Annotated in this window: 80 protein-coding genes and 1 pseudogene; 43 read left to right on the forward strand and 38 right to left on the reverse strand. The window is 42.1% G+C overall.

Going from position 1 to position 100104, the window contains the following annotated elements:
• Nucleotides 1-145 precede the first annotated feature (145 nt).
• Nucleotides 146-667 carry a DUF1564 family protein gene (locus LEP1GSC060_RS04090; RefSeq protein WP_036095322.1) on the forward strand — a complete coding sequence of 174 codons (522 nt, stop codon included), beginning with the start codon at nt 146-148 and terminating at the stop codon, nt 665-667.
• A 592-nt stretch (nt 668-1259) separates the two neighbouring features.
• Entirely contained in the window at nt 1260-2003 is a 744-nt protein-coding gene (gene lsa26, locus LEP1GSC060_RS04095) for a surface adhesion protein Lsa26 (RefSeq protein ID WP_002996625.1), read from the forward strand.
• A gap of 513 nt (nt 2004-2516) precedes the next feature.
• Here lsa26 and LEP1GSC060_RS04100 read toward each other — a convergent pair.
• Both LEP1GSC060_RS04100 and LEP1GSC060_RS04105 read right to left on the reverse strand, forming a co-directional pair.
• Nucleotides 2517-2972: a hypothetical protein gene (locus tag LEP1GSC060_RS04100; protein ID WP_036095324.1), complete on the reverse strand. Its 456-nt coding sequence runs from the start codon at nt 2970-2972 to the stop codon at nt 2517-2519.
• 487 nt (nt 2973-3459) lie between these two features.
• Complete coding sequence (locus tag LEP1GSC060_RS04105; RefSeq protein ID WP_002996654.1) at nt 3460-5313, reverse strand: M23 family metallopeptidase; 1854 nt, start codon at nt 5311-5313, stop codon at nt 3460-3462.
• A gap of 16 nt (nt 5314-5329) precedes the next feature.
• Here LEP1GSC060_RS04105 and lptE point away from each other — a divergent pair, with 16 nt between their 5' ends.
• From lptE to LEP1GSC060_RS04175, 14 genes are all read left to right on the forward strand, one after another.
• Nucleotides 5330-5890 carry an LPS assembly lipoprotein LptE gene (gene lptE, locus LEP1GSC060_RS04110; protein WP_002996762.1) on the forward strand — a complete coding sequence of 187 codons (561 nt, stop codon included), beginning with the start codon at nt 5330-5332 and terminating at the stop codon, nt 5888-5890.
• 31 nt (nt 5891-5921) lie between these two features.
• Nucleotides 5922-6404, forward strand: coding sequence for a Fur family transcriptional regulator (locus LEP1GSC060_RS04115; protein WP_002996754.1), 483 nt, complete (start codon nt 5922-5924; stop codon nt 6402-6404).
• Nucleotides 6401-7525 (forward strand): tRNA guanosine(34) transglycosylase Tgt, encoded by a 1125-nt coding sequence (tgt, locus tag LEP1GSC060_RS04120; protein WP_002996609.1) that lies wholly within the window; start codon nt 6401-6403, stop codon nt 7523-7525. Before LEP1GSC060_RS04115 ends, tgt begins: the two co-directional genes overlap by 4 nt.
• A 70-nt stretch (nt 7526-7595) precedes the next feature.
• Nucleotides 7596-7931: an STAS domain-containing protein gene (locus LEP1GSC060_RS04125; protein WP_000406878.1), complete on the forward strand. Its 336-nt coding sequence runs from the start codon at nt 7596-7598 to the stop codon at nt 7929-7931.
• Nucleotides 7932-7978: 47 nt separating this feature from the next.
• Complete coding sequence (locus tag LEP1GSC060_RS04130; protein ID WP_002996486.1) at nt 7979-9643, forward strand: lipoprotein LipL71; 1665 nt, start codon at nt 7979-7981, stop codon at nt 9641-9643.
• Nucleotides 9644-9887: 244 nt separating this feature from the next.
• Complete coding sequence (gene nadC, locus LEP1GSC060_RS04135; protein WP_002996520.1) at nt 9888-10802, forward strand: carboxylating nicotinate-nucleotide diphosphorylase; 915 nt, start codon at nt 9888-9890, stop codon at nt 10800-10802.
• A 4-nt stretch (nt 10803-10806) separates the two neighbouring features.
• Entirely contained in the window at nt 10807-12831 is a 2025-nt protein-coding gene (locus tag LEP1GSC060_RS04140; protein WP_002996490.1) for a RelA/SpoT family protein, read from the forward strand.
• A 13-nt stretch (nt 12832-12844) separates the two neighbouring features.
• Nucleotides 12845-14653: an extracellular solute-binding protein gene (locus LEP1GSC060_RS04145; RefSeq protein ID WP_002996518.1), complete on the forward strand. Its 1809-nt coding sequence runs from the start codon at nt 12845-12847 to the stop codon at nt 14651-14653.
• A gap of 11 nt (nt 14654-14664) precedes the next feature.
• Nucleotides 14665-15732, forward strand: a complete 1068-nt coding sequence (locus LEP1GSC060_RS04150; protein WP_002996684.1) for a hypothetical protein — start codon at nt 14665-14667, stop codon at nt 15730-15732.
• Nucleotides 15733-15818: 86 nt separating this feature from the next.
• Nucleotides 15819-17120, forward strand: coding sequence for an adenylosuccinate lyase (purB, locus tag LEP1GSC060_RS04155; protein WP_002996532.1), 1302 nt, complete (start codon nt 15819-15821; stop codon nt 17118-17120).
• The gene (locus LEP1GSC060_RS04160; RefSeq protein ID WP_002996579.1) at nt 17121-17900 is read left to right on the forward strand and encodes a Rossmann-fold NAD(P)-binding domain-containing protein; all 780 of its coding nucleotides are present in this window, start codon (nt 17121-17123) and stop codon (nt 17898-17900) included.
• Between the two features lie 665 nt (nt 17901-18565).
• Nucleotides 18566-19546, forward strand: coding sequence for a hypothetical protein (locus LEP1GSC060_RS04165; RefSeq protein WP_230458300.1), 981 nt, complete (start codon nt 18566-18568; stop codon nt 19544-19546).
• 149 nt (nt 19547-19695) lie between these two features.
• Complete coding sequence (locus LEP1GSC060_RS04170; RefSeq protein WP_002996704.1) at nt 19696-20496, forward strand: sterol desaturase family protein; 801 nt, start codon at nt 19696-19698, stop codon at nt 20494-20496.
• A 422-nt stretch (nt 20497-20918) separates the two neighbouring features.
• Nucleotides 20919-22415, forward strand: coding sequence for an SBBP repeat beta-propeller lipoprotein, LipL53 family (locus LEP1GSC060_RS04175; RefSeq protein ID WP_002996714.1), 1497 nt, complete (start codon nt 20919-20921; stop codon nt 22413-22415).
• A 101-nt stretch (nt 22416-22516) separates the two neighbouring features.
• Here LEP1GSC060_RS04175 and LEP1GSC060_RS04180 read toward each other — a convergent pair whose 3' ends face one another.
• Together LEP1GSC060_RS04180 and LEP1GSC060_RS04185 are read right to left on the reverse strand one after the other, a co-directional pair.
• Nucleotides 22517-24406 carry a hypothetical protein gene (locus LEP1GSC060_RS04180; protein WP_002996701.1) on the reverse strand — a complete coding sequence of 630 codons (1890 nt, stop codon included), beginning with the start codon at nt 24404-24406 and terminating at the stop codon, nt 22517-22519.
• 130 nt (nt 24407-24536) lie between these two features.
• Complete coding sequence (locus tag LEP1GSC060_RS04185; RefSeq protein ID WP_002996527.1) at nt 24537-25532, reverse strand: glycosyltransferase family 2 protein; 996 nt, start codon at nt 25530-25532, stop codon at nt 24537-24539.
• 209 nt (nt 25533-25741) lie between these two features.
• Here LEP1GSC060_RS04185 and LEP1GSC060_RS04190 point away from each other — a divergent pair, with 209 nt between their 5' ends.
• The 4 genes from LEP1GSC060_RS04190 to LEP1GSC060_RS04205 are packed head-to-tail and all read left to right on the forward strand — an operon-like array spanning nt 25742 to nt 37505.
• Nucleotides 25742-26083, forward strand: coding sequence for an STAS domain-containing protein (locus LEP1GSC060_RS04190; protein ID WP_000695903.1), 342 nt, complete (start codon nt 25742-25744; stop codon nt 26081-26083).
• Between the two features lie 14 nt (nt 26084-26097).
• The gene (locus LEP1GSC060_RS04195; RefSeq protein ID WP_002996668.1) at nt 26098-29103 is read left to right on the forward strand and encodes an LIC_11026 family protein; all 3006 of its coding nucleotides are present in this window, start codon (nt 26098-26100) and stop codon (nt 29101-29103) included.
• 11 nt (nt 29104-29114) lie between these two features.
• Complete coding sequence (locus tag LEP1GSC060_RS04200) at nt 29115-29744, forward strand: DUF1318 domain-containing protein (RefSeq protein WP_002996749.1); 630 nt, start codon at nt 29115-29117, stop codon at nt 29742-29744.
• A gap of 3 nt (nt 29745-29747) precedes the next feature.
• Nucleotides 29748-37505 (forward strand): PD40 domain-containing protein, encoded by a 7758-nt coding sequence (locus LEP1GSC060_RS04205; RefSeq protein ID WP_002996545.1) that lies wholly within the window; start codon nt 29748-29750, stop codon nt 37503-37505.
• A gap of 267 nt (nt 37506-37772) precedes the next feature.
• Here LEP1GSC060_RS04205 and LEP1GSC060_RS04210 read toward each other — a convergent pair whose 3' ends face one another.
• From LEP1GSC060_RS04210 to LEP1GSC060_RS04220, 3 genes are all read right to left on the reverse strand, one after another.
• Nucleotides 37773-38807: a DUF1565 domain-containing protein gene (locus LEP1GSC060_RS04210; RefSeq protein ID WP_036095329.1), complete on the reverse strand. Its 1035-nt coding sequence runs from the start codon at nt 38805-38807 to the stop codon at nt 37773-37775.
• A gap of 475 nt (nt 38808-39282) precedes the next feature.
• Nucleotides 39283-40233 (reverse strand): glycoside hydrolase family protein, encoded by a 951-nt coding sequence (locus LEP1GSC060_RS04215; protein WP_002996550.1) that lies wholly within the window; start codon nt 40231-40233, stop codon nt 39283-39285.
• A 20-nt stretch (nt 40234-40253) separates the two neighbouring features.
• Nucleotides 40254-41381: an aminopeptidase gene (locus LEP1GSC060_RS04220; RefSeq protein ID WP_002996729.1), complete on the reverse strand. Its 1128-nt coding sequence runs from the start codon at nt 41379-41381 to the stop codon at nt 40254-40256.
• On the opposite strand from LEP1GSC060_RS04220, the gene LEP1GSC060_RS04225 reads away from it, so the two are divergent.
• The 5 genes from LEP1GSC060_RS04225 (at nt 41380) to purM (ending at nt 46587) form a co-directional block, all read left to right on the forward strand.
• A complete protein-coding gene (locus tag LEP1GSC060_RS04225; protein WP_002996538.1) occupies nt 41380-42477 on the forward strand; it encodes a S1C family serine protease in 1098 nt (365 codons plus the stop codon). The genes LEP1GSC060_RS04220 and LEP1GSC060_RS04225 overlap by 2 nt on opposite strands.
• 30 nt (nt 42478-42507) lie before the next feature.
• Nucleotides 42508-43812, forward strand: a complete 1305-nt coding sequence (locus LEP1GSC060_RS04230; protein ID WP_002996536.1) for a pyridoxal phosphate-dependent aminotransferase — start codon at nt 42508-42510, stop codon at nt 43810-43812.
• A 34-nt stretch (nt 43813-43846) separates the two neighbouring features.
• On the forward strand, nt 43847-44617 hold the full coding sequence (gene murI / locus LEP1GSC060_RS04235; RefSeq protein WP_036095349.1) for a glutamate racemase: 771 nt from the start codon (nt 43847-43849) through the stop codon (nt 44615-44617).
• A gap of 210 nt (nt 44618-44827) precedes the next feature.
• Nucleotides 44828-45436: an adhesin Lsa19 gene (gene lsa19, locus LEP1GSC060_RS04240; protein ID WP_196221626.1), complete on the forward strand. Its 609-nt coding sequence runs from the start codon at nt 44828-44830 to the stop codon at nt 45434-45436.
• A gap of 122 nt (nt 45437-45558) precedes the next feature.
• Nucleotides 45559-46587: a phosphoribosylformylglycinamidine cyclo-ligase gene (gene purM, locus LEP1GSC060_RS04245; RefSeq protein ID WP_002996716.1), complete on the forward strand. Its 1029-nt coding sequence runs from the start codon at nt 45559-45561 to the stop codon at nt 46585-46587.
• A gap of 161 nt (nt 46588-46748) precedes the next feature.
• On the opposite strand, the gene LEP1GSC060_RS04250 is transcribed toward purM, so the two are convergent.
• The 8 genes from LEP1GSC060_RS04250 to pyk form a co-directional block, all read right to left on the reverse strand.
• The gene (locus LEP1GSC060_RS04250) at nt 46749-47678 is read right to left on the reverse strand and encodes a sensor domain-containing diguanylate cyclase (protein WP_002996554.1); all 930 of its coding nucleotides are present in this window, start codon (nt 47676-47678) and stop codon (nt 46749-46751) included.
• A 109-nt stretch (nt 47679-47787) separates the two neighbouring features.
• On the reverse strand, nt 47788-48720 hold the full coding sequence (locus tag LEP1GSC060_RS04255) for a sensor domain-containing diguanylate cyclase (protein WP_002996731.1): 933 nt from the start codon (nt 48718-48720) through the stop codon (nt 47788-47790).
• A gap of 104 nt (nt 48721-48824) precedes the next feature.
• Nucleotides 48825-49760 carry a sensor domain-containing diguanylate cyclase gene (locus tag LEP1GSC060_RS04260; protein ID WP_002996657.1) on the reverse strand — a complete coding sequence of 312 codons (936 nt, stop codon included), beginning with the start codon at nt 49758-49760 and terminating at the stop codon, nt 48825-48827.
• Between the two features lie 98 nt (nt 49761-49858).
• Entirely contained in the window at nt 49859-50800 is a 942-nt protein-coding gene (locus tag LEP1GSC060_RS04265) for a sensor domain-containing diguanylate cyclase (protein WP_002996735.1), read from the reverse strand.
• A 25-nt stretch (nt 50801-50825) separates the two neighbouring features.
• Complete coding sequence (locus LEP1GSC060_RS04270; RefSeq protein WP_002996639.1) at nt 50826-51782, reverse strand: GGDEF domain-containing protein; 957 nt, start codon at nt 51780-51782, stop codon at nt 50826-50828.
• A gap of 24 nt (nt 51783-51806) precedes the next feature.
• Nucleotides 51807-52760 (reverse strand): sensor domain-containing diguanylate cyclase, encoded by a 954-nt coding sequence (locus LEP1GSC060_RS04275; protein ID WP_002996747.1) that lies wholly within the window; start codon nt 52758-52760, stop codon nt 51807-51809.
• Between the two features lie 122 nt (nt 52761-52882).
• Complete coding sequence (locus LEP1GSC060_RS04280; RefSeq protein WP_002996522.1) at nt 52883-53824, reverse strand: sensor domain-containing diguanylate cyclase; 942 nt, start codon at nt 53822-53824, stop codon at nt 52883-52885.
• A 487-nt stretch (nt 53825-54311) separates the two neighbouring features.
• On the reverse strand, nt 54312-55739 hold the full coding sequence (gene pyk / locus LEP1GSC060_RS04290; RefSeq protein ID WP_002996546.1) for a pyruvate kinase: 1428 nt from the start codon (nt 55737-55739) through the stop codon (nt 54312-54314).
• Between the two features lie 103 nt (nt 55740-55842).
• Here pyk and LEP1GSC060_RS04295 point away from each other — a divergent pair, with 103 nt between their 5' ends.
• The 3 genes from LEP1GSC060_RS04295 to LEP1GSC060_RS04305 are packed head-to-tail and all read left to right on the forward strand — an operon-like array spanning nt 55843 to nt 58677.
• Nucleotides 55843-56748, forward strand: a complete 906-nt coding sequence (locus LEP1GSC060_RS04295) for a histone deacetylase family protein (RefSeq protein ID WP_155119621.1) — start codon at nt 55843-55845, stop codon at nt 56746-56748.
• A 2-nt stretch (nt 56749-56750) separates the two neighbouring features.
• A complete protein-coding gene (locus LEP1GSC060_RS04300; protein ID WP_002996584.1) occupies nt 56751-57566 on the forward strand; it encodes a hypothetical protein in 816 nt (271 codons plus the stop codon).
• 1 nt (nt 57567) lies between these two features.
• Nucleotides 57568-58677 carry a SpoIIE family protein phosphatase gene (locus tag LEP1GSC060_RS04305; RefSeq protein ID WP_002996497.1) on the forward strand — a complete coding sequence of 370 codons (1110 nt, stop codon included), beginning with the start codon at nt 57568-57570 and terminating at the stop codon, nt 58675-58677.
• 151 nt (nt 58678-58828) lie between these two features.
• Here the strand turns inward: LEP1GSC060_RS04305 and LEP1GSC060_RS04310 are convergent, their stop codons facing one another.
• From LEP1GSC060_RS04310 to LEP1GSC060_RS04330, 5 genes are all read right to left on the reverse strand, one after another.
• Nucleotides 58829-59221: a type II toxin-antitoxin system MqsA family antitoxin gene (locus tag LEP1GSC060_RS04310; RefSeq protein ID WP_002996560.1), complete on the reverse strand. Its 393-nt coding sequence runs from the start codon at nt 59219-59221 to the stop codon at nt 58829-58831.
• The gene (locus tag LEP1GSC060_RS04315) at nt 59218-59604 is read right to left on the reverse strand and encodes a type II toxin-antitoxin system MqsR family toxin (RefSeq protein WP_036095332.1); all 387 of its coding nucleotides are present in this window, start codon (nt 59602-59604) and stop codon (nt 59218-59220) included. Before LEP1GSC060_RS04315 ends, LEP1GSC060_RS04310 begins: the two co-directional genes overlap by 4 nt.
• 75 nt (nt 59605-59679) lie before the next feature.
• Complete coding sequence (locus LEP1GSC060_RS04320) at nt 59680-61434, reverse strand: hypothetical protein (protein WP_002996548.1); 1755 nt, start codon at nt 61432-61434, stop codon at nt 59680-59682.
• Between the two features lie 83 nt (nt 61435-61517).
• Nucleotides 61518-62003, reverse strand: coding sequence for a putative lipoprotein (locus tag LEP1GSC060_RS04325; RefSeq protein ID WP_036095351.1), 486 nt, complete (start codon nt 62001-62003; stop codon nt 61518-61520).
• Between the two features lie 56 nt (nt 62004-62059).
• Nucleotides 62060-63994 (reverse strand): glycoside hydrolase family 36 protein, encoded by a 1935-nt coding sequence (locus LEP1GSC060_RS04330; protein WP_002996693.1) that lies wholly within the window; start codon nt 63992-63994, stop codon nt 62060-62062.
• Nucleotides 63995-64114: 120 nt separating this feature from the next.
• Here LEP1GSC060_RS04330 and LEP1GSC060_RS04335 point away from each other — a divergent pair, with 120 nt between their 5' ends.
• From LEP1GSC060_RS04335 to yqeK, 3 genes are all read left to right on the forward strand, one after another.
• Nucleotides 64115-64753: a ribonuclease D gene (locus tag LEP1GSC060_RS04335; RefSeq protein WP_002996681.1), complete on the forward strand. Its 639-nt coding sequence runs from the start codon at nt 64115-64117 to the stop codon at nt 64751-64753.
• Nucleotides 64750-66129 carry a DNA repair protein RadA gene (gene radA, locus LEP1GSC060_RS04340; RefSeq protein ID WP_002996513.1) on the forward strand — a complete coding sequence of 460 codons (1380 nt, stop codon included), beginning with the start codon at nt 64750-64752 and terminating at the stop codon, nt 66127-66129. Before LEP1GSC060_RS04335 ends, radA begins: the two co-directional genes overlap by 4 nt.
• Before the next feature lie 126 nt (nt 66130-66255).
• Nucleotides 66256-66849, forward strand: coding sequence for a bis(5'-nucleosyl)-tetraphosphatase (symmetrical) YqeK (yqeK, locus tag LEP1GSC060_RS04345; protein ID WP_002996552.1), 594 nt, complete (start codon nt 66256-66258; stop codon nt 66847-66849).
• Nucleotides 66850-67099: 250 nt separating this feature from the next.
• Here yqeK and LEP1GSC060_RS04350 read toward each other — a convergent pair whose 3' ends face one another.
• The gene (locus tag LEP1GSC060_RS04350) at nt 67100-67489 is read right to left on the reverse strand and encodes a hypothetical protein (RefSeq protein ID WP_002996556.1); all 390 of its coding nucleotides are present in this window, start codon (nt 67487-67489) and stop codon (nt 67100-67102) included.
• Between the two features lie 239 nt (nt 67490-67728).
• On the opposite strand from LEP1GSC060_RS04350, the gene LEP1GSC060_RS04355 reads away from it, so the two are divergent.
• From LEP1GSC060_RS04355 to ruvA, 3 genes are all read left to right on the forward strand, one after another.
• Complete coding sequence (locus LEP1GSC060_RS04355) at nt 67729-68685, forward strand: helix-turn-helix transcriptional regulator (protein ID WP_002996628.1); 957 nt, start codon at nt 67729-67731, stop codon at nt 68683-68685.
• A gap of 73 nt (nt 68686-68758) precedes the next feature.
• Nucleotides 68759-69238, forward strand: coding sequence for a flavin reductase family protein (locus tag LEP1GSC060_RS04360; RefSeq protein ID WP_002996633.1), 480 nt, complete (start codon nt 68759-68761; stop codon nt 69236-69238).
• Between the two features lie 158 nt (nt 69239-69396).
• Nucleotides 69397-70035 carry a Holliday junction branch migration protein RuvA gene (ruvA, locus tag LEP1GSC060_RS04365; protein ID WP_002996689.1) on the forward strand — a complete coding sequence of 213 codons (639 nt, stop codon included), beginning with the start codon at nt 69397-69399 and terminating at the stop codon, nt 70033-70035.
• Between the two features lie 270 nt (nt 70036-70305).
• Here the strand turns inward: ruvA and LEP1GSC060_RS04370 are convergent, their stop codons facing one another.
• The 6 genes from LEP1GSC060_RS04370 to LEP1GSC060_RS04405 all read right to left on the reverse strand — a co-directional run bounded on the left by LEP1GSC060_RS04370 (nt 70306) and on the right by LEP1GSC060_RS04405 (nt 77685).
• Nucleotides 70306-72132, reverse strand: a complete 1827-nt coding sequence (locus LEP1GSC060_RS04370; RefSeq protein WP_002996501.1) for a WGR domain-containing protein — start codon at nt 72130-72132, stop codon at nt 70306-70308.
• 169 nt (nt 72133-72301) lie between these two features.
• Nucleotides 72302-72715, reverse strand: a complete 414-nt coding sequence (locus tag LEP1GSC060_RS04375; RefSeq protein WP_002996515.1) for a hypothetical protein — start codon at nt 72713-72715, stop codon at nt 72302-72304.
• Nucleotides 72716-73067: 352 nt separating this feature from the next.
• The gene (locus LEP1GSC060_RS04380; protein ID WP_002996569.1) at nt 73068-73667 is read right to left on the reverse strand and encodes a hypothetical protein; all 600 of its coding nucleotides are present in this window, start codon (nt 73665-73667) and stop codon (nt 73068-73070) included.
• A 759-nt stretch (nt 73668-74426) separates the two neighbouring features.
• Complete coding sequence (locus tag LEP1GSC060_RS04390) at nt 74427-74828, reverse strand: hypothetical protein (protein ID WP_002996591.1); 402 nt, start codon at nt 74826-74828, stop codon at nt 74427-74429.
• 836 nt (nt 74829-75664) lie between these two features.
• Nucleotides 75665-75874 (reverse strand): hypothetical protein, encoded by a 210-nt coding sequence (locus LEP1GSC060_RS20250; RefSeq protein WP_002996530.1) that lies wholly within the window; start codon nt 75872-75874, stop codon nt 75665-75667.
• A 119-nt stretch (nt 75875-75993) separates the two neighbouring features.
• Nucleotides 75994-77685, reverse strand: a complete 1692-nt coding sequence (locus tag LEP1GSC060_RS04405) for a WG repeat-containing protein (RefSeq protein ID WP_002996542.1) — start codon at nt 77683-77685, stop codon at nt 75994-75996.
• 291 nt (nt 77686-77976) lie between these two features.
• Here LEP1GSC060_RS04405 and LEP1GSC060_RS04410 point away from each other — a divergent pair, with 291 nt between their 5' ends.
• Nucleotides 77977-78552, forward strand: coding sequence for a hypothetical protein (locus LEP1GSC060_RS04410; RefSeq protein ID WP_036095353.1), 576 nt, complete (start codon nt 77977-77979; stop codon nt 78550-78552).
• Between the two features lie 193 nt (nt 78553-78745).
• On the opposite strand, the gene LEP1GSC060_RS04415 is transcribed toward LEP1GSC060_RS04410, so the two are convergent.
• From LEP1GSC060_RS04415 to LEP1GSC060_RS04425, 3 genes are all read right to left on the reverse strand, one after another.
• Nucleotides 78746-79579: a WGR domain-containing protein gene (locus LEP1GSC060_RS04415; RefSeq protein WP_002996674.1), complete on the reverse strand. Its 834-nt coding sequence runs from the start codon at nt 79577-79579 to the stop codon at nt 78746-78748.
• An 89-nt stretch (nt 79580-79668) separates the two neighbouring features.
• Nucleotides 79669-80313, reverse strand: coding sequence for a hypothetical protein (locus LEP1GSC060_RS04420; protein WP_036095336.1), 645 nt, complete (start codon nt 80311-80313; stop codon nt 79669-79671).
• On the reverse strand, nt 80310-80903 hold the full coding sequence (locus tag LEP1GSC060_RS04425; protein ID WP_036095337.1) for a J domain-containing protein: 594 nt from the start codon (nt 80901-80903) through the stop codon (nt 80310-80312). Before LEP1GSC060_RS04425 ends, LEP1GSC060_RS04420 begins: the two co-directional genes overlap by 4 nt.
• 108 nt (nt 80904-81011) lie before the next feature.
• Between LEP1GSC060_RS04425 and miaB the strand changes: the two genes are divergently transcribed.
• From miaB to LEP1GSC060_RS04440, 3 genes are read left to right on the forward strand one after another with little or no spacing between them, the layout of a single operon-like run.
• Nucleotides 81012-82361, forward strand: coding sequence for a tRNA (N6-isopentenyl adenosine(37)-C2)-methylthiotransferase MiaB (miaB, locus tag LEP1GSC060_RS04430; protein ID WP_036095339.1), 1350 nt, complete (start codon nt 81012-81014; stop codon nt 82359-82361).
• Nucleotides 82358-84241: an LptF/LptG family permease gene (locus LEP1GSC060_RS04435; RefSeq protein WP_036095340.1), complete on the forward strand. Its 1884-nt coding sequence runs from the start codon at nt 82358-82360 to the stop codon at nt 84239-84241. The genes miaB and LEP1GSC060_RS04435 overlap by 4 nt, the downstream gene beginning before the upstream one ends.
• Before the next feature lie 40 nt (nt 84242-84281).
• A complete protein-coding gene (locus LEP1GSC060_RS04440) occupies nt 84282-85109 on the forward strand; it encodes a hypothetical protein (RefSeq protein WP_036095342.1) in 828 nt (275 codons plus the stop codon).
• A gap of 501 nt (nt 85110-85610) precedes the next feature.
• Here LEP1GSC060_RS04440 and LEP1GSC060_RS04445 read toward each other — a convergent pair.
• Nucleotides 85611-86414: an FcpA-related putative periplasmic flagellar protein gene (locus LEP1GSC060_RS04445; protein ID WP_002996488.1), complete on the reverse strand. Its 804-nt coding sequence runs from the start codon at nt 86412-86414 to the stop codon at nt 85611-85613.
• Between the two features lie 147 nt (nt 86415-86561).
• On the opposite strand from LEP1GSC060_RS04445, the gene LEP1GSC060_RS04450 reads away from it, so the two are divergent.
• Entirely contained in the window at nt 86562-87014 is a 453-nt protein-coding gene (locus LEP1GSC060_RS04450) for a methylglyoxal synthase (protein WP_002996759.1), read from the forward strand.
• A gap of 206 nt (nt 87015-87220) precedes the next feature.
• Nucleotides 87221-87847, forward strand: coding sequence for a hypothetical protein (locus tag LEP1GSC060_RS04455; protein ID WP_002996577.1), 627 nt, complete (start codon nt 87221-87223; stop codon nt 87845-87847).
• Here LEP1GSC060_RS04455 and LEP1GSC060_RS04460 read toward each other — a convergent pair.
• The 5 genes from LEP1GSC060_RS04460 to LEP1GSC060_RS04480 all read right to left on the reverse strand — a co-directional run bounded on the left by LEP1GSC060_RS04460 (nt 87844) and on the right by LEP1GSC060_RS04480 (nt 94456).
• On the reverse strand, nt 87844-89835 hold the full coding sequence (locus tag LEP1GSC060_RS04460; RefSeq protein WP_002996644.1) for a tetratricopeptide repeat protein: 1992 nt from the start codon (nt 89833-89835) through the stop codon (nt 87844-87846). The two genes, LEP1GSC060_RS04455 and LEP1GSC060_RS04460, sit on opposite strands and share 4 nt — an antisense overlap.
• Nucleotides 89832-91862 (reverse strand): NHL repeat-containing protein, encoded by a 2031-nt coding sequence (locus tag LEP1GSC060_RS04465; RefSeq protein ID WP_036095344.1) that lies wholly within the window; start codon nt 91860-91862, stop codon nt 89832-89834. The genes LEP1GSC060_RS04460 and LEP1GSC060_RS04465 overlap by 4 nt, the downstream gene beginning before the upstream one ends.
• A 423-nt stretch (nt 91863-92285) precedes the next feature.
• Nucleotides 92286-92489, reverse strand: coding sequence for a hypothetical protein (locus tag LEP1GSC060_RS04470; protein WP_002996642.1), 204 nt, complete (start codon nt 92487-92489; stop codon nt 92286-92288).
• Nucleotides 92490-92532: 43 nt separating this feature from the next.
• Nucleotides 92533-93048: a DUF1564 family protein gene (locus tag LEP1GSC060_RS04475; RefSeq protein ID WP_002996695.1), complete on the reverse strand. Its 516-nt coding sequence runs from the start codon at nt 93046-93048 to the stop codon at nt 92533-92535.
• Nucleotides 93049-93514: 466 nt separating this feature from the next.
• Complete coding sequence (locus LEP1GSC060_RS04480; protein WP_002996726.1) at nt 93515-94456, reverse strand: histone deacetylase family protein; 942 nt, start codon at nt 94454-94456, stop codon at nt 93515-93517.
• Nucleotides 94457-95063: 607 nt separating this feature from the next.
• On the opposite strand from LEP1GSC060_RS04480, the gene LEP1GSC060_RS04490 reads away from it, so the two are divergent.
• On the forward strand, nt 95064-96323 hold the full coding sequence (locus LEP1GSC060_RS04490) for a putative glycoside hydrolase (protein ID WP_002996571.1): 1260 nt from the start codon (nt 95064-95066) through the stop codon (nt 96321-96323).
• A gap of 240 nt (nt 96324-96563) precedes the next feature.
• Here LEP1GSC060_RS04490 and LEP1GSC060_RS04495 read toward each other — a convergent pair whose 3' ends face one another.
• Both LEP1GSC060_RS04495 and LEP1GSC060_RS04500 read right to left on the reverse strand, forming a co-directional pair.
• Complete coding sequence (locus tag LEP1GSC060_RS04495; protein WP_002996613.1) at nt 96564-97364, reverse strand: enoyl-CoA hydratase/isomerase family protein; 801 nt, start codon at nt 97362-97364, stop codon at nt 96564-96566.
• Entirely contained in the window at nt 97364-97891 is a 528-nt protein-coding gene (locus LEP1GSC060_RS04500) for a hypothetical protein (protein ID WP_002996598.1), read from the reverse strand. Before LEP1GSC060_RS04500 ends, LEP1GSC060_RS04495 begins: the two co-directional genes overlap by 1 nt.
• A gap of 270 nt (nt 97892-98161) precedes the next feature.
• Here LEP1GSC060_RS04500 and LEP1GSC060_RS04505 point away from each other — a divergent pair, with 270 nt between their 5' ends.
• Nucleotides 98162-99448: a PilZ domain-containing protein gene (locus LEP1GSC060_RS04505; RefSeq protein WP_002996517.1), complete on the forward strand. Its 1287-nt coding sequence runs from the start codon at nt 98162-98164 to the stop codon at nt 99446-99448.
• Nucleotides 99449-99880: 432 nt separating this feature from the next.
• A pseudogene (locus LEP1GSC060_RS19900) lies at nt 99881-100104 on the forward strand (hypothetical protein); the annotation flags it as partial.

The following is a 100104-nucleotide window of genomic DNA, read 5'->3' on the forward strand; positions in this document are numbered from 1 at the left end:
AGAATCCTGAGTACAAAAATTTGAAAAAATCAAAATATTATAATATTCACCTATACAATTAAAAATTAGATTCAAAAAAAATACGAAAAAGGATTTTTTTTCAAAAAACAGAACCGCGTGAACGATTCTTGGAACCGTTACCGGTATGAAGATAAAAAAAGCAAAACAAACAGTTAGGCATTTACGCCTGTTGAAACCGAATCGTTCCGGAAAGGAGCAATCCGATGAGAAAGCTCTTTTGGCTTTGGATTCTCAAAAGAATCTCAAAAAATTGGGCTCTCCCGCCGATCTCAATGTTCCTAAAGAGCTGGTCCCCTATTTAAACAAAAGAATTCGAATGGCCGGTTCTTTGAGGTTACTATTGAATCAATGTATTTACAGAAGGTCGTATTTATTGTTGGTTCAAAAGAACGCTTCCAAGGATAAAATCTGTTATCAAAAGCAAAAGCTCGAATTGAAACGATTTCCTTTTCGACCCTTTGAAGACGACTGGATAGAGCTTAGAAAACTTGCGTTTTTTCATCGGGTTTCAATGTGTAGAATGTTCGTTAGATTACTCGAAACGGATCTTTACCCGGAAGCTAAATATGCCGAAAATCCGATCCTGGAGAAATTTCAGAGTTTCCATTCTCACAATCAAGGACCGATAAGAAAGACCGGAACTTAAGTAATGAGAATCTTTGCTTTATTTTGAAAGAGGAACAAGAGGGGTATCTCAAGATAACTAACGCGAGTTCGGCGTAAAAAAGTTTGGGCGAATCCAGCCCCCGGCGCTGCGATCCATAGAGAGCAGCGCCGCTCCGGTTTTTGCGCTGGACCTATCTCGCGAAGCGAGATTGAGTTTTTTATCGCGAAGCGAGATTGAGTTTTTTAGTTTCCGCTCTGATCAACAAATTGACGAACCCTTCGAAAAGCGAAATTCTTTCGTCATTGCAATTTGTTGATCTCGCTTCAATCGCTTTCGCATTGGTTATACCGGAGCGCACGTTAAGTAACGTGATACTGATTTTACAATTATGAATAAAACCTGTTCTCCTTTCATGATGGGCGATAGAATTATCGAATTTTGAAAGTTTTACTCATAACTATATAATAAAGTACCCACTATTTTGCGTTGAAACAGTGTTTTGCGATAAAAATTACCGGTACTCGATTTTATACGGATCAGTAGAACAAACTCTAAATATTTCTTGAAAATGAAAATTCTTCCTCTTACATTGATTCCATCTTAGAATTTAAGGAAATTTTGGAGTGTATTCATGTTTAGGAATTTAAAAAGAATAGGTGTTTTACTTTTTTCAATCGGATCTTTGTTTCTTTCTTTTTCTTCCGTTTTCGCTTTAGGAACTTATTCGGAAGGTTGGGCGGTCGTAAAGCTGGTTCAGTTTGAAAGTAGAGGACTTATTTTCGATTCTCACGAAGGTATTTTGGAATTTACCTCCTATGATAAATCCGAAAAGTGCGAAACATCAAAAGACGAATGTTTTACTCCTTTGAAAGAAAAGGTCGAATTTTCCGTTCGCCCTGAAAATGGAGAGGTTGTAAATTTTTTAAATAATAGCGTAAATCAAGAAATTTTAATTCAATATAGGATTCATAAAATCGAGCCGATCGCTCTTTCCACAGATTTTGAAGTAGTCGGAATACAAAAACAAATTGCGACGATTCCTAAGGAAGTCCCGAATAAGATCATCGTGGAGAAGTCCGGATCAAAAAGAAATTTCTCGGTTTCTGGGAGAATTCTTCAATTAGAATATCAAGGAACTCTAATAGGAACTTATGAAGGTTTGTATCTGGATGAAGTTCGCGGTAAGGTTCATTCCTTTTCCATAACGAACGAAGAAGTTGCTCAGTTTGTTTGGGATACGATGAAATTTGGAACTAAATATTATATCGGTATTTCCGTCGCCTTTGCCACCGGTTGGAGAAAATCGGACTATGACGTTTTTGAAATCAACTATAATGCTTCTGCCGGTGGAGTTTATACGGACTCGAAGAAGTAGCCGGTTCTTAGGTAAAGCGAGTTCGACGGTTGAAATCTTGGGCGAATCAGAAATTCGAGTGCAACGACTCCCGCAACCGTTTGGAGTTCCGAGTTCGTTTCGGAAATTTCGGAAGCAAAATTGATTTCTTAAATCGATGAAACGTATTTTCATTTTTTTTAGAAATGAAAATACGTAGAGAAACATAGATCCGATTTGATTTCAATAGAACCATTCGTAAATCCTCTGTGAACTTACAAAGAGCTTGTCCCAAAACTTAAAACAATCGCAGAGATTTGCGGCCATTCCGATAAAATCGGACGGTTGGCGGACAAACTCTAAATAACTTTTGATTGAGAAAAGCCGGAGAAAAGCGCCCGGAGCAGAGTGAAATCACATATAAAAAATATAATATAATATTCCTGTCGACGGTATTCTCTTTTTTTAAGGGAAAGAAATAGAATCCCACCGAAGATAAAAACCGATGGGTCATAACAAACTTACTTGCGTCATCGAGAGTTAGACGTGACGTATCTATTTCTTTTGGGAAGCGGCTTTCGGCAAATTTTGAATCTGTGCAAGAGCAGAGTTCACGATTTTTCGTTCAGACTTGCCTAAGGTCGGTAAAATGTTTTTTAGTTTTTTTTCGGCGGTTTCTTTTGAAATCATCGGTAGAGTCGTAATGTCGATCCGTTGCAAATTGTTCTCGGATCGTACTAAGACCGTTTCTATTCTTTCCTTCGGTTGGTTAAAAAAACGAACTACAGAATCGGAGGCAGCCGGAGCCAATATCCCGAATACTTCGAATTGGACAACAAGCTTTATCGTTTCGTCTCCTTCACAACTTACGATTTTATATCCGTCGATCACATTGGCCCAAGTAGTGGAAAAAAAGACGTTTTGAGAAATGAAATTCCGAACGGGAAGTTTTTCAGATAAACCTTCTTTCGGAATCGGGTCGTATCTCTGACCTTCTAATTCGTACTTCATAAATTGATGAAATCTTTCTTGCGCTTGGTCGCATTTCGAACAACCGTAAAAGTTTGATAGGAATACGACACAGAGTAACGTTAATACGAAGTTCGAGAATTTCATAGTTTTATAACTTATATCGGATTTTTTAAAAGCAAGTCAAGAGAGAATTCGATTGAAAATTTTTCCAAGAGGAAGAACGGTTTTATAAAATTGAGTACCGTTTATTTTTGTCGCAAAATACGGTTTCAATGCAAAATAATAGGTAACGTAAGTTCGGTATAACCAATGCGAAAGCGATTATGTTGCGACCAATCTCACGACCCAGGTAACTCAGCGGCGCCGCTCTCTATGGATCGCAGCGCCGGGGCTGGATTCGCCCAAACTTTTTTACGCCGAACTCTATTATTTATCGTTAATATTATGATTTTGCAATGACGAAATTCGATCGAGACTCATCCGCAACCTCTTCTTTGAAAAGAGAATCATTCCGTGGATAAGAACGTTAAAGTGCAATATAGTCCTTATCCACGCCTTCCGGTGTTTTTTCCAAATCGATGAGGTCGGTTAACCACTCGGAAAGATTACCGGCCCTATCTTTAATTCTTGCTTGGAGCAAAAATCTTCTTTTGAATTTTCCAAACGATCGCGGAATTTTCACAAGAATCATTTTACGATCGGATTCAAATTCATACGGAAATATTTGTCCGTCTAAAAGAATCTCGGCGCCGCCCGCATATCCTGAGCCGATATCGGATACGGAATACATTCTTTCTATAACGGAAGATGGTCGGACCTCCGGCGTAAATCTATGACGGGATATTAAAAACGGATGATCGATTTTGGGTTTGGAACGATCTTCCAAAACGGCAATGATTCCAATCTTATTCAAGACCGCGCTCGTTCCACCGTTTTCGGAGGTCGTTTTTAAAATCACCCAACGTTTCGTTCCTTCTTCAAATAAATAGAGATTTTCTCCTTTACCCAGTTTTCTCCCTTTCCACAATATCTTTGCTTCCCCGGACCAACTGATTCCGGTAGATTCGATTTCGATCAGTTCGCTTTTTAAAACCAAACCTTCGGGCAATGAGTTTTCGCGAGGAGTTCCGACCTTTTCAAAAAGAATATTCCCTTTTCCGAATGTATTTCCTTTCGGAGTTTTGAGCAAAAACCTATCATCCCGAGACGAATATTCCGTCGCGGTCGCTTTCTGTGTTTGTCCTTTAAAACCCGAATTGAGAATTTTGATTTTCAGGGAAGAAACGTTTCCTTCTTTGTCTCCGGCGATGATTTCCAAAGGGATCTCTTGGTTTTCCGAAAATTCCCTAAGATCGACGCTTGATTTTAAAGAAGGAAAAAGATTATAGACATAAACCGGCGGATTGAGCGAAGAACGATTCGAATCGTAAATCGATTGATGATCTCTGGCTTCCGCATAACTCATCTTTTCAAACTTTCTTTCATAGAGAATTTTTCCTTCGGATATAAGTTTTGCAAAATAGAGATTATTTTTGTTCCGGGAATTCATTCGATCGAACGCGCCGAGTTTAATCCTCGCTTCTCCGCCGAGCCTCAAAGGTTCCGGATCGTTCAGTTCATACGTTCCGTCTTCTTTTTTCTTAAGTGGGATTCTGAACTTCTGACCATCGGAAGAGTCAATGTAAAGAACCAACAATTCGGGCGGAGTTCCGTCCCTATCGTTCACCTTAAGATAAGCGAGAGGATTAAACGTGTCTCCGTTTCCATGAAGTTCAAAGTGTAAATGAGGAACTCCCGTTCCCGATTCTCCGATCCTTGCGATTGTTTGCCCTTGTTTTACGGAAAATTTGTGATCCAAAAATTTCACGGAAAAAATTCCGTTGTTCAGAAGGTGAAGGGCCTGTCTTAAATTCTCCAATTCTTTCTTTGCACCCTCCAAATTGAAAAGATGCGCGAATTTAGCGCGTAATCCCGAGGAAGAACGAAGCATTAAGTTGAGTCCATACCCGGTAGGAGATTCGGAGACGGATTCGACGACCCCGTCAAAAGGGGCGATCGCCGGAAAACCATTCAGATGAAAGGTTTTAAAATCGGCTCCCATATGAAGGTGATGGGTTCTATATTCTGCAAAAGAACCGGAGACGGGAGTTTGAATCTCCATCGGAAATCGAAGTTTTCCTTGTAACTCGGGAAAAAGCAGTAATTCCGGTCGGTCCTCCGCCCTCAATCCTTTCCCTGGGAAGATTAAAACGAACAAAAGGACAATGAAAGTCGAAAAAGTAAAAAATCTTTTCATCTTCCGAAAAAACTGGGCCAAAAAATGAAATTTGTAAAGTCGAAAAGCGCCCGTAAAAAACTCCTTGCGCGGAGGTCCGACCACAAAGACATTTCTAACTATGTTCTTGGCCCGACTGGCGATCCTCATTGTAGTCGCTCTACAATTTTATCACTGCACATATTTTACGAGAGAACCACGGAACCCTCCGAAAATCGACGGGGTTCCTATCCCGGACGATCAGAGAAGACTTTACGTCCAGAATTTCAGAAACAATTCGTACGGAATCGGAGTTCAAACTCTACTCACGGAACTCGTTCGCTCCGAGATCGATACAAGAGGAAGATTTATCCAGACTAGAGAGAAATCGATCGCGGCTTATCGACTCTACGGAGAAGTCGTTCATTATCAACTTGTCGGAAATCTACTCGACCAAGGTGGACAATCGATATCCAGAGAAATGTCGATCATCGTCCGACTGGAACTTCAAAAAGCGGGAGGACAAAAAATACCTTTGGAAAGAGAAGAAATTCCGGTAAGAATTATATTCTCCGATCAAATCGGATTTAGAGAAAGCGAAAGTCAGGCTCAGGCTCGGCTGTTAAAAATTATGGCGATTCGAATCGCAGAGGAGATGGAAAGAGCCTGGTATTTTTCTATTGCCGGAAAGATCGATCCCTGATAATCTTGATTCGTTCTTTGGATAATCTTATATGAATCGAGAAAAACAGGAAGCCATTCTTAACAAAACGGAACCCGCGGTCCGCATGGAAATGCAGACTTTTTCCGAATACCTCCAAAAAGAAGGTCTAAAGATTACCAATCAGAGAATGTTGGTGGCGGAAAGAATTTTTTCCCTTCACAATCACTTCACCGCCGAAGGACTTTTAGAGGAATTTAAGGATCAGAGAGATCAAATTTCCAAAGCTACAATTTATAGAATTTTATCCATTATGGTTTCTGCGGGTTTATTGCAAGAGCATAACTTCGGAAAGGATTACAAATATTACGAACACATCATAGGACACAAACACCACGATCATATCATCTGCACGGTCTGCGGAAAAATCGTGGAATTTGTGGATGAAAGAATCGAACAACTTCAAGAACAAGCCGCAAAAGACAACGGTTTTAAAATCACGGGTCATAGTTTGAACATCTACGGAACCTGTAACGAACATTCTTCCGGTAGATGATTTTTCAAACCACTTTCGAAGATCCTCATACGAGAGCCAGAACCGGAATTCTAAATCTCAACGGAGTGCAATTGGAAACTCCGGTATTTATGCCCGTCGGGACAAGGGGAGTCGTTAAAACTCTTTCGGCCGACGATCTTGAAGAACTTGAGTACTCTTTAATATTAGGAAATACGTATCATCTCTATCTCAGACCCGGCACTTCCGTGTTGGATCGTTTCGGAGGACTTAAAAAATTTTCAACCTGGAAAAAAGCTCTCCTTACCGACAGCGGGGGTTATCAGGTATTCAGTCTCAATTCTCTTTTTAAATACGAACCGGACGGGGTTCGTTTTCAATCTCATATCGACGGAAGTCGTCACTATTTTACACCCGGTTCGGTCATCGACATACAAAGAAGTATCGGTTCCGATATCATGATGGTTCTGGACGACTGCGCTCCTTTTGATTCCGGTCCGGAAAGACTGAGGCAATCCTTGGAGCGCACTTCCCGATGGGCCGAAATGTCCGTTGAATATTGGGAGAAGAACAAAAATTCCCAACATCTTTTCGGAATTTTTCAGGGAGGAATCGATCTCGATTTCCGTTTAGAAAGTTTGAATGCGATCGCCTCACTACCGTTTGACGGAATTGCGATCGGAGGACTGTCGGTCGGAGAACCTCGCAAGGATTTCATCCGAATTTTGGACGGAATTTCGACTTATACGGATCGAAATCGTCCACTCTACTTGATGGGAGTGGGGACCGTTCCGGATATTTTGGACGGAGTGAAGAATGGAGTCGATATGTTTGATTGTGTACTTCCGACCCGGAACGCAAGAAACGGCCAAGTCTTTACATCCGTAGGAAAGATCAATCTTAGAAATGAAAAATGGAAGAACTCCGATGCGCCTATGGACCCGAATTGCGGCTGTAAGGTGTGTAAAAGATACAGCATCGGGTACATCAGGCACTTACATCACGTGGGAGAGATCACCGCATTCTCACTTTCGACGTACCATAACTTATATTTTATGAAAAACTTTCTTTCAGAGATTCAAAAGTCCATTCAAGCGGGAAGGTTTTTAGAAACATATGCCAAGTGGAAAAATTTGTATGAAAAGCCCGAATTTTCCGGTTGACTATTTAAAGAATCGCCTTTCCTTTAGTAGAGCTGGCCGGAAAGAAGCAGAAAGGAGTTGCTGATTATTTATGGAAATAACCAGAAGAGAAAGCGGAAACATTGTGATTCTGGACATAAACGGAGAGATCGATCTCTACAATGCCCCAGAAATTAAAGATGTAATTGCTAAACTCATCGAGGAACAAAAATATTATACCATTATCAATCTGGAAAAAGTTTCCTACATTGACTCTTCTGGTATCGGCGCTCTCATTTCCAGCCTCTCCAATCTGAAGAAATATCAGGGTGGACTTAAAATTATCAACGTCTCAGGATCCGTGAGAAAGGTGTTCGAGCTCACAAAGCTGACTTCTTTTTTTGAGATTTTTGATAATGAGTCGGAAGCAGTTTCTGCTTTTAAGTAAGACCGGATCCTAACCTTATCCTACCTTTTCTGAAACCTGGTGCCGCAATGAAATCAATTCAAAGAAAACTACTTTCTTCTTTTATAATCTTACTCGCGGGATTTTTTATTTCCTGCGGAGCCGAACTCCCCATCCAGGAGTTGAGTGATGCAAAAAATTCCATCACAAGAGCGAGGTCTGCGGGTGCTGAAAAATACGCCCCGGCCGAGTTGGAAGAAGCTCGTAAAAATTTACTCACAGCCCATCAGAAAGCTTCGGAAGAAGACCTTGGAGAAACGAAAAAATCCGCGTTGTATGCAAGAGCCAAGGCTCTGGACGCTTCCGAAAAATCCCTTCCGTCTTCCGTAGACGATACTCGTAAAGAATCCAGCGTTTCGATCGAGTCCGCTGAAGAAGCTTATGCTTCTCAGCTTGCTTCCGAACCTTACAACACTTCCGTACAACTTCGTAAAGAAGGAGATTCGCTTCGGGAAACGGCGGATAGAACCTTAGAATCGTATCCTAAAGAATCCGGAGACGACGCCAAGCTGAGAACGAGATTGGCCGCATTCGACCAGTACGAGGCTTCTCGTCAAAAATACGCGGATTCTAAAAAAGCTGCGGACGAATCGAAAGTATTGGCGCTTTCTCAAAAGCAACAATTGATCGATTCTCTCGCGGATATCGATAAGAATTTAAACGATGCGGACAAATACGCGGAAGGAAAAGATCCGGAAGTTTCCGAAACGAGAACCCGTTTGGATTCCGCCAAATCTAAGATCGAAGAAGGAAAGATCAAGGACGGATACGCGGAAATCGACGATATCCGCAAAAAATCCGGAGAACTTGTCGCCAAAAATATCAAGTCTTATGCGGAAAGACAGAAGGAACTTGCAAAACAAAGCGTAGTGAGCGCTACTACAAAGTTGGCTTCTTTTGATAAGAATAAGATCAACGCTTCCAGAGATTTTCAGGTTTCTTACCAAAGAGCCGAAGAAAATCTAAAAGCGGCGGAAGAATCGAGAGTTTCCGCAGAGGATTTATACTCTTCCGAAAAATACGAAGATTCGATTTCTCGTTCCGAGGAAGCGATCCGTCTTTCCAGAATCGTAGTAGACCAAGTTATTGAATTGGCCGAAAGAATGGAAAGAAAAACAACCGACGATAAGGTTGCAGGTCGTGATACAAAAACGGGAACCGATACCAAAAAGAATACTAAGAATCAATCCACAACGGACGGAAAAACTTCTTCTTCAAAAATCGGAGAAGACGGCCTGCCCGAAGGTTGGAAACGTTATGTAGTTCGTAAAAAAGTTCCTGCGGATTGTCTTTGGAGAATCGCAAAAGATAAGAGACATTACGGTACCGCAAAACTTTGGAAAAGAATTTACGAAGCGAACCGCGGTAAGATTAAGAATCCGAATTTGATTTTCCCAAAACAAGTCTTGTTGATTCCTCCTAAAAAAGGTTCGACTCAATTCCATAAGTATGAACCTTCCAGAAAGAAGAAGCCGGTTAAGGAAGAAGTAGAAGCCATTGAGGAAAATCAAAAGCCGACTACATCCTCGTCTCCTGAAGAATCCGAGTCCGGAGAAGCGGATCATAAAAAGAAGACTGAGACAATGACTCCTCCGGCGGCTACGTCGGAAGAAGAAGCAGGTGGAGATTCCAATGAGGAAACGGCTCCTGAAGAGGAAAACGGAGAAGAAGAAAATCCGGAAAACCTACAGTAAAAGTAAAAGTCGGGAGATCTTTCAAAACGAAGGCTCGGTAAATACCGGGCCTTTTTCGTTTGTGAACGGAGTTCCGACCTGAATTGCGCCCCATAGGAAGCAATTCATGAGTTAAATAATTGCGCCCCATAGGAAGCAATTCATGAGTTAAATAATTGCGCCCCATAGGAAGCAATTGCACTACACCTTTTGAGAGAATCTACGACAGCCGCTTATTTTGGGATTCTCGCCGAAATTCACTTGATTGTGGCTTCCAAATTGCAAAACTTTCTTTTGGATTCAAATGAAACGCGCTTATACCCATCCGATTTCGTCCGTAAGCTATCAAGACTATGAAACTCTGGTGAAATTGGCCTGGCAAGAGGATTGTCCGGAAGAAGATATCACTTCCGTTTCCCTTTTTACTCCGGATCAAAACGCGACCGCTAGTCTGAACGCAAGGGAACCCGGAATTTTTTGCGGGTCGGGTGTATTAGAAGTTTTGAATGTTCTTTCGGGGAACCGACTCCGGTCGGAACTTTTGAAAAAGGACTCGGAAAGTTTTCAAAAAGGCGACACACTTTTAAAAATCCAAGGAAGTCTCGTTCAAATTCTTAGGATAGAAAGGATTTTACTGAACTTTCTTCAATATCTTTCCGGAATTTCAACGCGCACGGGAGAAGTCGTTTCCAAATACGGAAAAAACGGCCTTATGATTCTGGATACTCGTAAAACCCTTCCGGGTTATCGCAAACTCGCAAAATATGCAGTCTACTGCGGGGGCGGAAGTAACCATAGACTCAATCTTTCCGAGATGGCGATGATTAAGGACAATCATCTCGCGATGTATTCCTCTTCTCACGAACCCGTCGGTAAAATCAAAACACGTTTTCCGGGGCGGCTTGTGGAAGTGGAAATCGATTCCCTCTTGCAACTCGAAGACGCGATGAGTTCGGGAGCCGAGGTCATTTTGCTGGATAATTTTTCTCTGGAAGATACAAAGACCGCCTATTTCATTCTCAAACAAAAGGCGCCTAACGTGCTGATCGAATTTTCCGGAGGAATCACCCCCGAAAAACTGGAAGCCCTTTCCGAATTTTCCGGCGCGGGCGTGAGTATGGGATATCTCACACATACGACTCGTTTTCTGGATCTCGGTCTGGATATCGAGCAACACTGAAACCATGGGATTTGTGAAAGCTCTTGCGACCAAAGATATGCTCCTAGAAGGAGTTCGGGAAACGCTCGGAGATCACGCCTATGAATCCGTTCAAAAGGCGTATGACGTGTCCGAACGCGCACACCAGGGACAGTTCCGACTTTCGGGCGAACCTTATATCGTTCATCCGCTTCAAGTGGGATTTATCCTCTACGAACTCGGTCTGGATGAGAAGGTCATCTGCGCGGGGCTTCTTCACGACGTCATCGAAGACACCGAATATTCCCGCGACGATATGATCCGGGATTTCGGAGAAGACATCACCGATCTCGTGGAAGGAGTCACAAAAATTTCCAAGATCAAAAGTCAGTCGAAAGAAACCGAAGCCGCGGAAAATATCCGAAAGATCATCGTCGCTACGATCCGGGACATACGAGTCATTCTCATCAAACTCGCGGATAAAACGCATAATATGCGCACTCTTTCGTTTCAACCTCCGGAAAAACAAAGAAGAATCGCCCAGGAAACTCTTTCTTTATACGCTCCGATTGCTGGTAGATTAGGGATTTATAAAATTAAATCCGAACTCGAAGACCTTGCGTTTCAGGTTTTAAATCCGGAAGATTATCAGGAAGTAAAGAAGAACATCAATTCCAAAAAATCGGAAAGGGAAGGTTTTATCGAAACCCTAAAGATCATTTTACTGCAAAGACTTTCCGAAATTCAGATCGAAGCGGACGTGGACGGTAGGGCCAAACATTTCTATTCCATCTATCGTAAGATGAAACTCAAAGAGAAAACCTTCAACGAAATTTTCGATCTTAGAGCGATCCGTATCATCGCAAACGAAGTAAAGGATTGTTACGGTGTATTAGGAATCGTGCATACGCTTTGGAATCCTGTTCCCGGTCGTTTCAAGGATTATATCGCAACTCCTAAAACGAACATGTATCAATCCCTTCATACGACGGTGATCGGACCCGACGGAAAACCCTTCGAAGTTCAGATTCGTACTCGTGAAATGAACGACATCGCGGAATACGGAATCGCCGCGCACTGGATGTATAAGGAAAGTAAACCTTCCGCGTCCGGAAAGAACGTAAAAGTGAAATGGCTCGAACTTCTCAGTTCTTGGCAGGATTCCGCTTTGGATCCGAAAGAATTTGTGGAAGAACTCAAATACGATCTTCACGAAGACGAGGTGTTCGTATTCACTCCGAAAGGTGAAATTCTGCAACTTCCTAAGGGCGCGACGATTTTGGACTTTGCGTTTCGGATTCATACCGATGTCGGTTTAAAAGCGAAAGGCGGAAGGATCAACGGAAGGATGCTTCCTCTCCGAACCGAAATTCGTTCCGGCGATCAAATCGAAATCATCACGGATAAAAGAACCAAACCTTCTCCGATTTGGTTGCGTATCGTCAGAACTCCTTCCGCAAGACAAAAATTGAGGAGTTACTTTCGGAAGCTGAGAGAGGAAACCAAAAAGGATCTTCAACAAGAAGCGGAGTTTGCCGCCGAGATTACGCTTAACGTGGAAGTTTTGGAAGAACTCAAGAAAAAACCTTCTTCGAAACCCGCAAAACAAATCGATCTGGCCGCGGGAAAGGTGATCGTTGCCGGTTTACGCGGAATTCCCGTGCGACTTTCCGGTTGTTGTTCTCCTTTGCCGGGAGACGGGATTATCGGTTTTGTAACTCGGGGAAGAGGTGTGAGTATTCATAAAAAAGGATGCGCCACCGCAAAACAACAGGAGCAGGAAGAATCCATGCGGGTCATCACCGTCGAATGGGATTACGGTCAGAGCGAATCGATTCCGGTGCTTATCGAAGTTAAATCGAAAGACCGGCAGGGTATTTTTATGGAAATCGTAAAATCGATTTCTAATACTCAAACCAACATCCGCGAATCCAAAGCAAGCACCGATCAAAGGGGAAACTTAGTCGCGAGTTTTGAAGTGGACGTGGAACACTTGGATCAACTCAAGGAGATTTTAAGTAATCTCAAACAGATCCCGGACGTATATCAAGCGCATAGAATTAAGAATTAAAAGAGGTAACTACTTGAAGAAAATATCATATTCCGTTTTTTGCATTTTTCTCGTCCTTTCCTGTTTCGTTTTCACGAATTGCGGGGACAAGGAAGAATCCGAAGCGGCGGCTGTTGTGGAAACCCTTCCGTGGAAGGGCAATCCGGATTCGATTCCGGTTGCGCTTCGGTTGCACAATCCGATCGTTTCTCCCGACGCAAAAAAAGGCGGGACGTTCCGAATTTACAGTCATCAATTTCCGAAATCCTTAAACTACTATTTGGATCAGTTTTCCACTACGGCTCATATTTTCGGTCTCATGTTCGAGCCTCTTTTGGACTATCATCCGATCACGTTGGAACCGATTCCCCATCTCGCTTCTTCTTGGAAAATTTCCCCGGATAAAAAGAAGTTCACCTTCAAGATCGATTCGAACGCGGTTTGGTCCGACGGAAAACCGATCACTGCAAAAGACGTCTTATTTACTTACGAAACCTTGATGGATAAGAATAACAACACCGCATCCTTTCGAATCGATCTTTCTCGTTTTGAAAAACCGGTCGTTCTGAACGAAAGAGAAATCGAATTCACTCAAAAGGAAATTCATTGGACGAACTTCAACACGATTGCGAGTTCTCTTTATATTCTGCCCGCGCATTACTACCAAGATAGAAACTTCGATAAGGAGAATTTTGATTTCCCGGTCGTCTCCGGACCGTATTCCATGTTGTCCGCAAAAAAAGGTCGTTACGTGAAGATGCGCCGAAGGGGAGATTATTGGATGCGCGCGTATCCTTTTTACAAAGGTACGGATAACTTCGACACCATCCTATTCAAGGTTTATAACGAGGAACCGATCGCGTTTCAAGCATTCAAAAAAGGTGATATAGATATCTATCCTACTTACACGGCTTCGTTTTGGGTTAAGGACGCGGTCGGGGAAAAGTTCGACGAGAATTACATCCTCAAACAAAAGTTTTATAACTCCAAACCGATCGGTTTTCAAGGTTTGGTTTTTAACATGAGAAGGGGAATTTTTTCGGACGTTAAGGTTCGTAAGGCGTTCGCGCATCTCGTGGATCGAAAACTTCTGGTCGAAAAGTTGGCGTATAACGAGTACGAACAAACAAACGCGTTTTATCAGGATCTTTGGCCCGCCAATTCTTATCCGAATCCTCCGATCGATTTCGACGTAAAGAAGGCGAGGGAACTTCTGGCCCAAGCCGGTTGGAAAACGAACTCCAAAGGAATTTTGGAAAAGGACGGGAGAGAATTCAGATTTAACATTTTGGAAAGGGATAAAACAGCTGAAAAATATCTGACAGTAATTCAGGAAAAAGCAAAGGGAGTAGGAATTATAATCAATCTAGAGCCAACGGATTTATCCGAATGGAGTTCTCGAGTAGATAAATACGACTTCGATATGACCTGGGCCGCTTTTGGGGTAGGAGTGTTCAAGGATCCGGAAGCGATGTGGTATTCCCAATACGCGGAAGAAAAGGGACAACCGAATCTTTCCGGATTTAAGAACGCGGAAGTGGATAAACTCATCGAACAACAAAGAACGGAGTTTTCGCTCCCGAAACGAAACGAGATCCTGAAAAAAATCGATAAGATTTTAACCGCCGAAGTTCCTTACGTTCTTTTATGGAATACGAGCGCGACAAGAATCATGTATTGGAACCGATTTAACTTTCCTAAAAATCCTCTCGGAAAATACGGAAGTGAAAAAGAAGCGTCCTCTCTTTGGTGGTTGGACGAAGAACGGTCTTCGAAACTAAACGACGCGATTTTGAAAAAAGGAAAACTTCCTTCCGTTCCGGAGAAAGTTTACTTTCAGTAATATTCAAAATTATGAATAAACGGAATCGACTCGGAGAACTAAGCGGCGTTATACGGGATTTTTTAAGTTCTCCTAAGATTCCGAACTTTATCGAGCTTTTGGAAAAAGGGCTTGATAAGGAACTGTTTTACGATCCTGAAAAAACGAAACCGGAAATTCCGATCGAAGATCTTCCGGTGGATTACCGTCTTCGCGAATCCGGATTTGTCCGCAAAACGTACGAAAGACTATTTCCCGTTTCCCATCTGTTTCGCATAACGCACAGATACGAACGCGAGTATCTCGACAACTTCATGCCTCTTTCCGCCGAAAAATATATCGGAAGAGGTTCCTACAAGTTCGTGTATGCGCTTCCTTGGAATCAGGTCGTAAAGATAGGAAAGTCGAAATTTCCGTCCGATCCGATCTTCGGTTCCTTGTACAAACACGTTAAAAAAAATCTGGAACGTTATCTGAAATCGGAAGAGATCCAACTGATGGAATTCTTAAAATCCAAAACTTGGACGAGATCCGCAAAGGAAGACATTCATTTTAAGTTCGCTCGTTTGGGTTTGGAAAGACTTCATTATTGGAAATTGAAATCTTTGATTCCGGATCTTGTGTTGCCCACTCGGTATTTTATGGGACTCCGGGCCAGGAAGACTCCGTTGGGAATTCCGATCGTAACCCTGACTCCTTGCGACAATCAGAATCTTCTTCCCGGAAAACATCTCAAGGAATTCATTCGATTGAACGAAAAAATCCGTCAGAATCCTTTGCAAGACGCGTTTTTTCCGAAATGGAAACTGAACTTCGATACACATAAGTTCGGAGTGATCAGCCGTTCCAAGTTGAAAAAGATCGCTATGGATTTTCATCGTGTGATCGAGGTGACCAAACATTTGGCCGAAGAGGAAAAATTGATCTTCGACATTCATTCCGAAAATATCATCATCACGTTTCCCGATTTTTCATTGAAGATCTTCGACTATCACGTGTTTGACGAACACCTCTACGAACCGAGTAAGGAAAATCCCTCTCCCGAAATCGATCATATCAACACAATCCGGGAATTCGTTCGTTCCTTCGAATTGGGCTGAAGGATTTAGGACGGAACTCCGCCCGTTTTTCTTTTTACAGAAAGACCTTGCGTGGAAGAATGGATCCATCAAAGGAACGTTTAGAAATGATCGATCGTTATTCCAATCCGCAAATTTCCAAAATCTGGGAATTAGAGAACAAGTTTGAAATTTGGAAAGAAATAGAAATACTCGCCTGCGAAATCCGAATGAAACGGGGCGAGGTTCCTCCGGAAGATTTTCAGGAAATCAAAACGAAAGCTAAGTTCAATGTGGACGAGATCCTGGAAATCGAAAGTAAGGTTCATCACGACGTGATCGCGTTTTTGACGAACATGAATTCCTACATCGGACCCGCCGGAAGACACGTTCACTACGGTCTGACTTCCTCGGACATCGGGGACACGGCGCTCTGCGTTCAGATGGTTCAGGCGATGGATCTGATCCTTAAAAAAACGGACGAACTCATCGCGGTCGTCAAGAAGAAGGCGATTTTGTACAGGGATCTTCCTTGTATCGGGCGTTCCCACGGGATCCACGCCGAACCGATGACCCTCGGACTCAAGTTCGCATTATTTTTTGAAGAATTAAACCGAAATCGAAAAAGAATGGCCGACGCGAGAAACGAAATCGCCGTCGGAAAACTTTCCGGAGCCGTCGGAACTTATTCCAATATCGATCCGGAGATCGAAGCCTATGTCTGCGAGAGGATGGGCCTTACGGTGGATCCGATCGCGACTCAGGTCGTTTCCAGGGATCGACACGCGTTTTATCTTTCCGTCTTAGGTGTTACCGCTTCGTCTTTGGATCGTATGGCGACGGAGATCCGTCTTTTGCAAAAGACGGAGGGAAGGGAAGTGGAAGAACCTTTTTCCGCCGGACAAAAAGGTTCTTCGGCTATGCCTCATAAAAGAAATCCCGTGATCTGCGAAAGGATTTCCGGTCTTTCCAGAGTGATTCGAGCGAACGTAAACGTAGGTCTGCAAGACGTGGCGCTTTGGCACGAAAGGGATATTTCCCATTCTTCCGCGGAGAGAGTTGTACTTCCGGATTCCACGATCGCACTCGAATACATTTTGGACAAGATGTTGTTCGTGATCGGAAATCTTCACGTATATCCGGATGCGATCGAAAGAACGTTAGGCGTCACACGAGGACTTATCTTTTCGCAAAAGGTGCTTCTTGCGTTGATCGAAAAGGGTAGGATCGCACGCGAGGAAGCTTACTTGATCGTTCAAGAACACGCGATGGCCGTCTGGGCGAACCAATCGGAAACGCTAAAATCGAGACTGGAAAAGGACGACCGAGTCAATCAGGTTCTGAGCCGGAAAGATTTGGACGACATTTTTAAAATCGAACCTTATCTGGAAAAAGTGGGTTTGATTTACAAACGATTGGGTCTGGAATAGATGCGGATAGGAATTTTCGGTTTAGGTTATACCGGAATTCGGATCACAAATGAGTTGAGATCGCAGGCGGAAATCGAACTCAAAACGTTTTCGGCCAAAACCAACACGGAAGGAACCGAAATATTCGATTTTTCGAATGTTTCTTCTTTAACCGAATTTGCGCAAAAGTATCCGAAGGAAAGTTTCGATTTATGCGTGGTTACGTTTCCCGTTCAGAAACTTTCCGAGCCGATCGCCTTTTTTGACGTTCTGTTTTCCTCGGGTAAAAATTCAATTCTTCTGGGAACGACGAGCATTTACAAAAGAGTTCCCGACATCGTCGAGTCCACGCCTTTAATCGAGGATCACGATCGTTTTGCCGTCGAAGAGGAATGGCTGCGGAGAGAAGGAAAAATTCTCAGGCTCTGCGGAATTTACGGACCTCTTCGAAATCCCGCCGATTGGGCGAGAAAAGGACTCGTAAAAAAGTGTTCGAGACAACTCAATCTGATTCACGGGGACGATGTCGGTTTAACGGTTTCTTTTTTAATTCGCAAAATTCAAACGGATGGTTGGAACACGATCCCGAACGTTCTCAATCTTTCGGACAATCAGTGGCATACTTGGAAAGAAATATTTTCCTTTTTGGAAGAACACGGAAAAATTTCCAAAACGGAGATCGAGGAATCTCCGAAAGAGGATAGTTTTATCGACAGCGAACGGATTCGAACCCTGCTTCCCGATCTACAAACCAAAAACTTTTGGACCGAGTTGGAGAATCTGGAAGGAATCGGCGATTGACGCGCGTTTTTAGATAGTCCGTCCGATTTTGATTTGAAACTGATAAGACGGAAAACAACGGCAATTCTTTCGATTGACGCGCGGATAAGACGGAAACAATGATGTTGTTGAAAAATCAATTCTCCATTTGTTTCTGTTTCATTGAAATGGACGATTGAAATGGTCTCGTTCATTGCGACCGTTGAATTTTTCAACAACTCTATCGATATTGAGGCGGAGATCTCTTGAAAAGTTATAAAGAATTCATAAAGTTTTATATACTAAACTTATTATTTGGAAATTCGATTCTATTTCTGTTATCGACTAACGGCATTTTTTTATCCACTCTCGACGTTTCTTTTAAGATTCACTTTCATCTATACTTTTCGATTTTTTCGTTCATCGCTCTGTTTATTTTGGAAAAAACGTATGATAAGATACGAAATAAATTTTTAATATTCTGTTTTATTGTTTTTTCTCTTCTGTTTCCGATTTTTCTATCGAGTTTGATTCCTATATTTTTTGCACTTTCAGATTCTCGCCCGATCGGTAAAGTGTTTCTATTTTCCTTCCAAATGGGTTTTTTCGGAATTCTATCGGGTTCTTTTTATTGGATACCTTTTGGCATATACGTTTATTTTCGTTTGTATCGAAATCAAAAAATCGCAATTAGGTTTACGAAAAAAATGGTCTTGATTCTAACTTTTATTTTCATTTTGCTCGTTTGCTCGTTTATAATTGCGATCCATAACGATTTAAATTCTCCGTTTCAAAAAGTTCTTGAAAAATCCCGTTTGGAAACGTATCCGTTCGTTACTAAATCCGATAAAATCGATTCGGAAAAAAATCTACTCCTATTCGACAGATTTAGATTTGGTTCGGTTTCTCCGGATTTATCGTATTTTTACGGCAATCCGGATTTAAAACGGAAGTTAGAGATTTCTTTTTACGACGTTGAATTTGATAAAAAAAATAAAACTCCTTTATCGATCGTTTACGGAGGAAAAAGTAAAAAATACGAGTTGGACGGGATCATCAACGATTATTCCGGAGTCATTATAAGAAATTTGTTATATTTGTTTTGGTTTCAGGAAGAACGGAACGATGGAAATCAAAGGATCACTTCGTTTTATTTGAAAATAATCGATTTGAATTCGTTGGAAGAGAGTTATTCCGATCGTATTTATAGAGAGGACGGATACGCGACGAACCCGGCCGTCACTTATTTGCCGAAGGAGAATCGATTATTATTAGTCTATAATATGATTTCTCCCTCTCTAAAGGGTCTGCGGTATTTTAAAATCGGTTTTAATAGTTTATCAGAACCGATTTTGTCCGACCAAACAAAATCCATATTCGATAAAAATTACGGTTTAGAATTTGATAAGCTCAAATTCTGGTATTACGGAGACAGTAATTATTTATTTTCTTTGGTAAGATCTGAAAACAAAATATTCGGATACGCGGGCGGTAAAAATTCAATCGGAATCGTTAAGTTCGAGGATTTTGGAAATTATAATTCAATCCGAATTTTTGATTCCGGAGAATTCGAGATTCATAATGTTTTTGTAGACGGCGATCTGAATCTAACGTTGACCGAAATGGATACGGAAAAAATTCTCAAAATAAATTTTGACAAGATGTACAAAATCGATTTTGAACCGTGAACTAAGTTTAACGTGAATTCGGCGTAATCAATGCGCAAAACGACTTTAAGAATCGGTCGAAATGATTAAAAAAAAATAGACCCGGTCGGAATTTAGAGTTAAAATAACGTTATTGTATATTCGGAATTTCAAGGGTGGATGGATGTCCAATGCAAGAAATACTTTCTAAGTTCGGTTACTCCGGTTTTTTCGGAATCGTTTGGGGAATTTTGCTGATACGTTATTTGCTCTTTGCGGGGATCGCGTTTTTGGTCGTTTGGGTTTTTTTGGGTAAAAAACTTTCCCACAAACTCATTCAGGGTAAAAAGCCGGAAAAGGAAAAAATCATTCACGAAGTCAAATATTCCCTGATAACCTTTCTTATTTTCTCGTTGTCCGGTGTGTTGATCGCCTGGTCGCACGTAAACGGGTACAATCGGATCTATGAAAATGTAGGCGATTTCGGGGTTGTTTATTTGATCTTTAGCGCGTTTACACTGATTCTTTTACACGATACGTATTTTTATTGGACACATCGGATGATGCATCATAAACTTCTTTTCAAACACTTTCATCTCGTACATCATAAATCCACCAACCCTTCTCCCTGGGCGGCGTTTTCGTTTCATCCTTTGGAAGCGATCGTCGAAGCCGGTATCGTTCCTCTCGTGTCGTTTGTACTTCCTCTGCATCCGGCGGCGATATTCGTATTCTTAGTCTACATGACTTCGCTTAACGTTTTGGGTCATCTTTCCTACGAACTTTTCCCCTCTTGGTTTTTAAAAAACAAGTTTACGAACTGGCATAATACGACCACACACCACAATATACATCATAAATCCCTCAATTGCAACTATTCCCTCTATTTCAACTTTTGGGATAAAATGATGGGAACCAACCACGACAAATACCGGGAAACTTTCGAAGAGGTCGCTTCCAGAACTCGGAACGCAGGGGATTTTACATTATAAAAATAGAATATTATTATTTAGGAATACGTGTGGAAACACAATGAAGAATTCTTGCGTTAAGAACCTCTAAAAACTTTCATTTTTATATTTGGATAATCGCAAAACGCTTTTCTAAAGTATTTTATAATGTAGATTTTCAAAAAATGCGGATTTTTAGGGGTTCCTATTACATAAGGACAAAATGAAAACGTTTTGAACCGATACTCATTTACCATAAAAATTCCATTTTTGTAGCGTTTATCCGATGAATCTTCTGCGAGTTTCCATTTTCCGGGGAAATTTCGCGCTTTAGTCCTAAAACCTAAACCCTATAGTCGAAGCTAACGTATAGGGGAAAATGCCCTATTCTTCTTAAAATTTCTTTCCAAAAAATCTTCGATCTTTGGAGTCGAATCATTCAAATATACGTTAGGAAAAATAGAATGATTCGTTTCTGCATCCCCATCTTAATACTATTACTTCAGGCTTGTGCGCCCAAATCAAAGAGTGACAACTTATTTGTCGCTTTGTTCAACGGGAACGTTACGCCTACCTTCAATAGTAATTCAATCTCATCGGATGAAAATTCATCGAATGAAAATTCATTGGATGAAAATTTAAATCCCGTTCCGGAAGAATCGGAGGAGGTTGAATCTTCGGAATGGACCGTCTTAAACGGAAAATCCCCCGGTGTGTTGACCATGCGGTCCAAATTGGCGGTCGATACAAACAGCGGTTTTGTATATGTGATTTCGGACGTTGACGGAAATCTTTATTGGGACGAACGGACTCACAAACTTTTTCTTACCAGAAATCTAGTTTTGAAAAAATACGATTCTAAGAAAAGGATCATCTGGACGAAAGAAATCGGGACTCCGGGTGAAAGGTTGAAGGCGGGCGGAATTGTTGTCGACCGGAACGGAAATTTATACGCGACCGGAGCTAGGATGAGTTTTTTTGAAAATGGAGAGAATGAGGGGAACGAAAAAATGTCGGTACTTAAGTTTGATTCCGATGGAAATTTGCTCTGGGAAAAACAAGTCGGTGTTCCCGGTGTATATAACTCAGTCGTACCCACTGCAATCGCGGTGGATATTTGGGAAGATGTCTATGTGGCCGGAACTACAAACGCGCCCTTCGGAGGAAGTTATAGAAGTTCCGGTAACGCCTTCATCATTCGGTTTAATCGCAGAGGAGAACAGGTTTGGCTCAAACAACTTTCGATTCAGGCGACCGATATCATTCCGAGCGGACTCATTCTCGACCAATATTCGATGAATGTTTATATGGTCGGCACCGCAAGAGATGCGGATTTTAAAAACCATCGATATACAGGCTCCGAAGGAAATACGCGCAATTACAGCCTTTTCGTTCTAAAATATAAGACTGGGAACGGAGAGTATGAATTTTTCGCCCAACGGGGAGGAACACGTTCGGACCATTATGAAGGTAACTCGATCGCCTTGGATTCGAATGGAAACGTTATCGTTGGAGGACGACATAGTGAAGCGGATCCGAATACCGGAGGACGTACACGTTACGTAGGAATCTTAGCGAAATTCAAAAAAGACGGCGAACTTCAGTGGACCCGCAAGATCGGTAAAGGCGACGGAAAATTAAAGGAAACGTACATTCATTCGATAGATGTGGATCGTCAAGGGAACATTTTTACGATCGGAAGCACCAATGAAAACGTTGAAAAGGGAGAAGCCGATTCGGTCGGTGTTAAAGACGTATTCGTTTCCAAACATTCTCCTTTCGGAGATAAGGAATGGATACGACAGATCGGAGCTACTCCGGGCCAGTCGCTTTACGGCAGCGGGATCGGAACCGATTTGAATGGAAATCTGTACTGTGTAGGGTCGGTGTCGGGTGGCACCTTGAACGGACTTTCCGTTCAAGGAGGGATCGATCAATTCGTTTTGAAGTTGGAGGATTAAAACGCCTTTCAAGGGGCTGATGGTTTACACTCGTTTCAAGCGGCGAGCGGTTAGAGATTAGGAAAGCTGTATGTAAAGTCCTAATCCCTAACCCCTAGCCCTTACTGAATTGAATATTCCCTCAGACAATAATTACCGGAAGGATGTTTGTATTCTTTTTTGAGGGAAGTATTTTTGCCGACGGCCGCGGATCGGATCGCAAACTTATCCATCAATTCCTTTTGACCGCAAACGGGAGAGATCACAAGAGCGGATGAAAATTCATCCCAAGACTTCCATTTGTGCCTGGAATCGTTTCGGTATTTTCCTTTCGCGAACGTTTTCATTCTCATCAAAAGATCGATTTCGGAAGCGAGTAATCTTCCTTTTTTATCGAAATTAAAATCCTCGTGAAACCCGTTGAATACGATGTATTTTCCTTCCGGAGAAATCTTAGACGTTAGATCCCTCGCGGGTTGAAACAGATCGGTCTGAAAACCTTTCAAACAAAAATATTGAACCTGTTCAAAACTATTCCTTAAAAGCCCGCCTTCTTTCACATAAAGACTTCCGCTTCCGAGAAAAACGAAAGCCCCGAGTCCGAACGCGATCCCTTTGACATTTTTGGATCCGTCTTCCATAAAACGGAAGACCCAAAGAGAAAAGATCGTAAACAAAACCGGCAGAGGAGGAAACACATGCCGCAGCTGTTTGTTGCCCGTGCTCGCGTCGATGACGATATATTGCAAAAATAGAATACTCGTAACCGCGACTAACGGATCTCTGAACGTTTGCGAAATGGAAACAAGAACGGAACTCTTGTTCTTTTTGATTTTTTCCTTAAAAAACCAAAAAATCAGAGCGACAACTCCGAAAAAGAAAATTCGGAAAATCCAAGGTTCTTGAAAAACGTGACTGACGGGACTCGTCGTAGTAGGAGAAACAAACAAAGCAAAGACGAAACTTTTTACGTATTCGTTTACGATCATCTGAGCGTTGATGAGGCTCATCACCCTGTCGGGGTTTGCGAAAATCCAAACCAAGGACGGTCCGATCGCGTAGAGATAGATAACTCGTATCGAGGAAGGAGCGATCCGCTTCCATTCTTCCCTTTTGGTATAAAGAAAAAGATTGAAGTCGATGAACAACAAAACGGCGCAGTAGTAGACGACGAGTTTGAACTGTCTTTGATCCAAGTTGATGTTCGTCGTGGCTCTTAAAATCGGAAGAGAAAGTACGAGTAACAAAACGAGAACGACGAAAACTCTTCGGAACCCTTTGTATCTTTGAGTCAAAGAGAACTTTAGAATTTCAGAATATTCTTTCGGTTTCGAGACGATTTCATACAGGAAAACCGCGATGAACAATAAAAGTCCGTACGGATATTTCGTAAAAAATAAACCGAAGAGGGAAAGAAAAACGGACCATTCGATCTTTTCCTTTTTGTCGAAAGACGACCGAAACGGATCTTGTTCGGTCCGGGCGTAGATTTTGTAAAGAGTATAATAAGTCCATAATAGAAAGAACATACCCTGCGTTTCCAACATGGAGGAAAGACTGTAAGAAGGGGTTTCCGTGGTATGTAGAGTCAGGGCCAGAGTTACAATCGACGTAAGTCCCGCTTTTAAAAACGATCCGGTGATTTTATAAACGATGTAGAGAATCGAAGGAAAGCAGACTACGTAAAAAACCAATCCTAAAAAGGAATCTTTTACGGTGATCGGCATATCCCCCGGCGTCAGTAAAAGAATCAGGGATAAAAACGAACGAAGAGGGGGCCAGGTGGGGGATTCCAAAAACGGAAAAAAAGCCCTCCCGATCCTCAATTCCCGAAAGTCCTGGTACTGATCCAAAACCACGTTGAGCCGAATGTTTTCGTCCCAGGTCAAAAGATCTTTGAGAGTGCAGGTCCGGATAAAAATTTCCCAGTTGCGAAATCCCATGTAAAACGCGAGTCCTAAAGCAAACAAACAGAGCAGGAGGCCGGGGATCAAAAAATTATTTTTTTTCATGTTCAACTCCAAAGCGAAAAATCGAAAACGATAAAAAACCGGAAGCGGTAAAAATCGAAAACGGTAAAAATCGAAAACGGTAAAAACCGGAAACGGTAAAAAATCGAAAACGATAAAAAACCGGAAACGATTACGATTTTTTCTTGGCCGTCTTTCGTTTTTGAGAAGCGGAAGAATAAACGTCCTCGATCACATACAAGGGTCTGTTTTTGGATTCGTCGTTTACACGGCTTAAGTATTCTCCGATCATACCCAAGGCGAGCAACTGGGTTCCGCCTAATATGAGAACCACGATCATCATGGAACTCCAGCCTGTGATCGTTTCGGAAGTGAAAATTCTCAGATAAATGACGTATAACGCGTAGATCGCTCCGCAAAACGCGGTAAAAAAACCGAGATAAGAGGAAAGTTTGAGAGGCGCCGAGGAAAAGGAAGTGATTCCGTCTAACGCGAATTTGAGCATCTTTCCGAAAGAGAATTTGGTCGTACCTTCGAAACGTTCCTCTCTTTCGTATTCGAGCCCGGTTTGTTTGAATCCGATCCAGGAAATGAGACCTCGAATGTAACGATGTTGTTCTCTCATCTTACAGAGGACGTTCGTGACTCTGCGGCTCATGATTCTAAAATCGCCCGTGTCGATCGGAATGTCGAATCTCGTGATCTCCTTTAGAATTCTGTAAAATAGATGCGCCGTAAAAAGTTTAAACCAGGATTCTCCCGATCTTTTTTTACGTTTCGCGTAAACCACGTCGTATCCTTCGAGTAATTTGCCGTAGAGATCGTTTACAAATTCGGGAGGATCTTGCAAATCTCCGTCCATCACGACCACCGCGTCCCCGAGAGCCGTGTCGATACCCGCAGTGATCGCGGTTTGATGTCCGTAATTTCTGGAAAGATTGACGAGTTTATAACCGTTCGTCTGCGCGCAGAATTTTTTAAGAACCGAGAAACTTTCGTCTTTCGAACCGTCGTTTACGAAAAGAATTTCCAGATCGTCTTTTTTAAAAGCGTGTTGCGACGATAATAAATCGTGTAAAATTCCAAGTCTTCTGGTAAGTTCCGGAATTGTTTTTTCTTCGTTGTAGATTGGGATGACTACGGAAAGGAGAGGAGGTCTTTCGGCCATAAGATGTACCCGTAAGAATCACAGGAGTCGACTTTTTGTCCAGAATTTATTCCCTTGTTTCAAACAAGCGATCGTTTGTTGCGTTTGTAAATCGAACCGCTGGCGCTTGGATGGCTTTTTATCCTCATTTTTAGTGCTCTGCGAAAAATTCTCTTTACAAATTGTCAGGAAATTAAACTATATTTGCATCCAATATCCAAGTCAGGGTTATGAAAATCAAAGTCACCACTAAAAACGACGTCCACATCATCAAGATTGAAGGGCCGATAAAAGCGGGAAATGAGTTCGAGTTAGGTCAGAAAATCGAAGAGTACATTTCCAAAGGTGACGTTCCGAAATTTATCATCGATTTGAAAAAAGTTCCCTTTATCAACTCCGCGGGTTTGGGTATGTTTTTGAATATATACAAACACATCGACGGCTTAAAAGGAAGAATGGTTTTTACGAACTTGAATTCCGATATAGAGAATTTGATGGAGATTACGAAACTTGCCAGCATCTTTGAAATTTATAAGACGTTGGAAGAGGCTCTGGAATCTTTCGAATACTGATTCTCTAAGAAGTCGTGGAAACTTTCAAACGTCACTTCCGGAAGTACAAACGATTTTATTTTTCCCTACTGAGTTTATTCATTATTTATAAACTCGTTTTTAACCGATATACGGGGCAATTCGTCGTAGCCAAGGTTTTACAGGGTTTCCTCAGAGGGACGGCGAGTTTTACCGTAACCAAGTTTTCGCTTTTGTACGGAATTTCCTTCGAGAACGTAATCCTAAAATCCGATTCCTCTTTTGAAGAACGTCCGGTTCTTTCCGTAAAGGAACTCGAACTTTCAATCAATCTTCCCTGGGTTTTTTTAGGAAGAGTCAAGTTGTCCCGAGTTGCGGTTGTGGGACTTCGGATCGATCTCAGACAAAAAGGCGGAGAATGGAATCTGACAAAATTATTTCCTTCCTCCGCGTCGCCTCCGCCAAAGGAGGAAACGTTATCCGCTCCTTTGGAGGAAATTTCCACGTATCTTCCGATCAGCGCGTATCTCAATCTCGAACTTAAGGATATTTTTGTACACGTCGTTTCGGAATCGGAACGTTCTTCTTACAAGGCCGGACTGGAGGGATTCAATCTCGCTTTCGAATTGGACACGGTACGATTTCGAAAAATCCCGTTAAACGTTCGGATACTTCAGCTAATCGACGTTATACGCTTTCGGATGAATCCGGATAAAACGGTTCGAATTTATTTTGAGGACGATTCCAAATCTTTGGACCAACCGTTTCGACTCGGATTGGAACTGGTTCGAGATCAGAGGGGAATGTTGGTTTCGAAAGCGGACATCGGTTCGGATTCGATTCCGATCCGGGTTCGAAATCGTTTGTTGGCTCCGTTCGGTTTCGGACTCAAATACGAAATCGGATATCTGGAAAAAGAAGACAAACTCAAACTTTCGTCTCTCGAACTTAAAATCGACCGGGACGTTTGGTTATCGGGCGCGGGAGAAATCACCGGAGTTTCTTCCCAAGAAAGAAACGTGGAGTTCGCAATTCGGAAATCTTCGATCCGTTTAAAACCTCTTTCCGATTTTTTATCCGGGATACCCGGAATTCCAAAGATGAAATTGGACGGAGAACTGCGTCTGGCTCCGATCACGATTGTCGGAAAGGAAAACCGTTTGAAAGTTACGGCGGACATTTCGGCAAAAGATCTTTTGATTTCCATCGGCGGAAAAAATCATAAGATTCCGGAACTGAAATTACTCGCGGATTCGGTTCTCAATCCCTTAACGCAAGAATCGCCTAATGCGAGTAAGCCGATCCCTTTACTTGAAAATCTGGAACTCAGGGAATTTCTCGTTACCTACAACGGGATTCAATTGGCCGCAACGGGAAACGTACTTCGAGGTTCCCAAGTCGATTTGGATCTTGCGGTTCAAAATCTCAACCTTTCCGATTACGTAAAAACTCTGAACGGAGTTTTGGGTTTGCGGATGAAGGCCGGAGGAACATTCCATTCTTTGAATGTGAACGGGGCCGTTCAGTTGGCGGGGTTTCGATTTCCGATGGGAAGAGGAAAGTCGTCTCCGATTCCGGTCAATCTCGATTTAAAATCTCGGATTCGATTTTCAAAACCTTTCGTTCCGGACTTCGTCCGTTTGGATTCTCTTTCTCTTTCCACCAAAGGAGCGGAAGGAAAAGAATCCCTTATGATTTCTTCGGTCGGGGACTTGTATCTTACGAAAGGTTTTCGGATGAACCTGAACTCTCTTAACGTTCGAACGGAGTTGGATCGTCTGACTCCGACCCTTCCGTTTTCCCTCCGCGAAAGTTTGGTTCCCGTCAGAAACAATCTGGGAAATCAAATCGCCTTAAACGGAGGATTGGATTATTCCCTTTTCGAAGGCGCTCAATCCGTCTCGGGTAAACTTCTATTCGATCTTCCCGGAATTCAGGTCAGGGATCTTAGGATGGATCTCAATCTGAAAATCGAAAAGGATTCCTCCATTACTCTTTCGAATTTCGATCTCACCGCGTTTCAGTCCAAGTTTAGAATGGCGATCGCCGGAGTTTTGAAAAAGGCTTCCCGGAACGAAGAGGGAGTTTTCGGAGATTTGATTCCCGATCTGAAGGGAAGTGTCTCTTTAGGATCGGAAAAGTCGGCTTATCTTTTTAAGGGAATCAGTTTCGAAGGATCGTTTGCGATCGGGTTTCGGCTTAAGAATTCGATCGCGAGCGGAAGTTTGGTTTCCAAAAACTCTAACTTCGGTTATACGAACGAGTTTTGTCCCGGCGAGGATTGTAAACTCTATCAAATCGAAGGTTTGAACGCGGACTTTCCTTTCGTTCACGACCTTTCCCTCAAAACCACTCAAAATCTGATCGACGGAAACAAGGAAAAGTTCATTCGAACTTACGGAAGAATTTCTCCTCCGAACTTTACGATCCGACAGGTTGTCGGAACACATCCCTCCATCAGCGGGATTCCATTCGATTATGTTAAACCGAAAAACGGTCAACCGGGTTTGTCGGCGAGAATCGATTATTCGGAGAACTTTCTAAAATTAGAATATTTGAAAGTGTTTACTCTCAACGGTCTTGTTTACGGAAAGGATATTCTCGTGAACGTGGGAGAGGGAAAACCCGAAAAAATGGAGTTCAGCGCCGTCGTTCAAGTCAAGGACATCGATCTAAAACAACTCCTTCCTCCCAAAACCAGATCCAAGATCGCGGACGGCAAGATCAAGGCGGACTTGAACGTTTCGGGAAGAAATCTCGCGGACCCGATTCCGAACGTTAATCTTTTTTTCAGTGTGTTTCAAATCGGCCAGGATTTCGCCAAAAGCGCGGTGAATATCTTCACACCTTCGAACGTGTTTACGGATTTTATCTACAACAGTTACGCCGTGGACAAGATCGAAGTGGAATTGTCGAAAGGACTCGTATACGCAGTGATTCAGTTTAAACGTTCCGTCTTAAATACGATCGTCAATTTGGAAAACAGCCAGATATCGCAACAGAGAATGCCGCTTGCGAACTTCTTAAAAAGAGCAAGATCCGAAATCGATACGTATCAGTAAGGAGATTCAAAATGAAACGTCAAGTTCTTGATCAGAAAATTATAATATCTTTATGTTTTGTGTCGGTCTGGTTTTTATCGGGTTGTATCATCAAATCTCCTTTGATCACTTTTACCCAGACGCAGACTTCTTCCGAAAAACAGATGATCGGAGAGGATCGAATTCTGGAAAAGGACGGTTGGCTGATCTCTTCGGTCAAAACTTCCTCCGCGGGTTCCGAAGTTTGGAAGAAGGATTTTTCGGGCGATAATTACGCAGGAGGAGATAAGGATATTCTAATGTCCTTAAGGGCCCTCGCTTATCTGGCTCCGGAAATCAAAACCTGGAAAGAGGAGGGTTTTTTAGCCGAAGGACTGGACGGTAAACTCAGAATCAATCCGGCCGCGTCGGAGGCCGGAATTAAAAACGACCTTTCCAAAAAGGAAGTCAAATTTCGAATCGATTCTCTGATCGCCCTTGTCAACGAACATAGAAACAAAGTGATCTCCGCTCGCTCCGGCGGCTCCGGATCGGATCCGAAAACGATTTCTAAGGAAAAGTCGGAACACCTGAAAGTTCATCTCGAACAGACTTGGTACCGTCTCGTGGAAAAAGGGGAATACTTTGAGAAGTCGCCCGGTAAATGGACGCGTAAGGACTAGGTCATGATCCGATTCCCGGTTTCGTTCTTTATCTGTTTTTTCTTTTTTTATCATTGTTCGGTCTTTCGTTCCTCCGCAAAGATCAAACCGTTGGAATTCAATTATTCCTCCATCGCCGTTAACTACTTCACTCCCGAAAACGAAAAACCTTTTCCGCTTACCGTTCAAAGAGGAAATAACTTATACAATTCCACGACCGCCGACGGGAGATATCTTTTTTATACCACGGGTCAAAAAGGAAATTACGACATTTGGTTTCGGGATTTGAAAAGTTCGATCACCGTTCCGGTTACCGAACATCCCGCGCCCGAGTTCAAACCCGCGATCAGCCCGGACGGAAAAAAACTCGTTTTCGTTTCCGAACAATACGATTCTTCCGGGGATTTGGTTTTACTCGATATGAATCCGGATCTCTGGGCCGAAAAAATCCTTCAAGGAAAACGTTTCATAAATTCAGATTTTAGAATATTAACGAATCCTAATTTTTCCGTTCCCGGTAAGAAGGACTCTTACACGGACACGGATCCTTATTTCGCGCCGGATAACCGTCGTTTGGTGTTTTCCACGGATCGTCTGTCTCCCGGAATTCAGAATTTAGTCGTCCTGGATACGGAAGGAAAGGAACCGTTGAAACTTTTGACCCAAAACGGAGGGGCCTCTCCGGTTTGGTCTTCCGACGGTAAGTCGATCGTATATCTTTCGTATTCGGAGGGCGCTTCCGGAGACGTGTATCTTTTGGATCTTGTATCCGGAAAAAACGAGAGGTTGACAAAGGATTCGTATCTCAACTTTTCCCCTTCTCTTTCTCTTACAAATGATAAACGATATTTGTATTACACTTCGATCCGAAACGACACCAATAAAAACGGTCGTTTGGACGAAAGAGACAACAGTTTGATCGTAAGAAAGGATTTGGAGACTGGTGCGGTCCGCGAACTGACTTCGGGCAACGATTCCTTGTTCGATTCCAGATTCTCCGCGTTTAACGGAGGTTCGGTTCTTTTTACGGCAGCATATTATAATACTCTAAATATCTATTTCATTCCCGCGTCGGGTTCCGTATCCAAGGAAAAGGATATCGTCTCCCAATACGAGCTCGCTTTGAAATACAGGGACAAACAGAGTTTCGAGGATTTTCTGTTGGCGATCGATGCGATCGAGTTTTATTTTTCGCAGGACCCGATTTATCCTTTGATCTCCGCCAAAACCCTTCTTTTGAAATACGAGGAGGCGAAAAATTCCGGAAGACCCAAAATCGCGGAAAACACAAGGAAGGAAATCCTAACCTCTCGATTGAATTCGATCACCGGTCTCGGATACGGACTTTTACTCGCACACGAAAAAAAAACAAACATTCCTCTTGCGATCCAGGAACTTAGAAAATACTACGAACAAATTCGGACCGTTTCGGAGGTCGGGAACGATCTGTCTGCCTCCCTTTTGGAAGAAGAAGGGGACTTGGCTCGTCAGTCGGGGGATTTCCGGCATTCCTTAAAAGTATATGATGAAATTCTAAATCAGTATCCGAATTATTATCGGATTCGGGATATTTATCGAAAGTCGGGGGACTTACAGTATAAAAACGCATCGTTACACGGTTATAAAATCCCCGAATCCTTTTTTAAAGTCGCCGACGATCCTGGGATCGGAAAGGAAGATCTTAAACTTCTTTACGAACAGATCGATCAAGAAATACTCTCGGGAAAAAATTTCGCGGAACGAACGAACGCCGCCGAAATTTCGATTTCGTCCAACGACTTGGAAAAAAAATCCACGAGGTTGTTTCGATATTTCTTATATATAAAGTCCTTGGGTCTGAACGGAAAAGGTTCTTTCGAAGAAAGTAATTCCTTGTTGAATACGTTTTTATCCGGCGTTCCCGAAACCGATCCGCTTTTTTTAAAGGGACATCTTCTCAAATCGAATAACTTCAAAGGACTCGGAGAGGTTCAAAAGTCTTTTGACGAACTTCGGATCTATTTGGAAAAATACGATCCGCTTCTCGGCGTGGACTTGGATCAAAAGGAAATCGAACGTTCCTTTATCTACTTTGAAAACAAGGCGAGGGATCACGATCGCAGGGGAAATCTTCAGGACGCCGCCTTTCATTATTTTTACAATACGGAGAATATGTTTCTCGTTAAAAGCAGAAACCTATTTTTGAAAACCTTATATAAGGAATACGCGGTTTATTATCAGAGGATGATGGTGGATTCCGTTTTTAAACTTTCCGGTTCCTTGAGCGAGGAAAAACGAAAAGCGCTTTTGAATCAACTCGACGTGATCGATATCGCAAAGGTCGACCCGCTCGCGGAGGAGGGACTTGTTTATATCAATCAGTATTACAAGGAAGCGGTTCCCAGGGCCAGGCCGGTTTTGGATTTGGCTACGTTATACGGTTATGCGTATTATTTGGTCAATCGGAGCGTGATCCGAGAGACGTATTACAACGCTTCCGACTCGATGACCTCCGCAAGAAAGGAGGAGATTCTTAGGGACTTTAAACAAGCTGAATATGAATTGAGATGGATCATCTTTGCCGATCCGAGATATTACGAGGCTTATCAACTTTTGGGTTGGATGTATCAGTACGTGGACATTTTGAAAAGCAGAAAGTCCGCAGAGGATCAACCGAACGACGAAGAGAAGTATACGAACGTTTATAAAAAATATTTTCCCGAAAAAAATTTCGAGGAAAACATAGAACTCTACAGTCAGGTGTTGGAGCTTCTGGGAGAGAATTTCGAAAATAAAAAGGCGCTTTCCGATCTCAGGTTGAACCTTGGAAATAATTATTTTCTTTTGAAAAATTATCCGAAAGCCAACGAGCAGTATTCCAAGGTGGATTTCCTATCGGATTATATCGTCTCCAAAACCCAGTTTGAAAATCATCGTCAAAAAGCGATGTTCCTGTTCAATTCGGCGAGATCCTCGATTTACGTGGCCGATTATAAGTCCGCGGTTCAAAAGCTGAAAGCCGCTTCCAAACTGTATTTCGAAAACGAATCCAAAAAAACCGTCGTCGGAAAGGACAGCGCGGAAAAACTCAAACAGTACAAACTCAAACTCGCGCTTTTGTTCACGTTAACCGGTCTTTCCTATATGGAATCCGGCGAGTTCTCAAACGCGGCGCCTTATTATAAGGACGCGCTTTCCTTGAACGGGGAAAACGGTTGGATCGATCCGGTCAATCTCCACAACGGGCTTGCGCTTTGTTATCAAAAATTAGGAAAATATAAATTATCGGAATCGCATCTAAATAAAGCCGACGGGATCGTTACAAGCCGGGGCGGAGCCGCCTGGATTCCGAAAGGGGTAAAACTTGCGTTCTGGGATTACTTTTGGGATTGGGTTTGGGAAGTCGCCCTTCCGGACGGAGTTCGTATCTCCGGAGAAGGAAGATTTCCGGAGGCGATTTCTCCCAAGTTTCAACCCTTGATGACCAGCGGAATTCGGGTGAACAATCTGATCGCGTCTATGGAAATCGAAAGGGCGATCGAAGAGATCAATTCCCGTTTGTCCTATGTTAAGTCGAAGGGTTTGAGTTCCACGTTAGCCGGTTCTCTCATTCGATCCAATTCGTTTAACGATTTGGGATATTTACATTTTAAAAGAGAGGAATTTAAAACCGCAACGGAGACCTACGAACAGGCCGAAAAGTTCGAAACCGAAAAGGGATTCGCTCTTAAGGCGAGAACTTCCTTTAAAAGGGGACTCTATTCTTATTTCGGACATTTGGAAAATACGAAAGAAGATCCCGAGTCGGAACTACAAAACCTGCGTTCCGCTTCCGAACGTTTGATTTCCTCCAAAAATAATTTCGTGAAAAGTTGTTTGGGCGATACCCAGGAAGATACGGTCCATTCCGAAACCAAAAAATGTATATCAAAGTTTTATAATGTTTTTCCGGACCACGATCCGACTTTGGCCTTGGTTTATTATTATCAAGGAGAGCAGTTTTTTAGAATGGGGGATTTGCCTTCCGGTTTTGAATTGTTCGGACGAGCCGCCGGACTTTTGGAAAATCCTTCTCTGATTCCCAAAGAGGTCGTAGGTCTTGCGGGAGATCCTTATTCGAGAAAAGAAAGATTGTCCTATTCGATCGGCAGGGCCAATTTATACGTTCGATTGGGCGATTCCGAAAAGGCGATTGCGACCTTGGATTTTGCTTCCGAGTCCGCAAACGAATTTTATTATATTCAGGAATGGATCGAGGCGCTCGTAACCCAAGCGGAGATTTTGTGGGAGAAAAATAAATACGCGCAAGCAAAGGAAAAAATCGATCGCGCAAACGCCCTTTTGATATCGCATCCCCATTTGATAAACGAGCTTAAGCATTTTTTAATATACAAACTTTTTAAAATACAGTCGGAGCTCGACTTTCAATCGGGTCGGCTTGCCGAAGGATTTAAAAGTCTGGATCGGCTCCACAGGATAAATCTATATCGTCAGTTTGTGAAAATTCCTCACGAATCGGAAAACCAGAGTTTCACCTCCGATGTCGCAAAACTACAGAACCTCCTCAAAAAACAAAAATTCTCCTATTTGGCGATTCAGAACGCGTTGGAAAAAAAGGAAAAATCCGATCATTGGATCCGGGGTTATCAAAGTTTTTCCAAGGATTTGGAGGAGGAACTTTCGGCCGTCCATCGAAAGAATCCGGACTTGGACGGATATCTGGGTATATTTTCGGACGAACCTTCGGCCGCCGCTTTGCTTGGTCCGGAAGAAGGTTATCTTAGAATCGAATCCGCGGACGATAAGGTGCGGATCTATCGCGCTACCAAATCGGAAGAGGAATATACGGATCGAACCGGAAAGGTCGAAGAGGTTTTAGGTCGGATCTCCAATTCGGGAAAAATTCCGTTCGGATCTCGCAGGATTTGGTTCGTACAACTGGGAGATAATATCGATCTCGAAAAGATCGGCAACGTGCTTCCGGAAAAATTTTCCCTGATTTTCAGAACGTCTCATCTGAGACCTCTTCAAGAAAAAGACAAGAGAACGACGCGTAACGTGGCGATTGTGGACGGATCGCCTAATGACGAATCGGCGCTACCCGTAAAAAAAATAGCTCCCAATCGGATCCTGACTCGGCTTTTGGATACGGATATGCTTGTGGCTCCGTTTCCGAGTACCGGGGATTCTTTCGGGGAAAGTTTATCCGAAAAAAATCTCTCTCTCCGGGATCTTTTTCACAATCGTAACGAAATTTCTTCGGTTCTTTTTTACGAAAAAACGAAACCGGATCTTGGAAAAATCGCCGGGGTTTACGAGGTGTTAAACGCATCAGGAATTCGTAATGTTGCGCTTTGTTCGGAGAATTCCTCTTGTATAACCGATCTTCCGGAAAACGTTTTGTTAGGTTCCGGAAGTTTGTTATTGGGTTCGAGTATTTTAAGAAAAAAGGAAACGAACGACAGGTCCGTAGAAAACTTACGCGTTTTAGCCGTAGAGAACGAAAGGAAAGAGAATGTAAGAGAGGCATACACTCACGCGTTTTCGTATCGATCCTTTCAAAAAACGGAGGATATGTTTCTTTCCGGTGAATTGGATCTGCTCCGTTTAAAGTGGAAACTTTCGCCGGGAACTTCGATGGAGGAAATTTACGACGATCTTTTGAAAAACGCGAAAGAACGTTCGGCAAAGGATGCGGTTTTATTTTCCGCGCTTTTGACCTGCTATCTCGATAAAAATCTTTCCGATTGTTCTTCTCATTCTTCCGAAGACTTGGAGGATTTTTCCAAGAAAAACCTCCTGAAAAACCTGTATTCCTTTAAGAACGGTAAGTCGGTCGCTTCCTCCTCGTTAAGGGTCGCGGATAAGACGATTTCCCCTTTTTACGATCCTTATTTATATTATAAGAATATTCTAAAAATTGCAAGAACCAATTACGAACCGGAAATCGGAGAGTTTGCGGGAAAACTCGCGCTTGAATTTTCGAAAGGACCCGATGAAATAAAGTCCGTGGAAGAGATTTTGCAGGGGTTATACGCCCAAAAATATTTTTTACAAGGAGTAGCGTTTTCTAAAAATCAAATCCGCCGTAAAGAAGAGTTGTATCTGATCCTTTCCGGAAACTGGAAGGAGGCGCTCGAAATCCTAAAGAAAAAAGAAGACGAGGAGGATACGGGAAGATTTAGGGAAAGATTATTTCGAAATTGGAAGAGGGAGATCACCGGGGCTTGGTTTTCCCCTTATTCGCTTTACTCCGAAGTTCACGGAAATTCCTCCAAACTGTTCGAGTCGCTCGATCCGGAAGAACGAAGTCTTTTGTATCATTTGATTTTATATTCGGTTCCGTTTCAGGAAAACGAAGAGGTGGATTTTCTCGCACAATCCTTGGTGGATTACGAATGGAACATCGGAGCGAAGTCCAGGGCCCTTCGTATGACTCTCGGTTACGCGCAAGCCCTGTTTTCAAGAGGAGAATCGTCCAAAAGCAAGGATTGGACGGATAAAATCGGTTCGCATTTCGAGACCGATTCCGAAAGTATATTCAAAGATAAAAATATTCTAATGAATAAATTCCTGTTTCATCAGGGTAAAACGGAAAAAGCGGAGGAAAAAACGGAATGGCTTTCTCTTTACGAAAAGGCGGCGACAAAAACGCCGAAGGAGTTTATCGAGTTCTTAAATTCCGCAGTTCGATCCAAACGGGGAAAAAATTTCAGTTCCAATGAAAGGATCGAGTTGATCGATCTGATTACTTTCTTACAAAAACTTTCTTTTAAGAAAAACAATTCCGAGGTTTTTTTCGATCTCGCCGTCGCCAAGGATCTTTTATCTCTTTCTCGGCCCTTGATTTTAAATTCCAATCCGGATTATAAGGACATTCCCGTATTCGTTTCCGTTGCGGATAAACTCAAGGAAAAACTTCCGGCGGATCAGGAGTTTCTTGCGGTGATGGATTTTGGTCTTGAGTCCTTTTATATCCGCTTCTTAAAAGGAAAGTCCAAAGGAGATCTCGCGTTTAAGGACAATCGCAAACTCAGAGTTTCCTTGTTTCAATATTTGGAAGAAGCGGCGAGAGGCGGTTACGAGGTTTTACTTCGCGAAGAACTTGAGAACGAATATAGAAGAAACATCAAACTCGCGAAAAACAAACTGACCTATCTTTATTTGAGTTCGTATCATTTCAGGATTCCTTTGGTTCCAAGAACCGAAGATCGGTTCTATCTCGTAAACGATCCGGAATCCCTGATTACAAATCCGGTTTTTTCCGCTAAGGAGGAATTTACTCCCGAATATCGGATTCAATTTTTAGCAAGTTCGAAGTCCGGCGAAACTGGGCAGAAGTCTCTGAAAGACCTTGAAGTTTTCGAGGCCGGTTCGGGTAGACTCGGCGGCGATCCCAAAAGTCGCCTTTATATTCTTCAGGAACCTTTGGAGATCGTAAATCAAGTGAGCTTAAGTTTCGGAGGAGCCGCTCTTGCAAGTTCCTATGGAACTCCGAAAAAAGGAAATTGGATTTTCACTTCCTCCTTTTTGGACGAGGAACGTTACGATATTCAGAATTATAGGGATTCTTTTTTTAGGATCGCTCAAAATTTTTCGAGTCCGGGAGTGATTTTTATCGGAGACCAAACGGATACGGCCCATGTGGATTTTTTGAAACGTTTTACCAAACGAAGCGGTACAAAAGTCCCGCTTTATATCCGATTTCAGGAAACGTTAGACGCCATCAAAGAGGCTCATCCTTTGGATCGGATTTGGAACGGTTATCGACTTTATACGAATAGTTTTATATTAGAAGAGTAGGGTACTAGGGGTTAGGAGTTAGGAGTTAGGAGTTAGGAGTTAGGAGTTAGGAGTTAGGAGTTAGGAGTTAGGAGTTAGGAGTTCACGCGTATATAACGGCGCCTCCGGTAAAGTTATTGTGAATGTATTCAATTTTCGTAATTTCCATAAATTGCATCCGTCAAAACCTGAACGCCGCCCCATAGGAAGGCGTTCACCGAGTTTAAGCCGCCCCATAGGAAGGCGTTCACCGAGTTTAAGCCGGCCCATAGGAAGGCTCACATGTCGTCAATCGCAGGCGTTGGGAGCTAACGAGTATCCGAAAATATCCATAGTGCCGGTCGGGGGAGGAGCATATATATCGATTCCCGGAGGAGGATAACTCGTAGAAGAAGTTGAATACGTTGGAACGTTGTGATCCCATTTGGTATTCTGAGCGAAAAGTCGCTTACCTTTTTCCAATTGAAATACTAAGTCCATTTCTTTGCTGCAAGAAATGATATTGTGTCCCTTACTTCCTAATTCGCCTCCTCCTAAATCCGCTAATGCGTCCGGACGAATGACAACACCGTATTTGTTGCGATAAATCGTATTATATTCCACTTTGCTAAAGTGAGTGGTTCTGTCGAAAAAGATACCGACGAGATGGTTGTAGTTCGGCGCTTCTTTTGCTCCTATAAAATTACCGCTGATGGTATGTCCGCCGGAATGATACGTAAGGTCGGAAATATATATTCCTTTGGAAATGGTATTGTTCCGTATCTGGACGCCGTAAGTAGTGAGTTTGATAGGATTGGGTAAATCAAATCCGGCAATGATCGTATTATTTCCGACTTCAAACGCCGCGTCATCCCCGGAATTATGATTAAAACGAATCGAAGTCGGGCCGGTATTCGGATGGTTTTCATATCTACCGCGGTACGGGGATAAGAAACTGTTAATATTTCCTTTTCCACCTTCGTTTCCGATGAGAGCGACTCCGTCCGGAAGTTTAATAGGAAATTTTTCACGATCATAATATTGCCCCGGAGCCACGTAAATTAGGCTGTGTTTTGTCGCAACGGATGCCGCTTTTGTAATGCTACGATAGGGTGCGGTCCTTGTACCCTGGAAATTATCGTTTCCGGACGTCCCATCCACATAAATCGCAGTGAGAAGGATAATTTGTTGAGAGCTTCTCTCCGGATTGGAAAGGTCCAAAGTCGGCGTGTCGATAATTCCCAAAAGAGGCGCTAAAGAGTCGGATTCTCCTTCTTTTCCGTTGGAACAACCGCCTAACAATAATGTTGCGATAATTAGGTACAGTAAAAAAAATGGTTTCATTGTTTCTCCTCAATGGCTCGCGACAAAATTCGAATTTTGTCCTCGAATTAGCTTTTTTAACAAATTTGTTTCTATTTTTTTTCAGAAAAGAAAAAAAATCATTTTTCAAGTCATAAATAGTCGGAAAAACTTTAAAAAATTATAAATATTGAATGTGTTTTGATTTTAAATCAAAATGTTTAGGATCCTAATGCCGAACGGTTGATGTGAAATACGCCTAACGGATTATTTTAGTTTTTAGGACCTGGTTTCAACGGAGACGTTTTACGGGTCAGATGTTAGGAGTTTTTCAGAATATTCAGATTTTCTTGTGTTTCAAGAAATTTTCTCAAGGCTGCGTTTCCGAAGCCGCTCGTTTAACGAAAGTAAGAATGTTCTCTCCTATGTTTCTTGTGTCAAACCCCTATGGATAACGTTCTGCTTTCTTGGTTCGGTTGTAATAGAATGTGAAAATTCCTGAAGTAAAAACCCGCATCTATTCGCTTTCTCCCATCAATAATCCGATCTTTTCCTTCCCTTTGGTCCAGTGCCAATCGTTTCGAGCGTTGAAATAAAGGAACCATTTCTTTTGTATCGAATGGAACTTAACGTCTAGGGCGTAAATGTGGCTCTTCAACCAACCGGAAGAAGGCGAGAGAATCGGATTCTGCGAAAGAAAATTCCATACGATCCCGTCCGAGGAGCACAACAGATAGATCGCGGAACCGGAGCGACCGGAGGAATCCCTGTAGATACAATTTTCAAAACCAACATATCCGTCTTCCGTTTTAAGAACTTTGATCGCGCCGGCGGCGAGGTTGCGACAAGAAACGTCCGGCGAGATTAACGGACTTGGAAAAGATTCATACGGACCGAAGATTTTATCCGCCTCCGCAAAACCGACGTATGTCGGTTCGCAGAATCCACAATCGGGAATGAAGGTGAGCGAAGCGCTGTAATAAAGTCGATATTTGCCTTCCGTTTTTATAAGGCAGGGGTTACCGATCAATCTGCCGTAACGCGGATCCGTGTGCCAATCCAGGGACGGTCGAAGGATCGTTTTCGGTTCCGACCAGGTTTTCAGATCGTTTGAAGTTCGCATTTCAATCCGCGAGTTCCACTTCCAAAAAGAGAACCAGGAAAAAACGATCTGAAACGGAGTGTATCGCTCATACAATAAATAGAATATTCCATTTTCTTTATAAATAAAAGGTCTCATCGCGTGCCGGAATAAAAGACGACCTTTATCCCATTTGAGCCCGTCGTCGGATTCGTACCGATGTACGCCGAAAAGCGTATGACAGAAGAGATGGAATTTTCCATCCGGAGATTCGGTATTTAAAAGAAGCGACGGGTCTGCGATGAGCGGAGTGAAACTCGGGCCTTCCAGAACCGGATTTCCGGAAAATAATTTCCAATGAATTTGATTAAAGTCGGATGTTTTCATGAAGTCCGGATCCGAATTTCTTATTCCGCGTTTAACGAATCCGTCTGCAACAATTTCCTTCGTTCTTCGTTGGAAAGATCGACGAGCGCTTTCATCCTTTCGTGGAACTTAGAAAAGTTACGCTCCGCTTTCTCGAATTCTTTGTGAAAAAAATCCGAACCGGAATGATAACGAAGATAACCCACAAAGTCCTCGTTGTTCCAATCTTTAGAAGCGAGTTTTTCCATCCGAATCGTTTTGAATTCTTCCTTGGCGGCAAAAATAGAATTTTTGAATTCGTTTAAGATCCGTTTTTTGTCTTCCAGTTTTTGCGAGTCGACCAGATCCGAATCGTATAACTTTTGCAATTTGCCCGCCGTGGAAACTAGGAGTTTCCTTAATTTCTGCGATTCTTCTTTTTTCAGAAGAATTTCCTTTTTGATCGGACTTTCCTTTCCTTCCACGGACTCCAGATAATGAAAGGCTCCTTCTTCTTCCACGAAGCTCGCATAACTCTCGTTAAACGAAGAGTCGCCCGGAAAATAGACCGTGGCGTGCGCCATTTCGTGAAACACAAGCGAGGCCACTTCGTACGGTTTCGTATCGTCCAACTGGGAGGAAAAAATCGGATCTTCAAACCAACCGAGAGTGGAATAACCCGCGGTGATTCGGATTCTTGTGTCCAAACCTTTTTCTTTGAGTTCTTTTTCCTCTTCCTTCGCTTTTTCCAAATCAAAGTAACCTTTGTAAGGAACGGTCCCCGCGATCGGAAACCACCAAGTGTAAGATTTCAATTTGAGAGGATAACAAGCCGCAACGTGCCAACCGATTTCCTCCCGATCCAACGGAACGAAACTTTTAAACCCCGCCGAAGGATTCAGAGCCAATTCTTTGATTCCGTATTCTCGAAACGTTTCGACTTGTTGCAGTTTGGTTTTTAATTCATCCTTCGTGTTCTTATCTTGGAGAATCGACGGAATCGATTTTCGTTTTAATAAAATGTTCAGTTGTCCCGTTCCCAAATGCCAGAGATAACCCACACAACCTTGGAGAGTAAAACAAAGGACGAGTAAAACGACGATCCTTCCTAAAGCCCTTCCGAATGGGATTCCGGTTTTCGATTTACACTTGTTCGTCGAACGGGGAAAATTGAATTTAGGTTTTAACATGAAATTGATAGGTTCACTCCCGGTCATCAACGGAATTTTAATCGCCGTCCTCGGATTGATTCTGATTTTTCCGAAGGATTGTTCGTTGTCTTCTCTTTTCTCCGGTAAAAGACCGATCAGCGCTCGAGAACAAAAGTCGGCGATCGAAATTCAAAATTCATTTCGAAACGTTTATCATTTCGTAAAGGATTCGGTGGTTTCCATTCGAACGAAAAAAAGCGAATCGATTACAAGTCCGTATCATTACTTCGATTTTAGAAACGAAAGACTGGCTTCTTTCGGAAGCGGATTTTTCGTTCATGAAAAAGGTTATATCGTCACGAACTATCACGTCATCGAAGGCGCGGAAAGTATCGAAGTGATCACATCCAACGGAAGCGTTCATTCCGCAAAGTACATCGGAAGCCACGAACGCGCCGACATCGCTCTTTTAAAAATCAGAGAGGGTTCGGGACTACGCGCCGTTGTGTTCGGAGATTCGGATAAAATCGAAGTCGGGGACTGGGCGATCGCGATCGGTTCGCCCTTCGGATTGGAACGTTCTTTCAGCGTGGGTGTAGTTTCCGCAAAATACAGGGAAGATTTGGACGAGACCGGACAAACTCATATTCAAACCGACAGTATGATCAATCCGGGGAGCAGCGGAGGACCTCTCTTAAATATCTACGGAGAAGTCATCGGAATCAATCGATTGATCCGAAGTGAAACGGGTCGGAACTCCGGAATCGGTTTTGCGATTCCGAGTAACTACGCGCTGAAGATCATACGTATGATCGAGTCCAATCCGGGCAGACATATTCGTCCAGCGATCCTCGGAGTGATGGCAACGGTTCCGCTTCCGGATCATAGGACCGTGTTGGGAATCCCGGAGTCTTGGACGGGAGTTCTTGTGTACGATATGGATCCTCAATCTTCAGCCGAACTCGGAGGAATCAAACGTTACGATTTTATTCTGGAAGCGAACGGAACACCGATCAAAAATATTAATGATCTGCGTGAACAGGTTGGAATAGTGGGACTTGGGGGCAAGATCAAGCTCCGTATCTACCGGGAAAAATCGATGTTCGAACTACCGGTAAAACTGATTCAAAAATAACGGGTAAGAATTTTTTAGAGGAAAGACGGGATGAGAAGAAACATCGTTCACAGCGGAGCGGACGCTCTGATCTATGAAATCAGACAGATCGTAGCCGTCGCAAAAAAACTGGAGGTCCTGGGCCTTCAGATCACGTACGAAAATATAGGAGATCCGATTTTAAAAGGGGAATCCGTTCCCGATTGGATGAAAGAAATCGTTTCGGGCCTTATAATGAAAGATAAATCTTGGGCTTATACGGCCACTCAAGGTTACGAGCCGACTCGTAAATTCCTCGCCCAAAAAGTGAACGAAAGAGGAGGGGCCCAGATCACAGCGGACGATCTTTTTTTCTTCAACGGACTCGGGGACGCAGTCGCAAAAATTTTCGGTTTTATGAGAAAGGAAGCGCGCGTTTTAGGACCGAGCCCCGCGTATTCCACCATTTCTTCCGCGGAAGCCGCACATAGCGGATATGAACACCTAACGTATAACCTTCTTCCGGAACACAATTGGATGCCGGATCTGGAAGAAATCGAAAACAAGGTCCGATACAACGATTCGATCGCCGGAATTCTGCTCATCAACCCGGATAATCCCACCGGTGCCGTATATGACAAAACTCTAATGAAACAGATCGTTTCCATCTGCGAAAAATACGATCTTATGCTCATTTGCGACGAGACCTACGCGCACGTAAACTATTCGGATCACGGGCCTCTTCATCTTTCGGAGGTCATCGGAGACAGGGTTCCGGGAATGGCGCTCCGATCCATTTCCAAAGAATTTCCCTGGCCGGGAGGGCGTTGCGGATGGCTGGAGGTGTTCAACAAGGATAAGGATCCGGTATTCAGCCGTTACGTAAAATCGCTGTTAGACGCCAAGATGCTCGAAGTATGTTCCACAACTTTGCCTCAGATGGCGATTCCGGAGGTGTATTCCCATCCGGATTTTATCCCTCACTTGAAAAGAAGGAACGAAAAGTTCAAAAAACGAGCACACGCTGCGACCGAATACTTTGCCGGATTAAAAGGCGTAAAGGTCGTGGAACCGAAGGGAGCGTTTTATCTGACCGTGGCGTTTGACGACGGCGTATTGAATTCCTCCATGAAGTTGAACGTGGAGAACAAAAAAGCGGACGAATTCATCCAACCCCTTTTGGCTTCCGCCGCCAACGACAGAAGATTCGTATATTATCTTTTGGCTTCCACCGGGATTTGTGTGGTTCCTCTTTCGGCCTTTTGCACGTTAAAGGACGGATTTCGGGTAACGTTACTCGAAGAGGACGAAACTAAGTTCGATTGGATCTACAAAACCCTTCGGGATAAAATCGGCGAGTATATCGCTTCCGCCTAACGTAGATTTTAAACGGAAAATGGGGGATTCGAATTTGAAAGGGCCGCTCAGGATCGGACTTATGGATTCCGGGATGGGCGGTTTGTCCGTTCTTAAGGAAATTCTAAAATACGAAACCGATTTTGAAATCGTATATTACGGAGATCTAAAGAACAGTCCTTACGGGGAAAAAGACGTTTCTACGATTTTAGAACTGACTCGGAACGTATGTTATCGTCTTGTTCGGGAAAATGTGAACGCGATCCTTTTGGCCTGTAATACCGCGACTTCCGCCGCGGCGGAAACTCTTCGAAAAGAATTTTCCATTCCCATATTCGGAATGGAACCCGCGATCAAACCCGCGGTTCTGCAAAATCCCGGTAAAAAAATCGCACTACTCGCGACTCCCGTCACACACAGGGAAGAAAAATTACAGAAATTGAAAGCGGAGCTGAACGCGGAAGAGTTGATCGTTCCGATTTCCTGTCCCGGTCTTGCCGGTTTTGTGGATCGTGGAGATTTTACAGGCGCCGAAACTTATTTGATTCCGATATTAAACGAGCTTTGGGAACAAACGATCGAAATCGCGGTTTTAGGTTGTACACATTACGTTTTTCTAAAACAGATAATCCTTAACAACTTCCCCGGAGTAAAACTTTACGACGGAAATTCGGGAACGGTCAGGCATCTCTTAAACACCTTGGGAGCGGAAAAAAGGAACTCCGATAAGAAAGGGCGATCGGTCTATAATCTGATTTTAAACGGGGAAAATGAGTTTCATACCGGACTCGCCGAAAAACTTTTAAATTCAAACGGCACGTTCTGACTGATTGCGAGCGGTTTGGTTTTTATATACGATAAAACGCAAGTGTTTCGACAAGAATCATACTTTATTTTTGAGAAGCCGATTTTTGGAAATAAATTTCCAAGATGATTTTTTAAAATTTTAAAATAAATTTCCAAACTTTATGCTAAAAATCGGATCCGTTTTTTTCGATCCATAGTATAATACCAAAACTCCTCTGTAGAGGATTCAATCGGAGTGTATATGATCCGTATATCAATCGCGGTCGCGGTTTTGTTCCTTTTTACCGTTTGTAAACCCAAGTCGGCCGAAAGCGCGGACGCAGTCGTCACCTTTCTCAAAGGAAAGGCTTCCGTAGTGGAAACGGGCAAGGATCTTTCTCCGCTTGCAAACGTAACCGAAAAACAATCCGTAAAAACGGATTCGGACGCGGTCCTGGATCTCACTTCCAAACTCGGAAGTTTTCGGCTTTTAGGCGGAAGTACGGCGACCTTGGCCGCTCTCAATGCGGACAACGCTTCCTTTCAAGTTACGGAAGGAAACGTTCTGATCAAGGCGGCTAAACTTGCAAAAGGCCAGAGTCTACTCGTGGATACTCCCACCGTAGTCGCCGCCGTTCGCGGAACTCAGTTTTGGGGAAGAGTGAACGGTAAGGACGAAACCGGAACGTTCGCGGTTCGAGAAGGAGCCGTTGAGATCACTCGTAAATCCGATAACGTCAAAGTTTTGATCGAAGCGGGGCAGGCCGTGGATTTAAAACCGGGTGATAAGGATTTAAAAGCGAGAGCCGCCGTCAAAGAAGAACTGGCCGCAATGGAACAGATCGACCAAATGAAATGATTTCCTGAATTCCCGAATCTTCGTCCTTAAGTGCCGGATTTCCCGTATGGATCCGGTTTTTTTTTGTGTGCAGGGATTTTGATTTTCTCAAGCTACTCTAAAAAGAATCGGGACCATTGAGAATGGAAGAAAAGATCACATACAAAAGCGCCGGCGTGGATACGGAAAAGGGAAGAGAGTTCGTTCAAAAAATCAAACGAAACGTGGAATCCACACACGGTCCCAGAGTTTTAGGCGGTCTCGGAGGTTTTGCGGGAGCTTACGACGTCAGCGTTCTTAAAAAATACAATCAACCCGTTTTACTTTCCGGAACGGACGGCGTCGGAACAAAAATAGAACTCGCACGTCTGTTGAATACGTTCGATACGGTCGGCATCGATCTTGTAGCGATGTGTGTAAACGACATACTCGTTTGCGGAGGAGAACCTCTTTTCTTTTTGGATTATATCGCATGCGGAAAGTTGAATCCTGAAAAGATGGATCGGATCGTGGCCGGAATCGTTCAGGGATGCAAGCTGTCTAACGCGGCCTTACTCGGAGGAGAAACCGCCGAACACCCCGGAACGATGAAAGAGGACGAGTTTGATCTCGCCGGTTTTGTGGTCGGTGCGGTCGAAAAGGATTTGATGATCGACGGTTCCACGATCCGACCGGGAGATAAAATTTTGGGACTCGAGTCCAGCGGTCCTCACAGCAACGGTTTTTCGCTCATTCGTAAACTTTTATTGAAAGACGGAAAACATCTTCCTTCCGATCCGGAGCAGGTGAAATTTTTAAAGGACTACGCGCTCAAACCGACTCGGATTTACGTATCTAGTATATTAAAACTTTTGCAAAAGGTTCCCGTCAAGGGAATGGTCCATATCACCGGAGGCGGTTATCAGGAAAACGTACCGAGAGTTCTTCCGGCGGGATCACAAGCGAGATTCTTTAAGGACAAAATTCCTTCGGGATATTTTTTCGAAAAGATCAAAAAGGATCATAAACTCGACGAGATGGAACTTTTCGCTACGTTCAACATGGGAATCGGTTATATGCTGATCGTTTCCGAGGAACACACGGATACCGCGGAAGAGTTTTTAGAAGGGGAATCCGTTCACAGAATCGGAGAAATCGTCTCCGGCAATAAGGAAGAAGTTCTTTTCGTGTAACGGCGACGGGACGTTAATTAAGGAAGGGTTTGTTTATTCCGCTTGTTCGCTCGACCCGATATAACCGAATTATTTCGGTTATATCGACGAGTGGATTTAAGACGACTTTATTTGCAACTTTTTGCATATACGTTCGTATGTTTGAGTATAGTCTTCCGATATCAATCCGATTCTATATTCGTATAATGGGTCACTCGATCTCTTCCGTTGATTTTGGAATGATATAAGGCTTTGTCCGCATCTTTGATAAGGTCTATCGAATGCTCGGATTTTTTAATTTCAGAGCTCTGATCGAAATTAACGGTGGCCGCTCCGACGCTGATTGTAACCGGTCTTTTTTCCCATACAAATTCCCGGACAACGGCGACCAATTTTTCCGCCACTTGGACGGCTTCTTCCTGCGAGGTATCGGGTAACGCGACTATAAATTCTTCCCCTCCGTAACGTGCGATGAGGTCGTTTGTACGTAGTGTTTGTTCGAGTATAGATGCCAGCTGAATCAAAACCTTGTCCCCCGCGGGATGTCCGAATTGATCGTTGTAGTTTTTAAAACGATCGGCGTCGATCATAAGTAAGGAAAAGGGACTTCCTTGTTTTTGTGCAAGATCCGTGAGATAATTCAATTCTTCGTTGAATGCTCTCCTATTTTTCAATCGAGTCAAAGGATCCGTAAAAGCCTGTTCGTACAACTTATCGTTCGCTTCTTTGAGATCCGTTGCCAGTTGACTGATTTTGCGGTTGGATTCGATCGTTTCCGTAATATCTCTCGCGATCGCATAAACCATTCCGCTTTTGTATTCCGGTACCGCCGTCCAAGACAACGTTCTGTAATATCCCTTTGCACAACGATAACGATTTTCAAAGGAAACGACCGCCGAGCCGGACGCGAGATCCTCGGCGATTTTTTGAGTGGATAAAAGATCTTCCGGATGAAGGTAATTGTAAGATCCGAGCCCGAGTAATTGTTCTTCGGGCAAGCCGAAAATTCTCAGAAAGGAAGGGTTAACGTGGAGCACATGTCCGTCGTCCATCCGCGCTATGACGAGTATATCCAATGAATTGTGAAAGAATTTTTCGTAATCGTATTGCATCGCCGGATTATTTTTACCTTTTAGATTTTATCCGAATTGAATTCGCATAAAACGACAGTTCGCCTTGGAAACGTTCAAATCGATTTTAAAAATATTATATTCAAATAAATTAATGTATCTGGGAGCTATGGGTCGCTCTGTTTCTTCCGTTCGTTTTTGAACGATAGAGGGCTTTATCGGCGTTTTCTATTAAAGAAGTGGAATAATCTAATTTCTTAATTTGTGTGGTTTTATTGAAATTTTCGGTCGTAACGCCTACGCTGACGGTAACCGATCTTTTTTCCCATACAAATTCCCTCGTTACGGTTACCAATTTTTCGGCCAATTCCATTGCTTTGTCTTCGGATGTGTTGGGAAGTGCGATGATAAATTCTTCCCCTCCGTAACGGGCCAAGACGTCGCTTCCGCGAAGTGTTCGCGTCAAAAGAGAGGCCAAATCGGCTAAAACCCGATCACCGGCCGGATGCCCGAAGCGATCGTTATAATCCTTGAAATGGTCGACGTCGAGCATCAGCAGGGACAGAAAGTTTTCTTGTCGTTGTGCGAGTTTGATGAGATAACTCAATTCTTCGTTAAAAGCCCTTCTATTTTTAAGTTTTGTAAGCGGATCTGTCGATGCCTGCTCGAACAACATCTCGTTTGCTTCCTGGAGTTCCACGGCCAACTGGCTGATTTTCCGGTTCGATTCGATCGTTTCCGTAATATCCCTTCCGGTCATATAAACCAAACCGGCCTCTAAATCCGGAAAGCCGGTCCATTCAAAATATTTATAATTTCCGTCGGAACAACGGACGCGACTTTGAACCGATGATTTCGGCGCTTTTGGGTCCGAAGTTTCCAATTCATGTTGAATGGATTCCAATTCTTCCGGATGTAAAAGATGAAAGGTGGAACGACCGATCAGTTCTTCTTTCGACCAACCCAGAACCCGTTGAAAGGACGGGTTCACTTCTATAACGGTTCCGTCCATTCTTTGGATGGCAAATAGGTCTAAAGAATAATTAAAAAATTTTTCAAGATTAAATTCGTTTTCGTAATTCATATTAAATCGTCCCAATATATAATGAATGTAGAATGTTTACCTGTAGTCGAAATCATGCAAAACCTTTTTAAAAGAACGAAAATCAATCTAGTATGGAAAACGGTTCAAAGTATTTGAGACCTATGTGTGACTTGATTCCGTCCCTTGACTTTTGATTGATAAAGAGCCTGATCGGCGTTTTCAATCAGATATGTAAAATCGTCTTCGATCTTTACCGTTTCGGAAGAATCAAAATCGGAGGTGGCAACACCCACGCTAATCGTTAACGGCATTCCTTTCCATTTGAAATTTCGGATTGTTTTTACCAATTTTTCGGCGACCTCGATCGCCTCCGCTTCGGGAGTATCCGGTAGCGCTACCACGAATTCTTCCCCGCCATATCTCGCCAAGATATCGCTTTCACGAATTGTTTTCGCAAGTACAGAAGCAAGATCGGTTAAAATTCGATCTCCGGCCGGATGACCGAACCGATCGTTGTAGTTCTTAAAATAATCCACGTCGATCATGAATAAGGATAAGGAATTTTTCTGTTTTCGTGTAAGATTGACGAGATAATTCAACTCCTGGTTAAAGGCTCTCCTATTTTTAAGTTGAGTGAGAGGATCGGTGGATGCCTGTTCAAATAATTGATCGTTCGCTTTTTTGAGTTTTGCGGCGAGTTGTCTGATTCTTCGGTTCGAATCGATTCGTTTTGTGACGTCTCTCGCGATTGCATACAATAAACCCGCTTTAGGATCCGGAAAAATGGTCCAGGAAAAATGTTTATAAGTTCCGTTAGAGGATCTGTATCGATTTTGAAAGGATAAGACGGGGACTCCCTGTTTTAATTTTTCAATTTCTTTTAAGGTCGGTTCTATATCTTCGGGATGTAATAAATCAAAGGGGCCGAGCCCGAGTAATTTTTCCTTGGGCCAACCAAGAACGCGTTGAAACGAAGAATTGAGTCTTATAACGGCGCCGTCTTTTAATGTGGAAATACAAAGCATGTCTAACGAATAATCGAAGAATTTTTCAAAGTTGTATTCATATTCCTCATCCATTTTAAGTCTCCTTTGAATTTCGCCGATATATGGAACCTACTTCAAAACGATTCTTAGAAAATGGTAACACGTTTGGTTTTATTTAATTCAAATTTATTTCAGGATTTTATCTTAGAGCTGTGTATGGCTCTGTTCCTTCCGTTTATTTTCGAATGATAGAGAGCCTGATCCGCATCCTCTATAATGCTCATGGAATGATCTATGTGAGTAGCTTCCGGGCCGAGATGATCCAGATCCGATGTCGTAATTCCGACGCTGATCGTAACGGACCTTTTTTCCCATTGGAATTTTTCTATGACGTGCACCAGCCTTTCCGCGATTTCGATCGCCTCTTGTTCGGAGGTATTGGGCAGCGCCACGATAAATTCCTCTCCACCGTACCGCGCGGTCACGTCGTCCTTTCTAAGAGTTTTCGTCAAAAGATAGGCTAATTCGATCAAAACCTTGTCCCCCGCAGGATGCCCGAATTTATCGTTATAGTCTTTGAAAAAATCCACGTCGATCATCAATAAGGAAAGAGGGTTCGTTTGTTTTTGAGAGCGATGAATGAGACGACTCAATTCCTCGTTGAACGCCCTTCTGTTCTTGAGTTTAGTCAAGGGATCCGTCGATGCTTGTTCGAACAACTTGCCGTTGGCTTCCTTAAGTTCCGCAGCCAGTTGACTGATCTTACGGTTGGATTCGACCAATTCGGTAATATCCTTTCCGGTCACGTAAATCAAACCGGAAGTAAGATCCGGAGAGGCGGTCCAGGCAAAATATTTATAGGTTCCGTCCAAACATAAAAACCGGTTTTGAAAGGAGAACGAGGGTAGTCCTTGGTTTAATTTTTCAAACTCTTGATAGGTACTTTCTCTATCCTCGGGGTGAAGTAAATGAAACGGATTTCTTCCGAGTAGTTCCTCTTTTTTCCAACCCAAAATACGTTCAAAGGCGGGGTTTACGGAGAGGACCGTTCCGTCCAATCTTTGAATCGACAATAAATCCAAGGAGTTATTCACGAGTTTTTCAAGATCGTATTCTTTTTCAAAGTCCTTCATTCTTATAGTTCCATGGATCCGATTTTTACGGAGATACGTCGCTTTTGTTTTGAATCCGGGAAAAATGGGTGATTCGATTTCTACCGTTCACTTTGGAAAAATAGAGGGCTTGATCCGCTTCTTCAATTAAGTTTACTGAATATTCCAAATGTATGTTTTTAGAGTTCGCATTAAAGTCGGAAGTGGCCGCGCCCACGCTGATCGTAATGCTTCTTTTTTCCCAATTAAATTCTCTCACGATTTGAACGAGTCTTTCCGCGATTTCGACCGCTTCCGGTTCGGAGGTATTCGGCAGAGCTGCGATGAACTCTTCTCCTCCGAAACGGGCCAGGATATCGTTTTTTCGAAACGTTTTCGTCAAAAGACGGGCCAATTCGATCAAAACTTGGTCCCCGGCAGGATGACCGAATGTGTCGTTGTAATCCTTAAAGTGATCGGCGTCGATCATCAATAAGGAAAGCGGGTTCGTTTGTTTTTGGGAAAATTGGGTCAAACGATTCAATTCTTCGTCGAACGCCCTTCTATTTTTAAGTTTAGTCAAGGGATCCGTCGATGCTTGTTCGAACAACTTGTCGTTCGCTTCTCTCAGTTCTTCCGCCAGTTGACGGATCTTATGGTGGGACTCGATCAGTTCGTTGATATCTTTTCCCGTCACGTAGACCAAACCGGATGTTGGATCGGGAGAAGCGGTCCAAGCAAAATATTTATAAGTTCCGTCCGCGCAGATATATCGATTTTGAAAAGACAAGGTTTGTAAACCTTGATTCAATTTTTCGAATTCTTGAAAGGTGATTTCCCTGTCGTCGGGGTGAAGCAGATGAAACGGATCTCGACCCAGTAGTTCTTCTTTTTTCCAACCTAGGGCTCGTTCGAACGCGGGGTTTATTAATAGAACCTTGCCTTCCAAGTCCACAATCGACAATAAATCCAAGGAGTTATTCACGAGTTTTTCAAGATCGTATTCTTTTTCAAAGTCCTTCATTTTATGGTACCATAGATCTGATTTTTACGGAGATACGCCGTTTTCGTTTTGAATCCGGGAAAAATGGGTGATTCGATTTCTGCCGTTCACTTTGGAAAAATAGAGGGCTTGATCCGCTTTTTCAATTAAGTTTACTGAATATTCCAAATTTATATTTTTACAGTTCGGATTAAAATCGAAAGTGGCCGCGCCCACGCTGATCGTAATACTTCTTTTTTCCCAATTAAATTCTCTCACGATTTGAACGAGTCTTTCCGCGATTTCGACCGCCTCCGGTTCGGAGGAATTGGGAAGTGCCACGATAAACTCTTCTCCTCCGTATCGGGCCAGGATATCGTCTTTTCGAAACGTTTTCGTCAAAAGACGGGCCAATTCGATCAAAACTTGGTCCCCGGCAGGATGACCGAACTTGTCGTTGTAATCCTTAAAGTGATCGGCGTCGATCATCAATAGGGAAAGAGGAGACTTCTGCTTTTGCGAGAGTTGGATCAGCTGATTCAATTCCTCGTTGAATGCCCTTCTATTTTTGAGTTTAGTCAACGGATCCCTACAGGCTTGTTCGAATAACTTATCGTTTGCATTTTTGAGTTCCGTCGCCAGTTGGCTGATCTTACGGCTGGATTCGATCGTTTCCGTGATATCCCTTCCCGTAATGTAGACCAAACCCGCTTCCAAATCCGGAAAACCCGTCCAAGCAAAATGTTTATAAGTACCGTCCGCACATCGACAACGGTTTTGAATGGAATATTTAGGAACCCCTTCGTCCATAGCTTTGAATTCCTGGACGATTGATTCCTGATCGTCCGGATGTAATAGGTGAAAGGGACTGCGGCCTAGAAGTTCCGCTTCCTTCCAACCTAAAATCCTTTCGAAAGACGGGTTTACGGAAATGACGGTGCCGTCCATTCTCTGGATGGAGAATAGGTCCAACGAGTAATTGTAGAATTTTTCAAGATTGTATTCGTCTTTGTATTTCAAATCATTCTCCCCTCTATAAAATTGAACGAACCGTTGCACGGACTTTTAACGATTTACCCAATCTATTATCAACGGTCGAATCGTTAGGCATTCGTTCGAGTTTGTTTTTTTTAGAAGTCGGATCACGATAAGATTTGTGAACAATGAGTCGCTCGGTTTCTTCCATCGGCTTTGGATCGATAGAGTGCACGATCCGCGTCTTCCACGATTTCGATGGAAAGATCGGTATTATGATAACAGTTCAGGTAACGATCGAAATCCAGGGTCGCAATTCCCACACTGATCGTGATGGAGCGACTTTCCCAGGATTCTTTTCTAACCGTGGTAACCAGTCGATTTCCAACCTCGATCGCCTTTTTCTTACCGGTGTCGGGTAACGCAACTACGAATTCCTCCCCTCCCAAACGCGCTAATAAATCGCTGATTCGGAGGGTATACGTAAAAATGGAGGCCAAACGGATTAAAACCCTGTCTCCGGCCGGATGACCGAATTGATCGTTGTATGCTTTGAAATGATCCACGTCGATCATCAGTAGGGATAAAAATCCCTTTTTCCTACTCGTGAGAAGAATGAGATCGTTTAATTCTTCGTTGAAGGTTCTCCTATTTTTTAACTTTGTGAGAGGGTCCGTGCTGGCCTGTTCGAATAATTTATTGTTTGCGTCCTTGAGTTCGGCCGCGAGTTCGTTGAGTTTTCGATTGGATTCGACTAACTCCGTGATGTCTCTTGCGATCGCGTAAATCAATCCCGCGCGAAGATCGGGAAAGGCCGTCCAGGAAAAATTTCTATATTGCCCGTCGCTGCAACGATAACGGTTTTGAAAGGATACAACGGAAGCTCCCTGTTCCAAACCTTTTACAACTTGAGAGGTCGGTTCTACGTCGTCCGGATGCAGAAAGGAATACGAACCGAAGGCGAGAAGGTCCTCGTTTTTCCAACCGAACGCTTTTTGGAAAGAGGGATTGATTCTGAGAACGTATCCGTCGAGTTTCGCTATACAAAGCATATCCAAAGAAAAATCGAAAAATTTCTCGATGTCATATTTCATTTCCTCATACTTCATATTTTTCCTCGAGTAAAAAAGGAAATAAAACGATGTATTGCAGTGAGGTTTTGTTTTGTCATAAGAATTCGATTCGAGAGGTGGAGATACGTTTTGCGAAAAGGTCTTTGTATGAAAGAAGAACGATTCGTTGTTTCCACGGATGTTTTTCTTTTGCCTCTGAGATAAAAGTCGCTTTACTAAAACCAACTTTATAACTGAAAAGAGGGGCTGCAAAGTAAAAAACGAAAATAAGAAAAGAATGCAATACAATTATTTGTATTCGAATTATAGAATGTTTACCTTGGTGTAATTGAAATTATAAAAACGGATGAATGCTGGGCGCCGTATATATTGTTTGTAATTTTATACAAAATAAAAATCGCCAGTTGATAATGTGAATTTAAAATATATCCAATTATAACGTCGTAAAAGTTTCTCAGATTCGAGCAGGATCCTTGGACGCGGACGTTTTCATTTTGAGTCCCACTTACCGATACGACAAAACTCAGTGGATCCTAAAGATTTGTAAAAAATCCACGCTACGCACCGTCGTTCCGGGAGCTCCGGAAAGAATCACTACCTTGTCACCCGGAAATAGAATTTCGTCCTCTTTGAGTTTCTGATTCATGTAGGCGATCATATCCTCCAATCTCGTAAAAAAAGGCATAACGAAAGGGATCACTCCTCGATAGAGTTTCATCTTTCTCGCGGTGGTTACAAACGGAGTAAAAGAATAGATCGGAACCTTCGGTCTCATCTCCGAAGTGATCAATGCGGAATAACCGCTTCTCGTAAAATTGACGATCGCTTTCGCATGAATTCCGTGAGCGATTTCTCTGGCTGCGTTTCCCAGCGCGGTTCTTTCGGATTCTAAGAAAGTTTTTTTAATATTCCAGTGGATTTCGTAGATATGATCGATGGTTTCCGTTTCTCGAATGATCTTAGACATGATTTCGACGGACTCGACCGGATAATGACCGTTAGCCGATTCTGCGGAAAGCATGACCGCATCGGTTCCGTCCATAACCGCGTTTGCAACGTCGCTCGCTTCTGCGCGGGTCGGTCTCGGATTTTCGATCATCGATTCCAACATCTGAGTCGCAGTGATCACCGGTTTACCGGCTTGATTGAGTTTGTAGATGAGTTCTTTTTGAAGAATCGGAACTTTCTCCGTTTCGATCTCCACTCCGAGATCTCCTCTTGCGATCATGATTCCGTCCGCGCGTTCTATAATTTCTTCTATGTTTCCGAGAGCTTCCGGTCTTTCAATTTTCGCAATCAGCCCCGTGTAAGTTCCTTGTAATAAGGATCTCGCCAATTCCAAATCCGCACCCGTACGAACGAAGCTGAGAGCCACGTAGTCGACTCCGAGAGAAAGTGCAAATTTCAAATCTTCCACGTCCTTTTCGGAAAGAGCGGGAGCGGAGATGGGAGTTCCGGGAAGATTGATTCCCTTGTTGCTCCATAAGATGCCTCCTACGATCACCTTTAAAATCGCCGAGTTTGATTTTTTTAAAACGACTTGGAGAACCAGTTTACCGTCGTCGATAAGAATCTTATCGCCTTCTTTGATGTCTCCGATCAGATTCGGATAAGTACAACCGATGGTATGTTCGTCGCCTTGCAAGTCCGCGTCGGGAACGATTTCAATCTCTTGGTTCTTATGGAGTAGAATGGAATTGAGTTTTAATTTTCCGGTTCGGATTTTGGGGCCTTGCAGATCGGCCATAATTCCCAAAGGAGATCCGGAGATTTGTTCACATTTGCGTAGTGTGTCGTAAACTCTTTTGTGAGAATCGTGAGTGCCGTGTGAAAAATTCATACGGGCGATATCCATTCCGGCTTTGAGAATGGAAAGGACTGTCTCTTCGGAGGAGGACGCCGGGCCGATGGTACAGACGATTTTGGTTTTTTTCCCGTTCATGATTTTCATGGACGGCAATTGTAGACAAACGCCTTCCGTTGTTCCAGCGAATATTTCCTCTTTACGAACTGAAACCGGAAAATAGAATGAACCAAAAACAGGCGTCCTCTTCTTGGAGAAGCAGTTAGAACGAATTGGTTTGGTATATCACCCGGACTATAACTTAGATCTGGGACCTCATATATTTCCGGCAAGGAAATACCAAATGGTCTATGATCTTGTAAAACAAGATCATAAACTCGCGGATCTGTACGTATATAAACCGGATCCGGCTAAGGATAAGGATCTTGCGCTCGTTCATACGAAAGAATTTTTAAAAGATTTTTTTTCTCTCAAACTTACGGAAAGAACTCAATATTCCGAACTTCCGCTTACCAAACAAATCGTACATAGTTTTGTTTTAGCCGTGGGAGGTACGATACTATCTATGGAACTGACTCAAAAATACAAGTTTGTTTATCATATCGGAGGCGGTTTTCATCACAGTATGCCCGATCGAGCCGAAGGGTTTTGTTATCTGAACGACGCGGCGATCGCCGGTAAATTATATCAAAAGACGTATCCCGGTAAAAAAATTCTTTTTATCGATTTGGATCTTCATCAAGGCAACGGAAATTCCGTCGTATTTCAAGAAGACCCGGACGCGTTTACATTCTCTATGCATCAGGAAAATTTATACCCAAAGAAGGAAAAATCGGGACTCGACGTCTCTCTCGAAGGAGGAACGGACGACAAAAAATATCTCGAACTTTTGGAAGAATCCTTACGTAAAATCGAATCGAACTTCGTACCGGATCTGATTTTTTATATCGCGGGCGCCGATCCGTTCGAAGGGGATTCGCTCGGGGATTTGAAACTCACGTTTCAAGGGTTACGAAAGAGGGACAAGATCGTAAGAGATTTCGCGTGTAAATTAAACGCTTCCACCGTAATTCTTCCAGCCGGAGGTTATGCAAAAGACTTTTACGATACGGTAACGATTCATTACAATACGATCAAAGTATTTGCGGCCGATTGACTATGAACATTTTTTCCGACTCCGATAAGAAAAAAGGAAATCCGGGATTTTTAGACGGTCAAGAGTTGGGAATGATCGATATTGCCGGCGAACTTCATACTTCCCTCGGAATTGAAAATAGACTGTTCAATCGTTTTTCTCAGGAAGAAATGAAAGATATGCTCGAAAGCGCCGGAATCTTTCGAATTCTTCATGCGAGAGGTTATCACGACTACGAGATTTTTTTGGACGGAATTTCCGATATGGACAATCGGATTTATATCAAAGATCCTTCCGGCGGAATTCTCGTTCATATGCGTTTAAAATTTTCAGACTTTCAGTTTAAAAAGCTGGATCAATCTTATAAGCTCGTTTATATTGACTGGCTCTTGACCCAGAACTTAAAGATGAAGAATATGAAAGCCAAAAAAAAACTCTATCAAGGACAGGAATATCCGGGGCTTTCTCTCATGAACGAGATCACGGGTTTTATCAGGATCCTCGCCACCAAATTGGGAGCTTACGGGGCTTTCAACATTCCGGAATATTTTCACGATGCGGTCCTATTTCATAAGTCCTTTCAATTCGTGGACCCGGAAAAGGAAGGCCGGTTTCGTGCGATTCTTCAGTCCTTCAGCAGGACCAATTTGAGGGAATTGAGCGATCAAATTCACAACGAAAAGATTTACGAAACTTCCACAAAAGAACTTTACGTTTGGAAATACGGGGAAATGGTTTCCTGTATCAACGGTTATCTTGAATCGACGCTTTTCGACGAAGAATATTATAAAAAAGTGGAAAAGATCGTTTCGGAGACTCAATACATAAGGAAAATTTAATATGCTGGAGTTTTCCCTAAAACCGGAAATCATCATTCTCGACGACGACAGGGACGTCGGCGAAACCCTCGAACTTATTTTAAACAAACTAGGATATCAGACCGCATTTTTCGATTCCGTGGAACAGGGGAAACAATACTTCGAAAAGGAATTGAACCCGATCGTTTTTCTGGACATTCATATGCCGGGTACGAGCGGTCTTGAAATTCTTCCTTACTTTAAGAATTTGGAATCCAAAACGCAGGTGATCATGATGACCGGAGAAAGGGACATCAACAACGTGGTCACTTCCCTTACGCACAAGGCCAGCGACTTTTTGCTCAAACCTTTTTCGATTCAAACGGTTCAGATTGCGATCCAAAAAGCATACGATTATTATGTTATTCTAAAAGATAAGGATATACGAGAAGAGGTCATCATGCGGGATCTTCGTCTCGCTTCCCGCGTTCAGGGAAAAATCTTTTCGATTCCCGACTTAAGTCCGTATAAGGTCGAATCGGACGTAACTCCGATTTCCTTTGTAAGCGGGGACTTTAACGTGATTCTTAAAAAGGAAAAATCGACGCTTTTACTTTTAGGGGACGTGGAAGATCACGGCGTCACTTCCGGGCTGATCGCTCTTTTGATGACGACGCTTGCCAGGGAAGGATTTAAAAATTCTGATAATCCGAGCGACATCCTCAAAAGAATGAATCAAGAACTTTGTTTGAACATCGGGACTCACAGTATGACGGCAGCCTGTGTGATTTTGTTTCCGAACGAAAAGAAGTTGGTTTATGCGAGGGGAGGACATCCGTTTCCCGTTCATTTTCATAAGGACGGATTTTCGTTTTTAAAGGAAAAATCGGGCCAACTGATGGGGCTTTTGGAGGACTTGGATTTTCCGAGTCATGAAATCAACTTCGAAGATAAGGACGTGATTTTTCTTTTTTCGGACGGGATCATCAACAATCTCAATCATCCGTTAATTTCAGATTTGGACTGCATCCACAAATCGGGTCAGGATACCGTCAAACGTATGAAAAACGCCTTGGACGATTACGTTCGTTTGTCGATCGCTTCCAGAGAATACAGGGACGACGCTTCGTACATTCTATTAGAAATTCATTGAACGTTTTCAAGGATCGTTTCCGGGAAAGATCTATCTTTTTGTGTTTTGAAAAACCTTAGAGCCGGTCTCAAAACTGGTAGATTGTTTCTCAATTCCAGCTTATCTCAAGTTCTATCAAAGTTTTGAGACCGGCTCTTATTCTTTTCTCATTTTATTGCTTATGAGTCAAAGTTTGTTTCTTAAGAGGTAATCGAATATCTCCGACAAACACGTATCTGATCTTTCCATCAGTCATCATCTTATGGATGGATTGTCTGCTTAATTTCAATTTTTTCGCCATTTGGTTGACGCTTATTAAATCTGCGACAATGGTCACTTGCGCGTCTTTCTTTGCTTTAAATTCTGCCACAACGGAATTGATATGATTCTGTGATTTTCTGGTAAAAATTCCGTCTTTGCAAACTTTACAAAAATGTCCGTTTAAACCTGTGATCTTAATGAAACCATAATCTTTAACTGAGTAATTTTCGGTAACATTGGACTTAAGGATCATACTACTTTTGGCGCCGCAGGAAGGGCAATCGATCCATTCTTTATTTCTCATAAATTTTCGTTTCCTTTAAATGATATAATAACGGTATTTTGATTGAAAATTTGAATTTTAGAGTTTGTCCCAAAACCGTCCGATGGAATGGCCGCGAATCTCTGCGATTGTTTTAAGTTTTGGGACAGGCTCTGAATATAGGTTTTAAGATTCATAATTCCCTTTTTATAGACATCTTGCCAAAGTTTATGATCATGATGGGAAGTCATTGATTTGTAAAAATCCGAAGTTTGTAATCCAATAATTTCGTTTAAAATTTCTTTCTCAGTAAATCCAAAATGGTTAAGAGCCGTTTTTTGCGCGCTCTTTGTAACCGTAAACTTATGCTCTATAATCAGTTTTTTAATCAATTTTAGCGGATAATGGCATATCTTTTTCTCCATTCCTTTTTAGTGTATTTAATGAGTAGACATTGTCAAATCAATAAAAGTGATTGTTTTACGTGCCTTGATTAGAATTCAATCTTCTTCTTGAAACTGAAAAAGTTCGTCCGGAAGTTCCTCCATCGAAACCGTAGGAAACGTTCCCTTTCGAATATTAAAAAAAGCGAATTCGGGAAGGCTAAAGAACACGGATTGAAATCCTTTTTGTAGTCGTTCCCCTTTGTCGAAGGGCAAAGCGAAAATTCCGACCGTAGTCGCACCGAGTCCCGCCGCCAAATTTACGGTTCCGTACAAGGGTCTTATCCAAAACACGTCGTCCGTAAAAAGGGGAAAAAAATGATCTTCTCGATTGGGTTTGTAGATGGAAGAACCGAATGTGAAAGATTCTTTGAGATGTGTTTTCCAACTCGGATTTTGTTTTAACAATTCAGCCAGTTTTTTTCTTCGATAGGAAAGGAGTTCTTTTTCTCCTTCGTGGTTCCAGTTGTCGGAAACGGAACGAGAGGCGTAAAAAGGTATGAACGCAAACGAAAACCCGAAGTCGATCTTTGTTCCTGGAAAAGGGACTTCCTTCGGATCGAAAGAGTTTTGTATGTTTTTTAAGATTTCGGTCGTGCAGTTTTCGAACAACAGACGGAACGGATAGAGTTTTTTTAAACGGACATGGTATTCTCTTTCTCTTTCTTTTGCGAGTTTCAGATAATCCGCGAGTACGGAATTTTCCGGCAAACGCATCGGAATCAGAAATTTGTTTTCTCTTTGAGGAAGTAATTTTCCCGAGGTGGCTCGAACGGGAATCGAGGTTTCGATTCCTTCCTGAAGTTCAAAGGCTCGGTTGGATGCGTCCTCCCAGATTTGATATTCTTTTTCCGTAAGTTCCTTTAAGGCGGAAATTTTTTTACGAGCGTGCGAAACGACCGCCCAGGTTTCCTTGGCGATATGTCGAAGAGCTCGTTCGTCGTCCGAATCTTCCTTATAAATGATCTGCGAATCGTCCGGAAAACTGGATAAAAAAACGGGGGACCCGGTGCGGAGACTTTCTTCGATTGTGTGGAGTCTTCCGAGGGACACGAGAGCGCTGTAAGCCCAACCCGGGTCCCTTTCGGATAAAATTTGCACGAGTTCATCCGATTGTTTTCGATAGAAGTTCTCTAAAAGCTCTCGTTCTCTGGTAGTTAACGAATCTTGTATATTCCGGATTTTGAATTCAGGATCGAGATCCCATTCTTCCCTTAGAATTCGGCAGAATAGGATTCCCTCGAGTATATCACGGATTTTTAAATAAGATCCCGGTTTGAAAAACGGAAACTGATCCCGATTCATTTTTTCCGGAAGAGGGGTAAACTCCATTTTTAAAAGTTCGCCGTTCGGAGATAGGATTTCGTCTTTCAGGTTTTGTTCCAGACGTTTTAGAAACTCCTCCCCCAAAACGATCTCAAGATTCGATTTTAAATCCTTGGCGAGAGGAGATTTGTCCTTCGGAGTGAAATACGCGGTCGCCCTCAGTCCGATTTTTTTTTCCGGAGAACTCAGTTCCTCGAAGAACTTGGTTTCCCGCTTTAAGATCTCCAGGTTTTGCAGATGTCGGAACTGAACCAAATAAAGACGATTGAGTCCCGATTCCAAGACGGAGACTTCTTTTTGTGTGAGTTTTAATCTCGTAAGAACGCTGCTGCGATTGGAAACGATGTTGTAATCGAAAGCGAAGTCGTCGTAAGATTCCCGGACCAAATGAAAGATGTCGTCGGGAAAAAATTGATAGTGATAGACCTTGTTTCCGACTCGAATTCCGGTATGTCCGCCGCTGGACTGTCCGGTGTTTGCGTCCACATAAATGAAATCGACCGTTGTGGGAGTGGAGTAAAGCCCCGTCGATAAGAACAGGGCTATCCAAAAGGAAGGAAGAAAAAATTTCAGAGTTGGTGAAATCCTTTTCGGATGGAGTCGACTACTTCCGGCCGGGAGGTTCCGAGTCCTTGTAGGAAGTTTTGAAACTTATCCTCGTTTACACCCGCTTTTTTTAGCCCGCTTCCGATTCCGAGATACGTTACGCGCAACGACTTCCAATTTGTGAGTCCGTTCTGAAGAGCCAACGTGGAAAGATCGTTTTTAAATTCGATTTCTTGAAATCCGTTTTCAACGTGCATCGCGGTCAGATCGCGAACGTCTTTGAGATACGCCTTTTCCTTTTTTTCATCGTCGTCCGAGGAAGAGGAAAAAATGGAACTCACCGAGGTGGAAAGCGATTTGATCGACTTGGAAAGGCTTTCCAAAGAATCGGATGATTTGCTGAGAGAATCGATCACCTTAGAGACCGAATCGGAAATTAAACAGTCATTGAGGGTGATTATAGTCAGTCCGAGTATCAGAGCGATCAGTAGTTTTTGAATGCGTTTCATCAAGTTGGAATCTCCTTGTTTTTTCGATTGGAATATTACCGGATACATCGACGTCGTCAAACAACTTTTCCGGTTTGTAATACCGCGGAACCGAACGCGGGAAGTTTTAATTTTAGAACTCCGGTTCTTCCGGAGTATTCGAGAGATTCCGGAATTTGTCCGGTCCAATAGTCCGGAAATTGTTTGAGTTTGGAAACGAAGGGTGTTTGGATCTCGATCGTATTTTCTTCTTCGCTCGGATTCCAAATTCCTAAAAAACCCGCGGGGTTGTAGAGAGCGGGAGGAAAAAGTCCGGAAGCGATTCCGATCGGAATCGGAGTTTTGTTTCTGCACTTGGCGGAGAGCTCCAATGTTCTTTTCAAAAACGCCAATCGTTCTTCTCCGATCAGAGACAAGTCGTCGCTTACCAAGATCATCCCTCCGCTCACGGCCATCACGCTCGCCATCAACTGAGTTTGTGCGAAAGTCATTTTATTTTTGTTTTCTCGAACCAAAAGACAATCCGGATCGTTGTACCATAAATTTCTGTGCATAACGGAGCGTGTGATGTCGTTGATCAAAGCCCTTTCGGTGCAGAGCGCGTGTTTGTCTTTTGCGAGAATTCTCGTTTTTTCCCTTCCCCAGAAAGGCGCCACGTCGCAGCCGATCCGCATTGCGTCGAAAAGTCCGATCGAAGGATAGATGGGCGCCCCACATCCGAGGAGAAACGTTTCCTTTCCGACAACTTTACGGATAAATCGAATTACATCCGCATAACGCTTGTGAGGCGAGAGTCCCCGATCGTACGTCCAACCCGGAAGAAGCGCCGAATATAAAAAGTCGAGTTTGAGATACGAATACCCGTGTTCTTTAACGATTGTCCTTAGGACGTTTTCCAAAAAGTCGCGGGAAGTAGGGTGGGTGACGTCGATGCAGTAAGTGTAGTCCATTCCCCAGAGAGGATTCCAAAGAGCGGGAACCGGTTTTCCGTCCCGATCTTTCAAAACCGCTTCGGGATATTTTTGATAGAATGTCGACTTTTTCCTCACAAGAAAAGGTGCGAGCCAAATTCCGGGAGTCAGTTTTTCTCTTCGGATTTCCTCCGCTAAAAGTCTCATTCCTCCCGGGAATTTATCGTTGGTTGTCAGCCAATCTCCGATTTCGTTTTGATAACCGTCGTCGATCTGAAAGAATTGAATCGGAAGTTTTTTTTCTTTTACGAGAGCCAGATTTTTTAGGATGATCTTTTCGGAAATCTTAGTGTAGTACTGATACCAGGAACACCATCCGGTCGGAACGGGTGTCGCGGAGAGTTTTACTTTATGAGCTTTTCCTAATTCGCTAAAATACTTTTTTAGAAAGGTTTCGGGGCTTACGGTAAAACGGGAGACACCGATCGGAGTGAGGGAGATTTTATTTCCTCTGAAATCCTCGTAACGATAAAAATCGTAGATCATGGAAATTCCGGAATCGGAGATCCAGGTTTTCTTTTTGGAATTTTCCGGTTCTTTGGAAGGAGTCAGAACTTTGAACTTCACACCTGGTTCTCCCGGACCGATCGCACCCGCAAAGTAATGCGGATCTTTTGTGGAAGAAATCAGAAGAATCATTCCTTCGCTTTGCCAATCTCCGGCGACGCCGGAATGATTCGTGTAAAAATTTTCCTGAGAATACCGAAGAAAATCGAGCCTAGGAGATTCGTCCGCGTCGGAAAGAGAATGAACGCCGGAAAGACTCCAGGATTGATAACCGTGTTGAAAGATTTTCGGCGCGGTCAAAGCGTGCGGAGGAAGTTCTATTTCCAAGGTGAGTAGTTCCGTTCCCGCCTTGGGTCTTTGATCGCCGATCCATTCGAGATGCGGTTTGAAGGTCTCGTTCTTTCCCGTTTTTTTACGACCGAGAGAAAGGGAAAAATTGCGGCAGTCGCTGATCGTTCGGATCTCTTTGCCGGAAATTTCAAAAAAAGACGTAAAGGAATCCTCATAGACTTTGTAGTTTAAAATGGCTCTCATATTCTCTATCGCTTCCGATGGTTGTTTTTTATTTTCGAATGGGAACTTTTCTATAATTAGAGAGTTTCCGTTTCTTATTTTTGATTTCCGAAACCGTGCGGTACGGATTATTATGAAATTATGCCTCCAAAACCTTCAACTATAAAACCGGAACTTTTTCTCGGGGATCTTTCTCAGAAAAGATTCGAGGAATACAACGCGGACGATCATCTCGCGGTGGACTGCGAGATGATGGGACTCAATCCCAGAAGGGATCGGCTCTGTGTCGTGCAGATTTGCGATTCCTCAAATAACGTGAGTTTGGTGCAAATTCTTCCCGATCAAAAAGAGGCTCCGTTACTTAAGTCCTTATTTGAAAATCCGGAGATCGTAAAAATTTTTCACTTTGCGAGAATGGATTCTCTCTTTCTGCGTTATCGTTTGGGAATTTTTCTACAGAACGTTTTTTGTACGAAGATCGCGAGCAAACTCGCGAGAACCTATACGGACAAACACGGTCTTAAGGATCTCATCCGGGAATTTTACGACGAGGTGATGGATAAGAAAAATCAGTCTTCCGATTGGGGGAAAAAAATTCTTACCAAGGATCAAGTCGAATATGCGAGCGGAGACGTGAAGTATTTGATTTCTCTGGAACAAAAACTCACCGAAATTCTCGCGAGAGAGGGAAGGGATTCCCTTGCAAGAGAAGCCTTTCGTTGTCTTCCCGTTTTCAATCAGATCGATTGGCTTGAGATGCCCGCGCTTTTCGAACATTGAAAAAGAAACTCTCTCGCACTTTTATCTGTCAATCCTGCGGTCAGGATTATTCCCGCTGGGCGGGTAAGTGCGAGTCCTGCGGAAATTGGAATACGATCCTGGAAGAAGTCGGCGGTGAAAGGTTTGCTTCTTCCAACGGAAATTCTCAGAAAAACAAATCCTATAAGGATCCGATTCCTTTAGACAAGGTCGGGGAAGAATCCCTCAAAAGAATGGGAACCGGTTTGAAAGAACTGGATCTCGTTTTGGGAGGAGGGCTCGTTCCTGGATCTCTTACCTTGATCGGCGGAGAACCCGGAGTCGGAAAGTCCACGTTGATTCTCGAAGTTTCACGTTATCTGACACAGGCAAATAAAAACGTACTTTATATTTCCGGAGAAGAATCTCCCGCTCAAATTCGGATGCGGGCGGAAAGGATGGGCATCAGCGCGTCCAATCTTTGGCTGACTTCCGAAACGGTCGCGGAAAATATTTCCGCTATGATCGAAGGAGAAAGTCCTTCCGTGGTTTTTGTGGATTCGATTCAAACGATTGCGAGAGAGGCTCTTCCCAATCAGGCCGGAACGGTCACACAACTTCGTGAATGTACTCAAGTGTTGCTTGAAACCGCAAAACGATCCGGGATTCCGATTTTGATGACGGGTCATATCACGAAAGAAGGAACGATCGCGGGCCCGAAAGTTTTGGAACATCTCGTGGATACGGTTTTGTATTTCGAAGGGGATCGACTCAATTACTATCGATTGTTGCGGGCCGTTAAAAATCGTTTCGGTGCGGTCGGAGATCTCGCCATCTTTGAAATGTTTTCCGGCGGTTTGCGAGAAGTGGGGGATCGCAATCGTATTTTTGTCAGCGCGGGTGCGGAAGAAAGAAGCGGTTCCGCGATCAGCGCCGTGCTGGAAGGAAGTCGGGCCCTTACCGTGGAAGTGCAGGCGCTCGTGAGTAAAACTGGATTTGCCCAAGCCAGAAGAATGGCGGAAGGTCCGGACACACGTCGAGTGATCCTACTCGCCGCGGTGATCGAAAAGTATATTAAAATTAAGTTAAGTGAATGCGATCTGTTCAGCAATCTTGCGGGGGGCTTAAATGCGGACGAACCCGCTTTGGATCTTGCGATTTGCGCTTCGATCATTTCCAGTTATCTCGATCAGCCGCTTCCCAAAGGAACCTGCGTACTGGGCGAGGTCGGTCTTTCGGGAGAGGTGCGTAGTATCGGACAAGCCAATCTTCGGGTTAAGGAGCTGGCCGGGGTTGGAATGAAAAAGGTGATTCTTCCCGAAGGAAACCTAAGCGAGTTGGATCAAAATTTGGACATTCAGATTTTGGGAATTCGTTCTTTGAACGACTTGCGTTCCCTTTTTCCCGGAGCGAATTGAACTCTTGCGTTTCATCTTAATACATTCAATTTTATTAATGCAATAACTTGACTCCGCTCGATCCATAACGTCCTCGAAAAATTTTTAGGTTATGGCAAAAATACAATTACGTTCGGTCTAAATCCCATGACTTTGCAAGAATTGGAAACTCAAATTCAAAAATTCAAAAAGATCGTGCCGACGGAAATCACCGAAACCCGTTGGAAACATTCCTTACGTGTGGCGGAAATCGCAAAAGAACTCGCGATCGTTCATTCCCGGGAGGACGCAGAGTTTGCCTATCTCGCGGGAATCGTTCACGATATCACAAAACAAAAACCTCCGGAATTTCACATAACGTTATTCAGAGAATCGGGAAGGGACGATTTTGAAAAACTTCCTTTTGCGGCTTGGCACGCGTATTCGGCGGCGATTTATCTCAAATCGCGGTACCACTTACAACACGAAACCGTTTTATCCGCGGTAAGAAATCATACTTTAGGAGCGGAAACTCCGGGGATTTTGGATCTCATATTATATGCGGCGGATTTTTTAGGTTCCGAATACGCCGAAAAAAATCCGCTTTATGAGGATTGGAGGGAACAGGCCAGAAAGAATTTGTATCTCGGAGTTTTGTGTAAGGCCAAAAACACGATGGAAGAACTGATCGCGTCCGAAAAGTCGATCCATCCGCGGACTGTTTTTACGTACAATCTCGCGGTTTTGAAAAGTTCCGAGTGACCTTGTTTCCCATTGGAAAATAAGAATTTTATGAAATTCTTAAATGACTCCGAATCAAACTTTTTCTCTCGCGAGCTTTCACTCCTAACTATATAATAAAGTACCCAATATTTTGCGTTGAAACGGTGTTTTACGATGAAAATTAACGGTATTCGATTTTATAGAGATCGGTAAGAAAAGAAGCGCCTTTTCGTATTCGAACCGGAAAGTTATCAAAGACGGGATTTACAGGGCCTCCGGTTTTCGCCTTTTAGTTGTTAGTCGATCGATCGACAACCCAACCGATCGTGAAAGAGATAAAAATCATAGTAAGATAACGCAACCCGATTTGGATAAAATAATCCCCCGCGTTCATCTTAGACATAGGAATCAAAATCAAAAAGTCAAGTCCCCAGTTGATCCCAAGCCAGATCAATCCGGCGCTCAAAAGAACCGGAAATTTTTTACCGGAAATTTTCAAAGCGAGAGAAGCCAATAAAACACAACCCGTAAGAGTTCCGACAAGAATCATCACGGTTTTAAACAGGAAAAGATCCGTTTGTAACTTTCCGTCCTTGGTATGAAACGGAATCGCGACCATAAAAGGAATCAACCAAACCAAAAATCCGTAACTAAAAATTCGAATTAAATACTTTTTCATAAAAAACTCCTATGTGATATCTCAAAATCTTGTTCCGTTTTTGTTTTGCAAAAAGTAGTTTTTTGCTGATTCGATTCCGCGAAAAAATTTGTCGGAATCGAATCAGGTTCCCGATAAAATTTACGGCAGTTTTACGGACCGTCTATGGAAATTCAATCTTTTAATCTTGGGTTCAATCAATTATGGTTGGAAAATTATATATGTCATTCTTTGTCATATATTAAGAGTAAAATCGAAACATGCGTGCGAGCCGATTACTTTCCATACTTTTACAACTTCAAGCGAGGGGGAGAATCTCGTCTAGGGATCTCGCAAAAAAACTCGAAGTCTCCGAAAGAACCGTTCACAGAGATATGGAAGCGTTATGCGCTTCGGGTGTTCCCGTATTTGCGGAACGAGGTTCTCGGGGAGGTTGGGAATTATCCGAAGGTTATAGAACCAATCTTACGGGAATGAAAAAGGAAGAAGTCTTATCGATGATCTTAACGAGTTCCACTCGAATCGCATCCGATCTCGGAAAGAAAAAAGATTTGGACTCCGCCTTTATGAAGTTCATGGCTTCCCTTCCGCCTGTTTATCAAAAAGAAGTCGAGATCGTTCGACAAAGGATTCACGTAGACGGCGCGGGTTGGGGCGGTTCGGAGGAAAAATTTCCTTTTTTACCTCTCGTGCAGGAAGCTGTTTGGAATGAAAAAAAAATCATTCTTCGATACGGATCGGATGAAGAATCCAAAAAAAGAATCGTCTTTCCTTTGGGACTCGTCGCTAAAGGAAGCGTTTGGTATTTGGTCGCAAAATACGGAAAGGAATTCAGGACCTTTCGCATTTCCAGAATTTTAGAAGCGAGATTATCGGGAGATTCTTTCGAAAGACCGAAAAAATTCGACTTGGAAAAATATTGGAGGGAAAGCGCCCTGGATTTTTTCTCAAAACTCCCGTCGTATCCGGTTCGTTTCAGGATCAAAGCGAACAGATTCTATTTTTTGAATACGATTTCTTATGTGAGAATATTAGAATATTTAAAAATAGATTCGGATTGGAGCGAAATCGAAGTCGATTTTCAAACTCGGGAATTCGCCTTGTACCATATTCTGGGTTTGGGAGATTCCGCCGTTTTATTGGAACCGAAGGAATTGCGCGAGGTTGTGTTGAGTTCCGCGGAAAAAATCATACGTTCTTATTCAAAATCCTTGTAATAGAGTTGTTGAAGATCTTTCTTTCTTCTTTCGATCGGTTGACAAAGAGTCTTTCGATTTTAAGATCGACCTCATGAAAATCACAGACGACGTTTTTAAAAATGCGCTTTCTCATTTTCCGTCCGGCGTAACGGTCATTACCTATTCTCATCTTGGAAAACACAGCGGCTTAACCGTAAGCAGTTTCAGTTCTCTTTCTCTCAATCCTCCGTTGGTTTTATTTTGTCTTCAAAAGGATATAACCAGTCACGATCCGATCCGTGATTCCGGAAAATTCGTAGTGAACATTTTGGCGCAGGGACAGGATTCCCTTTCGAATCAATTTGCTTCCGGAAAAATCGAAAAACACACTCTCATCGAAGAGCTTGGATGTAAAACCGGAGAGTTGACGATTCCTATCTTGCCGGGAATCCTTTCTTATATCGAATGTGAAGTGGATCAATTTGTGGACGGAGGAGATCATTCTATCGTGATCGGAAAAGTGATTTCTGCGGGAGCGGACGACGGCCTGAGGCCCTTGTTGTATTACAGAAGGAATTATTATTCGGTTTAGTCCTCGGACGATTTAAAGCGTGAGTAACGTGAGATTCCGTTGTTTTGTTGCACGTCTATGTCCAATCCGTCCTGGAATTGTATGAGTCGAGTCCTTAAGATTATTCGTTTATCGAAAATTTATCTTTACTCTAACCGTGCGAAAGTCTATGTGGAGTTATGATCTCAGGTTTGAAAGGAACTCTCAAAAAATTAGAAGTCGGATTTGCACACGTTGAAACGGGCGGAATCACTTACGAAGTAACGATTTCCTTCAAGACCTATTTGGAACTCAAAAGTCTGCCGTCCCAAAACGAGATTCAGTTCCAAATCTTTCACGCGATGAACGAAAGAGGGCAGAAACTTTTCGGATTTTTAACCGAACAAGACAAGGAATTTTTCAAGGTTATGAAAGGACTTCAAGGGATCGGAGAATTGACGGCTCTCAAAATTTTATCTTTTTTTTCGGCGGAAGAATTGTATCGAATCGCTCAGTCCGGAGAAGCCAAAGAACTCGAAAAGATTCCGAAGGTGAAAGGCAAAACTTCGGAAAAGATTTTTTTCGAAGTAAAACAAAATCTCAAAAAACTGGAACTCTTTTTATCGGGAACTGCAAAAGAACTTTCGGTCGCTCTTCCTTCCTCTTCGCAAACTCCGGAAGAGGTTTTCGTCTCCCGGAGGAGAGAAGTCGCAATTCTGGGTTTGGTTCAACTCGGTTTTGAAGAAAAAACGGCCGGCAAAGAAGTGGATAAGATCCTTAAAAGTTCTTCGTCGACGGATCCGGGAGAAATTATCCGCGAAATCTTGAAAAACCTCTAAACCTTACCTTTGGTTTATAAGTAAAATTTTATAATCTAAAATTATAATATTTTTTTATTAATGATAAGATCCCGTCGAGCGCCCATAAAAACGAGACGCTTTCTAAAGAAAATGGAATTCTGATTTCACATTGAATATTAAAAAAATATAAAATTCAATTTAAGTAATGTTATTGGGATTTATGTTTTTAATTTTCCATGAGGACGTTTTAAGATCGATATAAAAGGGATTCCCGTTGCTTTTATGTCTTTGAAAATAGAGAATTCCTTTTTAAAATCCGGTAATCGTAAAAATCTCTCCGTCGTTTTTATAAAGATAAGCGCTTTCCTTTTCCATGAATATACCGCATACTCCGTCGGCAAAATGCTCTTTGCAACTCAAATCGGGAAGTTTGTATTCTTTTGTATGATTCGTATCCGGTTCCCAAATCGCGAAGCTGTAATTGTTCGTATTTTTAGCTCTGGATAATAACACGAAGTAAAATCGGTTTTGAAAGTGTTGCCACGCGACGATTCCTTTTTTGGGAAAAAATCTTACCGGGGTATTGATTTTTTTATCGGAGTAAACGATCAAATGCAAAGCGAAACCTTCGTCGGGGTCGTCGTTTTTTTCGGCGACAACGATCCTATTTTTATCCAACATTGCAATCACTTCCGGCTCGAAGATCGTATTATGTGATTTTAATATTAGACGTTTCACCGAAGACGCTTGCAATTGGTAGAGAATTACTTCGTCCTGTCCTACCAACCAGAGTAAATCTTCCCAAATACAAATGTCCGCCGCTTCGACGTGGGATTTGTGTTTGTCCATCGCATCGTCCAACTTCAGCGCCGTTTCGGTTTTTAAATCGTAAACGTGTAATCCGCGCCACTGAACGACCGAATTTGAGAAATATATTTTATCCTCATGAACGATCGCTCCGTGCATCGGTCCGTCTATTTTTTTCAAAGGATGAAATTCACGATTCTCTGATTTGATAAAATGGATACAATGACCGTGAAGCAGTTCTAAAATATTTTCTCGTATACGAGCTTTTTCAAACGAAATGCCTTTTTCATGTTGGATCAAAATAGGATTGGCCGGATTTTGAATATCGTAATAAGCTAATCGATCGGAATTGGTCGCTTGTGAATCTACTTTTGCGACGATAAGTTTTTTTTCCGGAAAAACAAACGACCGAACGTATCGAATTTTCATATCGTCGGGCAAAGGGAGAGTCCCCGTTTTTTTGATTTCAAGTGAATTCGTTTCGGTTTTTTTCACGGGTTCGGATTCCGAATTGAGACCGAGTAATTGAGCGCTTCGTTTTAGAAAGGCGGCGCCTATATTGAAGTCGGGCGTTAGATCCAGAATTCCCCCGTGATCGCAAAAAATAAGAGACGGTTCGTTCGAGGAATTTTTTTCCTTTGGATGATACAACCAACAATCCGAAAAATCGCTCATCGGTATTTTTATAGATTCGAGCGGATATTCGTTCAACTCGGTCGTATCCAATTCAAGATCGTCGATAGGATCCAAATCTATCTCTTGTAAAGATATACCGGTGCGATTTTCGTCTATAAGTACAAGAGAAGAATGATAGATCATTTTTTCTTGAAACGTTTTAGGCCACTTCGTATAATTTTTTTTATCTCCGGGAGGACCGGCTACCAGCTTGAAACCTTTTTGAAACAGAAGTGTTAGACTTTCATTTTCGATTTGAACTTTTTCTACTCGGTTCATGACGGAAATTAAAATCGATTGATAACCGTTCGTATCCGCTAAATATGCAAAATGTCGAATTAATGCTTTTTGTAAATCTTCGGCGCGTATTATTTCTTCCCATTCTTTGGAATGATTTTTTAAGTCGGATTGAGAAGTATCCGTTGTTTGAGCGGTCTTTCCGGTTTTGTACCGGTCTATATAACCTTTTTTTAATTTTTCGGCGAGTAGTTTATTTGCTTCTTTGAGGCATTGATCCTCGTCGTCGAAGGTCTTGGTTTGTGTTTGCCCGCCGGTTCCGACTTTACCGAAGGTGACCGTGAACGATCGGCCCGAAACTTCGATGTTCCAGAATTTGTCGGATGTTTCGTCTTGATACGTTAAGTGGTGTTTCATCGATTACAATTTTGGCGTCATCGAGTAAAAACACGATGGATTCGGACTCCAATCTCCTTAAATTGCCGCATTGGAAAAATTCCTATCGACTCAATTTCCTGCGAAGTTTAATTAATTATAAAATTATAATCCGTAGGCAATCGGTTATAGGTAGGGACGTTTCGCGTAATTACTCCACGCGTTTTAGACTGAAACAAAATCCGATCATACTTACGTAAACCGTCATAATAATCGGGCTAAACCACCAACCAAAACTTTCAAAGTAAGAACCGTCGGCGGTTGCCATATAATAAATATGTCCGGGAATACTAGCCGTTACATAAGTGGTCATAAACCAATAACCGATTTTGTGTCCCAGTTTATTCGTAAATCCGTACACTTTAAAAAATATCTTATGTTCCCAGATGAGAGCGAATGCGCTATAGATCATAACTGCAAACAATCCTAAATCCACAATCGGAGTCATAACTTGTGCGGGGTCCGCTTTTCCGTCGCGTAGATAATGCGCAAAGTTGATTAAATGGAGCGTAAACCCCATCGTAAATAAAAGCGGTAACGATTTCTCGGCGTGAAATTTCAACATAGTAGTTTCCTCACTTGTAATTCGCTCGTCTTTTTTCGAAAGGTAAGTGATCATTACTTTTTAAAAGTCCATTCATTGTCAAAACTTTTAATATACATTGGCAGGGTTGAATCGTATTCTAAATCTATAGTTTAAGAGTATCACTCACTTATTAGCGTCAAATTGAGTGAATCCTACTTATTTTTCCTGTTAATTAAGTATTTTCTAATGTTCATAATAGGATCTCGATTTCTTGAATTTTCAAACTTACATTTTTCGTCGGTGCGCCCTATCGTAGCTTGTCTCGAAAACCTTCCACTGATTCTTGAAAGATCGCAGCACGAAATGAAAGAACGTATTTTTAAAGTGAGTTTTAATAATCCGATTCGTGTTCTATCTTCATAGCCGAAAGACCTTCGTTCGTGAGCAGTCCGAAAGTAAAAATATTTCCGACATGAGATCCTGCGGAGAAATAGAGTTCCTCCCTCTCGGAGTGGATCAATTGATTTTTGTTGTCGTCTTCTTCGACGAATCTGCGTACAAAAGAGCAGATGAGTAAAACGGAAAAGAGAATCGATCCGGTAAGCATCTGATCCGTTTCGTTTAGGCGTTTGAGGGTTTGTGAGATCGATGTATTTTCACGGATCGTGGATTGGGATTCAAAATCCGCGGCCCAATCCGAACCTTCTTCCGACCAATCCGGACATGAGTTGGCGGTGATCATCGTTTCAAAAATTTCAAAGTTGATAGCCGGATGATTTTTAAAACCTTCGTATTCTTCCTCTTCGCTGAAAAGAAATGATTTCATCCATTCCGCAAACTCCGTATAGGCCGCTTCGTAATCGAAATTTTCTATGATGTGAAATTTTTCGCTTTGTTCGCGTTTGAAAATTTCGTTCGTCATTTTGCATCTTTCTGCAAAACCGATGTTTTGTGTGGAAATCGCAAAATCCAATACCAATTCTTCTTCCATTTTTTACCTTCCTGATTTGATTCGCGAGGTCGCATTTGTTAAACGAAATTGATTTTATCTCGAAGCGTCGCAAATTAAAAATACGACGATCCTATGCTATTAAAATTCGAAAACATCAATGAAACCTTAACGAAAATGAATTTCAAACTTGGTCGTAAAAGCGTCAATGATAAATTTTAGCTTGTCCTAAAACTTGTTGGTTCTTTCAAAAGTTTCGTTTTTTGAGAATTTTATAGGGATTGTGGGACAGATTTTAAACTGATTGTAGACAACTTTTATCCATAAAAGAGTTCTTAATCAAAAAAGATTTTGGAATTTAAAATCAAATTCGTTCGTAAATCGAGTAATTCAATCGATAACGTATTCATTTATTTTGAATATTCAACTTTTGGAATTTGTGGTTGCGTCTTTCGATATGCCTACGATAACTTTCTTATGGCGGATAAACTCCTTCGGGAGCCGATAAAATTAGATTCCGAATTTGTAAAATGACATCGGTGATCGAATTCAAAGCTTTCCGATTTTTCCTAAGTTTTGCTACGAGTTCGTCGTTGGATCACGTAAGCCTCCAACCTTTTGCGGTTTCTAAACAACGAAGAAGATGGGGAATGTAGTTCGCATTTTCAGTAAGTTTTCCAATTTGCGATTCGATCTTTGGAGGATCGTTGAAAAACGCGGAAATCAAATCCGCGACGAGGTTTTCAGGAGGTTCGAGTCATCTTTCCTACGATGTAAACAATTGTAATTCGTAGCGTTGGATCAATATTTGTGTTCGATGAGCTGATACCTGAAATCGGAAGTTTTGTTGAGCGGATCAAAAATTCCACGTTCATCCAAGTCTTTCAATAGCGCTTTCAGTTCGGAATCGAGTAAACCTTCTTCACAAGCGTCGAAATCAAAATGTTCTTCGGGAAATTCATAAAACCCTTGGTATTTCCAAGAACCTGAATTCACAGGATTTTCTCCGTCCAAGGCGATGGAAAGTGTTCCGTTTTCGATTGCAACAATCGAAATTTTTTCCTCCGGATGTTGAAGAGAAAAGTCATGGATCGCTTTTTCAATCGTAACTTTCAGTTGAGAGTTGAGAAAATTTTTATTTCCTTCGCTTCCGTTTAAATAATCAACGATACGACGACAACCGTTTCCTTTGGCTCTACCCAATGCGGTATAACCTTCTTTGTTTCGTTTCTTTGAGATTTTTTACAATGGAGTTATTGAAAAATTAATTCTTCATTTGTTTCGTTTCATTGAAATGAAGGATCAAAGCAGTTTTGTTAATCGCGATTGTTAAATTTTTCAACAACTCTAATGAAATGTACGTTTTCCGAGTTCATAAATGTCTTTGTCTCCTCTTTAAAATATATACAAAATTTATCCGACTTGTCGTTTTTAAACGTTAGGCGGTCGTTCACTCTTTTTATGAGATTTTCAGGATCCCAAAGTAAGATCGGTTTTTTGATCGGTCTTTCCATCGCTGTTCTCCGTTGTTAAATCGACGTTCAATAGTTTTGTTCTTTTTTAAAGATTTTTCTTCGTTGTCGAGTTTTTATTTTTGAACGTTAGGCGGCGTTCTATCCTTGCTTTCTTTTGCGAGTTTGATTCGGATTGTTTTGTTCGCGTCCGGAACTTGGCCGTCGAGAAATTTCCAGAACTTCAATAAATCGACCGAGACATGACCAATGCCTGAAATGCGTATCCCACTTGCTTTATATTTATAAACCGGTAGCCGGAAGTTTCCCGGCTCGTCGTACGAAAAATTTGCCCCTGTTTCCAGGGTTCGAAATGTCAAATACATAGGCTTCTTTTGTATGGCTCCTCGTAAAACCATCTTGTTTTTGCAGTTAAAGTTTTTCGTAAATGGATTCAAATTCTTTGTCTCCTTCCAAAGATTTAAAACAAGCTTTGTTTAAATCTATATAAGAGTTTGTCCCAAAACGTCTCGAGTTTTTTCGGCATCGCATTCATTTCCGCAATTTTCGTATGTTTTGGGACGAGTTCTAAGTTCTAAATTTTTTGTCGGGATCGGCGCTAATCAATATGGAAGCTAAATGTGCTTTTGCTTCCGTTGTTTTTCCGGCTGCAGCGAATACGGCGACCACATAAAATCTTAATTGATTCGATTTAAGCGTCGTTAAGTCGTTGGGAATAGGCTCTGCAATGATCGCTAATTTTTCCGCATCGTATTTTTCTATCCAACAAAAGAACAAAAATACGATATCATCCCAGGCAACGCCGGCATACTGTTTGATTTTTTCTACCGACTTATCGACATATTCTTCAAGCCACTCTTTTTTGTCTAAAATCTGTCTGTAGATAAAATCCTTTTTTAATCCTTGAATGAACTGTTCGGGAGTTTTTTCGATTCATTACCGATTTTTAATATAATCTTCCTTTCATCGTCGTGGGAATAGGCTAAATAAATCGGGAAAGGATTTGTTCTTTTGATTTTTTGAAACGCCGGTCTCGCGATTGAATACGACAAGGCCTTCTCAAAAATCGGATCGAGTAATTTCAATTGCACATCTTTGTGAATGTCCATCGCCTCTTCGATCACGTCCGTAGAAATCACTTCCGCAAAAACGAAGTCAAAATCGATCGAAGGTTCCCCGCCTTCAAAATCATTTTGTGGATCGTCCGGATCCTTGGACAAACAAACCGACAAACCCGTATTTCCGTTCGTATCGTCCCAAAAAAATAGAATTCCACTGATCGTTTCGGAATCGTCGTATACACTTTCCCAAAACGTGTCGAACCGATTTACGGTTTCCAGAAAAACATTTTTCCACGAGACTTTTTCCAGATTTGTAATCGTTGCTTTTACCGCAGAATTTCCTTGTGAAAATTTATTTATGATCTTTACGGATTCCGATTCAACTTCGGAAAGATCGGGGACTACAACTTTCGGATTTTTTTGTGACGATTGTGTTTCCGATTTTACGGAATGATTCTCTTTGAATTCGCTCCACACAAGTTTTCCGTCCCGCGTATAAAAACGACTGAAAGAAGGAGTTTTACGATCGGGTTGAAACTTTGCTTCGATCAGTTCCTTTCCGGAATCATTGTGGATCCATTCGAACTCGGGTTCGAGAATATAATCGCCGTTAGGTTGGATCAGTCCGTGTTTTTTACCCACGGTAACGACCGCGGCGCCGTTTTGAAAAGGTCTCGTACGAGTGAAGATGGGTTTGATTTTCATCGTTCCGCTTAAATCGATATATCCCCATTTGTTTGTAAGTACTTCGGCCAATCCTTCCGAAAATTGTCCGGCGCTATTGAATTGAGTTGAGATTGTGATGTTCCCGGCGGCATCTATGTATCCCCATTTCGATTTTTTATCGTGAATCGCGGCGAACCCTTGCGAGAAGTCGTTCGCGTATTCTAGATTCGGCTGGATCACATAACGTCCCGTCCGATCGATAAAGCCGGTCTTTCCCGTTTTTACATCGTTTGCTAAAGCCAATCCTTCGGAAAAATTTCCGATGGATTTGAATCGAGGAGGAACCGCATAATCGCCGTTAGGATCGATACATCCCGTGTGATCGAAACTTTCCTGAACAACGGCCAAGTCTCCAAAGAAGGAAAACGAATTCAAAAACTTTGCGGGAATGACGAGTTTATCGGATTTGTTTATGGCCCCCCATTTTTTCGTATCTTTCATTTGTACACAACCCAGACCAAGACGGAAAGGCTCGGCTCGCTCATACTGCATCGGCACTGTATGAAAACCGGTAAGATCCATATAACCGTATAGATTGTTGTGATACATTACGGCGAGCCCTTCTGAAAAATTCCATATGTCGATGTCGTTCGGCAATTCGAGAATTTTTTCATCGGAGGTGTTGATCACAAACCGTTTTTGATTTTGTTCCACGATCGTAAGGTCCTCGTGAAAATCGTCGGCTCGGTCGTATTTGGGTTCGATCACCATTTCTCCCGAACCGTTGATAAAACCCAGCTTACAAATTTTTTTATCGTTCGACCAATGTCGTACTAGAAAAAGAGCTCCTTGTGTATTCATATTTCGTTATATTCTCCATAGATCATCGGATTGTATGTGCCTTTACAGGATTTAATTACGATTTTAGAATCGCTCTTTTTAAAATTTTTTCGTCTATTTCTTGTTCAATATCATTCGGCTTGATATAAGAGGCCCCAAACAAATTGTCATTGGAAGATATAGGAAACGAATTCCGGTATTGTCGCGCCGCGTTTGGAGCGAATGATAAAACGAACTCATTTGGAAAAAAAGTGGACGTCTCTTCGGATCTGTTCTCTGATCGATTTCCATATCGGTCGAGTTGAATACAGTATGTCCTATTTAGAAATCGTAGACGCGCCTTTTCGTATCGGTATGGAATACGAAGCGATCAAATCGTTTGACACCTTTCAACAGAGTAAGAGATATACTTACGTCGGATACAATGCGCTCTACGATGATAGAAGTGTCGTAGGTTATGAACATTTTTTTCACGATGCGGAAAATGACAAACTGCACGGATGGCGCTCAAAGGAAAGAAGTAACAAAAAGGCCGTTTCATTTTTTAATCGGGTAGGCGGGTGGGAAAAACCCGTATCGAATTCGGTTACGCCGATCGATTCGGATGGATTCGACGTATCTCAAGGAAACAAAAATCTTCAAACCTATATTCCTTATTTTAAATCTTTGATTGAAGGGGAAAAAGATATACGGAATTGGTATGAGTGGTTGGATGAAAATGAAAAACTTCTGGAGAAAATTTTGTCGCGTGGAGAATATTTGCGTTGGAAAATTTATCCGATACAAGAAATGGAAAAGTTTCTAAGAGAGTCTAAAATTTCTTTTCGGAGAGGGTATCGATACCTTTGGATCGACTCCGACCGTTTGAAATATTATCTTAAAATGTAAGTGCGTTCATTCAAACTTTATAAAATTTGAATTTACAAGTCGGATTTTACGGATTCTGATTTTTAGGATAACTCGGGTTGAGGTTACGTATAGTTTCGCCGCCGTAAAAGACGGCTTTTATATTTTAAGAAATCGGCCGTAAAAACGCAACACGTATGGAGGTTGCGATTTTTATGATATTCCTTCGGACTATTTACTCGTCGTCGTCCTCGTCGTTTTCCTCGTTTTTACCGAACACCAAACCCTCCGGATCCATGGAACAGGCCCAACCGTCGTGTTCACAAACATAAACCCTGAAATTTTTTACGGTCTTCAGTTTCTTAAAGGATCTGTCTTTTACCGCAAGAGAAACCGCACGTCCCATCGTTCGACCGACAAGGTTCCAGATGTAATTCGATAATAACCTGTAAGATTTGTCTTGGCCGCCTAATGCGTCGTAGGCGTCTGCCATAATTCTACCCGGTTGGTGTAGCGAAAAACTTCCTACGGTCGGTCCTCCTTCGAAATATTCGTCGTCTTCACCGATGCCGAAATAAAATTCGCCACAGTCGATCCCAGCTTCTCGAAAGTTTTGGTTATTACATTCGGCGACAAAGCCGATTAATTTTTCTTCGTCATCCTCGTCCATTTCCTCTTTCGCGGCTTGAAACGCTTCGATACAGTTTTTGAATAATTGTTTTTCGTACTCGTCCCACGGAAGCGCCGATAATTGTTCCAAAAACGGAGACAATTCCGGCAATTGCGAAACCGCCGTTTTTAATTCCTCTACTTTTTCCTCGATTTCCGGATTGGCGCGACCGCTTGTGGAAGAAGTTTGCGCTTCTCCTTCTATATAACCTTTTTTTAATTTTTCGGCGAGTAGCTTTTTTGCTTCTTTCAGACATTCTTCTTCGTCGTCAAAAGATTTAGTCTGCGTTTGACCGGAGGAACCGGTTTTTCCGTATGTTACCGTAAATGAATCTTCGGAGACCTCGATCTGCCAAAATTTATCCGATTTGTCGTCTTTGAATGTTAGATAGTGTTTCATGGTTTTCCTTATTGAATTTTATTTTACATAAAACCAGACGTAATATATATCCCATTCGTTTTCGAATTCCGACATGATTTTAAGAAAACTCAAAGGTATGGTTCCAAATATTCTTTCCCGCGAAGATGACTCGGAAAGAAAATCGGAAATTTTTTACCGGTTTTTGCGCGGGAACGGCGATAGGATTTGGACGAGTTCCAGAAGGTTTCGTATTCCGAATCCAAACGAAAGAGAAGTTTTTCCCAAAAGATAAAATGCGAGTCCACGAATTCTTGTCGGATGTCTTTCGCTCTGAGAGTCAGAGGACATTTACCCGTAAATTCTTTCATAAAGACGAGACCGACGAAAACTCCCCTTGTGTCCAAGTAAGGTTCGAGAGGAAAGGTTCTGCAACTGATGGAGCGGTTGTCCCTTTCACAAAATTGAATTCCTTTACATTCGCAAAAGAGAGTTTCTTTGGAATCGTATTCCGCAAGCATCTTCTTATCCACTTCCGTTTCCGGTTTCCAAACTTTCCAGAGATCCGTTCTCTTTTGTAACATAGAAAATTCGGAACGGTATAAAGTCGGAACTGCGTTATCCGCGATACAACAAAAAGGAATCCCATCATTGTCGGGTTTACACAATTCTCCACAATCAAATTCGGTTAACTCTTCTTGGAGTAGGGAGTAGTAATAAGAGATCTCATCCTCTGCGAGATGTTTAGGGTCGTTTTTTTTTGCTGTTGTCTTCAATGGATAGGTGGCCGATCGACTCTGGTTTTTTTTGGACTTAGGATTTTCCGAAAGACCGTATATCCTAAAAAGAGAATTCCCGCAGAACAAAGAATTCCCCACTTTCTGTAAAAGAGTTCGACACCGGTCGAGAGAAAACCATTTTTCAGGGCTAAGGCCATCAGAAGAGCAAAAATTGTTAAGAGTGAAAACGCGCTTAGAAAAAATAATACCGTGATCCTCAGATCTTTCAGAGTATTTTCTAGATCTCTTTTGAATTCTAAAAACCGAGAATAAAACTCTCTGGTTTCGTCTCCTTCCGATAATTTTTGCACGTTATAGAATGACTCAAATTCTTCAGGGATCTTGGTGGTATCTAAAAGTAGGAACTCATAGTCCAGGGTTTTATCGTATTCCTCCCTCACTTCCGGAGAACTTAAGGTGAGGTAGGCTCTGGTTCCTTCTTCTCGGTCCAATTCTCTGGACGGGTTCCAGGGATCGGATTCCAGTTTTTCCAAATAATCCCGGTACGCAGACTCTATTTTGCGTTGGTCGGAACTCCGGGAAACATCCAGAAGTCGGTAGTAGTTCAGTTTAGTGTTCACTGCCATAAACAATCTAAAAAAGGGGAGAATTCCGGATTCCTACGGAAAAATCACTCAATCCCTACCTATGGAAAACCCCTTTACAGCCCGTCCTGCAAGCAGAAATTAAGTTCTATGGGTATTCTGGAACCAGAAAAAAAGGCGGGAAAAGTCTATATTGAGACATATGGCTGCCAAATGAACGAATACGACTCCGGGATCGTTTCCAGTTTGATGAAGGACGCCGAATATTCCTCTTCTCCCGACCCGGAGAATTCCGACATTATCTTTTTGAACACCTGCGCGATCCGGGAAAACGCCCACGCAAAGATTTACAACCGCCTCCAGTCCCTCGGGTATCTGAAAAAAAGGAATCCGAAACTAGTCATCGGAGTTCTCGGTTGTATGGCTCAGAATTTAGGGGACGATCTTTTCCATCAGGAACTTCCTCTGGATCTGGTCGTAGGACCGGACAATTACAGAAGTCTTCCCGAACTCATCCAAAGAATCCGAGGTGGAGAAAATACCATCTCTCTCACCCGTCTTTCTAAAATCGAAACCTACGACGAAATCGAACCCAGGGTCGTCAGCGGAATCCAAGCCTTCGTCACGATCATGAGGGGCTGTAATAATTTTTGTACTTTTTGTGTCGTACCTTATACGCGCGGAAGAGAAAGAAGCCGGGACCCGCAAAGTATCGTACGGGAAGTTCGGGATCTCGTGGAGAAGGGAATCCGGCAGGTCACTCTTTTGGGACAGAATGTAAATTCTTACCAAGAGCAAGGACAGGATTTTGCCGCGCTCATCCGGATGCTTCTGGAGGAAACTACCATCGAAAGAATCCGATTCACTTCCCCGCATCCGAAGGATTTTCCGGTTCATCTCCTCCGATTGATGGCGGAAAATCCTCGTTTTTGTCCGAACGTCCATCTTCCGCTACAAGCCGGTAATACGAGAGTTCTGGAAGAGATGAAACGTTCCTATTCCAAGGAAGAATTTTTGGACGTTGTTCGAGTGATCCGAGACATCGTTCCCGATGTGGGAATTACGACCGATATCATCGTAGGTTTTCCGAACGAAACCGAGGAAGAATTCGAGGACACTCTTTCCGTGGTTCGCGAAGTGCAATTCGATATGGCGTTCATGTTCAAGTATTCGGAAAGAGAGGGGACGATGGCCCGGAGAAAACTTCCGGACAATGTTCCCGAAGAAACGAAGTCCGCAAGACTTACAAAACTCGTGGACTTACAAACTTCGATTTCTCACGAACAAAATCGTTCCCGAATCGGAAGAGTATATTCAATTTTGATTGAAAACACTTCTCGCAAGTCGGAAAAACAACTCTGTGGAAGAACTCCTTGCGGTAGAATGGCCGTGTTTCCGCTTCCCGAAGGAAAAAACGTTTCCGAGATGATCGGTTCTACGGTTTCCGTACGAATCGAAAGCGCGACCAGCGCGACTCTCAAAGGGAGGATCCTTGCTTGAAGAATGGCGACAATCGAAAGAAGGTTTCCGCTAAAAAATCGGCAGCGCGTACGTCCTCAGAAAAAACGAGTTTTTCCGAAACGGATCCTAAGATAAAAAAAGTTTTTTCTTCCGAGAAAAATTCCGATTTACCGCCTAACCAAAAGAATACGAAAAAGGTCTCTTCTTCCGAGAAAAGTTCGGATTCTTCGTTTAACAAAAAAAACGCTAAACCGAAGTCGTCGGAACTTTCTTCTTCGATAGATTCTTCCCCTAAAAAAAATACGGCGAGTTCCGGCGCGGATCTAAGAACCGTTCGTCTTAGCGGCGTGGAGGATCTTCCGCCGGATTTTAAAGTCCATACGGACAAACGTAAGTTTTATATGGTGATTCCGATTTTGGATCGATACATTCTGGGGGAAATTCTTTCTCCGTTTTTGGTCGCTCTTGCGTTTTTTACCATGGTTTATATGGTTTTAGCCCTTCAAAAGATGATCGGTCTTTTTGTGGGAAAAGGCGTGGATCCGCTTCGTCTTTTGGACTACTTCGGTTATCTTCTTGCAAACACTCTTCCGATGACGATTCCGATGGCGTGTCTTATGAGCGGAATTATGGCGGCGGGAAGACTTTCGGGAGATTCGGAAATTACCGCGATTCGATCCGCAGGAGTCAGTTTCCCTCGAATCTATATTAACTTTCTTGCATTCGGTTTCGTCATGGCTTTGGCCGTAGCCTATCTGAACTTTTATCTTTCTCCGGAAAACACGAGAAAGATGAACGAGTTCAACAAATGGGTTCTTGCTTACAACCCTCTGCTTGCGATCACCCCCGGTCAGTTCAGCGGAGATAAGATGCAGGACCTTTTTGAAAAAAGAGCGAGAACCATGTACACCGAAGGAATGAATCCGGACACCGGACAACTCAGAGGAGTTCAGATCCGGGAGTGGGAAATTTTCCTTGAAGGAAACGAATACTTTCATATCGGCGGAAAAATGATTCCGATGGGAGGTTCTCGGATCATTCAGATCATCAATGCGAGCAAGGGAAACCTCGTGGAAAAACTCGGACCCGACGGGGAATATGAAAAATCCATTCGTCTTAAAGACGGTTGGATCTTGGAGTGGAGCGACGATCGAAAAAGTTTTTCCGTAACCGATTTCAGAAACGGAGAAATGGATTATAATATTCCTAAGGGAAAGGAAAAGAAGACGTTGGAGTTAAACGTAAAACCGGAAACTTTTTCCATGCCGGTTCTTTTTCAAATTCGAAACAATATTGAAAGCGACGGACTTGAAAAAATTCCGGGACTTGAAACCTTAAAAGAGATGGGAGTTCACATAAAAGGTTTGATCGGACTCAAACAAATGGTGGAGCAGATGAAGATCGAACTCGCCATGGGAGCGGCTAACGGAACTCTGACGCCGGATCAGATGACTCAACAATATTCCGTTCTGACTCAGTTGATGGCTTTGATGCAACAGGGTAAAAAGGTTTTAACGGATTTTAACGTGGAAATTCATAGAAGAATCGCAATGCCGATTTCTTGTTTGATTTTTTTCTTTATCTCGTTTCCGTTGGGGCTCGTGGTCAAACGTTCCGGCAAGGGAATGAGTTTTACGCTTGCGGTCGTTTTTCTAATGATCTACTTTACATTTTTTACCTTGGGAAGTACGATTTCCTATAATGATAAGGTTCCGGATTGGATCGGTCCATGGAGCGCGAATATTCTGATCGCTATTCTGAGCGTCAATATTATGATCAAAAGAACCGATATGGATTTACCGAAACCGATTCAAAAATTTCTGGATAAAATTTCCGATCAAAAATCAAAATTGACAGAGAGATTAGAACGTTTAAGTATATGGGGAAAGATAAAAAAGATTACGAAAAGAGGTCCTTGACCCGGGAAAATCGGCGGTTAGTGTTAGAATGAATAATACAATGAGTCAAAAAAACGCGATCATTTGGCATCTTACTTCGGGGAAAGAATTCCCGATTCAAATCTGGAAACATCCTCGCGTAAATATCGAGTTGAGCAAGGTTCCTCTGGACGGTCTCGGTGCGATCGATCTGCTAAAGGCGGATATCCATATCTTTTTTCTTTCCGTAAATTTGGAGGAGTGGAATCGGATCCGCGAATTTATCAGAAAGTTTGAACTTCATCCTTATGCAAGTTTGATCATGGTTTATTCGGACGACGCCGAAAAGATCAACGGAATTGTTCCCGAAAACGGTAAAATTGAAGTGCTCGAACATCCGGTTCATCCGAGAAATTTAAGACTGATTTTGGACAGAACGATTCAATCCGAGTTTTATAAACTTGCTGCCAACGAAATCGGTAACAGTTGTTTGACGAACATAGGATTTTTTGAAGGAGTTTTCGAACTGGCTCAGAAAGAATATAAGGACGCGGCCAAAGCGAACGAAGCTTTACAAGCCATCTTAGAATTCGAATCCAAGGTCAAAAAGAACAACGAAGAAATCAACAAAGCCTTGGAAAGAGTGAACGAACTGAAAAACAGGGAACTACTCGCCCTCCACGAACGTCTCAAAGTTTCCGAGATTTTGGATTCCATGAAAACTCAGGAACTCAAGGACGCCCTTGATTTTAAAAAGGCGACCGAACAAGCGCTCAGTTATTCTCATATAGAAGAGATTCAATTGGATCGAATTCTCGAAGCGCAGGATCGTCTTTTTGCATACACCGAAAAAGAGATCAGGGACCTGATCGAAGAAAATCGAAATCTGAAAAAACGTCTGGGAATTTAGTCGGGAGTTTGTTCATAACTCCGACGCCCCGCTTCGGAAGCGTTAGTTGCTTGAGTTGTTATATTCTAAAATTGGAATGTATTTTAGAGATTGATTCCTACCGATTCGAAATCCGCTTAGGTCGTAATTTTCAAGAATTCTTTGAATGATTCCCAACCCAATTTTGTCTTCGCTTTATCAGGATCTCCGTGTATTGCTGCGATTGTTTTGGGCCGGATCTTTATTAACGTGAATTCGGTATAAGAAAGTTTGGAATCCGGCCTTGGTAGGCCGAACCTATCTCGCGAAGCGAGATTGAGTTTTTATCGCGAAGCGAGATTGAGTTTTTTAGTTTCTGCTCTGATCAACAAATTGACGGATCGATCGAAAAACGGTTTTCTTTCGTCATTTCAATTTGTTGATCTCGTTTCAATCGCTTTCGCATTGGTTATGCCGAACTCACGTTTATTAAAAAACTGTAATGTGTCTCTTGAGCTCAATCGTTTTTTCCAAACGTTTTTTTTAATCTCTAAACAGTTCTCTGGAGAATTCTTTGTAATCCGCGGAGTTCTTTCCGAACTTAAACTCCGCGTACAAAAGTCCGTGTTTTTTTCGGAGAATATCGTATTTTTCCCGAGCTTGATCGTCCCGATTCTTTTTAGAAAGTCGATACGCTCTTTCGTAACAGTTTGCAAGAAAACCCTGAGCCTCCGAGTCCTCGTAGTATTTGTTTCCGATTTGAATGTATCTTTCCAAAAGATCCATCGCTTGCAAAAAATTTTTTAAGGCGAGTTGGTGTTTGATGTATTCCCTATAAATGTTTGCTTGTAGATCGCGATAAGATTCGGAGTCTTTGATTTTTTGATTCTGGATCTTTTCCAAGGAATTCATCGAAGAAACTAAAAGATGAATGGAATCCGATCTGGATTTGATCCGATCTCTCGCAAGGGATCTTTCGAAATTTTCGCGGCGATTTTTCTTTTGCCATTCGTAACGATCCGCTTCAAAAGTCTGCCGATCGAATTCTTTCCGTTTTGCATCGGCGAGGTCGTTCGTTTTTCTAAAACGATCGACGGAACTTAGAAAATCCTCTTTCGATTTTTCGAAAAGATTTTTGGAATTTTCTTCGCTTGCGTCCCCCAATAAATCCAAGTCTTGGAACTGAAGAGAATCTTTACCCCAATCGGATTCTCCGTTGCTTCCGTCGGGGATTAGAATTTCGATTTTTTTTTCGTTCGGTGTTTGTTCGTTACCGAACATAAAAGGAGAATGGAATATGAAAAATAAGATCGGAAGGAATCTGAAATAAAACGAAGAATGGTTCATCGGAGATTGGTCCAGGGACAAAGAAAAAACGCGAAAAGGATCACGGATCGACTTTGAAAAAAAATATCTGAGGTCAATTTAGGATTGTTCTGAAATTTGCGTCATCCAAAAATTAGAGCGAAAACAATCCAGAAAGAGTCACAAAGAATGAAAGCAGTTTCCGTACCGGCAACCAAGAGGATCGCGCTCGTCGCACACGATAATCGTAAAGAGGATTTGGTGTCCTGGGTTAAAACTCACAGAGAAATCCTTTCCGGACATCATCTATTCGGAACGGGGACGACCGGAAAATTGATAAACGAAGAGACCGGACTTCCGGTTTACAGATTTCTTTCCGGTCCGTTGGGAGGAGATCAACAGATCGGAGCTAAAATCGCGGAGGGCGAACTGGATATCGTAATCTTTTTCTGGGATCCCCTTACCGCTCAACCCCATGATCCGGATGTAAAAGCGTTACTTAGGATCGCCGTACTTTATAACGTCCCGATGGCTTGTAATCGATCGACCGCCGATTATATGATCAGTTCTCCGCAATTTATGATATCTTACAAAAAGATTCTTTTGAATTACGATCGGAAAATCAAAAGGGACGGATCGTGATTAGGATTGTTTCCGGCAAGCGTTTCCAGTGGCGAGTGGTTAGTCTTTAGGAATTAGGATTTTATATACGATGAAACGAATGCGTTTCGACAAGAACGCGGTTTTTTACTTGCAAAAAGTATGATTTTCTGATATAGAAAAAGTTTTCAAATTTCTCGTAGTTCCGACAGATTGATCTTGCGATCCGAGTATTTGCGAGGTTGGATATGACGGAAAGGGATTACGCTCCGATGTCGATCAAAATCATTCCCGGTATTTTTAAGAGACGCCTAAACTTCGTTCTTCCTTTGCGATTTTCCCAAGAGGCCGCTTCGTTGATTCGAGCACATCTTGCCGATCGGCCGGAATCCGCGTTTCAAGTAAGAATTGAAAGAAAAAACGGGCACACAAACGTTCAAGTGGGTTATGATCGAAAGAAAAATCTAAAAACCGTACATTCGTATCCGGTTCTCGTGGAAATTTCCGAAGAGGACGAGATTTGCCTGGAAGGTTCGAAAATCGATTGGAATTCGGAAAATAATGAATTTATAATTTACCCGGACGTGGATTTGGAGATAGAATATCATATTTTTCTAAATCGTTTTAAGATACGGACAAATCGAAACGTATTCAAAAGCGATCGAACGAGAACTTACTCGAATCGCTCCGAGTTTCCGAATTGGTTTCCGATTCGCGCCGGAGAATTAGGAATTTCTAAAGTGAAAATCCAAGGAAGAATTTGGACTTTGACTTTGGTCGATCGTCACAAAGCCGAAGAAATCCTGAAAATCGAAAGTTCAATCGCGGATGGGATATTGGATTATTTCAGCGATTTTCCGATTCAGCGTGACTAACGTTTCCATAGTACTCGATCGCCTTCGGAGATCGCCTTTAAACTGTTGTTTCCGTTATCCGGAACGGCTCTGGAAAGAAAGTAATCGGTTTCCTCTATCGTCGCTTCTCCCGATTTTCCGGAACTATTGAAGATCTGAATCTTATCTCCTTTTTTTAAACCGTCCAGAGTTCCGACGTTGACGATGATATCTTCGTCTTTCACTTTCAAAACGGAACCGCTCGGAGGGATCGCAGCTAAAATTTTGGAAACGGATCTCGCGGATGCTTCCGGAATAAAGTCCCTTCCTTTTGCGAATATTCTGAATGTGGAAAGTATTTTTTCGTGTTTGGAATCCTTGATCGTCCAGTCGATATTTAACGAACGGTTTTCGTACTTTAGAGAACCGTAAACTACGAATCTGGGTTTGATCCCGTTTTTTGCGGAGTTTTTGATTTTGAGAAAGGTGGATTCCGTAAAAGATAAAATCCCGGTATAAGGATCGGCTTTAATATCAAAAGAAGCCGGGTTATTTCGAGCGGATTCCAAAACGTCCGAAAGGGCAATCGTAGGATTTAAGGAAAGATTTTTACGCACGGAAGAGGAAACTAAAGACGCGAGATCCGGATAATCGCCCAAATAGGATTTATCGGAAAGATCGAACAACAATAGAACCGGCGGAGTTCTTCCGTAGTTTTCCACAAGAATGTCGCCGGTGATTTCGACCAATCCCTCTTTGTAGGCGATCGATTGTTTTGTCGAGTTCAGAAGATTTTCAATTTCATACTGATACTTTTGATTTTCGGGATATTTTTTTCTCAAGAATAAAAGAAGATTGAGATAACGCGGAAAAAATCCGGTTCTTTTATACTCGGATAAGGTTTGAAATTGCACTTCCGGTTGACCGGGAATGAGTTCTTTTGCGGTTGCAAGATGATGAGAAGCCAGATCGTAAAGAAGAGAATTTTTAGAGGAACGAAAGCGTTGCATTCTATATTCTCCGAGTTTTCTTCGAAAGGAATGATTCTCCGGAAAATGATCGAGCGCGACAGACTCCGCTTTTTGCCTCGATATCGAATCTAAATCATCTAATCTTAATATTTCGGTTAAATCGTTTTTAAGCGTATCCTTTGCGGAGTTCGTTCCTTTTTCTTCGGCAAACGTTTTCAAATAGATATATAAGGGATTTTGAGGATAAAGAGAAACGAGTTTGCCGGCAAGCGAAGCCGCCGAGGAAAAATCTCCTTGCCAGATTTTGATTCTTGCTAGCCAATCAATCGCTTCTTCAAAATCGGGATATAAGGAAACGGCTCTTTCTAATTTTTCAGCCGCCGCTTCCAACTTTTGTTTTCTTTCTAGATCGGAATTTTTTTCGGACCAATCGATCAGTAACGAGGCCATATTGAAGAATAATTCGGGATCATCCGAGGAAGTAGCGAGGACCGTGTTCCAAAGATGATAGGATTTGGAAAAGTTACCCGTCTTACCGTTTACCTTCGCTTCTAAAATTTGAACCTCTTTGGAGTTTTGAAATTTGGATTTGGAGCTTTCGAGTTTTTTTAGGGCGGATTCGTAATTTCCCATCTCCAAAAGAATTTGAATTTGAACCGGCGCCAAAACCGGATCCAACGGATCCGTTTCCAACAAAGGTTTTAAGAGATTTAGAGAATTCTTATATTCTTTTTTACGAACGTAAGCTAAAGCGGCCCCTTTGATCGCGGCCTTGTTTGCCGGTTCGAGTGCGAGGACCTTGTTATATGCCTCTAAAGATTCCTTATCCTTATGTAGATGTTTTGCCGCGTCCGCGAGTCCCAGTAAAGAACGAGGCGACATCGGATTGGAACGGGACGCTTCGGAAAAGGATTGATAGGCCGCCGCATAATTGCGATCCTTAAGAAAGGATTCGCCTTCTTGAATTTTTCGAATCGTATCCTGGGAAGAAATCGGCTCTATGAATAAGTATAGGATCAGGATATAAAGGAAGCGTCTTTGTAAAATATTTAAGATCATTTTGTAAAGAATCCCGCTTCGGTTTTACCCGAAGTGTTTCTAAAGTTCGCCTCGATGACCAAAGGGATGTAAAAATCTTTTTTGTCCGCGTCCACTCTGCTTTTGAAAGATACGATATAACGTCTGTCCTTATGAGATAAAAAGGAGTTGTAAAGGTTCTTTTCCATTCCTTCGCCCGGAATTGAGATGAATTGGCCTCCGGTGGAGGCCGCAATCATTTTATACGTTTGGACTGCGGGTCCGGAATCCGAAAGCGATAGGAAATATACTGGAATCGAATGTGCTTTGGAATAGCGGATGATTTTTTCCGGCGAGATCTGAGTAAACGAATCCGGATACGAGCTACCTGAAATCAAAACTAAAACGATCCTCGGTCCGAGACGATCGAGTAAATCGGATATTCCCCTGTAAATCGCTTTGCCCGTTTTAGAACTCGAATCGTTAGGAGAAGTTCGTAATATTCTAAAAATCTCATGCATTGAATAGTTGAAATCGGCGGCTTTGATCAATTCCGTTCCGGAACGAAGGACTTCGATTCCGTCGTGTTGTCGCAGCGAGGTTAGAAAAGGTTTCAGGGACTTTTCGAATACCGGATAGGCGGATTTGATTTCGGGAGTGTTTTCATAAACGAGGGACACTGAGATTCGATTGTTGAATTGCCGCATGTCGGCAAGTCCGATCAATGGAGAAAGGTTTCCATATTCATAAACTTTAATGGAGTTTCTCGGAATCGCCTTGATATCCCGTCCTGATCGATCTCTTACGCGGAGAAATACCGAAATGTCCGGGTATTCTCGGTTTAAAACCTTTTCTAATACGATGTCCATGTTGGAGGATAATTGATTGGAGGGGCTAAAAATTTCCACTCGGTGCCGATTGAAGTCCGCGATGAATTGTGTTCCCGTGTAATCGAAGGCCGATGAAAAAGGTTGGTTTAGTTTTCGTACTACGTTTTTTGAATCTCGAAAGGAATCCAATAATCTCCAAGTATTGTCTAGGGTATTGTAAATGACGAGTCCCGACTTTTCGTCGGAGATATGGATCTCGTTTTTGCGAATCGTTAGATTGCGGGGAGACGATAGGATATTTGGGTTCGTAATTTCCCTGAGAAAGTTCCCTTCGGAATCGAATACTGCGATTCTGGAATTCCCGCGATCGGCCACGTAGATTTCGCCTTTGGAATTTACTTTGAGTCCGGATGGGTTGCGCAGAATTCCGACCCCGATTTCTTGAACGAAGGCGCCGTCCGTTTTTAACTTCTGAATTCGATTGTTTCCGGAATCGGAGACATAAAGATATCCGTCTTTTGTGAAGAAGATTCCGGTCGGCCCGTGAAATTCCCCATTCGCTTTTCCTGAATTTCCGAACCGATTGAGATATTCGCCTCTTGTATTGAACTCATAAATCTTATCGGACTTAAAGTCTGCCACAAAAATTGAATTTCCTCTCAATGAGAAGAATAGGGGGCCCGCTAAGTTCCGACCTAAGGAACCTTTGAAGTTATCCATTGGGTTACCGTTCGGATCAAACTTTACAATGTTTGCCGTGTCAAAGGAAAGGATATATAGAAATCCGTCGTCATCGACGGCTACGTCGGAAGGATTGCGGAATCTAAAACGCCTGAGGTCATCGCCTAAGATTGAGGAATAATAACGCACCGCCAAATCTTGGCTTCCGCCCGCTAAATTAATTCTGAGCGCGTCTAATCTCGTTTTTTGAATTTGATTGAGGCCTGTGGTTTTTTCTATTTGTTCTAGTTCCGACATACTCTCGGGCCAATCCCCGGAGAGATAATATGAGTTTGAAAGTAGAAGCCGAGCCAATGTAAAATCATTCTTAATCGAAAGTGCTTTCAAGAAGCTTTCTCGTGAGGATGAATATTGTGAGTTATTAAAATAAGAAAAGCCTCTTGTAAATTGGGTTCTTGCTTCCTTTTCCTGGATGGAAAAGTTTGGAAGTCCGTCGGAATTCAAAGAAAGCGTGGTGGAGATAAAGATTAAAATAATAAAAAATCGACTGAAATGCATATGTAAATGCTTAATTTGCCCTTATCTCTATAAGCAGATGAAAGAGACATAATTTCAAGAATTTTTTACCTAAGACTCAAGAATAACCATGGTGTGAAAGTATGATCTAAGCTTGTTTAGCGAAACTGTATTCAAAAGAAAATGTCGGAATTCCCAAACATTAAGGTCTTTCGGAAGAATCGATTTGTAACCAACTTGAACTTGAGAGGAATGATTACAGGCCACTTTGATAAATCACAATTTGTTTCTTTGTAATCTTTTAGGATTTGTTTTCGGCTTCTTTTTGCATGAACCGAGGACGTTCTTGAACTTTGAAAGTTATAGAACAAAATCTCAGTTGTTTTATACTTTTTGTGAAATCAAGAAGTGTAAAAACAAAGTTGAACTTATACGGATAAATTCTCTATAAAGACGGATTTTTCGCTAGAAATTTTCATGGCTTTGCAAGGAAACATTTTCAAAAACTTTACGACTCTGTTTCCAGTTTCGGTGATGCTCTAGCCAAATTTCTCTCTTAGCGGCGTTTTCAGAAAGCTCTGCCCTCGTTTCTCTGATGAGAAAATCCAAGATGAAGATATAGTTTCTAAAACTTATTTCAATATGCTTAAGTTTTTCTTCCACTTCCATTTCTTCTTCCAATATCGGATCTTGCCGATAAAAAAACGGAAAATTATGCGCTATTCAACTCGAAATTTTTTTCGTACAAAATTTTCTTCAAAATCAATTTTTGATTGGAAAAAATCGTAAAATAAAAGTGAAGAGGGACTTCTTGTTTTCTTAACTTTATAAGTTCATCCTCTAAATTTTTACTTTGCGAATCTTCTTCCCTGTCCAAATCGGCGAGTCGAGAAAAGAGTCTGCAAACCGATATCCCGAAATAAAACCCTGCAAACTTTGCTTCATACCAATCTTGGTAATCGGGACGAAAAGAATACCGAATGAGTCGTAAGCACTTTGGTTGGTAAAGAGTTTTTCTGAAAGCCGTATCCGGGAATTTAGAGAACGGATTTCTTTTTTGAAATTTGAGTATCAAATAATGAAAGTAATTCTTTAAATTCTTATGTTTTTTGATTTGTTTTTGAATGAATGCATCTAAGTATGTTGGAATTAATAAATCAGATGGTCCTGTATCTTTTTTGGATTTACCTTTGAACTCAGTGAAAATGTTTAAATGATTTTTTTGCATTTTTATCTCCCCCCAAAGAAAGCGGTTACAGAAGGAGTTCAGACATCTCGATGAAATGAAAAAAAATTTAAGAAAATATCCATTGAATGCAAAAAAATGATCGGTTCAGAATTTGTATCAAAACTTCAAAACAGTAACGAAACGATTCCAAGGACGAAAGTATCTTAGAGTTAATCTAAGAAATTCCTTATTGCGTCTTAAAACTAACGTGAATTCGGTATAAGAAAGTTTGGGCGAATCGGAAACTCGAGTGCAACAACTCCCTGAGCGCCGATCCATAGAGAAGTATCTGCCTGCGTTTCCTCGGTCGCAACATATAATCGCGTTCGCATTGGTTACGCCGAACTCACGTTAAAACGAAGTTTCAGAAGATCATTAGGCCATTTTTGCGATAACTTCCGACAAGTTTTAGGACAACCTCGATTCGATTCTTCATACGAACTATTGATCGAAGCTTTGCCATACCCTAAGAAAAAAAATTTAAAACTGCCAAATGGGCTTCCACAGATTCCGATAAAGCTTTTAAATCGTATCCCCCTTCTAAAAAGGATAATACTTTACCTCCGCAGATTTTGTCGGCGCTTTCTAAAACGATTCGAGTCAGGTCTTCAAACCCCTTTGTTGTGATATTCATTCCTCCTAGGGGATCTTCTTTATGTGCGTCAAAACCTGCGGATATTAAGACGATATCCGGTTTAAAATGTTCCATTGTTGGAATCACGATTTCTTTAAATTTCCGAATATAAGCTTGATTGTCGGAATTCACTTGCATCGGGATATTTTTCGTGGTTCCGATTCCCTCGTCTTTTCCCGTTTCACTTAAAAGACCGGTCATGGGATAAAAAGGAAATTGATGAATCGATAGGTAAAAAACATTTGGATTTTGATAAAAAATTTCCTGGGTTCCATTTCCATGATGAACATCCCAATCAATGATAAAGATTTTCTTGAATCCGCTTTTTTGTAAATATCGAGCGGTAATAGCGACATTGTTTAGAATACAAAAACCCATAATTCGATTGTGTTCCGCATGATGCCCCGGAGGTCTGAGAAGGGAAAATCCGTTCTTTATGACTCCTGAAATTAAGGCATCGGCCAGTGTTATGCCTGAATTGGCGGCTGCATAAGCGGCCATCCACGATTTTTCCGTAAAAGGAGTATCGGGATCAAAATAACCCCTTTTCCCTTTGGAACTTTCAATTTTTTGAAGATGATCATGAGAGTGAATTTCATTGAAAAATTCATGTGAAACCTTCTTCATTTCGGGAACAAATAAAGAAGTGAAATAACTGGTCTGATGTAATTTATTTAGACATGCAAGTAGTCTGTCGGAATTCTCGTAGTGTTGAATTTTAGGATCTGCGTTATGGTAGAGGAAATCCTGTGAATAAATAAAACCTGTCGCCATTTTCAATCCTATCCTGAATTTCTTTTTTGAATGGATATACCGGATTGAATTGTTAGAACAATTAAAAATAATATCTTGTCAAGATGGAGACGAATTTTTTGAAACGAGAGCCCGTTTTGAAATCGGAACAGATCTTGCGATTTGACCTTTTTGATAAAGACTTGTCCCAAAAACCTACGAAAAATGCGAGAATGAATGCAATGCGGAAAAAATCCAAGATGTTTTAGAACAAACTCGAAGTAAAAGGAAACTTCGAGCGCCTTCCTATCAGATTGCTCGAGGAAGCTTGACACTTCCTCCTTTTTGATTTTGTTCGTGGTTGTTTTATCCAAAATCTGAAAAATAATTTGATTTTAACATTGAATTTTAAACTGTTTTTTAGTTGAACGTATTGAATTCCGACATTTATTAAGAACCAAAGTCCGTCTTAAAAGTAGTTCATTATGTTGCTAAAGGGTATTTCGAGATAAGCATAAGATTTTTGCGATGAATTTTAAGATAAGAGTCGGCCCCAAAACCCTATGAATTGATAGGAATGGCCGCGATTGTTTTAAGTTTTGGGACAGGCTCTAAAACCTTTTTGATCCTTTTATAACTTTTAAATTCTATGAATAAAATTATCATTTTTATCCTGACTTTTTTCTTTTGGATCTTTCCTTCGTTTCCTGATTTTGATCTTCCCTTTCCAAAAAGAAATAATACGAAGAAGAATTCTCCGGAAACGGTTCTTTCCGAGTCTCGAGATGATGTCGCGGTCGGATCTCCGGAAATTATAGAAAAAAAAGAAAATAGAACTCGTGCCAAAACATACGAAAATTGCGGAAATGAATGCGATGCCGAAAAAACTCGAAACGTTTTGGGACAAACTCTTAGTAAGCCGGTTACGGGAATAAAGTCTAAAACGCTTATAAATCAGCCTAAGGATCAATCGTTCAAATCCGGGTCCGCTGTGGGTGCAAAAATGGAAGTCGTAGCAACTCAGGATAGAGACAATTCTTTAGAGAATTCCGAATTACAAACGATTTCTAATATAAAAGTTCCGGAATTTTCGCGGGGAATTTATATTTCGCAAAGAACTTTGAAGAAAGCGAAAGAATTTTATAATATCAGGAAAAAAGGGAAACAATACGGAGTCAATTTTCTTGTGATGGATATTCAACCCTTCGCTCCGCCAAAGGAAATTGTAGAAACTTTGGTGGCCGAAGGATTTTATCCCGTTGCCAGAGTTGTGAATTTTGACGGCGGACTTCCGACTGAAAAGCCGTCAAACCAAAGAATTACTTCCATATACAAATCGATTCAAGCTGCTTGTAAGTCCGGTTTTCCGGAAATTCAATTGGATTACATTCGTTACGCCGATAATCTTCAATTAAAACTAACTTACGAAACAAGGTATAAAAATATTTCCGAAATTATCAAGAATATAAGAAAAGAAACTCTCAAATGCGAAAATCTTCCGTATATAGGAGCTGATATTTTTGGTCGGATCCCCTTCAACCAAAATGATATGATCGGACAAAAAGTGGAAATATTCGCTCAGATTGTAGACGTTCTCTATCCGATGCTTTATCCATCGCACTTTTACGGCATGCCGGCTAAAATCAAAAATCCCTATCAAACCGTTTATGACGGAACTCTTCTCACTATCAAAAGATCGCTGAATACAACGAGAGTCATTCCTTACATTCAAGGTTTTAACATGTCCGTTAAAAAGTCGGAACTCACACTTTCAGATTATATCAAAGCACAGATAAAAGCTTCGTACGATAGCGGGGGGCATGGATTTGTAGTTTGGAATGCTTGGAACGATTACGAATCAACGTTCCAGGCGTTAAAGGATTACGACGAAGAGATAAAAAAGAATTAATTTAACGTAAGTTCGATATAAGAAAATTTGGGCGAATAAAAAACTCAGGTGCGTTCGCTCCCTGAGCGCCGACCCATAGGAAGGCGTTCACTGAGTTTCCCGAGCGACCGTAGGAGCGAGACGCTGAGTTGTTCGCTTGAACTAAAGTGTTGCTCCTGCGGTCGCAACATAATGTTCCAATTCCTTACGGAATTTCCACTACAATCGCTTTCGCATTGGTTAGGCCGAACTCACGTTACTTTATAGCCCTTTGAAGACAGGTTTTCTTTTCTGCTCGATGGCTTTGATTGTTTCTTTAAAATCCGCCGAAATAAAATTCCTTGCCTGAGATTCGGCTTCTTTCTTAAGCGCGGCTTCTAATTTTTCTTTGTCGTAAGTGTTCTTTTTTAACTCACTGAGCGCTAAAGGTGCGCTTTCGGACAATGCGATTGCGATTTCAGTCGCTCTTCCCAGGACTTCCTTTTGCGGAACTGAATCGTTACAAAGTCCGAGTCGGAACGCGTCTTCTCCATTTAAGGTTTCCGCTAAAAATAAAAGCCGGTTTGCAATTTGAGTTCCGAATAATTCTTTTACGATATAGCTTGAACCCATACCGGGGTGGATTCCAAGTTTAACAAAGTTAAACTGATATTTGGCTTCATTGGCAAAAACTCGGATATCGCATGCGAAAGTAAGCGAAAATCCGGCTCCGATTGCATGACCGTTTGCCGCGCAGATTACAGGAATGTTCAAACGTCTTACGGATAAAAAAAGATTATAGAATTCGAACATAGTTTTTTTGTTCGTTTCATAATCCTTGGTTGAGAAGGACTTTAATAATTCGAAATTACCGCCCGCGGAAAAGATATCATTCTTTCCGGTTAAAATCACAACTCTCGGTTTATGTTTTTCGGAAGTTTCTATCAACCCGTCGATGATTTTTTTGAATTCTAAACCCATTTCCCGGGTCATAGAATTTCTGGTTTCAGCGTTGTTAAAACTTAAGGTCAGGATTTTGTTTCCTGAACCTAAGTCGATTGTGTCTTGATCAATGAATCCCATTAAACTGCTTTTCTCTCCAGTTCGAAACTTTCATACCAGATTCGATCGGATACGGTCAACGGTTTTTCTCCGATTCCCATCTGCGTATAATATTCGAGAAGGGTTTCCAGATGAACCGCTTCCTCGTCTTCTAAAGTCCAGAAACTAGAGTCGATGGATTTTGAAATTAGCGCTTGGCCTCTGACGGAATCCTGAAAGTATTCCGGTTTTCCCGAAAAAATCAAATGTGCGGAGATGAGATCGAATCGAATCGTTTCCAGAATTTTTTTGAAGTCGACTTCCGACTTTTCAAAATATCTGGATGCAATTTCGGTTTGAAAATAATCTCCCCAGGTTAGGATATCCGGTTCCGTACCGGTTTTTTCTTTAATTTGTTCTATCTTATCTTGCTCAATAAAAGGGGCGGCTGCAAATCTATCAACAAGTTCCTTGAGAGCGATCAGATCCAGAATTTTTCCGGCTGACAACTTTCCTTGTTTCATCATATCAAATAATTCTGGATTGAGTTCCGACTTTCTAATATCCATACCATCTTTTTCGGGATATTCTCGCTCCTTCCCACGGATTTTTTCGGGATATATTCTAAAAACTCTTGGGAACTTACCTAAAAAGGGCTCATCTTTATTACGCAAAACTTGCGTTATGTATCATTTTTCTCGTGTTTATCCGTTAAATGTCGGATCTCCTCCTGTAACGAACCGTAACCCCTCTAACACCTTGATATCTTCCCGACTGAATTCCGACTTCCGAGAAACCGATATTCAAGATAGAATTCTTTCCAAACAGAAACAAAATCTATGGCAGTCGGAAGATCGGACAGTTTACAAGAACTCATCACAATCCTGGAAACGATGTTCGGCGAAACGATCATCGGAACCGACATCAATCTCGTAAAACATCTATTTTATTATCTCAAAGCGGACGACATAGAATTTCCATTCGACTACGACGGACATAGATTCTTTGCCGTCGTGGAAAACATAGAAGAAACGAGCGTAAGTCTAAGAATTCCGGGCGCGACCCAAGGATTGACTTTAAGGGCGAAAATCAGTTTTGAAATCATGAATATTCTCTATCAATTCGAGGTCATCATTCTCGAATTTTTGGACGAATCGATCGTTCAAATCCGAATTCCGTCGGAGCTACAGGCGGCGTCCTTTAGAAAGAACGTCCGAGTTTTCGTAGACGATCTATTCATGAATTACGTGATACTTTTCAGGTCGCTTTCCGGCGGAGGAAGGGAGATCGGTAGAAATATTCAAGTGGAACAGAGATTCAATAATCTCATGCGGGAAATCAAAAAGGATAATCCAAATTTACGATTAATTAATATTATAATATCGGAATATATTTCCAACGTTTCCAAGGAATACGAGTTTGTGTTTTTTGCAAAGGATCGCGAAGAAACGTTTTTAGAGTCCTTTATTCGCAGGAACGATCGACCCGTATTTATACCCGATACGTCCCTGATCGTAAATTATATCGGTGAAAACGAGGATTCGGAATCTGCCGCGGAAAACTACCGTGAAGAATACATACGAATGGTACTTGAAACCGGACAGGATTATGCGGATAATTTTTTTCGGGAGCTTCAAAAAAAGGAAATCCGCGAGTTTGTGATTTCTTATCTCGTTTTACCGATTCGATTATTCAACGACGTCGTGGGTTATGTGCGTGTTTATACTTCGGCTATGGATCGTTATGCGATTACACCCGTTCAGGTGGGTTATTTGATTGAACTGGCGGAAATTTTCAGCTATTCGATAACCAAAATCTTCATTCGAGAAGACAACTACGGACATTCTAAAGTCGGGACTCGGGTAGTGGATATCAGTATCAACGGGCTTTTATTCGAGATCGAAGAAAAGAGGATTTTTCAATATTTAAAAAAACATAATATTATAAAAATGTTTATTCCTGTTTCTGAGAAGACTCTGATCTTAAGAGGGGAGGTCGTTCGTTATATCGTCGTAGAAGACGGTAAATATCATCTCGGAGTGAACTTTTTCGATTCCAACCCGGACGACATGTTGGTTCTTCAGAGATATATTTTTACAAGAACAAGGCGTGTGCTTTCCGAGTAGGGAATCGTTTGTGACTAATTAACGTAAGTTCGGTATAACGAATGCGAAAACGATTATTATTTCGATCGGCAGAACTCACGTTAATCTACGGATCGCGTTTTAGAGCGCGAGATTGGGGTTTCAAGTGGCTAGGGATTAGATGTTAGGAGTTTTACCGAATATGCAGGTTAGGAGCTATGGATTAGGAGCTTTTCTGAATATGCAGATTTCATTGTGTTCCAACAAAATTTCCCAACTTCGTTGGGAGCCACTCGCAACGCTCTGCTGCTCGTTGGCAATCTCGCTCGCTATGGATCAATGCTGTCAATTTAAGAAAAAAGACTAAAGATTAAAGAATTTAGTACGACAAGAAGACATGGGCAAGAAAGAATAACAGTCATAGGCGAATTAGAAGCTTGGATATATTCCAGAAAGATTCTGGAAATCGCGCGAATGAAACCGAGTGCTTTTACTCGGAATCGTCAACTAACCCTACCGAGGTTGCTTATAGCCATGATAAACTTATTAAACAAAAGCTTAGCGGTCGAGTTATATAGATATTTTAAGAATTTAGGAAAGAAAGCTGTGACGAAACAAGCGTTTTCCTTAGCGCGGGAGAAATTAAATCCGCAAGTGTTTGAATCATTAAACGAAATATTAGTAAACATACTAGGTGT

The sequence above is a fragment of the Leptospira weilii serovar Ranarum str. ICFT genome (assembly GCF_000332415.1).
GTDB lineage: Bacteria > Spirochaetota > Leptospiria > Leptospirales > Leptospiraceae > Leptospira > Leptospira weilii_A.

Excerpts from the sequence above, each read along its gene's own strand:
- LEP1GSC060_RS04090 (WP_036095322.1), top strand. The coding sequence starts at position 146 with ATGAAGATAAAAAAAGCAAAACAAACAGTTAGGCATTTACGCCTGTTG.
- lsa26 (WP_002996625.1), top strand. The coding sequence starts at position 1,260 with ATGTTTAGGAATTTAAAAAGAATAGGTGTTTTACTTTTTTCAATCGGA.
- LEP1GSC060_RS04100 (WP_036095324.1), bottom strand. The coding sequence starts at position 2,972 with ATGAAGTACGAATTAGAAGGTCAGAGATACGACCCGATTCCGAAAGAA.
- lptE (WP_002996762.1), top strand. The coding sequence starts at position 5,330 with ATGTTCTTGGCCCGACTGGCGATCCTCATTGTAGTCGCTCTACAATTT.
- LEP1GSC060_RS04115 (WP_002996754.1), top strand. The coding sequence starts at position 5,922 with ATGAATCGAGAAAAACAGGAAGCCATTCTTAACAAAACGGAACCCGCG.
- tgt (WP_002996609.1), top strand. The coding sequence starts at position 6,401 with ATGATTTTTCAAACCACTTTCGAAGATCCTCATACGAGAGCCAGAACC.
- LEP1GSC060_RS04125 (WP_000406878.1), top strand. The coding sequence starts at position 7,596 with ATGGAAATAACCAGAAGAGAAAGCGGAAACATTGTGATTCTGGACATA.
- LEP1GSC060_RS04130 (WP_002996486.1), top strand. The coding sequence starts at position 7,979 with ATGAAATCAATTCAAAGAAAACTACTTTCTTCTTTTATAATCTTACTC.
- LEP1GSC060_RS04140 (WP_002996490.1), top strand. The coding sequence starts at position 10,807 with ATGGGATTTGTGAAAGCTCTTGCGACCAAAGATATGCTCCTAGAAGGA.
- LEP1GSC060_RS04150 (WP_002996684.1), top strand. The coding sequence starts at position 14,665 with ATGAATAAACGGAATCGACTCGGAGAACTAAGCGGCGTTATACGGGAT.
- purB (WP_002996532.1), top strand. The coding sequence starts at position 15,819 with ATGATCGATCGTTATTCCAATCCGCAAATTTCCAAAATCTGGGAATTA.
- LEP1GSC060_RS04160 (WP_002996579.1), top strand. The coding sequence starts at position 17,121 with ATGCGGATAGGAATTTTCGGTTTAGGTTATACCGGAATTCGGATCACA.
- LEP1GSC060_RS04165 (WP_230458300.1), top strand. The coding sequence starts at position 18,566 with ATGGTCTTGATTCTAACTTTTATTTTCATTTTGCTCGTTTGCTCGTTT.
- LEP1GSC060_RS04170 (WP_002996704.1), top strand. The coding sequence starts at position 19,696 with ATGCAAGAAATACTTTCTAAGTTCGGTTACTCCGGTTTTTTCGGAATC.
- LEP1GSC060_RS04175 (WP_002996714.1), top strand. The coding sequence starts at position 20,919 with ATGATTCGTTTCTGCATCCCCATCTTAATACTATTACTTCAGGCTTGT.
- LEP1GSC060_RS04180 (WP_002996701.1), bottom strand. The coding sequence starts at position 24,406 with ATGAAAAAAAATAATTTTTTGATCCCCGGCCTCCTGCTCTGTTTGTTT.
- LEP1GSC060_RS04185 (WP_002996527.1), bottom strand. The coding sequence starts at position 25,532 with ATGGCCGAAAGACCTCCTCTCCTTTCCGTAGTCATCCCAATCTACAAC.
- LEP1GSC060_RS04190 (WP_000695903.1), top strand. The coding sequence starts at position 25,742 with ATGAAAATCAAAGTCACCACTAAAAACGACGTCCACATCATCAAGATT.
- LEP1GSC060_RS04200 (WP_002996749.1), top strand. The coding sequence starts at position 29,115 with ATGAAACGTCAAGTTCTTGATCAGAAAATTATAATATCTTTATGTTTT.
- LEP1GSC060_RS04205 (WP_002996545.1), top strand. The coding sequence starts at position 29,748 with ATGATCCGATTCCCGGTTTCGTTCTTTATCTGTTTTTTCTTTTTTTAT.
- LEP1GSC060_RS04210 (WP_036095329.1), bottom strand. The coding sequence starts at position 38,807 with ATGAAACCATTTTTTTTACTGTACCTAATTATCGCAACATTATTGTTA.
- LEP1GSC060_RS04215 (WP_002996550.1), bottom strand. The coding sequence starts at position 40,233 with ATGAAAACATCCGACTTTAATCAAATTCATTGGAAATTATTTTCCGGA.
- LEP1GSC060_RS04225 (WP_002996538.1), top strand. The coding sequence starts at position 41,380 with ATGAAATTGATAGGTTCACTCCCGGTCATCAACGGAATTTTAATCGCC.
- LEP1GSC060_RS04220 (WP_002996729.1), bottom strand. The coding sequence starts at position 41,381 with ATGTTAAAACCTAAATTCAATTTTCCCCGTTCGACGAACAAGTGTAAA.
- LEP1GSC060_RS04230 (WP_002996536.1), top strand. The coding sequence starts at position 42,508 with ATGAGAAGAAACATCGTTCACAGCGGAGCGGACGCTCTGATCTATGAA.
- purM (WP_002996716.1), top strand. The coding sequence starts at position 45,559 with ATGGAAGAAAAGATCACATACAAAAGCGCCGGCGTGGATACGGAAAAG.
- LEP1GSC060_RS04250 (WP_002996554.1), bottom strand. The coding sequence starts at position 47,678 with ATGCAATACGATTACGAAAAATTCTTTCACAATTCATTGGATATACTC.
- LEP1GSC060_RS04255 (WP_002996731.1), bottom strand. The coding sequence starts at position 48,720 with ATGAATTACGAAAACGAATTTAATCTTGAAAAATTTTTTAATTATTCT.
- LEP1GSC060_RS04260 (WP_002996657.1), bottom strand. The coding sequence starts at position 49,760 with ATGGATGAGGAATATGAATACAACTTTGAAAAATTCTTCGATTATTCG.
- LEP1GSC060_RS04265 (WP_002996735.1), bottom strand. The coding sequence starts at position 50,800 with ATGAAGGACTTTGAAAAAGAATACGATCTTGAAAAACTCGTGAATAAC.
- LEP1GSC060_RS04270 (WP_002996639.1), bottom strand. The coding sequence starts at position 51,782 with ATGAAGGACTTTGAAAAAGAATACGATCTTGAAAAACTCGTGAATAAC.
- LEP1GSC060_RS04280 (WP_002996522.1), bottom strand. The coding sequence starts at position 53,824 with ATGAAGTATGAGGAAATGAAATATGACATCGAGAAATTTTTCGATTTT.
- pyk (WP_002996546.1), bottom strand. The coding sequence starts at position 55,739 with ATGAAAATCATGAACGGGAAAAAAACCAAAATCGTCTGTACCATCGGC.
- LEP1GSC060_RS04300 (WP_002996584.1), top strand. The coding sequence starts at position 56,751 with ATGAACATTTTTTCCGACTCCGATAAGAAAAAAGGAAATCCGGGATTT.
- LEP1GSC060_RS04305 (WP_002996497.1), top strand. The coding sequence starts at position 57,568 with ATGCTGGAGTTTTCCCTAAAACCGGAAATCATCATTCTCGACGACGAC.
- LEP1GSC060_RS04310 (WP_002996560.1), bottom strand. The coding sequence starts at position 59,221 with ATGAGAAATAAAGAATGGATCGATTGCCCTTCCTGCGGCGCCAAAAGT.
- LEP1GSC060_RS04315 (WP_036095332.1), bottom strand. The coding sequence starts at position 59,604 with ATGGAGAAAAAGATATGCCATTATCCGCTAAAATTGATTAAAAAACTG.
- LEP1GSC060_RS04325 (WP_036095351.1), bottom strand. The coding sequence starts at position 62,003 with ATGAAACGCATTCAAAAACTACTGATCGCTCTGATACTCGGACTGACT.
- LEP1GSC060_RS04330 (WP_002996693.1), bottom strand. The coding sequence starts at position 63,994 with ATGAGAGCCATTTTAAACTACAAAGTCTATGAGGATTCCTTTACGTCT.
- LEP1GSC060_RS04335 (WP_002996681.1), top strand. The coding sequence starts at position 64,115 with ATGCCTCCAAAACCTTCAACTATAAAACCGGAACTTTTTCTCGGGGAT.
- yqeK (WP_002996552.1), top strand. The coding sequence starts at position 66,256 with ATGACTTTGCAAGAATTGGAAACTCAAATTCAAAAATTCAAAAAGATC.
- LEP1GSC060_RS04350 (WP_002996556.1), bottom strand. The coding sequence starts at position 67,489 with ATGAAAAAGTATTTAATTCGAATTTTTAGTTACGGATTTTTGGTTTGG.
- LEP1GSC060_RS04355 (WP_002996628.1), top strand. The coding sequence starts at position 67,729 with ATGCGTGCGAGCCGATTACTTTCCATACTTTTACAACTTCAAGCGAGG.
- LEP1GSC060_RS04360 (WP_002996633.1), top strand. The coding sequence starts at position 68,759 with ATGAAAATCACAGACGACGTTTTTAAAAATGCGCTTTCTCATTTTCCG.
- ruvA (WP_002996689.1), top strand. The coding sequence starts at position 69,397 with ATGATCTCAGGTTTGAAAGGAACTCTCAAAAAATTAGAAGTCGGATTT.
- LEP1GSC060_RS04370 (WP_002996501.1), bottom strand. The coding sequence starts at position 72,132 with ATGAAACACCACTTAACGTATCAAGACGAAACATCCGACAAATTCTGG.
- LEP1GSC060_RS04375 (WP_002996515.1), bottom strand. The coding sequence starts at position 72,715 with ATGTTGAAATTTCACGCCGAGAAATCGTTACCGCTTTTATTTACGATG.
- LEP1GSC060_RS04380 (WP_002996569.1), bottom strand. The coding sequence starts at position 73,667 with ATGGAAGAAGAATTGGTATTGGATTTTGCGATTTCCACACAAAACATC.
- LEP1GSC060_RS04405 (WP_002996542.1), bottom strand. The coding sequence starts at position 77,685 with ATGAATACACAAGGAGCTCTTTTTCTAGTACGACATTGGTCGAACGAT.
- LEP1GSC060_RS04410 (WP_036095353.1), top strand. The coding sequence starts at position 77,977 with ATGTCCTATTTAGAAATCGTAGACGCGCCTTTTCGTATCGGTATGGAA.
- LEP1GSC060_RS04415 (WP_002996674.1), bottom strand. The coding sequence starts at position 79,579 with ATGAAACACTATCTAACATTCAAAGACGACAAATCGGATAAATTTTGG.
- LEP1GSC060_RS04425 (WP_036095337.1), bottom strand. The coding sequence starts at position 80,903 with ATGGCAGTGAACACTAAACTGAACTACTACCGACTTCTGGATGTTTCC.
- miaB (WP_036095339.1), top strand. The coding sequence starts at position 81,012 with ATGGGTATTCTGGAACCAGAAAAAAAGGCGGGAAAAGTCTATATTGAG.
- LEP1GSC060_RS04440 (WP_036095342.1), top strand. The coding sequence starts at position 84,282 with ATGAGTCAAAAAAACGCGATCATTTGGCATCTTACTTCGGGGAAAGAA.
- LEP1GSC060_RS04445 (WP_002996488.1), bottom strand. The coding sequence starts at position 86,414 with ATGAACCATTCTTCGTTTTATTTCAGATTCCTTCCGATCTTATTTTTC.
- LEP1GSC060_RS04450 (WP_002996759.1), top strand. The coding sequence starts at position 86,562 with ATGAAAGCAGTTTCCGTACCGGCAACCAAGAGGATCGCGCTCGTCGCA.
- LEP1GSC060_RS04455 (WP_002996577.1), top strand. The coding sequence starts at position 87,221 with ATGACGGAAAGGGATTACGCTCCGATGTCGATCAAAATCATTCCCGGT.
- LEP1GSC060_RS04460 (WP_002996644.1), bottom strand. The coding sequence starts at position 89,835 with ATGATCTTAAATATTTTACAAAGACGCTTCCTTTATATCCTGATCCTA.
- LEP1GSC060_RS04465 (WP_036095344.1), bottom strand. The coding sequence starts at position 91,862 with ATGCATTTCAGTCGATTTTTTATTATTTTAATCTTTATCTCCACCACG.
- LEP1GSC060_RS04470 (WP_002996642.1), bottom strand. The coding sequence starts at position 92,489 with ATGGAAGTGGAAGAAAAACTTAAGCATATTGAAATAAGTTTTAGAAAC.
- LEP1GSC060_RS04475 (WP_002996695.1), bottom strand. The coding sequence starts at position 93,048 with ATGCAAAAAAATCATTTAAACATTTTCACTGAGTTCAAAGGTAAATCC.
- LEP1GSC060_RS04480 (WP_002996726.1), bottom strand. The coding sequence starts at position 94,456 with ATGGCGACAGGTTTTATTTATTCACAGGATTTCCTCTACCATAACGCA.
- LEP1GSC060_RS04490 (WP_002996571.1), top strand. The coding sequence starts at position 95,064 with ATGAATAAAATTATCATTTTTATCCTGACTTTTTTCTTTTGGATCTTT.
- LEP1GSC060_RS04495 (WP_002996613.1), bottom strand. The coding sequence starts at position 97,364 with ATGGGATTCATTGATCAAGACACAATCGACTTAGGTTCAGGAAACAAA.
- LEP1GSC060_RS04500 (WP_002996598.1), bottom strand. The coding sequence starts at position 97,891 with ATGGATATTAGAAAGTCGGAACTCAATCCAGAATTATTTGATATGATG.
- LEP1GSC060_RS04505 (WP_002996517.1), top strand. The coding sequence starts at position 98,162 with ATGGCAGTCGGAAGATCGGACAGTTTACAAGAACTCATCACAATCCTG.